The organism is Mesorhizobium calcicola (genome assembly GCF_042682105.1).
Classification (GTDB): domain Bacteria; phylum Pseudomonadota; class Alphaproteobacteria; order Rhizobiales; family Rhizobiaceae; genus Mesorhizobium; species Mesorhizobium calcicola.
Map to the genome: position 1 here is coordinate 53,515 of NZ_JBHUGY010000026.1, position 87,107 is coordinate 140,621.

The window sequence follows — 87,107 nt, forward strand, 5'->3', positions numbered from 1 at the left end:
CGTGCCGAGCGGCGCGCCGCACTTTCCGGCACGATGGCGATGCCGGCACCTTGGGCGACGAGCCGGCAGACGTTGTCGAGGCCAGGCACGCGGATGCGGACATGCAGATGGCCGCCAAGACGGGCCGCTTGGCCCGTGATGTGCTCTTGCAGGGGGTGGCCGGTGCTCAGGCCCACGAAGGATTGGCCGAGAATATCCGCGAGGTTGGCGGTACGCAGGCCCGCCAGTCCCGGCCAGTCGCGCGCGGCGATCACCACCAGCCGATCGATGAAGAACGGTTTCTGCTCGAGATGCGAAAGGCCGGCCCAGGTCGCGGCGATGCCGAGATCGACCGCACCGCTGGCCACCGCCTCGGCGATCTCATGGCTGGGGCGCTCGTCGAGATCGATGTCGATCTGGGGATGCGTGACAAAGAAGGCCGGCAGGACATCGCGCAGCAGCTCGGCTGTGGCAGCGGTGTTGGCGAGCAGCCGCACGCGGGCGCGCAGGCCGGTGGCGTAGGCCGGCCATCGCCTCGATCTGGTTCTGCACGGCGCGCGCATGATGCAGCAGTGCCTGTCCGGCCGCCGTCGGCACCACACCGCGGCGGCGGCGCTCCAGCAGCGGCGCGCCGAGCCGGTCTTCCATGCCCTTGATGCGTGCGCTGGCCGACGCCAGGGCCAGCCCGGCGCTTTCGGCGCCATGGGTTATGCTGCCGCGTTCGGCCACCAGCAGGAACAGGCGGAGATCGACCAGATCGAAGTGCATTTTTCTCCGGACCTTGGTGTCAGCCTTCGTCCAAGCCGAAGGCTGAAGACGCAACTTCCACATTGTGGCCAGCCCGCATCTTCGTCAAACAGTTTCGGATGGAGACGTGTGATGAGCGAACGAGCATCAAGCCGACCCGGCATTCTTGAAAGCACGGCGGTCGTGCTGGCCATCGCGGTGGCTTGCGTTGCGATGACGCGGGCGGAGCCCGGCCCACGGGGATGCGCGGCCACAGTCGCTTCCGTCAGCGCGCCGGCAAAGGCCGTACCCGATGCCGCCAGCCCGGATGCCGATGCGACGGACATGCTGCTGCATGACTGACCCTGCCCGGGAGGTGCGATCGTGCTGAGCGCCGGCGTCATCGCCTGGATCGGCGCTGTCTTTCTCGCCGCCGGCCTGGTCAAGGGCGTCGTCGGCATGGGCTTGCCGACCGTGGCGATGGGGCTGCTGGCGGTGACGATGCCGCCGGCGCAGGCCGCCGCCTTGCTGCTCATCCCGTCGCTGGTCACCAACCTCTGGCAATTGGCGACCGGCCCGTCCTTCGGCGGCCTGTGCAAGCGGCTGTGGACGATGATGGCCGGCATCGTGCTCGGCACCGTCGCCGGCGCCGGTCTGCTCACCGGGACGCACACGGCTCTGGCGTCGGCAGGGCTGGGCGCGGCACTGGTGCTTTATGCCCTTGTCGGCCTCGCCAGGGCCGGCTTCACCACGCCGGCGCGCCACGAGGCGTGGGCGTCGCCGCTGGTCGGCCTGGCGACCGGGCTGGTCACTGGCGGCACCGGCGTCTTCGTCATCCCGGCCGTGCCCTATCTGCAATCGCTGCGGCTCGAGCGGGAAGACCTGATCCAGGCGCTCGGCCTGTCCTTCACCGTGTCAACGGCAGCGCTGGCCATCGGGCTGTTCAGAACGGGGGCCTTCGCATCGCCGACAACGCAACTGGCGGGATCGGTCGCAGCCCTTGCGCCGGCGCTGGCCGGCATGTTCACCGGCCAGGCGCTGCGCCAGCGAATGAGCGTCGAGACCTTCCGCACGGTGTTCTTCGTCGGGCTGCTGGCGCTGGGGCTCTATCTCGCGGGGGAGGTGGTGTTGTAGCCGCGCAGGCCTAGAGCACGTCCGGTTTAATCTGGGTCATAACCTGCGGCCTTGAAGTAGTTCTGGCATTCGGCTGGGGTGAAGAGGTCGACGAGCGATCCGACGGCGGTCCACAGGGCTGTGATTGTCCTCTCGGCTTTGGCCCGCATAAGAGCCTTGAGTTTTGAGAAGGCGTTTTCGATCGGATTGAAGTCGGGGCTGTAGGGCGGCAGGAACATGAGCCTCGCGCCGGTCGTCTCGATTGCATCGCGAACGCCGGCGGCCTTGTGGGCGGGAAGGTTGTCCATCACGACGATGTCGCCCTCCGACAGGGTCGGGACCAGCACCTGCTCGACATAGGCCAGGAATACGTTGCCGTTCATGGCGCCGTCATAGACGAACGGGGCGGTCATGCCCGTCAGCCGCAGTGCGCCGGTGAAGGTGGTGGTTTTCCAATGGCCGTGCGGCACGCCCGCCCGGCAACGCTCACCGCATGGCGCACGGCCCCGCAGCCGGGCCATCTTGGTCGATAGTCCAGTTTCATCGATGAACACCAGCTTTGCCGGATCGAGGTCGAGTTGGCCGTCGAACCACGCACGACGGCGCTTCAGGATGTCGGGACGATCCTGCTCCAGTGCATGTGCGGACTTTTTTTGAACGTCCAGCCGTGCCGGCCAAGCCAGGCGCTTAAGGCGCTGCGACTGATCCGAGCCGATCGCTCGACCGCCAGCCGCTCTACCATCTCGTTCAGCGTGATGTCCTTGCGCTCATCGATCAACCCCACGATGAAGGCTTTATGCGCATCGAGGCTGGACGCGCGTCGACGGCCTTGCGGCCGCGGCGTCCGCTCGCCGATCTTCGCCCGTGCGATCCACCGGATTGCACTCGATATGCCGACGCCGAACCGCGCCGCCGCCTGCCGGGCAGACATGCCCGCGTCCGAAGCCTTCAAGACCCGCGATCGAAGATCGTCGCTCAGTGCTCTTCCCATCATCCACCTCATCAAAGTGGATGTTGAATCACCCGCGAAGCCCGACGTCACATCACAATCGATTCATTGATCGCGGGACGTGCTCTAGCGCACCACCAGGACCGGAATCTCGGTCAAGGACAGCACCTCGGCGGTCTGGCTGCCCAAAAGCAGCCTTCCCAACCCCCGGCGCCCGTGCGAGGCCATCACGATCAGGTCGCAGCCTTCAGCCTGCGACAGTTCCAGGATCGCCTCGGCGGGCTTCTTGTCCTCGATATGCACCACCTCAGCGCGTACATTAGCCAGGTCCGCCGACGCCTTGCATTTGTCGAGCACTTCCTTGGCGTATCGGCGACCGCCTTCCTGATAGGCGGCGAATTCATCGCCGGCGGCATAGCCGGCCATGGCGCCGCCCCAGGCGAAGATCGGGAATGGCTCGGTGACGTTGACAAAGGTAACGGTGGCGCCGAGGCGGCTGGCCAGCGCCAGGCCGTGGGCAACGCCCTTGTCGGCCAGTTCCGATCCGTCCGTGGCGATCAGCAAATGTGTGTACATGACGATGTGACCTGTTGTGCAAGGGCCGATGCCCTTGTGGTGGCGGGAGCCTCGTAGGGGCCCACCTTGATATAGTTGCGTCACCGGGCTCCTCACAGGGCCAGCGCGGTGCGGATCAGGGCCAGGCGACCACACAGTTTCGCGTCAGCCGGATTCCCCTTTGCCGCATCCTCCTCTAAGGTGCCGGCGATTTTGAGGGGCACCCGTATGAGCAGTGCGTTTCCGCAGATCCATCTGGTCCGGCATGGCGAGACGGCGTGGAGCCTTTCGGGGCAGCACACCGGCCGCACCGACATGCCGCTGACGCCGGCCGGCGAGGCTGCCGCGCGCGGCGTCGCCGATCGGTTGAAGGGCCTGTCGTTCTCGGCGGTGTGGTCGAGCCCATCGCAGCGCGCCTACAACACCAGCGTGCTCGCCGGGTTCGGCGCCGAGAGCGTCAAGAAGGACGATCTGCAGGAGTGGGACTACGGCGCTTATGAGGGGCTGACGACAAAACAGATCCTGGCCGAGCGGCCGGGCTGGAACGTGTTTCGCGATGGCTGCCCGAAGGGCGAGATGGCGGCCGATGTCGGCGCGCGGGCCGATACGATCATCGCCGCGCTGCGCAAGGCCAATGCCAGCATTCTGGTGTTTTCCAGCGCGCATTTCCTGCGCGTGCTGGCGGCGCGCTGGATCGGCCTGCCGCCGGAAGGCGGCGCGCTGTTCGTGCTCGATACGGCAAGCATCAGCGTGCTCGGCTACGAGCACGATCTGAGCGAGCCGGTCATCCGCAAATGGAACCAGAAGTAGGTCAGGCAACAGCCTGCTTGTCGAACTTCTTGATCGCCTCGGCGGTCACGGGCGTGAAGAAGTTGACCAGATTGCCATCCGGGTCGCGGAACAGCAGCGAGCGATTGCCCCAGGGCATGGTTGTCGGCTTCTGCACGGTTGTGTCCTTGAGGACATCCGACAGCCTGGCGAACTCTTCGTCGACGTCGCCGACGCGGAATTCGATGATGGCGGTGTGGTTGTCTGCGGGGCGGGCGACGTCGCCGCCGAACAGCTGCAAGGTGCGCGTGCTGCCGATCGCCAGCGTGCAGGCCGGTGTCGCCAATTCAGCAAAGTCTTCCGTGTAGATCGTCACCGGCATGCCGGCAATCTCACCGTAGAAGCGCACGAGGCGCTGGACGTCCGACGTGATGATGCGGACTGAGACGAAATTCATCGCAATTGTTCCCTGATTGCCGGAGCCGCGCCGGGCCCATGAGCTGATATAGACCAGCCCTCCTGACAGCCTCCCGTCAGGAGGCCGGCCAGACATGTGGCAGGCCGAAGGCTGCGAACAGGTCCAGGCCGAGCGGGCCGACATAGACCGTGAGCGAGGCGATCCTGTCGCCGGCCGGCTCGATGACATGCAGCGACTGGGCGTGCCATTCGGGATCCTGCTGGCGGCGGGCGTAGAGCGCGACCGCGGGCTGGCCATTTGCGCGGGTGGCGACCGCGTGGTAGCCGGCGAAATTGCCCCACACGGTGCTGAAGAAACCGTGGATCGCCTCGCGGCCCTGGTACCAGTCCCGCCATGGCGGCATGTGGTAGGTAGCGTCCTCGCGCAGCAGTTCGACGAAGCCGTCGAGATCGGCGGTCTGCCAGGCCTGCATATAGCGTTGGAGCAGAAGACGCTCTTCGCTGGTGGGCCGCGGTCGCTGCAGCGGCCGCCCCTGCGGATAGCGTGCCCCAAGCGTTGCGCGGGCGCGCTGCAGAGCGCTGTTGATCGAAGCGGTCGAGCCACCCAGCAATTGCGCCGCCTCGAGCGCCGACCAGCCCAGCACGTCGCACAGCAAAAGCGCGGCGCGCTGCCTTGGTGGCAAAGACTGGATCGCGGCGACGAAGGCGAGCTGCACGACCTCGCTCGTCTCGTAGCGCGCTTCCGGGCCCGGCTCGCCATCGACGAGGTCCGGCAGCTCGGTGTCCGGGTAGGGCTCCAGCCAGGCGAGTTCGGGGGCGGGTCCGGCAGCGGCGCGTCCCTCGGTCGGCGGTCGTCCGGGCTGCTCGAGAATTCGCTGCGCCGATGACCTCGCCTTGATGGCGTTAAGGCAGCTGTTGGTGGCTATCGTATAGAGCCAGCCGCGCAGCGAGCCGCGGCCATCGAATTGCGCCCTGCGGCGCCAGGCCTTCAGGAACGTATCCTGGACGAGGTCGTCGGCCTCATGCAGCGTGCCCATCATCCGGTAGCAGTGCAGCTTGAGTTCGCGGCGGTGGGCCGTTGTCAGGCGTTCGAAGGCCAGCCGATCGAGGATCGGCTGGCCCAGTGGCTCAAGCGGGCCAGGAGCGTCTGTCATATCGAGCCTGTGGTGCTGATTTCGGCTGACATCCTGCGCGCCTCATGCCGCCGCCGCAAGTCCGCTGCCGCTCACCGTGAAGGAAACGCCTTGCAGCTTGCCGCCGGCGAGCGTGACCACGGCGTGCCCGACATCGGCCGGCGTCTGCATATCGGTCATGCTGGCGAGGAAATCCGCCGGGCTGATGCCGAGATAGGCCGAGATGCCATCGATGCCGCGCTGGCCGACACCGGTGCCCGCCATGATCCGCATCGGCACCAGCGCCATGAAGCGCAGGCCGAGGCCAAGCCGGTCGGCTTCCTTCTGGCTGTGGGCGGCCAGGAACATCTGCATGCGCTTGGCGCCGGAATAGCCGCCGGAGTTCGGCGGCCCGCCGCTGAGTGCCGCGCCGCTGGAGATCAGCACCACGCGGCTGCCCGGCTTCAGCCGGCCCTGGAGTGCCGCCTTGCAAAACAGGAACGACGCCTTGACGTCCATGTCCCAGTTCGCCGAGAAGTCCTCCCAGCTTTGGTCCGGGATAGGTGCGGACGGTGCCAGCGCGCCGGCGCAGATCACCAGTACGTCCGGCTGAAGTGCCGCGAACACCGCATCGGGCGCCTCCTCCTGCGTGGCGTCGGCGGCAAGCGTCTTGACGCCTGACGTCTCCCAGGAGAGCTCTTTCAAATCGGCGGCCCCGCGGGCGACGGCGAGCACCGTCGCTCCCTCGCCGAGTGCGGCTTCGACGATCGAGCGGCCGACACCGCGGCTGCCTCCGACGACGACGACATTCTGACCTTGTAACGATCCCATGGATCACCTCACTTGTCCGGCAGCCGGACCATTCCGGCGCCTGTAGATCAGGACAGCGCGGGCGGGTGGAAATCATCGGTGCGAGGCAAAATTTTTTCTGAGGTGTCGCGGCTGAAGAAGCCAGCACCCGCCAATTACCCCGCCAGCAGCGCCAATTCCTCCGGCGTCAGGTGCCGCGCTGTGCCCTTGGCGAGGTCGCCGAGCTGCAGGCGGCCGATGGCGATGCGGATGAGGCGCAGCACCTCGATGTCATGCGCGGCGAGCAGGCGGCGGATGTGGCGGTTGCGGCCTTCGTCGAGCACGATCTCCAGCCAGGCGGTGCGGCCGCCGCTGCGCAGAAGTTCGATCGCGCTGGTGGTCAGGGTCTCGCCGTCGATGGTCACGCCGGCGCGCAATCTTTCCAACATCGCGGCGTCGGGCACCGTGCCGAGCTGCACGTGGTAGGTCTTGGGCAGATGCGAGGCCGGGTCCATCAGCCGGTTGGCAAAGTGCGTGTCATTGGTCATCAACAGCAGGCCTTCGCTCGCCTTGTCGAGCCGGCCGACGGGTGAGATGAAGGGCAGGTCGAGCCCTTCGAGGCAGGCATAGACGGTGTCGCGCTGCTGCGGGTCGTCGCGGGTGGTGACCAGCCCGCGCGGCTTGTTGAGCATCAGATAGACCTTGCGCTCGGCAACCACCGGCCGGTCGTCGACGACAATGCGGTCGCGATTGAGATCGACACGAAGGGCCGCGTTGCGCACCACCTTGCCGCCGACGCGCACGCGGCCTTCCGCGATCAGTACCTCGGCCTGCGTGCGCGAGCACAGGCCGAGCTTCGACAGCGCGCGGTTGAGGCTGACGCCCAATGGCTTGCCAGTGTGCGGCTTGCCAGTGCGAGCGTTGCCGGCGGGTGGCCTGCTGTTGGGCGGTTTTCCGGCGGGTGGTCGTGCTGCCATGCTGCTGTGGATCGGTCCGTTGTGCCGGACAGATGGCACGGGCCACGACAGTTTCGCAAGCCGGATGCGGCGAGGGCTCGTTCACGTGGCAACGACGGCGGGCTCTCTCCTTCCACGAAGCTGTTCTTACCGGAAGAGGCTACTCCCGCCCGTTGAAAAACGCCGTCAGCACCGGTGCGTGCACGGCGGGTTTCAGCATGTGGTTCTGGCCGGCCAGCGTCCGGTAGCGGGCATTGGGCAGCGCCTCGGCCAGCGCCTTGTTGCCATGCTGCATCCAGAGCGGGCTCTTGCCGCCATCGGTCACCAGCGTCGGCACGCGCACCGAGGTCCAGCGAGCAGGGTCGAGCGCCTTGCCGAGCTGATCGCCGGCAACGATGGCGCCGTCATAGGGCAGTGTATGCGCAACCGCCTTGAGCTTCGACCAGATCGGCGTCAGCCGCATGAAGACAATCAGCAGGCCGGGCATGCCGACCGATCTGAGGAAGGCGGTCACGGCGTCGCCGCGCCGGCTTTCGGCGACTGCGGCCCGGATCGTTGCCCAGTCGCCTTGCGTGGTCTCGCGGCTGTCGTCGACGATCAGCGGCGCCTCGTAGAGCGCCAGCTTGCCGATGCCGGGCAGGCGGCTTGCCGCCATCAGCGCCAGCATGGCGCCGGACGACATGCCCCAGACGAAAGCCTCGCCGCCGGCTGCCTTGAGCACGGCCTCGATGTCGTCGACCTCGCGCTCGACCGCATAGGGTGCGCTGTCGCCGCTGTCGCCACGGCCACGGCGGTCGTAGCGGAACACGGTGAAGCTGCCTTCAAGCGCCTTGGCGAGTTGAAGGCTCGGGCCCATGGTCCGCGAACAAAGCGCGCCGTCGACGAGGATGAGCGGTTGGCCCCGGCCACGGCGCTCGCAGGCGATCGGCGTTCCATCCCGCGACAGCACGGCTTGCGTGGTCGGCTCGGCGTTTTCAGCCAGCATGGTTGCCTCCTAACAGCTGCTCGAGCCGGTCGAAGCTCTGCGTCCAGCCGCCGCGCATGCCGAGCGCCAGCAGCCGCTCGCGGTCGGCGGCGCTGGCCAGCGTCACCTCGAAATGGACGTGGGTTCGCTGCGCATCCGGGGTGAAGGTCACCGTATGGCGGCTTTGCCCCGGCGGCTTGCCGGCCCATTCGCGCAATTCGGGATCCGGCTCGTCGGAATAAACCAGTCGGCCATTCCCCACGATTTCGAGATAGCTGCCCTGGTTGCGGTAGAGCGCGCCGCTCGAGGTGCGCATGTCGATGCGCCAGCGGCCGCCGACGCGCACGTCGAGCACACAATGCGGAATGGTGCAGTCCTTGATGCCCCACCATTGCGCCACCAGCGCAGGATCCGTCCACAGCCGGAAGACACGTTCGACCGGGGCGTCGAAAACACGCTCGATCGCAAAGCCGCGGTCGGCCGCCGATGCCATCAGCGCGCTCATTCCGGTCTGTCCGCGCCGCGCCGCAGCAAATCCTCCATGCGGTCGAAGCGGTTCTCCCAAAGCTTGCGGTAGCCGTCGAGCCAGCGGTCGATGTCGCGCAGCGGCTTGAGCTCGATGCGGCTCAGATGCTTCTGCGCCGACCGGCTGCGGGTGACGAGGCCTGCCTGTTCCAGCACGCCGACATGCTTGGAGATCGCCCGCACGGTCAGCGCGAAAGGTTGCGCCAGCTCGGCGACCGAAGCCTCGCCGTCGAGCAGCCGGCCAAGAATGGCGCGGCGTGTCGGATCGGCCAGCGCGGCGAATGTGTCGTCGAGGGAGATTTGAGTTGCCATTGTGGTACCACTTAGTTCTGGAACTATTTGGTTCTATAAAGGAGACGAGCTTCTGTGTCAACAACGACATTTTTGGGCTGGGTAAGGGAGCCGCCGTGGCGCAGGTTCGCGTTCCTTCGCGCCCTGCCATTTGCCAGGAGGCCCCCTCGCGTTCCTTGCAAAACAGTCGTGCTTTGCTAGAAAAGCCGGGGCGGGTGGCATCGTGAGAGAACCTCATGTTTGCCGATATCATCAGACCGATCACCTTGAGTTTTTCGCTGCTGCGGCGGTTCTGGCCGCAGCTTGCAGCGCTGGTGCTGGCCGGCGTGCTGGTTGGCGATCTGCTCATGCGACTGGCGGCGAATGTGGCGCTGGCCAATCATTTCGCCGGGCTGGCGATGCTGACGCTGGTGGCGCTGGCGCAATTGGTGGTGACGGTGGCGATGTTCCATGTGCTGCGCCCCGGACTGCCGCATGTGCGTGCCGCGCAGCGCACCGCGGACAAGGCCGCAACCGCCGACGCGCAAGCCATTGGTGAGGCGCCGGGCGCCGCGGACCGGCGCGGCTCGCGGCTGGTGCGGATGGTCACCGTCGCGCTGCTGCCGTTCTTTGCCTACTACGCCGCCTGGGGGTTTCTCGGTGATATCGTGCGGCAATATTCGCGCGAAACGCTCGACCAGGTCGATTTCGGCCAGAGCGCCAATGTGCTCGACGTGCTCGATTCGCGCTGGCTGCTGATCTCGGTGGCGATGTCCTGGCTGATCCGCCGGCTGGCCAAGTTCATGCAGACGAAAACGAAAGCGGCCTCGTTCTGGCAGATCGTCGTGGTGATCTGCGAGACCAACTGGATCTTCGTCGGTCTCTACGTGATCAGCCGCTGGAAGGACGGCGCGCTGCAATGGCTGATGAGCCGCAATTTCTGGTCGGCCCTGCAAGCGGCGGCCGACGGGCTGGCGAGCCCTGTTCCGGTTGCCACGGCCGCGCCGATGGTGCCGGTCGAGATCACCTCGATCGCGCCCTCGACGGTGGCGATCAATTTGTTCTTCTTCATGCTCCTGCCGCTGATCTGGCTGGTGATGGCGGCGCTGATCTATGGCTATGACGTGCGCGATGACGCCGCGCTGATGCGCGTGCACGGCCGGCTGGAGCGGTTCGGCCGGCGCTATGCCGGCCTGCCGAAATTCCTGCGCGATTTCGTCGAGCATTTCATTGCGGGCTACCGCTCGCGCTATCTGCCGATCGCCAACGGGGTGCGGCTGACGGTGAGCTCCAGCCTGGTGCTGTTGTGCACGCTGATCGTCGGCTACCGCTTGCTCGACTGGGGCGCGGCGTGGCTGTGGCTGGGGGCGACGCGGCTGATCGGTCCGCATGAGCTCGATGTCTGGCAGATCGTCTCGCATGGCGTGACGCTGCTGTTCGGCAGCCCGTTCCAAGATTCCTCCACCGGCGTCCTGATCGAGCCGCTGCGCATCTGTTTTCTCGCCGCGGTGCTGGAGACGGCGTTTTCGCTGTCGAAGCGGGCGGCGCCGGCCGTCGAGGCGGCGAGGTAGCGGCTCACTTCGGCGCTCTTTGGAAGCGCAGGAAACAGGGGCGCTCGCTGCCAAGGCCGACGGCCGGGCGAATGGTCTTGACGGCATCCTCGGGCACGATGAAGGTCTCGCCGATGGTGACGACGTCGCCCTTCTTGGCGCCGGAGAAGATCGCCGAGGTGCAATTCATCACCTTATCCGGCAGGCTGACCCCGGCGATGAAGTCCGGCAGCCAGCGGCGGCCGGCGGCGTCGGTCAGGATCACCTTGCAGCCCAGCCACAGTCTTTGCAGATTGGGGTCACCGATGGTGACGGAGAAGGTGGCGATGACGGCAATCGCATGGTCGGGCAAGCGGCCGGCCTTGCCGCCGCGCAGATCGGCCAGCCGCCAGTCGCTGCCGCCGAACGGTATGCTCTGGCCAAAGGCGACATCGCGGGCGACGAGGTCTTCGCCATGCAGCCAATCGCGGATGCTGTCATAGCTGGTTTCGGCCAGTGTCAGGGGCAGCAGGATGGCGAGTGCGACAAGACCGCGCCGGCGCCATTTTTTCTCGGCCTGCCGGCCGTCGCCGGCGGCCGGTCCGGTATCGGTCGCAACAGCGGTCATGTGTTGCCTTGTGATGGCGGGCCTTGTGGTGGCGGGGCGTCCAGATCGTATTGCGGCAGGACATTCGCCGGCTGGCCGTCTGCGCCTCTCGGCAGCGCATCGAGGCTGATGCGGGCCTGGGCGTCGAGTGGGCCGAACTGGCGCGCGGCGACCAGCAGGCTGGCGCCGCGGATCTGGTCCGGCGGCACTTCGAACACGAACAGGCCGCGTTTTTCCAGGCCCGGATCGACGCCGTGCGGCGGCATGTCGGGGCGATAGCCGAGCCGCTCCGTCTGGTGGTAGCGCAGTCCGGTCGGGCCTTGCCAGGTGCCGTCGGCGACAGTGGCGGAGGCGTTGGTGGCGGTGAGGTCGGTCGTCACCACCGCCCACAGGCCGCTCGTCGTCAGCAGCTTTGTCTGGCCGAACTGGTCGGTCTTCAGCGTGCGGGCAAAGATTACCCTGTCGAGGCGGACATCGAAGCTGCGCGTCCGGATGGTGTCATGCATCGAACCGTCGACCGGCATCGGCGCGGTGAGGTCGGCATAATGCGGCATCGACACTTGCATGCCATAGCTGAGCGCCACGGTGGCGCACAGGATCACCAGATTGCCGATGGCCCGAATCCTCATAGCCGCACCCTCATGAGCCGTTTGCCGGCCAGTCTGTCACCGGCAATTCGGCAACCGGCAAGGTGACGGTGCCGAGCCGATAGGGATTGAACCAGCCGGGCATGCCATAGAGGTTGTCGCGCGGCTTGAAGATCTCGGCGGTGACGCCGAAGTTCAGGCTTGCCGGCACGGCGGTGTCGCCGGCAAGCGGCCAGACATAGGCCATGCGTTCGGTCATGCCAGGATGCAGTTCCGGCGTCAGCGTCGAATCGCGGGTCAGCGCGACCATCGGCAGGCCGTCGGGCAAAGCGAGCCCGTCCGGCGTGAAGACATTGAAATAGGCCTTGTCGGATTGCGCCGTGCGGTTGGTCATGTCGGCCTCCAGCACCAGCGCCTTCTGGCCGGGCTTCAACGGCACGCCATAGACCTTGGCACGGCTGACATAGGCGCGCACCGGCTTCACGCGCCAGCGCCCGGCATCGATGGCGGCATCGGCCGGCAATCGCGGCGGAACGTGAGCGGGCAGGGCGCCGAAGGCGCCCATCAGGCCGGCGACGAACAGGGCGGCGATGGTTCCCGCGCCGGCTGTGATCCAGGTCTGAAATCTGCTGCGGGCAGTCTTGAACATTCTGCGATATGCACGTCGAAACGATCAGCCACCCCAGCGCAGTCTAGAAAGAAAGCCTGGCGATTGGAACCCTCAAGCCATCATGCCAGCACAATTGGCCAGCGGAATTGGGTTAGGCGCCCTACGCCGCTTCCAGAGCCCACAGAAGGTGACTGTAACGGCGAAAGAAGCGCGCCACCAGACGCTGCTGTCTGGCCCTGATGAGGTCGGGCAGGCGCCGCTCCTGGCGCCAGCGCGGCATGTTGCGCCAGAAGGCGATGAAGCGGGCGGCGTCCTCGATGGCTTCGTGCGCCGACAGCGCCGGGCCGATCGCCGCCAGGAACAGCGCGTCTGAGTGTTTCAGTTCGTCGATGACCGCCTTGCGCCTCACATGATCCTGGCGGGCGCGTTCGATGCCGTTGCGGCGGATCGCCTCGAAAGCCTCGAGCAAAGCAGGGCTGTCGCCGGTGTAACCGCAGGCACGGGCGAAATCGGCGGCAAGGGCGTCCATTGTTGCTCCCGGATCTGATGCGCCGGGCGGTTCCACGCCCGACTCACATTTGTGAGTTGATGTAAGCATAACTCAAACAGCCGTAGAAGAAAAACTTTTGGGAATCTTTGAGATGGGCGACTCGACTCGTGGCTTCAAACGCAGGAATATGCGAACAAATCAGGAACAAAAAACGAGGCAGGGGCGATGGCATTGCCAAGTAAGGAAGCGGTGATTGCGCATGTCATCTCGATATCGGTCGAGTGCGCCGATTGCGGTCGGAACAGGTGGTGGCGGCCCGATCAGCTGAAGCGGTTCGGCGTGACGGGAAATACGCCCTTGGCCGCGCTTTCAGCGCGCATGCGCTGCATGGTCTGTCGCGCCGACGGCTTGCCGGGCGCCAACGTTGCGATCCAGGCGGCATTCATCGACGAGCGCCAGCGCGAGGTGTTGATGCAGAGGTCGAGACGGGCTTGAGAGGAGAGGGGCGTTGGCGTTGGTTCCTTGTGGGAGAAGGAAAAAACGTCCCGCCTCAATACCCCAGCAGTTCCTTCAGCGGGATGACGCGCAAGACCTGTTTGATGGCGTAGCGGTTGAAGGTCAGCGTCTTCGGCGGGTTGTACTGCTCGACGACCAGTTCGGCGGCGGTGCGCCTGACCAGCTTCTTGATGAAGGCTTTGCCATTGTGCCCGATTTCTTCGGGAAACATCTCGATCACGACATGGTCGCCGGGCACGGCGTCACGGCCGCCGCAATAGATCATGTCGCCCGGTTCGTAACGCGGCACCATGGAATCGGAGAGCACGTGCAGTGCGAACACCTTTGGGAGGTTGCGGATGCCGGGTGGGCGCTGGACATAGCCGGCCGGCTCGCCGTTGAAGGTGAAATCGCCGTCATCGCCGCCGACGGCGGCGCCCAGCACCGGAATATCCATCGGACCGGCGGGCGGTGGGCCGGCATCGGTGACGACCTCGGCGTCGGCGACCGGACCGGCATCGTCGAGGAACACGACCTCGCCCTTGCCCAGCGCCACCGGATCGACGCGCAGGAAGGCGGCGGTCTTCAAGAGGTTCTCGGTCTTGGGCAGGTTACGGCCGGTTTCCCAATTGCCGACGGCGGCGACATCGGTGTCGTTGTGCTCGGCGATATGGCGCATGACCAGGCCGCGCTGCTTGCGCGCCTGGCGGATCGCCGCCCCAACCTTGATCGACAGTTCCGTTTTTGCCATGGCGCCATGTGAGCGATGAAAGCGGCTCTCGTCCATGAAAGAATGGCTTGCATCAATTTTTGAGTTATGCTTATATATGGCCATGCAAAACCTGTCCAGATTCGATGGCGCCGTGGCGCCGGCCTCACGCGAGGCGCATCCGGCGGCCTTCACCGCCAGCCATTCTCTTCCCTCCCGGCCGTCCTCCTCCCCGGCCGGGGCGAAGCCCGAGGCTCCCTGCTTGATTGCATCGGCCTCGGGTCCGGTCCGCCTGTCACTGGCGACCGGAACGGCCGGAGCCGCCGCTCCCAGCGGCTCCGGCCCCCAATTCGATCATGATGATGCTGGTCCGGGTTTTGCCGGTTCCTCTGGCCGCTCGTGCATTCGCACGCAGGACGGCACCGTCATCCTGTTCGACCCGCTGACGGGTCGGGCGGTTTCCGCCCCGACAGAAGAACGGCCGAGGCGCGGCTTTCGCGCCTCGCCCAGGCCGCCGGACGATTGGTCCGATCGGGCAGAGGCTGACCCGGCGCTCAGCCGGCCCTCGAAAACACCCTGACTGCGGCCCTCCGACACATTGGGGCTGAACCCTGACGCTTGCCTGGCGGTGCGCGACCGAAGGCTGAGCTTTGATGGAGGCCTCAGATGGCAAGCTATACCGACACGGAATTGCAGGAGATCGCCCGCTGGCTGAAGGACGGGCTTTCCGCCTCGAGTATCGCGGTGGCGTTCAGCGCGCTGCGCGGCGCGCGCGTGTCGCGCAACGCCATCATCGGCATCGTGCACCGCAACGCCATGCTGGCCGCCATCGGCTTTGCCAATCACAGGCCGGCGGCAGCCAAGCGGGCTGCCGGCAAGCGGACAGTGAGCAAGCCGGAAAGCGGAACGCCGGCACGGGACAGGACCATCGCCAAGGCGGCTAACGCCGAGACGATCGATGTCGCGCTCGCCATCGGCGGCGCCGGCGTGCCGCCGCGCCTGTTCGTGCGCGGCGTGCTGGTGGCCGACGGCGAAGCCTACCGCCTGGAGGTGCCGGTGCCGCCACGGACAGCCCTCGGCCGCCAGCCGCATGGGGTGGCGATGCGCTTCATCGACTGCCTGTTCGGCCGCTGCCGCGCGCCGCTGGACCTGACGCTGGAAGAGGATCCGGACAACGACGCCCCTGGCGGGCGGCCGGGCGCCGACATGCTGTGCTGCGGCATGCGCACCAAGCCGCTGAAAAGCTATTGCCCCTACCACCAGACGCGCTTTCGCCGCCGCGTTTTTGCGGCGACGCCGGGGTGAGGCGTGATCCGCGTAGCGGACGAAAAGCCGATTGCCTGGCTTTTCGAACGGCGAACGCCCGAAGCGACAGCGAAGGGCAGGGGTGCCGGCGGGCGGGTGAGGGACAGCCATCACGTAGGGCCGGAAAGGCGGATGAGCGGCCACGAGGATTTTGAGATGAAGCAAGCCAAGAACGAAAGCGCCGCAACCTTATTTCGGTATCTGGCGGCCTTGCTTGGGCATGCGGCTTTGCACGGTCCTGGCCTCGAGCGTCGTGGCCGATCCGCCTTCCGCCACCAGGATGTCGGCCACCCGGGCAAAGCCGGTGAACACTTTCATGGCGTCGGATTCGGAAATCTGCGCGGCAATGGCCGCACTGCAGGCGTTGAGGGCGCTGCGGTAGACATGACCGCGCCGCTCGAGCGGCCAGCGCTGCAGAAAGTCGGCGGCGTCGCTGACGCAGTCGATGTCTTCGATCTGCCCGTCGATCCGCACCTTGAGTGGCACTCCGGTCTTCATCGTACCCACGGCGTTCACCTTCACTCTGCGCGGGGCTGGAAACCCCGCTTTCATCAACGCGCCACGCTGGCTGGCGGTTGCATCACATTTTCGGCCCGACCGCCCAGCCCACCAACCTCACAACCCTCACGGGCTGACCACGGCGTCCAGCCAGGCGCGGGCGCGGCTTTTCGGCCTGGCCACCAACATGTTCTGTTGCCTGGCCGCCTTGGTGAAGGCGTCGAAGGCGATGCGCTGGCAACAGGTGCCATCCACGGCCAGGGCGACGAGCCGGGCCGCCTCGACATAGCCCGGCGAGGTCTTGTCCGGCCATCGCTGGCCGAGCGCGGTGGCGGCTTCGGCCATGGAGCTGACCAGCATGGTTTTGTTGTCGCAAAAGCGCAGGGTAACCGGCATGAAGGCTGTCATCGGCATATCTCCCGTGTTCCTCGACGCCGCATAACGTCGCGAGACCGTGCTGGTTCCATTAGCAACCGCCAAGGTTGGCTCGGCGTAGCCGAGACAGAGAGGGGGCAACCGCCGCGAAGCCACGGCGGGCTGAGGATAAGCACGAGACCACGGTAGGAACTCGCACGAACAATGATCTTCCGTCGCGCCGCCCCCTCTCCGTCTCGGGCTCTGCCCGAGCCACCTCTCCCCCGTTTCACGGGGGCGAGGAACCCAAGTCCTGCAAACCCCACCCAACCAGGAGCCGCCCGATGCCTAGGAAAGCCAGACCCGCCAAACTCCAGGCGCCAAAACTGCCGAAGGGCGAGGCCGAGCAGGTGCGTATCCGCCGCGAGGTCGGCCATGATTTCGCGCTGAAGGACGACGCTTTCGGCCGCAAGCGGCTGGCCGTCGGCACGCTGGAGGCCAGCCGCGTCTACGAGGTGTCGAATGACGGCTACACCTCCACCGGCGGCATCGTGCGGGTGCGCAACGTGGATCCGTTGCTGGGCATCACCTCGCTGTCGCGCCAGCAGCGCGAAGCCGGGCTGCGCTACCGCGAGGATTTCCGCTGCAGCCAGCAGGCAAGCGTCAAGCCGATGCGCTGGAGCGAGCGCGTCGACGGCGGCCGCCACGGCGGCGGCATCGCCGACAGCGTGCTCGACGCCGGCCGCGCCCACGCCGCCGCCACCCGGGCGCTCTGCCATTGGGAGGTGGCCGCCGTGGTCCAGAAAGTCTGCTGCGCCGGCGGCTCGATCAAGAGCCTGGCCGAGCAGACCGGCGAGGGCAGGGATGTGGTGACGAAGCTGTTGAAAGTCGGGCTGGACCTGCTGGCGGTGCACTATGGGATGATGTTGGAGAGAAGGGCGTGAGAACGCGGCGATCCGACCGGCAATGCCGGCCGGATCCGTTTTTCACAAGATCAGGTCATCCGCAGACGCGAATCTCCTCGATGATCCTGTGGTGATGACGCCAGTGCTTGACCAGTTCGATGTGGCAACGATGGTGCCGGTGATAATAACGGTGGTAATGACGCGGCCTGTAGCCATTGTCGTAGGCATCGTACTGGTAATAGGGGCGATAGACGTAGCGGTCGCCATAGTCACGATAACCATTGTAATAGTCATTGCCGTAATAGTCGTCGGCATAGCCGCCTATGCCGATCGTGATACGACTGCCGGCATCCGCGGGGGCAATCATCGCCGCCGCCGAAGCAATGGCGATAACCGAAACAAGCAGGAGCTTCTTCATGGCTACCTCCTTTTCAGGTTGATCTAATGTAACCCCCGAGACGCGGCCTCGTTCCACGGATTCGTAAGATGTGACGAACGATGCGGGTCCGGGGGGCGCCGTGCCGGGCAGATATCTCAAGAATTCCATACGCGATTGCCCTGCCCGTAGACGGGAGAAGGGAGCTACCGCCCCAACCTCCCCATTTGCCGTGCCAGAAACTCCACGAACAGCCTTGCCCGCACCGGCAATTGCCGGCCGAAGGCGTGCACGATGTGGACCGGCATGGTCGGCATCGGCACGTCGGCCAAGACGTGCACCAGGCGGCCGGTGTCGAGGTCGTCCTGCACGGCGACTTGCATGAGGTGGGCGATGCCGACGCCGGCTAGCGCCGCGTTGCGGATGGCGCCGCCGTCGTCGGTGTCGAAGCGGCCGTCGGGCACGATTTCGGTGCCGTCGGCGAAGGTGATGGGCTGCGGACGGCCGGCCGAGACGTAGCGGATGAAATCATGGCGCCGCAGGTCGGCGATCGAGACCGGAAAGCCTCGGCGCTGGAGATAGGCGGGGGCGGCCACCAGCACGATCGGCAGGCTGGCGATGCGCCGCGCCGTGAGGCCGGCATCCGTCAGCGGGCCCATGCGAACCGCCACATCATAGTTCTCGCGGATGAGGTCGGCGTGGCGGTCGGTGACGCTGAGCTCCAGCTTCACCTCAGGCTGCTCGGCCAGGAACGGCTGCGCCCATGAGGCGATCAGGCCGCGGCCGAGTTCGACCGGGGCGGTGACGCGCAGCAGGCCGCGCGCCGTGCCGGTGCTTTGCACGATGTCCTGTGCATCGTCGAGCGCCCGCAGCAGCGGCGCTACGCGCTCGTAATAGGCGATGCCTTCGCTGGTCAGCCCCAGCCGGCGCGTCGAGCGCTGGATGAGTTTGACGCCGAGCCGCCGCTCCAGCTTGGCAACGCTCTTCGACACGGCCGACGGACTGGAGCCGATCAGCCGGCTGGCGGCCTGGAAGGAGCCGGCGTCCACCGTGCGCACGAAGGCGACGAGGCCGGCGGTCTTTTCGAGGATGGTGGTCATGGCGGCATCATCGCATGTCGAGAAGGACCGATTGCGGAATTCCAGGCAAGAAAGAATGGCCTGTGGACAGCCTAATACGCTTTTTTGGGCCGATTAAATACCGCTCATCGTCAACATCACGAGGAAAGAATGGATGAGCAGTCTGAACGGCAAGGTCGCCATCGTCACCGGCGCGTCGAAGGGCATAGGCGCGGCCATCGCCAAGGGGCTGGCGGCGGCGGGTGCGGCTGTCGTGGTTAACTATGCCTCATCGCGGGAAGGGGCCGAGCGCGTCGTCGCTGCCATCGAGGGCGCCGGCGGCCGGGCGGTGGCGGTGAAGGGCGATGTCGCGCGGGCGGCAGAGGTGCGCGGCCTGTTCGAAGCGGCAAAGTCGTCATTCGGCGGCGTCGATATCCTGGTCAACAATGCCGGCGTGTTCCAGTTCGAGCCGCTGGAGGCGGTGACCGAGGCCGAGTTCCACCGCGAATTCGACACCAATGTGCTGGGCATCGTGCTGACCATCCAGGAAGCGGTGAAGCATTTCGGGCCGGCCGGCGGCAGCATCATCAACATCAGCTCGGTCGCCAGCTTCAACCCGCAGCCCAATTCGCTGGTCTATGCCGCCACCAAGGCGGCGGTGGATTCGATCACGCTGTCGATGGCGCGTGAACTCGGCGCCCGCCACATCCGCGTCAACGCGATCGCGCCGGGCGGCGTCGACACCGAAGGGCTGCAGCGCGTCGGCGTCGTCGGCAGCGAACACGAAAAGGCGCTGGTGGCGATCACCCCGCTCGGCCGCTTCGGCCAGCCCGACGACATTGCGAAGGTGGCGGTGTTTTTGGCCTCAGACGAGGCGGGGTGGGTGACCGGAGAGCGGATTACGGCGTCGGGTGGGTGGCGGTGAGGGGGCGCGGGCGCCGGTTTTCAAAACAACGCCTTTTCCAGCGGCCCCTCCAGCGTCTCGGCAAAGGCAGTGGCGAGGTGGTGGCGGTCGCGGAAGGCGAGCTTGCCGCCGATGAAGACGTGGCAGGCGGTGCGGCCGCAGAAGCGGTCGGTCAGGTCGACATAGAGAGTGTTGGGCACGCTGGTCACGACGGCGCGCTCGGCGGCGGCTGCATTGTCATTGGCGGCCTTGGCCCTTGGCGTGTCGCAGTGCGGCGACGGCGCCTCGCGCCACCACAGCGTGCGTGCCACGCAGGAATCGGCGAAGCTGGCGTTGATCGGCGTGTCGCGGATCACCGCGGCCTCGACGCCGGCCCGGCTGAAGGCCTGCAAGGTCGAGCGCAGGCCGGCCTGCCAGCGCGCTGTCTCGGCGGCACGGCTGGCGGCGGGCATGTCGCGCGTCAAATTGCCGATCGAGAATTCCGAGATCACCACCAGGCGCGGCTTGCGCCGAATGATGTCTGATATCGCCTGCTCGCGCCAGGCGTCGCATTCGGTGTAGTCGCGCTTCAGCACGGTGTTGAAGGTAGAGAGCCGCGAGGCGCGGCATGATGATTTGAGATAGGTGACCACCTTGGTGTCGTTGCGTTTTGCGGCTTCGATCAGCGGCGTCGACCAGTGGTCGGCGTGCGAATCGCCGAATAGCACGATGGTGTGGGCGGCGTCGGTGGCGCCGAACACGCAGGGTTTGGGCGTCACCGTGTGGAAGTCGAGCAGGCAGCTCTTGTCGACGGCGCGGGCGATGGAGGGCTGTTCGGCCGCCCGCTCGATGCCGCGCTGCTCAGGATCGATGTTGCGCTGGGCCAGATGCGCATTGGCGTAGGCTACGGCCACGCCGACACCCGTCAGCGCCAGCGCGGGAGCCAGCGCTCTTGCGCCCACCGTCAGCCAGCCGGCGCGCCGTCCCGGGTTCTCGATCAGGTGATAGGTGAACACCGACAGCGCCAGCGCCAGCGCGCCGCAGCCGAGGCGCTGCGGCGCGGTGAGATCCGGCACCAGCATCTGCGCATAGACGATGACCGGCCAGTGCCAGAGATAGAGCGAATAGGAGAGCGTGCCGATCCATTGCAGGGGCGGCAGCGATAGAGCGGCGGCCGGGCCAAGGGATTGCCACCAGGCCCGCCTTCCGGTCTGCTCCGCGCCAACCCCGCTCACCAGCACCAGCACCGTGCCGGCAACCGGCAGCAGCGCCAGGTAGCCGGGGAAGGGCATATCTTCGCTCAGCAGGAGATAGGCCGCCGCGATCAGCGCCAGGCCGAGCCAGCCAAGTGCCGCCCGCAGCGCGGCGCGGTGCTGCAGCAAAGTCGCCGGCGCCAGCGTCGCCAGGCCGCCGGCGGCGAACTCCCAGGCGCGCAGCGGCGAGACATAGAAAGCCCAGGCCGGCGCTGCGCTGGTCAGCCACATGCAGGCGGCGAAGGAGGCGAGGCCGGCCGCGCCGATCACCGCCACGGCGGTGCGCCGGCCCGGACGCAGCCAGGCGGCCAGCAGCAGCAGCGCCGGCCAGGCCAGGTAGAACTGCTCCTCCACCGACAGCGACCAGAAGTGGATGAAGGGATTGCTGGTGGCGTCGGCGGCGAAATAATCGAACGACCAGCGCAGCAGCCACAGGTTGATGGCGTAGGCGGACGCGAACATGGCGCCGCGCGAATAGAGCGCCTGTTCCTGCGGCGACAGGATGAAATAGCCGGCCGCAAGCGTCGCCAGGATGACGAACAGGGCCGCCGGCAAAAGGCGCCGGGCGCGCCTGGCATAGAAGCGCCACAGATCGAGCCTGCCGGTGTCGCCGATCTCCTGCATCAGGTGGGTGGTGATCAGCCAGCCGGAGATGACGAAGAAGATGTCGACGCCGGCAAAGCCGCCGGGCAGTGCGGTGAGGCCGAAATGATAGGCGACGACACCGCCGACGGCGAGCGCGCGCAATCCCTGTATGTCCGGCCGGAACGATGCTGCCACGATGGCTCCTTCGTGCAAGCCCACCCTTGGCCCACCCCTTGGCCCGACCCGCCGCAAATGTCGGCCGGGCAGGCTGATATCGCAATGCAACAAATCTATCGCAGTGCAACATGGCCAGAAAAAGGGAGGCGCCTTTCAGCCAACGGGCGCGGCGCTGTGGCATCGACGTCGATGGCCCCGGCCCGAAATCTTGTTGTCCCCGAATCCTCTTGGCCCCCGAATCCTGTTGGCCATGGCCCCGGCGAACGCAAGGCAGCCCCGCGAACGGGGCTGCCTTGTCGTCGATCCGAAGAGCGGTTCGCTTACTTGCTGCCGCCGTTCGCTTTCACGCTGCTGCAGAATTCGGGATGGCTGTTGGCGGCGTTGGCGTTCTTGGCCTCGTCCTCGCAGGCCGCCATGACCATCTTCTGGTCTTCCGGTGTGAGTGCCTTCCAGGCCTTCACGAAGTCGTCGTTGCCGACCATCTTCTTCATGCTGGAGTCGGTGTAGAAGGGCTGCATCTTGGCTGGGTCGTCGAGAGCCGATGTTCCGGTCGCGCCCGCGGCGAGGGCGGAGCCAGCAACCATCGAAAGCGCCATGGCGCCAAAGCTGATCATCTTGATATTCATGGCATGATCCTCCTGCTGATTTTGGGATCGTTGAGCAACGATCATCCGGCAAAACGACAGGTTCGGATCAAAAGTTCCGGGAAAAGGGGGCAAATCTGGCAAAATATAGCCGAAAAAGCTTGAAACTTTTTCGGCTTTCTCTCGTTCACCGGCACGTCAGGCGGGCTTCAGCCGGAGCCTTCTACGATGCGCCGGCTCTCGCCGCAGACTGCGACTGACGAGCGAGTTTTTCTTCACCGAAGCGCCGCTTGCGGGATGGATTCTCGGGTCTGCGCGTCCGCTTCGCCCGTGCATGACGAAGGTAGGGTCGTGAGCGGGCTCGACCTACGCGGTCAGTTCTTGTCCACCGGCTTGGAGCGCATGCGCGATACCGTTTCGCGCTCCGCGCGTTTGGAGCGCAGCGGCGGCAGGCCGCGGTCGATCAGGTCCATATCCTCCAGCACCATGTCGCCCATGCGCTTGAAGGCGATGTCGAGCGCGCCGGCGCGGTGGGCCGAGCGCAGGAAGCCGGGCAGCGCACGCACCGGATGGTCCGGCGCCAGCGGCTCTTCCGGGAAGACATCGCTGGCGGCGACGATGTAGCCGCTCTTGACCGCCGCCATCAGGGCGGGAAAATCGACGACACCGGCGCGGCTGAGCAGGATGAAGGCGGCGCCCTTGCGCATGCTGGCAAAGGCATCCGCGCCAAGAAAACCCTGGTTCTCGCTGGTCACCGAGGCGACGACAAAGACGAAGTCGCTCTGCGACAGCACCTCGTCGAGCGAGGCCGGCTCGACGCCATTGTCGATGAGGATCGACGGCGGCAGCCAGGGATCGAAGACTTTGGTGCGGGTGCGGAAACCCGACAGCAGCCGGTTCAGCGCGCGGCCGAGATCGCCGAAGCCGATGATGCCGACATCGGCGCCCGACAGCAGCCGCGCCGTCTGGTTGCCGTCGCCGCCCCACAATTCCTGGCCCTGGCGAAAGGCGAGGTCGGCATCGACGATGTTGCGGGCGAGGTTGAGCGCCATGGCAAGGCCAAGCTCGGCCACCGGCTCGGCAAAGACCAGGCCGGTGGTGACGACATGGATGCCACGCGCAAACAGCGTCTCGTAGGGCATGTTGTTGATCAGATTGGTCTCGACATTGAAGATACAGCGCAGCGACTTCATGTGATCGAGCGTCTCAGGCGTGATCGGCGGCTGGCCGACGATGTAGCGGACTCCAGCCAGCACATCGGCCGGGAGCTTGGCAACGCCGTCGGGCGCCGTCTCGACGATGCGGTATTTCTCCCGCAAGCGCGCCAGTTGCGGCGGCGTGAAGATGAGGTCTAGCGTGCGTGGCTCGGGTGCGCTGATGACCAGCGGCAAAGTGTTGTTTGACATGACGATTCCTCCCGGGCTCGATCCGGTCACGCTTCTCGACTTCAAATTACCTCGGATTAAACGATTTACAATCGCGAAAAATCGATTTACTGATTTTGCAGCGAACGAGGAATGCGTTTGTCCCCGCCTCGGGAGGAGGACCAATGGCGCACAAGCAAGCCCAGCAGCGGCGTCCGTCGATCCATGACGTGGCAAGCCATGCCGGCGTGTCCGCCGCCACCGTCTCCAAGGTCATGGCCGGTGTCACCACGGTTAAGCCCGAGAATGCGCAGCGCGTCTTCGATGCTGTGAAGCTTTTGGGCTACCGCGTCGATCCGCTGGCCTCCGACATGCGGCGGGCCAAGCGCCGCATCATCGGCGCCATCATGCCCGAGTTCGAAAGCGAATTCTTCGGCCAGATGGTCACCCAGCTCGAAAGCCTGGCCGAGCAGCGCGGCTATACGCTGGTGGCCGCATCGAGCCGCGAATCCGAAGCGCGCGAGAAGGAAATCCTCGAACGCATGCATGACTGGCGGGTGGCCGGGGTGGTGCTGGCGCCGGTGCGCAACGAGCACGGCCCGGCGGCCGGGTTCATGAAGGCCAACCGCATGACCGGCGTGCTGATCGACCGCGTGCTGTCGGACGACGCCTTCGACACCGTGTCGGCCGACAGTGCGGCGGCAAGTGCCGAGGTGGCGCGCGAACTGATCGGCAAGGGCCATCGCCACATCCTGATCATCGGCCTCGGCGAACAGGCGGCGACGATGCGCGCCCGCCTCGACGGCTTCCGCGCCAGCACGCTCAAACTGGCGCCGGATGTCCGCATCGATGTCTTGCTGGCCGAAACCGATATCGAACCGCTCAGGGCGCAACTGCGCGATTATTTTGACAAGTGCGAAGTGAAGGGTGGGGGCGAACGCCCGACGGCCGTCTATTCGCTGTTCCTCAAGGGCACGCTGGTGGCGCTTTCCGAATTCCGCCGGCGTGGCTGGCACTGCCCCGACGACATTTCGCTGGTCGGCTTCGACGACGCCGAATGGATGCAGGTGACATGGCCGGCCATCGCCGCGGTGGTGCAGCCGGTGCGCCAGATCGCCGGCCACGCCATGGAGGCGTTGTTTGCCAGGATTGAAGGCGGGGAGGGGCAGCCGAGAGCGCGGCTCGAGCCTTGCCAGGTTTTGATGCGGGAATCCGTTGGCTCGCCAGGCAACAGCCCGCGTCCCGGGGGAGGAAACCGACAATAGCCATTGTCGACAGGCAGTAGGCGCGCACTGCCCTTGGCGGCCTGCATGGAAGGCGATCGCCGGCTACAGCGGCACCGTTGCGCTGGAAATCTTCACTAAGCGCCCCGCGGCCTCGACCAGACGCTGTTGCGCGGTTTGTATCCTGCTGCGCAGCGCGATGTTCTCGGCCAGCATTTCTTCTGTGCGTTGAATCGCAAGCTCGGTCCGGTTAATGCGCTGCCTGGCATTGGCGACTTCCAAGGCCAAAATATCGGCCACCATCCCGTGACCGTGGGGTTCCATGGTGTTCGTCATTTGTCTCTAACACCTGACGGGCGATATCGTTCCCGCTTCCCGCGCACGCGCGCGCGAAGCATGAACCATGTCGATGTCGACTTTGCCGGCGAGCTGGCGGCATGGCGGCCGGTGGCCGACAACCCCGATGATGTGATTGGAGTCGGGCTGCCGTTCCTGCGCGAGGAGGCGCGCAAGGCGGGATTGACGCTGGGGTGACCGGGCGACGGCGTGTTCTATGACGCTTCGCCGGCGACAGCATTTGCCCGCCGCTGTCCGAAATGCCGTATCTTGCGGCCGACCATCATCAGCTGGCGCGCGGTGTTGTTGCGCAGGCGGCGGATGCGCCATTCCAGCCCTGTGCCGGTGGTGATCGCCTTGGAATAGAGGCTGGACCTCATGCCGTTCTCGTCGGCTGCGATTTTGACCGGGTCGTCATAGAAGGCACTAATCTTGTCGGCCGCCATTCCCGGTGTTTCGAGCCAGCGCGGAATGTGTACCGAATGGAGCCGATCGACATCGGTCATCACCCGCTCGATGCCGACGCCCGGCGTCGGACATGTCGTCAAGAACGCGTCGCCGACGAAGACCACTCCGTCGCGGCGGTGGCCTTGCGTCGTGGTCAGATTGATCTGCCTGACCTCGACGGGACCCGCGACTTCGAAGCTGCCGCATTGCGCTGATATCTCGGGCATCAACTCGCAAAGCATCTTTTGCGGTTCCTCACGAAAAGCCCTTGTCCACGGCTCGGCCACTTGCCGGTAGACGAACATGTTCGACCGCATCTTGTTGCCGATGGGAAAGATGGTGATGTAGGCGATACGATCCCCGGGCCGTTTGCCGTAATAGGTGACCGAATGGTAGGCGCAGTCGCGCGGCGAGATGGCGAGGTCGAACCCGATCGATAGCGAAAACGCCTTGGATTCTTCGATGCGGTCGACGCCGATGGCGCGCCGCACCGCTTCGCTGTAGCCGGTGGCCACCACCACAAGACGCGCGTCGATGACGGCGCCGTCGGCGAGCACAAGCCGCTGCTTGTCCGGTCCGGTGATGATCTCGGCGACCTTGCCCACCGTCAACGGAACTTGAGGCGGCAAGGCGTCGCGCAGGCCGTTGATCAGAGCGCCATAGGAAAATCCAAACTCGCGGTTGCTTTCGCGCGCGAACAATTGCCCGAGGCGGAAGATATGCATCTCGTCTATCGTGGTGACGAGCGGCAGAACCGTCGCGTCGAGGCCCAACTTCTCGAACTGCTGCAGCTGCTTCATGCCGAGCTTCTCGGCCCGGAACTCGGGGTGGTGGACGCGGTGCGGATCGATCAACGCCACCTTGCGGCCTGCTTTTCCAAGCACCGTTGCCAAGGTCGTGCCGGCCAGTCCCGCGCCGACGATCGCCACGTCGACTTCGGTCAGGCCAGCCTCTGCGGTGCTCATTTCGCTGCCCTTTCTGCTAGTCATCTTCCCGCTCTGCAATCTGTGGTGGAAAATACGCCGGGGGCCAAATCAACCTCAAGCAACCTGCGCGCGCGACTGGTAGTAACCAATTTTTAGGCTAATGCCGGCCGCCTCTTTGCTTCCAGCGCGGTGCGATCGCCGAACCATCGATGAACTCGAGGCCGCCCGCCTCGTTGAGGGTGTGAAGTTTGCGCCCACCCCATAGCGCACCTGGGTTTAATATCGTCTCAACGACCTGCTCCATGCCGATCAAATCAAGGTGAGTAATGCGTGCAATGCCGAGAGCCGCGCCATAGCTCCTGCGGCAGTCCTGCACCGGGCGCAGCAATTGGCCGCCTCGTTTCACCATGCGGCCGGCCGGCCTTGCCGAGGCGATGTCGATCAGCACGGGGTTGTTCGGATGCGGAGTCCAGGGGCCGCGAAAATCCGGCGCCGACCACAGATGCAGTGCGTCGGAGAAGGCGCCTGCGCCATCCCGGGTGGCGCCTGCGCCATCCCGGGTGGTGCCTGCGCCATCCCGGATGGTGCCTGTCCCATCCCGCACGGTGGCGAACATCCACCAGCTGCCGCCATGCTCGACCAGCGTGGCGTCACTGGCGACGACGCCAGACAGAAGCGTGGCTTCCTTGACCCAGCCACCCGGGAACGCCGTGGCCCGGTAGAGGTCGACCGTCCCATTGGCGCAGCTTTCCGGCACCATCCAGACCTCGCCGTCGCGCTCGAAGACGAAGGGGTAGGAGAGATGGTAGGGCAGTTCGAGCACGGGCTCAGGGCGTCCGAGCGGGCCGGCCGGACCGAAGGCTACGGCGGAGATGATGGCCTTGCCGAGCCGGTGGATATAGTCCTCGACGAACAGGGTGACCTGGCCCTGGTAAACGATCGGGAATGGATCGGCGTAGAAGCGGCTGCCATCGTCCGGCAGCACCTGCCAGCCCGATGCCGGATGCGCGCGCAAGTCGAACAGATCCTGGCCCCTGGTTTGCCGCCAGCCGACCTTCCAGTGCGGCGCGTTGTAGCAAAGATGGTAAATCTTCTGGACGATCCGCCGTGCCAGTGCCTTGCCCGCCCTCACGCCAAGCTTGCCGGCCGAGGGCATTGGCGGCGGGGCACCAGCTTGCGCCGGCTCGGGCAGCACCGGCACGGCCTTTGCCGCACTTGTCATCGCCGCAACGATCAGGCTTGCCGTGCGCGCCAACATGTCCTGGAACGAAGCCAGTGCGATGCCGCCATACTCGGTTCCCAGGCGCCCGGCGGCAATCGCAACGCCGTTTTCCTCGATCCGGGCAAGCGGCGTCTGGCCGTTGAGGATCAGGGCCAGCAAGGCCGCTTCTCCACTGGCGCCATCATAGGTGAGGCGCCAGACTCGCGTGCCTTCCAGCAGGACGTCACCGCAGAGGTCGAGCACCAGGTCGGGTGAGGGCCGCTCCGTGCGGTAAGGAGCGAGTTCCGAAAGTGGCACGCGCCTGGCCGGCCCGTCGCCGGGCAAGCCATGTATTGCTGTTTCAAGTTGGAACAAGGCCTCGGCGCTGCGCGGGATGCCGCCGTCAGCCGGCCGGGCGTCGACGAACAGCGTCACCTCCGGAAGCGAGGCCAAGCGCTGAAGCAACATGACATGGAAAGCGCGGACGCATTGGCTGTCCAGGCGAAGGCTTACCCGCATATCGAACGCCCGACGGTTTGGCACATGTCATTGCCGACGCGGCCGGTCCGGTTGAAGTGTTGCCCCATCTATGCCCGTCTCCTGCTCAGTTTTGCAATCTCAACACTCCGATTTTCTTCTAAGCAAACTCCGTGCCAAAATTCACGCGGGCTCCGAACATAATTAATAATGTTTTAACAATTGGAGTAATAGCTAGGCTCACGCCGCAATTTGGTCTTGCAGGCAAATGGGGTATTGTAGGAGGCAGCTATGCTATCATCTCTGCCCGTGGTGCCTCAGCAATACTTTCCGGAAGCGGGATCGGTGGAACCAGCGGGATCATACGCACCTTCGACTGTCGAGCTTGGCGATCTGAAGCGCATTCTGGTGCGTCGTCGCTTGTGGATCATCGGCACCGCCGTGCTGCTGACGCTCGCAACCCTGCTCTACGGCCTCCTTACCCCCGCGCTCTACAGCTCGGTGGCGGAAATCATCATCGATCCGCAAGATCTGCAAGTGGTCACCAATGATGTCAATCCGAGCCGGATCTCGCCCGATGGCGGCATCACGCAGGTTGAAAGCCAGGTCAGCGTCGTCCAGTCGACGGGCGTGCTGCTGCGGGCGATCGCGGCGACCAAACTGACCGAGGATCCGGAGTTCAACGGGCAGGGCATGCTGTCGCGCGTCCTCGGTTCGGGTTCGGCCGCGACCGACAGGACGGTGGCAACGCTCGACGGCCTGCGCCGGCGGCTGGCAGTGAAGCGGGCGGACAAGGTCCTGGTCCTCGACGTGATCGTCACCGCCAAGAGCGCGGCCAAGGCCGCACTTCTGGCCAATGCCATCGCACAAGCCTATCTGGCCGACCAGGCGAGCGCGCGCGCGCAAGCCGCCACCGATGCGTCGAAGGCGATCACCGCGCGGCTGGACGAACAGCGCAAGCGCGTTCAGCAGGCCGAGAATGCGGTCGAAGCCTACAAGTCCGCCAACAACATGGTGATGGCGGCAGGCAATCTGGTCAGCGACCAGGAGCTGACCGAGCTCAACACGCAGCTTTCGGCGGCGCAAAGCCGTACCGCGACGCTGAAGGCGCAGGTCGACCAGATGCGCAAGCAGAGCGGCACGCCCGACGGAACCTCGGAAGCGATGCGCTCGTCGGTGATTTCGAGCCTGCGGTCACAGGAGGCAACGCTTGTCGATCAGGTCTCGCAGCTTGGCACGGAACTGGGACCGCGCCATCCGTCGATGATCGCCGCGCAGCAGCAGCTGCATGACACGCGGCAGCTGATCGCGCGCGAGCTCGGCCGGATCCAGACGGCCGCCGAGACCGATTACGAGCGGGCGCTCGCCAACCAGCAGGCGCTGGAAGCGAAAGTCGCCGGCCTCAAGAACAAATCGCTCGACACCGACCAGGCATCCGTGCGGCTGCGCGAATTGCAACGCGATCTCGAGGCGGTCCGTTCCGTTTACGCAACCTACCTGCAGCGGGCCCAGGAAACGCGCGAGCAGATTAACGTCGACAGCACCAACGCGCGCGTCATTTCGGATGCCATGCCTGCCCAGAAAAAGAGCTGGCCGCCGCTGGGGCTGCTTTTGTTTGGCGCCATGTTTGGCGGACTGGGGCTGGGCACCGGCCTGGCGCTGATCGCGGAGTACTCCTCGCCGACGGTGCTTTCCAGCGCCCAGATGCAATTCACGATCGATGCTCCCGTGCTTGGCATCCTGCCGGCGGGAGAGAAGGCGGGACGGCGCTGGTGGCGTTTCGGCACGAGCCCGGCCGTAGCGACCAGCCAGAAGACCGACGCCGTCGTCGGCCTCGCGCTCCGGCGCATGTTCAGTTCGGGCCGGCGTCCGCCGGATTGGCCGCTGGTGCCATCGATCCTGGTGACGTCGCCGCCAGAAGATGGCCAGCAACGCAACAGGATCGCACGGCTCCTCGCCAACGCCGCGGCGGCCAGGGGCAGCCGGGTCCTGTTCGTCGATACCAACGCCAGCAACGGCCAGAAGGACCCGCAGCCCGGAATACTCGATGTGTTGCGCGGCGAGTATGCGTTTGAAGCGGTCAGCCGCTACGCCCCGGGCAGCAACGTTGCCCTTCTGGGCAGGGGGCGGCCGAAGGCGATCTTCCAGGAAGCGCACGGCGTCTACTTCGCGCAGCATATGCTTGCCCAGGCGAGCCGGAGTTTCGAACTCGTCGTCGTCGATGGCGGCGCGCTCGCCGAAAATCTGAATGCCTCTCCGCTTGTCGCCATGGTGGACGAGATTGTGCTCGTCGCCAGGTTGAACGCCACGCCGATGCGTGATGTCAAGGCGACGGTGCAGGCGATTTCAGTGATGGGGCGGGTGCCGACAGGCGCCTTGCTGGTCGACGAGGCGGCCTGACATGGCCTCCGGCTGGAGCGGAGCCGCCTCGAATTTCGGCGCTGCCGCACCCCGCGCCGGCACCTCCGTCGATGCGGTGACCCAGTTTGGACTGATCGCAGCCGTGGTGGTGCTGTTCAGCGTCTCGGGCGGCATGCTCTGGCTGCTGGGCTACAATTACGACGGCCTGTCAGGCAGCGCGGCGACCAAGATACATCCTTCCACCTATCTCATCATTTTGCTGTTTGCCTGGCGTTCGTGCACGTTCGGCAATCCGGTCGGCTATTGCGTCCACGTCGCCGACAGGCGTCCGGCCACCGCGCTGATGATCGTCATCGCCGTCGTGCTCCTGCTCGTCGTCATCGTCAGGCAACGTCCAGGCATGGCCGGCATGATCGACACGTTCGTGGCTTCCGGGCTGCTGGTGCTCATGCTCGGCGAAAATGACGAATGGACATTCGCCCGGCTGCGCACCGTCGTTCACGCGGTCATGACCGTCAATGCGTTGCTCGCCCTTGTCGAATTCGCCACCAAGACATTGGTGTTTCCCTATCGTTTCGATGGCGAGGTGTTTGCCACCGATCTGCGTTCGAGCGCGCTGCAGGGGCATCCGCTCAGCAATGCCACGGTGACGTCGATCTACGTGCTTGCCCTTTTGAGCGGCGCAAGATCGCTGCCGGCTCCGCTGCGGCTGGCGATGATCGGCCTGCAATGCGCCGCGCTCGTTGCGTTCGGCGGCCGGTCGGCGATGGTGGTGACCATCCTGCTGGGTGGCAGCTATGTGCTTTTCCACGGCTTTCGCAAATTGCGCACCGGACGCGTCAACCTGCTCGGCGCCGCCCTGGCGATGATGCTGGTCGCGCTGCTGCCGGCTGCCATCGCCATATTGGCCTCGCAGGGCTTTTTCGATGCGCTGCTTGGCCGCTTCGTTTCGGATGGCGGCAGTGCCAATGCCCGCGTCGAGATGTTCGAGATCTTCAACTATCTGGAACTGCGCGATGTGATCGTCGGGCCGAGCGTCGATCTCGTCGAGAGCTTGCGCCGGATCAACGGCCTAGAATGGGGTATCGAAAACCCATTCATCCGCATGACGGTCTACCAGGGCGCCTTCTTCACCCTTTTGATGATGTCCAGCTTCGGGCTGTTCATGCATGAGGTGGCGCGCCGCTGCCATCCTGGCGTCTGGCTGCCAGTGGTGGGCTGGCTCATTCTTCTCAACACCTCAGAAAGCATCTCCTCCAAGACCACGCTGCTCACCAAGGTCGCGGTGCTGTGCCTCGCCCTTTACCGACCGGCGCGGTCGGTGATCAGGCCGGTCAGCGTAGTTCGTCCTTTCGCGGAAACGCAGAACCGGTCCACATCTTTTTGATGCAATTGTAGACGGAAAGCCGTTTCGCAAAGCTCAATCAACTGGCTGCCGCCAATGGCCGAGATGGGCCGAGAGCTGACAGACGGCTTTTGACATCAGAAAGCGGCAGCCGGAGTTTCAAGTCATTGTGGGTCGGTGAGGAAGGGCATGATATCCACGCCGTCTCCCGGGAAGACGGTGAAATGCGGATGGTTCTCGAACAAGCGGGCGGCAGCCTCGATGGTATCGGCCTCGATGACAATGTAGCCGCAGAAAGGGTTCACGGCGTCGGCGATGCCGTCCTTTGTAACGCGCGTCGTTCTGCCGACCATACCGCCGCGATCAGGGAAGAATGCGGCATTTCTCCCCTCCCAGTCCGTCCACTGCTGCAAGCCGACGGTATCAATCGCATCTTGCTCTGGCTTGGGCAGGCTGCGAAAGCCGGCAAGGTCTTCGGGCTTCATGGTGTAGACGGCAAGAAAGCGGGGCATACGGCGAACTTCGGGCTGGCGGAAGCCTTGTCAGGCTACACTCCTGTGCTGCCGAAGTCACTGCCCATGACCACCCTCCAGAGCGGTTCACCGTTTCACGGAAACGGCGAACCGCTCTATCTGTTTGTTTTGACGCAATTCCCTGAGGGAAAGCGCTACGCGCTTTTCCCGGGAAAACCGTTTCACACTTTTCCTGGAATTGCTCTAGGACGTAGTGACGATTTAACTATCTGAGCCAAATGGCGATCGCTGCGAGTTTGACGAAACCCATGAAGTTTGCGAGCAGCTTGTCGTAACGGGTTGCGACGCGCCTGAACTGCTTGAGCTTGTTGAAGAAGCGCTCGATGCGGTTGCGCTCCTTGTAGAGATCGCGGTCGTATGGCCGCTGGGCCTTGCGGTTGCGCTTGGGCGGGATGACGACCTCTGCGCCCTGTTCAGTGATCCTGTCAACGAGGTGATCGGCGTCGTATCCCTTGTCGGCGATGGCGGCATCGGCGTCGATACCGTCGATCAGGTCGTGGGCCAAGGCGATGTCGTTGCGCTGGCCGGGGGTGCCGATCAGGCGGATGGGAAGGCCGAGCGCCTCGGTGGCGGCGTGGATCTTGGTACTCAGGCCGCCGCGAGACCGACCCAGGCCCTGGGCATCCGCCCCCCTTTGACCTTGCGTGCCCCGGCGGCATGCTGGTGCGCTCGCACGATCGTGCTGTCGATCATCAGCCATTCGAGGTCGGCTTCGCGGGCGAGCATTTCCAGCATATCGTCCAGCACACCCATCCCGATCCAACGATAATAGCGCCGCTTCACCGAGCGGTAATCGCCAAGCCGCTCCGGCAGGTCGCGCCAACGGCCACCCGAACGCGCCATCCACAACAGCGCGTCGAGGAACTTCCGATTATCTGTACGCGGGCCGCGCTTGCCTTTCGTGCCGCCGGGCACAAAACCCTTGATCCGGTCCCACTGGTCGTCCCCAAGCGCATCGCAATCCATCGCCGATCTCCAAAAATCAGCGTTGAATCTGATTTGCCAATCCTTGGGAATCCCAAACCCTTAAATCGTCACTACGTCCTAGGTGCCTCGTTTGCGTCAGTTCGCGGAGCGGCCTCCAAGGGCGGCAATGAACAATGACCGCTTACAGGATCTGGAGCGTCGTCAGCACAATGGCCGCGTTGAGGCGCAGAGCGGTCGGCCTCTTGGCCCGTGGCAAGGAGCCCGGTGACGCAGCCGAGTGGCGGATCATATCTGCCGACTGCCGTTCCCACCTCCGATGACGTGGTCACGAAAGCGAACCGTTCCTTATGGGGTTTCGTAGAGTTCCAGCGGCAATCCATCTGGGTCGCGGAAAAAGGTAAACCGTTGGTCTGTATATGGGTCGATCCGGATTGGCTCGACGGGAACGCCGGCGGCTTCCAGGCGCATAATTACGGGATCAAGATTCGCGACGGCAAATGCCAGATGTCCAGGCCTGTCGCCTCTGGATGGGACGGCCGCATCACAGGTGCGGGGAAGGAGAACAATTCCAGCTGGACGGACCCGATCCGCAGATCGGCCTTCCATGACTGCCGCTCCTCCCGATAGACCTCCCGGATCAGATCGAGGCCGAGGAGTTCGACGTAGAACCGTCGCGACCGATCGTAGTCGGTGCAGATGAGCGCGACGTGATGAATGGCGTTCAGCATGTCACGAACTCTAGCCAAGCTGGGATTGGAGGCCAAGGTCACCATCGGGTACGCGGCACTTTGTTGATGTCGCCGTTCGCGAGGGTCGCCTCGTCCATATGGATTTTCATCTGCGCCCAATCGGCGGCATGATGTTGCCAACGGCGCGCGTGAGACCCGCGCGACGGCTCTACTGGTCCGAAAACCTCACGCTCACGCCGCGCTGCCGAAAATAAGCCTGCATCAACTTGCGGCCCGAGCGGTTGTTCTGCGCCAACTTGGTCGGATCGAACACCGCCTGTTTTACCCCTTCTCGTGTCAGCGCAGCCTTGAGCGTCGCGATATGTGCGTCGATGTCGGCATTGTCCGCCCGGAGCGAGACATAGATACTTTCGGTCGCCTGGGCCACGGTTGGTTCGTTCACGGGTGTCGTCCTTTGGTTGGTTGAGCGGCGGCTACCACAGTTTGGCGGCTCTGGCGATACCGATGAGACTGAAGTCGTCTCTACCGGCATAGCAGCATCCTGGCGCATCCCGACCCCCCCAAGATGGTGGCTGGAGATGTCTGCTTTCGGGCAACCGCAAAATTGGACTCTACGTCCAAGTTGCGGCGCAAAGTTGCCGTTCGCGTCATGGAAGACGTAAGTCGGCTTCGGGTCGAACTCGTTCGGAGTGATTGGGTTTTGACCCTAGTCCGCCGGCATGCTCAGCCCAAGCGCGACGATGATATCCGGGTCTAGCGCACGCGTGGTGTCGTCCATCATCCCCATGCCGTCGAAGAGATTCCAGAATGCCCAGCCAAAGCCGAGATCCTCGGCGCCCTGGCGCACGTCGGCGATGTAGCGTGCCCGATCGGGATTGGGCGCCGCCACATAGCGGGCGTCGGTGCGCAGCGCGCCGAACTCGCCCATGATGATGCGCTCCGGCGCCAGGCCGTGACTGTCGCCCCAGGCGCGAACCTGGCGGAGATATTTGTCGACGAAGCGCCGGTCGGGCTGGGCGTCGAAATAGACCTTCAGCACGCGCTCGGTTTCCGCATAGGCGGCTTGCTTGGCCTCGCCGGCCGTTTCGGTGTCCTGCGCCATCCGTGCCCTGACCGACGCCAGCGTCTCTTCCAATGTGCCAGCGGATGCCGGCCACGGGACATTGTTGAGCGAACGGTAGACGGGCTCGCGCATCCACGGCGCGCCCTGATGGCTGAACAGATAGGGCTCGTAGAAGTGGAAGGTGAACAGGATCGGCTCGAACGGTGACAGCGGCGCCGGATCGAGCGCGGACAGCCCGCTCACCATCGAGCCGCAGCCTCCGGTGACGACCAGCGGCAAGGTTGCGGCCGATGCCCGTGCCGCGGTCAGAAGCGCGATCTGGACCTGCGACCAGGCCTCCGAAGCGCAGGCCTGCGGCGGCTCGTTGACCGCTTCGAGCGCCACCTTGCCGGACCGGAAGCGCTCCAGCCTGCCGGCTAGCTCGCCGACCAGCCCGCGATAGAGATCGAAGGCGGGCGCGGCGACGCTGGCGACCATGCGGTCAGGATTCCAATAGTGGGTGGCGCCATTGGCTTGCACGTTGACGATGATGCCGAGACCAGCATCGAGGGTGGCGGTGACCGCCGCGTCCAGCATGTCCAGCAGCTCGCCGCGCTTGGTGGTGTTCGCCGCCAGGAACGGGCCGGGGTCGACCGGCAGGCGGATGAAATCCAGTCCGGTCTCGCGCAATCGGCGCAGGTCGTCCGCGGTCGGAACGGGCCGCTGCGACTGGAAGGGCGGCCAGTCATAGTCGGTGCGTGGTGCCGGGAATTCGCGTGTCAGCGAGAACCAGGGCCAGGCGTTGACGCCGCGCCGAAAGTGCGGCTCGGCGGCGCGGGCGAACGGCGCGATCGAGAGGGAGCCAAGTGGGGAGCCAAGTGGAGAGCCAAGTGCCGCCGCCGTCGACAGCGCCGTCCGCAGCACCCGCCGGCGCGACCAGCCTGTCATGCGGTGCGGCGCGATGCGCGATTGGCCGCGACGGCCTCGTCGGCGGTGACACCAAGAAGCCGATAGGCTTCACGCTCATAGGCAACCAGGACATCCTCCCAGCGGAAGGCTTCGCGGGCGCGCATCGTGGCCGAGATGCCGCAGTTCCTGACCAGGGCATCATCGTCCTGCGCCTGTTGGATCCGCTCGGCGCAACTGTCCGTGTCGGTGAAGTAGATCGCGGCGGCACCCGCGGTCCAGCGATTGAACGGATTGTCGTGCGCGATCACCATGTTGCCGGCCGCCAGCGCCTCGACCAGCGACGGGTTGGTGCCGCCGACCGTATGGCCGTGCAGATAGGCGCGCGCGTGATAGCGCAATGCTTTCACCGTCGCCTGGTCATAGATGGCGCCCGGCAGAACCACCGATCCGTTCGCCGCCTTGCGGATGGCGACATGATAGGGGATGTCGTCGGACAGCGTTCCCAGCACCACCAGCTTCATGTCGCGGTCGCGGCTGCAAAAGGCTTCGACGATCGGCAGGATGTTGTTGTCGGGTTCGATGCGCGCGATCGAGATCAGATAGCGCCCAGGCTCCAGGCCGAGCGCCCGGACCGGCGCCTCCGGTGCCGACGTCACCGGATCGGCGCCATAGGCGATGGTGGCGATGGCGCTGCGCGGCCGGCGCGTCGCCAGATGGTCTGCGATGGCAGGATGATCGGCAACCAGGCGATGCGAGGCCCAGGCGCCGATCCATTCGTTGAGCCAGAACCAGGTGCGCGCCGCCAAACCCCATTTGGGGCGGCGCCACTCGATGCCGTCCATATTGGTGAGAATCTTGCGCCCCTTCAGCCTGAGCCAGGTCAGGAAAACCGCGCCGTTATAGCCGAGCACAAGGCAGACGCCTGGGCGCCTGGCGGCGTCGCGCACGCATTGCCAATCGAATTCCAGTGTCGCGCGCGGACCCCTGGAGGCAACCTCGACATGGATGAGCTCGATGCCGCGCCAGGTTTCGCTGCGCACCCGCTGCTCGATCCGATCGACCTCCTCCTGGCAATAGACGCCCACCTTCCAGCCTCGCCCGACAAGAAAGAGGGCCAATCTCTCGGCAAAAGTTTCAAAGCCGCCATGGGCCGCGGGGATGCCGCGGGTCCCCAGGATCAGAATGGCAGGCGTCTCTGGTTTCATGGCCGGTGGCACTTTCAGGTCTGGATATATTAGCGATTGCTGCATCATTAAGAAGCAGACGGGCAACTTCCGTGCCATCTCGCAAGTTCGGCATTCGGACGGATGATCATCGCGCCGGGTTGTTAAAAAAACTGTATTGAACCCGGTGGTTGTTTCATTATCGGTCAACCCTTCTGTGCGTATCTGTGTCGAAACGAGGCATTGCCAAGGATTTGGCGTCCGGTAGCCGGACGGATCAACCCAGGCATGGTTCTTGCGACAAGGTTCCTGCATGCCACCGCCTTGCGCGATGGTTGTGGCACCTGGCGGGATACAAAGATGCGGATTGCCTGCGTTCATCAGGGATATGAACTCTATGGTTCCGACCGCAGCTTCGCGGAGAGCGTTGCTGCGCTGCGCGCCGCGTTTCCGTCCGCCGACATCGAGGTGGTGCTGCCGCGCAGCGGGCCAATCGTGCAGATCCTGGAACGCCATGCCAGCCGGATCGTCTTCGAACCGCTCTGGGTGCTGAGGCGCCAGGCCATCCTGCGGCTGGCGACGGTCGAAATGGCGCGATTGCCCATGGCGGTCCTGAGGGCATGGCGGCGCCTCAGGGATTGTGATCTCACCTACGTCAACACCTCGATCGTGGCCGACTATGCGCTGGCCGCGCGCCTTCTCCCCGACAAGGCTGTCCTGCACATCCACGAGATCCCCGAAGGCGCCATGCGCAGGATACTCGTCGGCCTGATGCGCTGGAGCCATGCCGATCTGATCTTCAACTCGCGCGCGACCCGCGCCGCGTTCGGCGATCCCAAGGCCTCGCGCACGCATGTCGTCTACAACGGTGTCGCGGGGCCGGCGGCTGCCGAACCAATGACTTATGACGGCAAGCGCCCGTTGCGGGTGCTGCTGCTCGGCCGCGTCAACAGGATCAAGGGCCAGGAGGTCCTGCTGGAGGCGATCGCTTCGATGCCGCCGGAGTTGCGGTCGCGGATCGAGGTGCGGCTGGTCGGCGGCGCCTTCGAAAGCGCCGAGCGCGAGCGCGCCTTGGCCGAACTGGTCCAGAGCATGGGCCTAGCTGAACGGGTCAGCGTCTTGCCCTTCGTGGCGGACCCCTCGGAGCACTACCGCTGGGCCGACATCGTCACCGTGCCGTCGCGGCGTCCGGAATCGCTGGGTCGCGTCGCCATCGAGGCGATGGCCTATGGCCGGCCGCCGCTGGTGTCGGCGATCGGCGGACTGGTTGAAGTGGTCAGCGACGGCAAGACGGGCTGGCACGTTCCGCCGGGCGACGCGGCCGCCCTGGCCGGCAAACTGCGGGAGATCATCCTGCGGCCAGATGCCTGGCGTGGTTTCGTCGCTGCGGGCCGGCTGCGATACGAGGAGATCTTCAGCGAGCCGGTGGCGGCGGCGGCGATCGCGGCGATTGCCACTGACAAGCTGAGGGTGGCGCTGGCGAAGCCCGGCCGGGCGCATGTCATCCGCAAAGCGGAGACCAGTTCGTGAAATTCGCGTTTCCAGGCCATCTGCTGCGACGCCTTGTGCTGATGATCGGCGGCGAGGCCATACAGAGCGGCTTTCACTTCGCGCTGAACCTCGCGCTGCTGCATGTGCTGTCGGCGCAAGGGTACGGCATCTTCGCCATCGCGATGGTGATGGGGGGCGTCGGCCTGTCCTACATCAGATCGCTGACCGCCGTCCCCGCCAGCATATGGATGGGCAAGAGCACCAACAGGGCCGGCGTCGACGCGCACGACGTGACGTTCGGAGGGGCGGCGGTGGTCGTCGCATCGATCATGGGCACCGCCACCGCGCTGCTGATGCTGGTGTGGGGTGACGCGGGCAGTATCGCCGCCGGGTGCTTCGTCGGCGCGTGGTCGCTACGCAGCCATATGCGCACGGCGTTCTTTGCGCGCCGCCAGCAGATGGTCGTCAGCATCAGCGATTTCGCCTTCACCGTCGCCGGTGCCGCAATGACTGCGCTGGCGATCTGGACGGCGCCGAATGTGCTGCAGATGGTGTTCTATGCCCTTGCGGCGGCCAATCTGATCGGCATAGCCGTGCTCGCCCGCCTGGCGCCCCGTCCGCTTCGCCTCAGTTTCCGAGCGCCCGTGCGGCGACGCTATGCCAAGCTCTGGCGCCAACTGCGCTGGTCCGGATTCAGCGCGACGACCACCAACATTCAGGGTCAGTGCCTGGCGCTGCTGGTCGCGGGTATCGCCGGTCCGGCGGCCTACGCGCCGATCGCGGCGGTTCTCGTGCTGTTTGCCCCGCTGCGCATCGTCAGCCTGGCCTTTGTCAACATGCTGCAGCCCGAGCTTGCGAAGCTGATGGCGAACAATGAAATCAGGCGCGTGTGGATGCACGCCAAGCTATGGTCCCTTGTCATGGGGCTCGGCAGCCTGGTTTACGGAGCCGGCATCCTGTTTGTCCTGCCGACGATAAAATCCCAGGCTCTCGCGGATGCTTCGGTCAGCGTCATCGGGCTGCTCGCCGTGGCGAACTTCATACCGATCATGCTCTACATCATGCCGCGCATCGTGCTTGAGATACTCGGCGAATTCCGGGTCGTGGCGTTCATCACAACGGCCGGCGCGGTCGTCGGGCTGGCCTTGATCGCAATCCTGCTCGCAGTCGCTTCCCCGTCATGGTCGCTTGCTGGTGCCGCGGTCTCCGAGACCGTCGTGCTGGTGGCCTCATGGTATTTCGCACACCGCCATATGCTCGCGCTTGAGCGCGGGACGCTTGATAGCGGAGCGCTTGACAGCGGGGACAGCCGGCATGACAGCAAGCCGAAATCGTGGCGACGCCCAGCACCCGCCCCGCTCGCCACGGGAAAAAGGTAGGAGACAGACGTGTTGATCCAGACATTGACGCCTGCGCCCGATGCGCCGACAACTGGGGCGCCAGTACCGGCCGGACAGGCGATTGATGCTTCCCGAAGCATTGCGGGGGGCGTCTACACGGCGAGGCTGCACACCAGTCTCGAAGCCGTCATGCCGCTCTGGCTTCAATGCCAGGCGAATGGGACGTGCTCCGCCCATCAGCTCCATGCATGGGTCGAGGGGATCGTCAAACGGCTGATGCCCGAAGGCGCCGAGCTGCTCATCGTGGAGGTGGCCGACGCCGGGACCGGTGAACTCAAGATGCTGGTGCCGCTGATGCGGCGGTCGAGGTTCGGACATCGGGTGATCGAATGGCTGAGTTGCGGCGTCTGCGATTATTCGGCGCCGCTTCTGTCGGACAGGAGCCAGTGGACCCCGCAGGCTGCCGAAGCGGCGTGGGCGGCGGTCCGATCCATCCTGCCGCGCGCGGATCGCATCCATATCACGGGAATTCCACGGCAGGTCTATGGCGTGGCCAATCCACTGGCGCTGCTGGCGGTCGCACGAGAGTCCAGCCTGATCACGTCCGGCCTCGTGCTGGACGGCGACCCGGAGACCCTGATCAAGCGCCATGGCAGACCGTCCTTCGTCAAAACCTACTACAAGGACTGGCGCCGGCTCGAACGGCACGGCAAATTGGATATGGTCGAGGCCAACACGCCGGCCTTGATAGAGCTCGTCTTCGGCGCCCTGGTCGAGATGCGGCTCAAGCGGTTTCGCCAATTGGGGCGTTTCGATCTCCTGGCGCAGCCGGCGGTTGTCGATTTCTATCGCAACGCAGCGCTTCAGGGCCTGTCCGACGGATCGGTGCGGCTCTTCGGACTGCGCGTCGGCGAGGATTGGGTCTCTGCCCAGTACATGCTGGTCCGGCAAGGCACCATGCATGCCCTGCTGATCGGAATGGATCTGGAGGTGGTGCCCAACGCCTCACCGGGCCTGGCGCTCATGGGCGAACTGATGACGTGGGGACTGCGGCATGGGTTCGACTATTTCGACCTGTCGGTGGGCAACCAGCCTTACAAGGAGCAGTTCGGCGCCGTGAGCTCGATTCTGGCCAAGATCGACGAAACGCTGACGCCGCTCGGCAAGGGCGTGGCAGCCGTCGCTTCGGCTCGCGACCGGCTCGAGCTTGTGGTGCGGTCCAATCCCCGGCTGCTCAAGGTCGTCCAGGACGTGACGCGCCGCTTGCGGCGATTGAGGGGCTGAGAGCGGGCGCATTTCGCGCTTGATTCATGTCAAAGCGGATAGCGTTGATGGAACCTGTCTGGTCTCCGGTCTTAGGAGGCATGGACCGCGGTGGGAGGCACACGTGTCGAGCCAGACAATGCAAATGGCGCGCACAGCGCGCGCGCAGGCTTCTCCGCCTGCCATCGATGCTGGTATCGACGAGCGTGTCTACACGGCCCGGCTGCACACCGACCTTGAGACCGTCAAGCCGCTCTGGCTACAATTGCAGACGGACGGCGTCTGCACCGCCCATCAGCATTACGCATGGGCCGAGGGGATCGCCGAACGGCTGATGCCGAAAGGTGCGGAACTGGTCATCGTCGAGGTGAGCGACGCCGCGACAGGCGAGCCCAGAATGCTTTTGCCGCTGATGCGGCGCCGGGCCTTCCGCCACTCTGTGGTCGAATGGCTGGGCTGCGGCGTCTGCGACTATTCCGCGCCGCTGCTGGCGGATGCCGGCCCATGGACCAGGCAGGGCGCTGAAGCCGCCTGGGCGGCGGTCCGTTCGGTGCTGCCGCCGGCGGACCGCATCCACATCGCCGGTATCCCGCGACAGGTCCACGGCGTGGCCAATCCTCTGGCTTTGCTTTCGGCGACGCGCGATTCCATCCAGATCAATTCCGGCCTGGTCTTGCACGGCGAGCCCGAGGGTCTCATCAAGCGCATCTGCAAGCCGTCCTTCGCCAAGACTTTTCACAAGCACTGCCGCCGCTTCGAACAGCTGGGCGGCCTCAGCCTGGTCGAGGCCGACACGCCAGCCCTGATGGAGGAGCTCTTCGGCACACTGCTGGAGCTGCGGCTGAAGCGCTTTCGTGAGCTTGGGCGTTTCGATCTCCTGACGCAGCAATCGGCCGTCGATTTTTACCGGAACGCGGCCCTCCAGGGCCTGTCCGACGGATCGGTGCGGCTCTTCGGACTGCGCGTCGGGCAAGCCTGGCTTGCCTCCATCTACGTGCTGGCCAGAAAAGGCACTCTTCATGGCATCCTGCTGGCGATCGACAAGGATGCGATCGCCAATGTCTCACCCGGCCTGACGACGATCGCCAAGCTGATGATCTGGGGGCGCGAGCGGGGGTTCGACTATTTCGACCTGTCGGTCGGCAGCCAGGGTTACAAGGAACATATCGGTGCCGCGAGCTCGGTTCTGGCCGAGATCTGCGAACCGCTGACGGTGCGGGGCTGGGGTGCGAACGCAGCCATCTTGTTTCGCAGCCGGGCCGAGCTTTACGTCCGCTCGAGACCGCGGCTGCTCAAGGCCATCCAGGGCACGGCGCGCCGCCTGCGGCGATTGAAGGGCTGAGGGCGGTTTATCCGCGAAATTGACAGGACACCGCGTCGCCGTCATCCCCGGTCGCCAGGCGGACGGCGGCTGTGTTGCGCGTGCTCACAGCGGCTCGGCATCGAAAAGCAGCATCGTCACGTCGTCATCCGCGGCGAACGTGCGCCGATCCGCCGCACAAGCCTTGCCGGCCTCGCTGGCAAAGGCAGCGCCAATGGCCTCCAGACTGTCGAAATAGAGGGTCGCCACTATGTAGGGCACCTCGCCCTGCAAGACGTTCACAATCGGCCGCCGGCTGACCTCGTAGCGGTGCAGGCCGGGAAGCTGCTTGGCCAGCGGCACGTGGATGTCCAGGTAATGGCGGTCGAAGGCGGCCGGATCGGCAGGGGTTTTGTAGATGACAAGCATTTTGGCCATGGTCGTGCTCCTGTTGTTTTGCGTGATCGGCGCCGCGATGTTCGTTGGCGCCGCTCCAATGTCGTTCGCTGGGAGCGGATTTCGACAACCGCAGCGTTTTCGTGTTTCGGCATCGTGGTGGTGCAGAACCGGGGCCGCGCCGCCGGCGCGTCAGGCGCGCCGCCGCGGCGAAATTGACAGGACACCGCGTCTCCGTCATCCTTGAGCCCAGTCGCCAGGCTGCGGACAGCGGCCGTGTTGCGTGTCGGGGCGACCGAGGGCAGCGTCATGTTCAGTCCCATCATCGGCCAGAATTCCAAGCGCGCCGCGGTGCGCAAGGCGCTCGACCGCCACAAGGTCTACATCACCGCGCAGAGTTTTTCGGCCGGCGCCTACCAGGCACGGGTGCTGGTCGACGGCGAGGCCTACTGGGTCGACGAATTCCGGCTGAGCCAACTGCAGCAGGGCCTGTCGCCGGCCGAGCTCGAGTTGACGCCGGCCACCGACGATTGAGAGCGTGAGGCTGAGAGGCAGCGACAGAACGGGACGCTTGCACTTGGCTGCCGTGCTTCGATCCATGCAATGACAACCCCACCCAAGCTCCAAACCTATCGCGCCAAGCGCGAATTCTCGAAAACGCCGGAACCGGCCGGTGGGCTCGTCACCAGCGAAGGCAACCGCTTCGTCGTCCACAAGCATCACGCCACCGCCGATCATTATGATCTGCGCCTGCAGGTCGGCGGCGTGTTGAAAAGCTGGGCGGTGCCGCGCGGGCCTTCGCTCAATCCTGCCGACAAACGCCTGGCGGTCGAGACCGAGGATCATCCGCTCGAATATATCGACTTCGAGGGTGTCATTCCCGAAGGCGAGTATGGCGGTGGGCCGATGATCGTCTGGGACACCGGCAGCTGGGCGCCGATGGACGATGTCGAGAAGAGCCTGCGCACCGGCGCCTTCAAGTTTCGGCTGGCCGGTGAGAAGCTGAATGGCGGCTGGATGCTGACCAGGCTGAAACCAAAACCCGGCGAGGACGAGAACAAGAAGAACTGGCTGCTGTTCAAGGAGCGCGACCTTGCCGCCGACACCGCGCTCGACATTCTGGAAGCGCGGCCGGAAAGCGTGAAGTCCGGCAAGCGCATCGAGGAGCTGGTGGCGCCCGCGAGACCGGCGGCCAAGCCCGCCAAGCCGCCGGTGCTGAAGCCCGGCACGCTGCCTGGCGCATTCAAGGCCCCGGCGCTCGGCCGCATCGAGCCGCAGCTTGCGACGCAGGTGCCAAAGCCACCCGATGGTGTGGACACCAACGAGCTCTGGCTGCACGAGATCAAATTCGACGGCTACCGCACCATGGCGCATCTGAGCGACGGCGTGGTCAAGCTGATCACGCGTGGCGGCATCGACTGGACGAAGCGCTATGGCGACCTGCCGCATGCCTTTGCCAAACTGCCGTGCCGTGACGCCATCATCGACGGCGAGATCGTCGTGCTCGACGCCAAGGGCATCAGCCGCTTCGCGCTGTTGCAGGATGCGCTGGCCGAAGGCGCCGGCAGCAGGCTGCATTTCTACGCCTTCGACCTGCTCCATCTCGACGGCTGGGACCTGACCAAAGCGCCGCTGGTCCGGCGCAAGGCGCTGCTGGCGCAGATGCTGTCGGGCCTCGGCGCCAACTCCGCCATCCAGTTTTCCGACCATGTCGAAGGCTCGGGCCAGGGGCTCTACGACCAGGCCACGGAACTCGGACTGGAAGGCGTCGTCTCCAAGCGCGCCACCGCGACCTACCAGAGCGGCCGCACCAAAAGCTGGACCAAGACCAAGGCGCTCCAGACCGGCGACTTCGTCATTGCCGGCTACACCACCTCCGACGCGGCCGAGGGGCTGGCGGCCCTCGGGCTCGCCGAGTTCGAGGACGGCGAACTGCACTATCGCGGCAAGGTCGGCACCGGCTTCGATGCCGAGACCGCAGCTGAATTGCTCGCCAGACTGGAACCGCTCACATCAGGGGCGACGGCGCCCGAAGGCGTGCCGCGCGAAATCATGCGCGAGATGCACTGGGTCAGGCCGCTGTTCTCGGCCCATATCCACTATGCCAACCGCACCGCGGACAATGCGCTGCGCCACGCGGTGTTTCGCGGCTTGAGGGATGTCGGCCTGTCGACGCCGGTGTCGGCCAAGCGCAAGCGGCTGATCTCGGAGGCCGACCTCGCCACCATCTGGGTGACCAACCCAACGCGGCGGCTGTTCGGCAAGACGGGCCCCACCAAGCTCGACATCGCCGTCTACTACGCGCTGGTCGGCGATTTCATGCTGCCGCACATTCTCGGCCGGCCAGTGTCGCTGGTGCGCTGCCCGACCGGCCTGCCGAAGGACTGCTTCTTCCAGCGCCATGCCTTCACCGGCATGCCGCCCTCGGTGGTGACGTTCGAGGCGACGAATTCCGAAGGCGAGACCAAGTCCTACCTCTCGGTCGAAGGCGCCAAGGGCTATCTGGCGCTGGCGCAGTTCGGCGTCGTCGAGTTCCACACCTGGGGCACGCATCGCACGAGCCTCGACAAGCCCGACCAGATCGTCTTCGACCTCGACCCGGGCGAGGGGATTTTGTGGCGCGAGGTGGTCGAGGCGGCGGTGCACATCAAGGGTGAACTGGAGGCGCTGGGGCTGGTGCCGTTCGCCAAGACCTCGGGCGGCAGCGGCATCCACATCACCGTGCCGGTGACGGGCAAGCAGAACTGGAAGAAACTGCACCAGGCGACCAGCACCATTTCCACGCATCTGGCGGCCACGGCGCCCGACACCTTCACCACCACGATGGGCAAGGACAACCGCAAGAAGCGCATCTTCATCGACTATCACCGCAACGCGCGCGGCCACACCTCGGCCGCTCCCTATTCGCTGCGCGCCCGCACCAATCTGCCGGCCTCGACGCCGGTGAGCTGGGCGGATCTGGAGTCGATCGATGCCCCGCAGGATCTGAACTATTCCTCGCTGCCGGGGCTCTTGGCGACGTCGGGCGATCCCTGGGCGGATATCGAGGAATTCGCGCGGGATTTGCCGGTGATGTCGGTGACGAACAAGTAGTCGCAGAATGAGGACCGCAGCGATCCTTCGCCCCCCTCTGTCCTGCCGGACACCGGCGTTTAAATTGCAACGCCATCGACGGTCCCGACAATTTGAATTATTCTCCGTCCGCAACCCTCAAAGCGTACCGGAAGATTTCGTCAGGGATTTGCCTGTATTGTGCGGGGTCGGTGTAGGATTTCAGTGGCGTCGCTCGTCCTTCGGACGAACAGCGCTGCACCGGTGTGACAGTGCATGGCCGCGTAGGAGTGTTTCATGGCGCCCAGGGCAAGTTGGAAAGGTTACCTCAAGCTCAGCCTCGTCAGCTGTCCGGTGCGGCTATACCCCGCAACCAGCGCCAGCGAGCGGATCAGCTTCAATCAGTTGCACAAGAAGACCCACAACCGCATCAACATGAAGCCGGTCGATCCCGAACTGGGGTTGGTCGAGCGTTCGGATCTGGTCAGGGGCTATGAATACGAGGACAAGCAGTACATCATCATCGATGATGCCGACCTCGACGCGGTGCGCATCGAATCCAACCACACGATGAACATCGAGGCCTTCGTCGACGAGGGCGAGGTCGACGTCATCTACCAGGACGCGCCCTACTACATGGCGCCCGACGGCGCTATGGCGGAAGAAACCTTCGCCGTGCTGCGCGAAGCGATGCGCAAATCCGGCAAGCTGGCGATCGCGCGCCTTGTGCTGTCCAGCCGCGAGCGCGTGGTGACGATCGGCGCGCGCGAGAACGGCATGTTCGTGTGTACCTTGAGGAACCCGAACGAAGTGCGTGGAACAGCTGAGTATTTCGGCAACATCCCGGCCGGCAAGCCTGATGCGGAAATGCTGCAGCTGGCCGAAGCGCTGATCAAGCAGAAGGAAACCACCTTCGATCCGAAGAACTACGAGGATCGCTACGAGATCGCGCTGATGGCGATGATCCGCGAGAAGCTGAAGGGCCACAAGCCGATCATCGCGGCCGCTCCCGAGCGCGGCAATGTCATCAATTTGATGGATGCGTTGAAGGCCAGCCTGTCGCAGTCGAAGCCGCCGGCCAAGTCGAAGAGCAAGGCCGACGAGGTCGCCAAGCCCGCGGCCAAGAAGGCGGCAGCGGGCGGTGCGGCTGAAAATCCGCTCAAGGCCAATCTGCTGAAGGCGGTCGGCAAGAGCAAGAAATGACGGCACAGGCCGGTTTGGTCCCGGGGGCCGTCTTCGGCACGATCGGCGCGCTGGCGGCGTTTCCGCTGCGGCTGGCGGCACGCGAGGTCGAGCGCCAGCACGGCCAGTTGCGGCGCGGTGTTGTCAGGCGGACCACGCATGTCGTGTTCGGGCGGACCTATCTGGCAAAGGCCGGCGATGGCGAGATCGAGCGCCGGGTCGCCGCCGAGCGCGCCGCCGGGCGCGTGCTGATCAGCGAGAACGGATTCCTGCGCCTGCTCGGGCTGATGAAGGCGCCTGAAGCGTCCTCGCTGTCCAGGCAATCGCTGACCGAGCAGTCGCGGCTGTCAGGCGCCGACCTCGACCTTTTGTCGCTGTTCGATGCCTTCGAGCATGACAGCGAACCCTATTCCTTTCGCGACCTGATCCTGGCGCGCAAATATGCCGGGCTGGTGGCCGGCGGTGCGAATTGGGCGGCAATCGCGCGGTCCGTGCATCGCTCCGGCCCGGTGGCATCGCTGACCGCCAAATCGCTGGCGGTCGGCTCGCAGCATGGGCGGCCCGACGCGATCTATCTCGAGGGCGGCCAGAGCGAACTTGACGGGCAATTGCTGTTCGATTTGGGCAACGCCGGTTCAGCCGGCGACGACACGCTGGAAGAACTGTTCGCCGAGGCCGAAGCGGCGGAGGAGGGCGGCGACCATGACGGGGCCGCCGCGCTCTACCAGCGCTGTCTGGCCATCGACCCGACAGATGCGATTGCCGCCTTCAACCGCGCCAACTGCCTGCGCGCCGGCGGCCACGCAGCGGACGCCGTACACGACTATATCAGCGCGATAAAACTCGACCCGGCCTTCGTCGAGGCCTGGTTCAACCTCGCCGGGCTGATGAGCGAGCAAGGCCGCGAGGCTTCGGCGCGAAGGCACCTGCAGAAGGCGATTGCGCTCGACAAGACCTATGCCGATCCGGTGTTCAACCTCGCCCGGCTGGAATTCGACGCAGGCAATCTGCTGGAGGCGCGCCGCAACTGGGCGCGCTATCTCGAACTCGACGCGGAGTCCGAATGGGCGCGCGTGGCGGCCAAGGGGGTGCAGTTCGTCGATCTGCAGCTGGCGCAGAAGTCGGCGGGGTGAGGGATTCATGCTGGCGCTTGAACACTCCCTTCTGGCCTGCCGGCCATCTCCCCCGCAAGGGGGGAGATCGGACGGCATCATTGCTTTCGCCAATCGCCAACGGTGGAAGGCGAGCGGAACGTCTAAGCTGCCAATCTCCCCCGTTGCGTGGGAGATGGCCGGCAGGCCAGAGGGGGGTGGGACGGAGCGCGACCTCTCGGAGAGGGCCGCCCCATGACCACCTTCCTCTTCGACGGCCCCGACACCGCCCCTGTCACCATCCTGCTTGCCCATGGCGCCGGGGCGCCGATGGACTCGGCCTCGATGGCCGCCACCGCCAAGGCGCTGGTCGCAGCCGGCTTTCGCGTCGCGCGCTTCGAATTCCACTATATGGCCGCCCGCCGCTACGGCCATCGCAAGCCGCCGCCGCGGGCCGAGATGGTGAACCCGGAATATGTCAAGGCGATCGCCGACCTCAGGGCGAAGGGCGTGACCGGTCCGCTCATCATCGGCGGCAAGTCGATGGGCGGGCGCGTCGCCTCGATGGTCGCAGACGAGATGTTCTCCAAGGGCGAGATCTCGGGCCTGCTGTGCCTGGGCTATCCGTTTCATCCGCCGGCAAAGCCCGAGCAATTGCGAACCAAACATCTGGCCGGATTGAAGACCCCGACGCTGATCTTCCAGGGCACGCGCGACGAGTTCGGGACGCCGGACGAGGTCGCGACTTACGCGCTTTCCGATCAGATCGAAGTCGTCTGGCTGGAGGATGGCGACCATGATCTCAAGCCGCGCAAGGGCGTTTCGGGATTTTCGACGGCCGATCATCTGAAGACACTGGCCGAAACGGTGAAGGTGTGGGCGGCCCGGATCGTTTCCTGAGCTGATGAAGATCGCCTCCTTCAACATCAACAACATCAACAGCCGGCTGGACAATTTGCTGGCATGGCTGGCGACGGCAAAACCCGATGTCGTGTGCCTGCAGGAACTGAAGGCGCGCGACACGCAGTTTCCGCGTTCGGCATTGGCCGCGGCAGGCTATGGCGCGGTGTGGAAGGGCGAGCCGACCTGGAACGGCGTCGCCATCCTGGCGCGAGGCTCGGATCCGGTGCTGACCCGCGACGTGCTGCCCGGCGACGATGCCGACAGGCAGAGCCGCTACATCGAGGCGGCGGTGAACGGCATCGTCATCGCTTGCCTCTATGCGCCGAACGGCAATCCGCAGCCGGGGCCGAAATTCCAGTACAAGCTCGCCTGGCACGAACGGCTGGAGGCGCATGCCGAGCAGCTGTTGGACACCGGCCTGCCTGTGGTGCTGGCCGGCGACTACAACATCGTGCCCGAGCCGCGCGACATCTATGCCACCCGCTCCTATGACGACAACGCGCTGGTGCAGCCGGAAAGCCGGGCGTCCTTCGCCCGCCTGATCGAGCAGGGCTGGACGGATGCGCTGCGCAAGAAGCACCCGAAGGAGACGCTCTACACATTCTGGGATTATCGCCGCAACCGCTGGCCGCGCGACGCAGGGCTTCGGCTCGACCACATCTTGCTGTCGAAGACACTGTCGCGCCGTCTCACCGCCGCCGGCATCGACCGCGAGGTGCGTGGCGGGGATGGCGCCAGCGACCACGCGCCGGTCTGGGTGGAACTCAGGTGAGCGCGCGGAAAACTTGCCGGGAGAGCCTCGACGCCGCCCTTTCCCATGCGCCATTTTGCGAACACCTTTTCCATGGGTAATCTCATGGATTGATGCCGTGCCGGGCGAGGCCGGCAATGGCGCCGAGGGGGGCCGATGAACAGAGTCGTCGACAGGCTGATTGCAATCGTCCTGCTGGTGGTGGCCGTGATTTGCGTCTGGCGCGCCTGGCTGGTGCTTGGCGACGCGGTCGTCGTCTGGCGCAGTGTCTCGTCTTTCGCCGGGGATACCGCCTCGCTGCGGTTGGCCGCATTGCTGGTGGCGGCGCTCGCTTGCCTGCTTGGCGCGCTGTTGTTCTGGGCCGGTCTTCTGCCGGGGCGCCCGAACCATCAGGCCGGCGCGCCGCTGTTCGGCCGCGCGGCGGAAGTGCAAGACACCGGCAGGCCCGGCCTGCGCAAGGTGTTTCTCGCCTTGCCATTGGTTGTGCTGGCGGTGCTGGCCGTCGACCGGTTCGGCCCCTGGCGGACGCATGATGGCGGCGAGGTCGCCAGCCAGCCCAGCGAACCGAAGCCCAGCGAGCCGAAGCCCAATGAACCCCAGCCCGGCGAACCGAAGGGGCAGGATGTCGCCAGCGCGCCGCCAGCCCCGGAGCCGGTAGTTCCACCGGTAGCCCAGCCGCCTGCGCCTGTTCCTCCACCCGCTCCGCCGGAAGCGGCCAATCCGCCCATGGCACCGGTACCGCCGACCCCGCCTGCGCTGGCGCCTCCGACACCGTCAGTCCCCGCCGCTCCGACGCCGCCGGAGGTCGCGGTCATGCCGCCCCCGACCGTCGCACCTCTGCCCCCGGCTCCGCCACCGCTGCCGACTGAACCCGAGGGCCATCGCGATGCTGTCGTCTGGCTGGCGGTGGCGCCCGACGGCCATTCGATCATGAGCGCCAGCACCGACCACACGATCAAGCTCTGGGACATCGCCGGCAAACACCTGATCCGCACGCTCGGCGCTCACAAGGACATGGTGCGCACCGCGCTGTTCATGCCCGATGGCGTCAGCGCGCTGACCGCCGGCGACGACGGCGAGATCGTGCAGCGGAAACTTTCCGATGGCGCGGTGCTGCATGTCTTTTCGGCGGGCCAGAATGGCGGTGTCAACAAGCTGGCGATCAGCCCCGACGGCAAGCGCGCCGTGACCGGCCATGAGACCGGCAACGTCATCGTCTGGGACCTCGAGAAGGGCACAGTGCTGCATGTGATGAGCGGGCACGACTGGTCCGTCAGCGCTGTCGCCGTCTCGCCTGACGGCACCCGCGCGGTCTCAGGCAGCATCGACGGCACGCTAAAGCTCTGGGACATCGACAACGGCAAGCAGCTGCGCAACTGGCACGGGCATGAGCAAGGCACCTATGGCGCCGTGTTCACCGCCGATGGCCATCATCTGATCACCGGCAGCGGCGACTACACGATCAAGCTCTGGGATCTCGACACCGGCCGCGAAGTGCGCCGCTTCGAGGGCCATGAAGGCACGGTCTACACGCTGGCGCTGTCGGCCGACGGCAAGCGCCTGGTCTCTGGTTCGCTCGACGGCACGGCGCGCCTGTGGGACATGGAAACCGGCAATCAGATCGCCATGTTCGACAGCCAGACCGGCCCGATCTATGCGGTGGCCTTCGCCGCCGACGGCACGGTGCTGACCGGCGGCTACGACCGCACCATCCGCGACTGGCCGACCGCCGGCGGCGACGGCGTGGTGCTGTTTGCCGGCGCGCCGGGGTGAACAGGGGCAAAGCGGCCGATCCATTGCGGAGCGGGGTCAGCCTACAGCTTCATGCCATGATCGGGTTCGAGACGAAGCAGGACCTCACGCGCTTCAATATCGGCCTCTTCTCGTCTGTCATTTTCGCTGGGATGATCCGCCAATCGGCGCAGATCCTCCTCCAGGCCGCGAAGAACGTCCATCGGCAATCTTTGCACGATCGAGTTGATGCAGTGCCATTTTTGAGTTCCATCCGTTCCCTGGAGGATCCGCGAAATCGGATCAATCAGCGGTGTCCCGGCGGTGACAAGGAAATCAGCGATGGGTCTGGCCACTGGCCAATTGCCATCGGCCGTCCACTCCAACAGTTCGTCCAATATCGGCGCAACCGCCGGATAGCCCGCATCGACAATCCGAGCGATCGAATCAAGATCGTACTTGTCGTGTGGGAGCAAGCTCTGCGGATCAATCATCCAAGGCCACTTTCCAGTCATCGATGCCCTGTGTTTCTTTGAGTGCTCGATGACTGCTGTCAATGGGCGCGCCTGCAAGGCTCTCCGTCTCGTTGCCGGCCAACTGGCGCTTCCATAGCTGTCACGCCTGCCAACCATCCTTGACCCTCTCGCTACCCACGTTATGTTCGCGACCATGTCAGCACCCAGCCTCGCGGACAACGCGCCGCTCATTGTCATCGACCTTCAGACCGGCATGTTCGACGGCGTGTACGAGCCGCCGATTCATGATGCATCAGGTATTGCCGAGCGGACCCGGGCGGTGATCGACTGGGCTCGGCGCGGCGGGCGCAAGGTCGCCTTTGTCAGGCATGACGGACCGGCGGGCGATCCGCTGGCACCGGGTGAACCGGGCTGGCCGGTGTGGCCCGCACTTGGCCAGGCCGAGGACGAGCCGACCTTTGCCAAGACCGTCGGCAATGCCTTCAGCAATGCAGCACTGGGCGACTGGGTGGCCGGGCAGGGCGCAGGTGCTGTCGTGCTGCTGGGCGCGCAGACCGATTTTTGCGTGGCGGCGACCGTCAAGGGCGCGATGGCCAGAGGGCTCGGGGTGACGGTGGTTTCCGATGCCCACAGCACGCTGGACAATGCCGCCGAGAGCGCCCGGCAGGTCATCGCCCGGCATAATGGCGAATTCGTCGAGGCCGGCGTCGATCTGGTGACGACGAAGGCGCTGACCGGCGGCTGAGGCTTCAGGGAACCTTCGCGGCGGGCGGATCGTCGCTTCGCGCGGCAGCCAGCGCGGCGGGCGCACGCGCTGCCGATCGGGTGATGCCGCCAGGCGCCTGCCTGGTCGACGCGGACGGGGGGCGCATTGTTGGGATGGCTCGGGCGCCCGCGTCAACCAGGGCGGCTCGTACCGCCGCATCAACACCATCGCACATCGCCCGCCGGCCAACACTTCCGTGAAAGCGGAATAGGCCGGGACCACAGTACGGATTCGGCGTCCTGGTCCATCACCACGCCTACAAGGGCAATCGATGCTGACTATGGGGAACCGCCGCCGATCGTGTTTCCCTTGCCAGAGTTTGCGTTCTTTATCGACACCTTTGCGCCATAGGCATTCGACTGGATATTCCATCCGATCGTGCTTGAACCCAACGAGTTGGCGATTCGAAGATATTGATAAACGTTTCCTGTTATAGTCCCAAGTCTCGCCGCGCTGTCAACAATTACGCCTAGGCCTTTGCTGGTACCATTCGGATTAAAAAAATTGTTTTCTGAAACTACGAACAGGCTGCCTCCACCGTTAATGTGCACGCCCCCTCTAAGATTAGGAACCTCAATTGTATTGTGTGTTACATACAGACCAGTAATAGGAGAAGCCGTGGCGATGGCATCTCCCTTGACATTAAAAGAGCTGTCGGAAACATTTATCTGATCGACCTCCGCTTCGGAGGGCGGGACCACTATACCGCTGCCGCCGCCGGTGAAATTGCTTTGGGTCACGAAAAGCCCCTGAAAAAGCGTTCCCAGCATAATTCCATTTGCAGTGCCAATGAAATTGCTCTTCGAGACCATCAGGTTGAAGGCGTAGCAGTGCCCTGCTGCGTTGCCTGCCGCAAAAATTCCTTGCATGCCGGAGCTTTTGTCACCGAAGAAATCAACGCTATCGACATCAACAAATGACAGTTTGTTGAGAACCAATCCTCGGCCCCAGTGATTTGTAAAAGGAAAGCTTCCTGCACCTTCAATCGTCAGATTGCTGAAATGCGACGATTGTTTCGATCCCGTGCAATCGGAACTATCAACAGTGATGGCATCATGAATGTTAGCCGTCGCCGAGAGAACGGCCATATTGTCGATTTGGACGGCTTCCTCGTTCGGGGACTTGAAATTGAACCCTTCCGTCGCTCCAGTGAAGACAATCTTGGTCACGTTGGAGCCGGCGCCATGAACTGCAATGCTCGAACCTGAGCCAACTGTCGCCGTCGCCGAACCGCTGAATCTGTAGGTCCCAAGCCCGAACGATATGCAGATCGGCCGATTGCCAAAATGGCTGATGGCGGAATTCCAAGCCGAAAGATTGTCGGTCGAGCCGTTGCCGTTGCCACCGTATGCCTCAATCGCGACGCAGCCTGATATCACGTCGGGCTTCGGGGGAACGGGCTGCGCAAAAGCCAACGATTGGAGCGCCAACCAGGCGACCACCAATGAAAGGCAGCGAAACATGGAAACCTTTCTCCCAATATCGGGACATAGTTCGATGCGCTGCCGATGGGCATGCCAATTGTGGCTTGACGGTGGAGGAGTCTGTTACATTTCAGTAAGGTTCCGCTCTATGAGGCCGTCATTCCGGAAGGCCGCTGAGTGTTCCGCGCGGCATGCAAGCTTGATCAGTTTGCCGCACTGTGATCGGTCGCTTGAACCGATCGGGCGGGTGGGAAAGACAGCGCGCGTTGATCCGACGGCTGCTCGTTGAGGTGGAGCGAACCGCCCAGGACGAGGAACACGATGCCCACCGCCATCAATCCCACCATCAGCACGGCAATCGCCGTGACCGGGCCGTTGCCTGTTTTGACGATGATGGATCGATACGGCATCGTTCTGTTCTCCGACAGGATCCGGCGGCACCCGAAACCTTGCGACAAACGACAGCCAAGGCGAGATGTTCCCTTGTCCCGGCTTCAATCCGGGCCACATCGGCCCTTTGCGTTTTCGTGTAGGACCAAGGTCTTGGGTGTCAGGCGCAAAGGTCCGAGGGGCCCTGTTCGGTTCCGGCAATGTCCATTGGACGTTCCATTATTTTAGTCAAACGCGATATAATGACGCGGCCGTATCGAGAGGGCAGGATCGGCAAAAAACTTAGCCAGGCAAGCGTCTTCGCCACAATCGCGGCACGGAAATTGGCGCCGTTGGCAAGGCCGACACCACATTCCGAAGCGACCGACAACACGCCGTTGGAGCGGCCACCGCAGGCTTCCTGACCGCGATCCACGACGTCACATTTTGGCGGGCGAAAGGTTGCCTGCGGGCCGATCTTGTGCGTCCAGGCGCAGGCCGGCCCGCGGTGCGAACAGCGCCAGGCGCGCAACAAATTTCGGGATCGTTGCCGATCTGGGCGATCATATAGTTGCGTAGTTGCTAAAATAATGGAATTTTGTGCGCGGGTATTGGGAATCTGGGCAGGGGAATCGTTTCGAACCGGGATCGGTTTCGGGCGATTTTGAGCATCGATGTATTTTGGGCATTTTCTCCTGGGGATGTCAGCCACGACCATCGTTGTCGCGGTCTGGACCTATATAGCCACCGGTTCCTTCTGGCAGGCGCTTGCCTGGACGATAGTGACTCTGCTTGTCCTGCAAGTCGGCTATTTCCTGCTCGTCGCAAGGCTGATCTACAGGAGCGCGCAACGGGCGGCGACAGATCAGGATTCGGTGGACGCCGTCCCGCCACTGCATCGGGATGGTGTCTGGTTTTGAGGCCTGGCACTTGGGCTCCGCCAAGGGATGGCGTCCCTGCTCATCCATTCGCGCGTGCGCCAGGCAAGTCCCGCAAACGGCGCCACCAGCGCGATCACGACAAACGAGGCTGCGTCGGGCACAGGACGCCAAAGGCGGGAACCAAGCCCGACGCTTCGCGTTTTGAGCGTGACCGGTGAGGCTGCCACCTCCGCCGGCGCTGTCTATGGCCCGCTCTGCTCCCGGCAGGGCGGGCCTTTTTCGTGCCGCTGGATGACGGCGTAGGAACGACATTGCGTTCCCAACGTTAGCTGTTCCCAAGGTGTTGCAGCAAATCGACCTCGGCCTTCGACTGATTGCGGGCGAAGCCGACGCGGCGCTTTTGGTGGTCGTCGTCCGAAACGAGGGTGAGCTTCCCGCTGGGACAATGGCTCTGCCGGCACGGTTGTGCGCTTTTTAAACCCGAATAATCGACTGGCAGCGCAATTTATCTGCAATATTTTAAATATCTTCGCCTTTGGCATCAATAAACAAGAATAATACGCGTTAGCGGTCAGTCGATGTAATTATCTCTTTATTCTGAAATTCGAGATGGAACTTCAACGCAGCCATGGAGTTCTCATGCAGGGCGGATTTTCAGATAGCCTTATGGAGATTGTCATGAAACTTTATCTTTCGAGTGCGGCGGCTGCGGTCGTCCTGATGAGCGGCTTTGGTGCAGCGATGGCGCAAGACGTCATCGTCGTCCAACCGGAGCAGAAAACAATCGTTCGCGAATACATCAAGAAGGAGCCACTGGCGTCGGTCAACCTTTTGGGCGTCGAGCTCAAGCTCGGCTCGCCGGTGCCGGATACGGTCCAACTGCGCGAGGTGCCCAACGTCAAGTATCGCGTCGCCGTGATCAACGACCAGACCGTCCTGGTCGATCCCGAGACCCATCAGATCGTCGAAGTCCTGAACTGAGCGAGGTCCCGAAATAGGATTGCCCGCGAAAGCCTTGGGAGAAGCCCGTCACCAACATTCGCGTCGGTGGCGGGCTTTCTCTTGAGGCTGGCTTTGCCTGGCCTATTCGGCAGCGAGCTTGTCCTGCGTGTTCGTTTCGAAATCGCCGGCGTCGTGGCGCTCATGCAACTGCATGGCCGGTTCGCCGAAGGCGCGGTTGACCATGCGGCCGCGCTTCACGGCCGGGCGTGAATCGATCGCCTGAGCCCAGCGCTGCACATGCTTGTAGTCCTGCACGGACAGGAACTCGGCGGCATCATTGTACATGCGGCCGAGCGCCAGTCCGCCATACCAGGGCCACACCGCCATGTCGGCGATGCTGTAATCCTTGCCGCCGAGATATTCGACCTCGGCCAGGCGGCGGTCGAGCACGTCCATCTGGCGCTTCACCTCCATCGAGAAGCGGTCGATGGCATATTCGAACTTTTCCGGCGCATAGGCGTAGAAATGGCCGAAGCCGCCGCCCAGATACGGCGCCGAGCCCATCTGCCAGAACAGCCAGGACAGGATTTCCGCGCGGGCCGGTTGCTCGGCCGGCAGGAATTCGCCAAATTTTTCGGCGAGATAGAGCAGAATCGAGCCGGATTCGAAGATGCGCACCGGCGTCTTGCCGCTGCGATCCGTCAAAGCGGGAATCTTGGAGTTGGGGTTGACCTCGACGAAGCCACTGCCGAACTGGTCGCCATCGTTGATCCTGATCAGCCAGGCGTCATATTCGGCGCCCTTGTGGCCGCGCGCCAGAAGCTCCTCCAGCATGACCGTCACCTTGACGCCGTTCGGCGTCGCCAGCGAATAGAGCTGCATCGGATGCTTGCCGACCGGCAATTCCTTGTCGTGAGTCGGGCCGGCGATCGGGCGGTTGATGCTGGCGAAGGTGCCACCATTCGCCTTGTTCCAGGTCCATACTTTCGGCGGCGTGTACTCAGTCATCTCGGGGCCTCGTGTCGTGGGGGCTTGTGGAAAGGATGGGCAGCTCCCTTACAGCTAGGGCTGCGAGCGAGAAAGTTCAACTTGCGTTGAACTATTGTTTATGTCGGTGGCGCTCTCCCTTCTCCACAACAAGGGGAGAAGGGATCACAGCCGCCCCTTGCACCATCTCCCGCGCGGCATACCTATAGAAATATGACCTACCCAGGAATGAAAGCATGACCATCAATCCCAATCCGCGCTCGGTCGTTGCCGTGCGGGCCACCGTTCCCGAGGATGCCTTCACGGCCGGTGCGCTGGGCACGCTCAGGGAAGGCAGCGGCGTCGTCATCCGCGACGACGGGCTGGTGCTGACCATCGGCTATCTCATCACCGAAGCCGAAGAGGTCTGGCTGACCAGCCATGACGGCCGCGTCATCCCGGCGCACGCGCTGGCCTATGATCAGGAATCGGGCTTCGGCCTGGTGCAGGCGCTGGCGCCGCTCGGCCTGCCGGCGGTGGCGCTCGGCGATGCCGGCAAGGCCCGGATCGGCGATGCCGTGGTTCTGGCCGACGGCATCGGCCAGTCGGTGCAGGCCAAGATCGTCACCAAACAGGAATTCGCCGGATACTGGGAGTATCTGCTCGACGAGGCGATCTTCATCGCACCCGCGCACCCGTCCTGGGGCGGTGCCGGGCTGTTCGGCGCCGACGGCTCACTGCTCGGCATCGGTTCGCTGCGCCTGCAGATGAGCCGCAATGGCGAGGTCGCAGACATCAACATGGTGGTGCCGATCGACCTGTTGCCGCCGATTCTCGACGATCTCCTCACGCGCGGCCATGTGGCCAGGCCGCCGCGTCCTTGGCTCGGCGCCTTGTCGGCCGAAAGCGACGGCAAGGTGGTGGTGATGAGCGTGACCGAAGGCGGCCCGGCCGCCAAGGCCGGCCTGCGCCAGGGCGACATCATCTCCGACATCCGCGACGGCGCGGTCGACGGGCTCGCCGATTTCTATCGCAAGCTATGGGAGAGCGGCTCGGCCGGTGCGGAGATCCCGATGCGGGTGCTGCGCGACGGCCGCGAAACCTGGCTGCGCGTCAAATCGGCCGACCGCGGCAGTTTTCTCAAGAAGCCGCAGCTGCAGTAGACGTCGGCCGGGACATTTTCGTTGCATCCCAGATTGCTCAAGACCTTCCTTGAGGTGGCACGCAGCCGCAACATCACGCGCGCCGCGGAGGCGGTTCATCTGGCGCAGTCGAGCGTCAGCGACCAGGTCCAATCGCTTGAGGCCGAGCTGGGAGCTGCCCTGTTCACGCGCTCGAAAACAGGTCTCGACCTGACACCGGCGGGACTGGCGCTGAAGCCCATCGCGGAAGACCTGTTGCGGCTCGACGGCGAGGCGCGCGCGGCCGTGCAGGCGGCTGCCGCGCAGGCGAGCGGATCGCTGACCATCGGCGCGCTGGAGACGATTGCCTCGGCCCGGCTGGCGCCCTGGCTGCCGGGGTTCCAGGCCCGCCATCCCGATATCACCGTGCGGATGAAGGTGGCGGACAGCGGTGCCCTGCGGCGCCTGCTGGAGGATGGCGACATTGACGTCGGCTTCTGCTTCGAGCGTCGCGACGTCAGCAAGGGCGCCGCCGACGAACGCCTCGCCCGGCGCACAATCGCGGCCGAAACGCTGGTGCTTGTCGCGGCTCCGGGGCAGGGCGCCGCGCCATCAGACCTCGCCGCGCTTGCCACGCTGCGCTTCGTGGCAACGGAGCCCGGATGCATCTATCGACACATGCTCGACACCGCCTTTGCCGAGGCGGGTGTCGCCGCGCCCAGGCTTGTCGCCGAGGTCGGCAGCATCGGCGCTATTGCGCAACTGGTCGCAGCCGGCGCGGGGCTGGGCCTCGTTCCGCGCCTTGCCGTCAGCGGCGCGCTGGCGCGGGGCGACCTCGTCGAACTGCCATGGCCTGGCCAGATGCAGACGGCGCCGCTGACGATGATCTGGCGGCGCCGACGCGTTCAGCCGCCGGCACTCGGGCAATTGCTCGCCGCCGCGCGGGAAACGCTCGCACCTGTTTCGGAACGCTCTCAACTCAGTTCAGAGCCTGAATCGGCGAACCGCTCCAAAGCTTTGCTTTGAAGGCGATTTCCTGACTCTGGCCATCCTAGACAAGCCGGTGCCCGCCCTCGACATGCAGCGTCGTTCCCGTGGTGAAGCCGTTGCCGATCAGGAAGAAGATGGCATCGGCGATATCGTCGGGTTGGCCGATCCTGCCGACTGGCAGGCGTTGCGCCATCGCGGCCAGCGTCTCGGCCTTCCTGTCGCCGGCAACCTGTGTCCAGATCGTGGTGTCGACCCAGCCGGGTGACACCGCGTTGACGCGGATTGGCGCGAGCTCCACCGCGAGCGCCCGCACCAGCCCTTCGAGCGCCGCATTGACGGCGGCGACGACGGAGCCGCGTGCAGCCGGCCGGTAGGCGGCGATGCCGGAGACGAAGGTCATCGACCCGGTGACGCCAAGCCGTGGTGCGCCATGCTTGGCGAGCAGCAGCGGGCCGTAAAGTTTGCTCTCCACCACCCTTTGCGCCGCCTTCAGGTCGAGCTCCGGCAACAGCTGGTAGGCGCCTTCGATGTCGGCGGCGGTGCTGACGACGTGGTCGAGCCCGCCGATGCGCGCGAACAGCTCAACCACATGGTCCTCCCGCGCGATGTCGACGGCGGCTACCTCCAGGGCGGCGGGATTGCCAAGTTCTTCGCGCGCCTGTTGCAGCCTGTCGTGGCCGCGCCCGGCGATGACGACCGCCGCACCGGCCTCGACGCAGCGTCTTGCCAGCGCCAGACCCATGCCGGAACCGCCGCCGACGATCAGGATTTTCTGGTTCGTGATGTTCATATCCGCTCTGCCTTTGCATGGATGGACAAGGGCAGAGGATTGGCAGTTCGCTGTGGGCCAAGGGAAACGGAAGAAACCGATGGCGCCATCGGAAATGCCGATGCGTGCCAGCTGCGCAGCGCCGTCTCGTTCAGCGAGCCAGCGGGCTGTCCCAGACGACGAACAACAGCGCTTTCAGCTGGGCAAACCGCTCTGGCCCGAGTTCGGTGCGCCACTCCTCCTCGATGTCGCGCAATATGTCGACCATTTTCCAGAAGGCGGCGTGTCCGCGTTCGGTGGACCGCACCACGCGCGCGCCGCCTTCGCCCGGAATATCGGAGCGGACGAGATAGCCGTAGCCTTCGAGACTGCTGAGCAGCTGGTTGATGGCCTGCTTGCTCATGCCGGCGCGCTCGGCGATGGTGCCTGGGCGTGCGCCGTCCGGTCCGGGAAACTGCAGCACCGCCATATGCGGCAGGCGCAGTTCATCGAAACCGGCGGCGTTGAGCTCCTTGATCAGCCGGCGCTGGATCGTCTGCGCCGGCACGCGCAGCAGGGCGCCGATCAGCAGGTCCTCGGTCCTGGTCTGCAGAACTTCCGTGGATGTGGCCATTGACGATCCGGTAAATTGAGTTTACTGAAAGAAGGTAAATGTAATTTACTCGGGGAGTTTGCGCAATGCTAACCTTGGATCTCCAGGTCAATCCAGCCAACGAAACCATCGGTACCAAGGGGCTGTCGGTTCGCTTCCTGGTGTCAGGCGACAGTTCGAATGGCAGCGTCGCCGCCTTCGAACTGATGGTGCCGGGCGCGCAGCGGCTGCCGGCGCCGGCGCACAGCCACGACCACTACGAAGAGACGATCTACGGAATTGACGGGGTGCTGACCTGGACCGTCGACGGCAAGCCGATCGAGGTCGGACCGGGAGAGGCGCTGTGCGTTCCACGCGGCGCCGTCCACCGGTTCGACAACAACGGCAGCCGAGACGCGAAGGCGTTGTGCGTCATCACGCCGGCGGCGATCGGCCCGGACTATTTTCGAGAGGCCTTCGCGGTGCTCAACGCTGCCGCCGGTGGCCCGCCGGACAAGGCCAAAATGATGGACATTATGCGTCGCCACGGGCTGACGCCGGCAATGCCGCCACCGGCCTGAAGGCGGCCGGAGGGGCAGGGCGCCCCACTTATTCCTGGCAAGCGGTGAAGGCGTCGCCCGAGTTCCAGTCCCGGAATGCGATGGTCTGGCCTTCAGCCGACACGGTCTTGTGCTTCGTGCTGCCGTCCGGCTGCTGCTTCGAGCTGGTGCCCTTGCCGGTCAGCACATTGTAGTCACAGGCGCTGGCGATATTCTCCTGCAGGTAATCCACGGATTCATAGGCGAAGCCGGCAACGATGAAGGCGCCGTTGCGGTAGGCGATGGTCAGCGTCTGGTTGGTGCGCTCGCTGCCGATCGGCGGCGCCGGCAGATAGAATTTGATCGAGCCGTTGGGCAGCATCGATAGCTCCGGCTCGGTGTCGGAGTTCTCATAGCCCGGCCGGTCATAACCGTTCCACTCGCCACCGATCTGTTCGCGCACGATTTCGACGGGCTTGAGGTAATTGTGCTCCTTGTCCCTGAGGAAGAAATGGATGTCCATCGGGTCGGTCGGCTCGGTCTCGACCACCATGGCAAGGTCGGGAGCGCCGTCGCCGTTGAAGTCGCCGGTCACCGAGGTGATGATCTTTTTGGTTTCGATCGGTTCGCTGAGGGCCATGGTCGGTAGCAGCAAGGCAAGGGCGAGAAGCAAAGATTTCATGGCGTGTTATCCCCCAGAAGCGTGACACCTTGCGGTGGTATAGCACGACAGGAGGACGCCCCGTGGACATGGATGCACGCCGATGGCGCTAGCCATGAGATACCGGCTGTGATCCTGTGCCGCCGTGGTGCCTTGCCGAACAGCCTTCCATACCAGCCGATGCTGACCAATGACGACGAGCACGATGCAGAAGACAGGACGACAGTGAAAGCAGAGGACATGGGCGCGCGACCGACAACAGCACTGAACGGGCAGGCAGGCTGATGGCGCCGGTCAAGGTCGATCCCGACAAGGTTCGGGAATTCCCTGACGCGGCGAGTTTTTATGCCTGGCTCGGCCAGCACCACGCCACGGAAAGCGAGGTGTGGATCAAGGTGCACAAGGTCGGGTCGGGGCTGAAGTCGATCACGCCGAAGGAGGCCATTGACGTCGTGCTGTGTTTCGGCTGGATCGACGCGGTGCGCAAGGGGCTGGACGAGAACAGTTTTCTCCAGCGCTACACGCCTCGCGGCAAGAAGAGCATCTGGAGCAAGATCAACATCGACAATGTCGCGCGGCTGGTCGAGCAGGGCCGCATGACCGGGCATGGGCTGAAACAGGTCGAGGCGGCCAAGGCGGACGGGCGCTGGGCGCGCGCCTATGGCAGCGGCAAGCAGATGAAAATTCCTGATGATCTGCAGGCGGCCATAGACGCCGAACCCAAGGCAAAAGAGATGCTGGCAAAGCTCAGCGCACAGAACCGCTTCGCGCTTGCCTTCCGCACCCACAACATGAAGACCGAGGCCGGCCGCAAGAAGAAGATCGAGACCTTCGTCGAGATGCTGAAGCGCGGCGAGACGATCTATCCGCAGGGCAAGAAGTAAGCCCTTCAGGCACCGGAATGCGGGTCGATGCTGTAAGGATGCACCGGGTAGCCAGGACCGATGGCGTCACGCACGCGGCCAATCCACGCCATGACCGCCGGATAGTCCGTCAGAAGGAAGCCGCAATCCCCGGCGCGATGGCTGTAGGCATAGACAGCGATGTCGGCGATCGTGAAGTCGTTTCCGATGAGAAACGGGGTGTCGCCAAGGCTGCGGTTCATGGCGGCAAGAGTCCGGGCTGCGGCTTCGCGCTTGCCCGCGACCATGCCCTGGTTGCGTTCGAGCCGTCCGGTCAAGGTCCAGAAGCGCAGCGAGCCGATGACCGGCTCGACATTGTATTGTTCGAAGAACAGCCACTGCATGACCTTGGCGCGCTGATAACGGTCCGCCGGCAGAAAAGGCGTCCCTTCGGCGAGATAGGCGAGGATCGCGTTGGATTCGGCGATGGCGTTCCCGTCTTCGAGCTGAAGCACGGGGACGGCACCGGCAGGATTAAGTTCAAGGAAGGCGTCGGTGTGGCTCTCGCCCTCGAAAATCGAGACCATGCGACTGTCATACGGAATCTTGAGCAGCCCGAGCAGAACCCGGACCTTCCAGCCATTCTGCGATGGCAGATGATCATGAAGCGTGAGCATGGCTGGTCCTCGTGATGGATCAACGATCGCATGGCGCGCCGCCCGGCCACCACCCGATTCCTGCACGCCATCGCATGAAGACTGCGATCCCCGCCACCTAATAAATCACCTCCGCTAGTGCCATCTTTCTCCCGAAGCAATCGACATCCCAGGAGCAGCACATGAACACGCATTCCAGCAAGGTCGCGCTGGTCACCGGCGCCAATCGCGGCATCGGGCTCGAGACCGGGCGGCAGCTGGCGAAGCTCGGTTTTGCCGTGCTTTTGGGCGTGCGCGATCTCGCCAAAGGCGAAGCGGCGGCGCGAGGACTCGACGGCCATGTCGAGGCCATCGCGTTCGATGTCGCTGCACCTGAAGCGGCGGCAGGGGCGGCGGCGCAAGTCGAGCGCCGGTTCGGCCGTCTCGACGTGCTGATCAACAACGCCGCGATCCATTACGACGCTGGTTCGCGGGCCTTGCTGCCGGACTGGACAGTGATCCGCGAGGCGTTCGAGACCAATGTCTTCGGCGCCTGGCGGGCGGCGGCCGCCTTCGCGCCGTTGCTCAAGGCGAGCGGTCATGGAAGGCTGGTCAACGTGTCGTCCGAAGGCGGTTCGCTGGCCTCGATGGGGGGCGGGGCGCCGGCCTATTCGACATCGAAGGCGACCCTCAACGCGCTGACCTGCGTGCTGGCGGCGGAACTGCGCGGCGCAGGTGTGCTGGTCAACGCCGTCTGCCCCGGCTGGGTCGCCACCGACATGGGCGGGCCGGGCGGGCGCCCGGTCGCGCAAGGAGCGGCCGGTATCGTCTGGGCGGCGACCTTGCCGGATGACGGCCCGACCGGCGGCTTCTTCCGCGACGGCAAAAGGCTGCCGTGGTGACGGATCCCGGCACCGCCGTCTTCAACAGTGCCACAAGCGGCCCGCAGGTTCGGGCAGAGCTCGGCGTTGCTTGAAGTGCTTCAACATCTGAATCGCTGAAGCGCTGTAAGCGTCTGTTTCTGCTGAATTCCGAACGGAAATCCACGGCACGCTTTCCCGAAATCGAGCGCAAGAAAAAGCCGCCCTCGCTTTTGCGAGTGGCGGCTTTCCTGGGAGGAAGTCAGAGAGAAGAGCGATCAATGAGCCTTGCCGCGCTTGTTGCCGGTGTGCTTGTGGCTGTGCTTTTGAGATAGATGTCACTGGGCTTCATCGTCCGGCGTCACCCCAAGCAGCTCCAGAGCGTTGGCGAGCGTCCTGATGCCTTGCGCCTGCTTGCGCTCGGCACAGAAGCGGATGGCCGTCTTCTGCAGCGTCGTTGCCTCGGCGACCTCGGTCGTCTCGGCTTTGGCCTGAATGGCTTCGTCGAGTTGATGACTGAGCCGGTCGCAATGCTCGCTGCGGGTGATGGCGGCCTTTGCTTGCGACGGACCGATGGCGGTGACGGCAAGCGACATGCCGAGCAGGGCACCCATCCATCCGTCTCGTTGCATTGCCGTAACATCCCGTTGGCGTTGTGCCGCGACCATTCCGGTCGCCGCGAGGATGCTTATGCCAGCCAATCTTTTCGCCAGTTTTTCCGAACTGTTGAATCTTGTTTCCGGATTGTGTCCAGGGGCGGTCTTGGCTTCTCCCACAAGAAGGAGGGAAAAGCGTGCTCCCACTGCGGCGCTTGCGCCTCTTCCGCTGGCGCCCGCCATCGCGTATGGCCCTGGGGAAAATCCTTCCAAGCTCCAAGCTCCCCGGAAACCGCATGATCAGACTGGAAAGCATCAGCAAGCAGAACGGCCGTCAGCTTGTCTTCATCGAGGCGTCGGCCGCGCTGCAGAGAGGCGAGAAGGTTGGCCTTGTCGGCCCCAACGGCGCCGGCAAGACGACGCTGTTTCGCATGATCACCGGGCAGGAACAGCCCGACGAGGGCCAGGTGCAGGTCGATCGCGGCGTCACCATCGGCTATTTCAGCCAGGATGTCGGCGACATGGAAGGCCACAGTGCTGTCGCCGAAGTGATGAACGGCGCCGGGCCGGTCAGCGAAGTGGCGGCCGAGATGGCCGCGCTGGAGGCTGCCATGGCCGACCCAGACCAGGCCTACCGGATGGACGAGATCATCGAAAAATATGGCGAGGCGCAGCACCGTTTCGAGGAGCTTGACGGCTATGCGCTGGACGGCCGCGCGCGCGAGGTGCTGGATGGCCTCGGCTTTTCCCAGGAGATGATGGACGGCGATGTCGGCAAGCTGTCCGGCGGCTGGAAGATGCGCGTGGCGCTGGCCCGCATCCTGCTGATGCGGCCCGACGCCATGCTGCTCGACGAGCCGAGCAACCATCTCGACCTCGAAAGCCTGATCTGGCTGGAATCCTTCCTGAAGAATTATGACGGTGCATTGCTGATGACCTCGCACGACCGCGAGTTCATGAACCGCATCGTCAACAAGGTGGTGGAGATCGACGCCGGTTCGCTGACCGCCTATTCCGGCAATTACGAGTTCTACCAGCAGCAGCGGGCGATCGCCTACAAGCAGCAGCAGGCACAATTCGAGCGCCAGCAGGCGATGCTGGCCAAGGAGATCGCCTTCATCGAGCGCTTCAAGGCGCGGGCGTCGCATGCCGCCCAGGTGCAGAGCCGGGTGAAGAAGCTGGACAAGATCGACCGCGTCGAGCCACCCAAGCGCCGCCAGACGGTTTCCTTCGATTTCCAGCCGGCACCGCGCTGCGGCGAGGATGTCGTGACGCTGAAAAACGTTCACAAGGGCTATGGCAGCCGCAGCATCTATGAGGCGCTGGATTTCCAGGTCCGCCGCCGTGAGCGCTGGTGCATCATGGGCGTCAATGGCGCCGGCAAGTCGACGCTGCTGAAGCTGGTTGCCGGTGCCTCCGAACCGGACACCGGCACGGTCGCGCGGGGGCCTAGTGTGAAAATGGGCTATTTCGCCCAGCACGCCATGGAATTGCTGGACGGCGAGCGCACCGTGTTCCAGACGCTGGAAGACGCGTTTCCGCAGGCAGGCCAGGCGCCGCTTCGGGCGCTTGCCGGCTGCTTCGGCTTTTCCGGCGACGAGATCGAGAAGAAGTGCCGGGTGCTGTCAGGCGGCGAGAAGGCGCGGCTGGTGATGGCGCTGATGCTGTTCGATCCGCCCAATCTGCTGGTGCTGGACGAGCCGACCAACCATCTCGATATCGCCACCAAGGAGATGCTGATCACCGCACTGTCGCAGTACGAAGGCACCATGCTGTTCGTCTCGCACGACCGGCATTTCCTGGCAGCGCTTTCCAACCGCGTGCTGGAACTGACGCCTGAAGGCATCCACACCTACGGCGGCGGCTATACCGAATATGTCGAGCGGACGGGGCAGGAAGCGCCGGGATTGCGGAGTTAAGGGGCGGCTACCCCGCCGCCAGCCATTTGCGCGACTGGGCGAAGGTCTTGAAGGCCTTCGCCTCCATCGGGCGGCCAAAAAAGTAGCCTTGCAGGATATCGCAGCCAAGCTCTTTCAGGATGCGCGCGTGCTCCATCGTCTCAACGCCCTCGGCGACCACTTCGATGCCGAGCGATTTGCCGATCTCGATGATCGACGACACCAGGTGTCGCTGCGCCGTTGAGCCGGTGATGGGCGTAACCAGTTGGCGGTCGATCTTGAGGCGACGCGGCCGCAGCTTGAGCAGGGAGACGATCGAGGCATAGCCGGTGCCAAAATCGTCGATCTCGATATCGATGCCGAGCTCCTTGATATGCTCGATGTTCCAGGTGACCAGATCATCGTTCTCGTCGAGGAAGATGGACTCCACCAGCTCGAACGACACAGTTCCTTCCTTGATGGCGAGCTCGCGCAACCCCTTGATCAAGTCCTTGTCCTCCAGGCGCCTGGCCGAGACGTTGACCGAGACGCGCGGGATATTGAGATGGCTGCGCGACCAGCGCTCGAAATTCTCCAGCGCCTCTTTGAGGACGATGCGGTCGATCAGCGCCACGACATTGAGCTCTTCGGCCACCTTGAGATAGGCGTCGGGGGCCAGGATGCCGCGTCGCGGATGTTTCCAGCGCGACAACGCTTCGACGCCGACGATCTCGAGCGTCTCGGCGTCGAACTGCGGCTGAAAGTAGGCGACGAATTCGTTCCGCTCCAGCCCGCCCAGGATCTCATCGGCGATCTGCTTGGTCCGTACGATCTCGCTCTGCAGCTCCTCGTTGAAGAACTCGTAGCGGTTGCGGCCACGGCCTTTCGCCCGGTAAAGCGCGAGATCGGCGTTGACGAGCAACTGCTTTGCGTCGACGCCGCTGTTGGCGGCAATGCCGATGCTGACCCCGAACCGGCACTGATGGCCCCGATAATCGACAGGCTGGCGCATCTCCTCGATGATGCGGCCGGCGAGTGCCGAGAGCTCGTCTTCGTCACGCCCGTGGCTCACCACGACGAACTCGTCGCCGCCGATGCGCGCTACGAAATCGGCAGAACCGGCATTGGCGTTGATGACCTTCGAGGCATGCATCAGCATGGCATCGCCGGCTGCGTGGCCAAGCGTGTCATTGATCTGCTTGAAGCGGTCGAGGTCGAGATGCAGCAGCGCAATGCGGTCGTGTTGGCCGGTTTCGGCCAGCATTTCGTCGAGATAGCGGCGGTTGGGCAGGCCGGTCAGCGAATCGTGCAGCGCCACATGCTCGATATGCGCCTTGGCGAGCTTCAGCTCGGCGTTCTTCGATTCCGACAGCTGGCGCTCGCGAATGAGGTTCTCGTTGAGCAGCACGTCGCTGGTCACGTCCCATTCGGCGCCGATCAGCTTGGGCGTGCCGCCGATGTCCTGGAAGAAGCTTGCGCGCGTGCGCACATGACGGACGGCGCCGTCGGGGCGCAGGAGCCGGTATTGTGAGAAGTAGGGGCCTTTTGTCGCCGCGGCCGAATCGAAGTCCCGCCTTGCCCGCTCGATGTCCTCGGGGTGGATCGCCAGCGCCCAGTCGGCATAGCCGCGCGGCTTGCCGTCGGCTGGCTTGCCGTAGATTTCGTTGACGCGGTCGTCCCACAGCAGTTCGTTGGTGGCGAGGTCGTGCTCCCAAACGCCGATGCCCGAGGCTTCCAGCGCCAGCTCCAGGCGGCCGGACAGGCGCCTCAACTCGGCGTCGCTCTTTTGCCTTTCGCCGAACAGCCGCCCGGCCACGAGGATCGGCAGCACCACCAGCGCGCCGGCAAGTGCCATCAGCGTCCGCAAGGTCCACTCATTTTTCGGCGCCGTTGGCCAGCCACCCTTGGGGATGGCCGAAATCTGCCAGGAACCTGAAGGCAACTGCACATCGGCCGACATGGGATTGCTGGCGACGACATTGCCGCTGCCGAAGAAACGTTCGCCGCCGCCGCCCAGCGCATCCTTGCCGGTGAGCGAGACATCGATGTCGAGATCGGGGTCGGCCAGTCCGCTCGCCGCGTAGAGCCGGTCGACATCGACCACTGCCGAGACGATGCCCCAGAAGCGGTCGCCGCCTCCCGCCGTCGGCACGAAGACCGGGATGCGGCCGATGAAGCCGCGCCCGCCCTGCGCCAGGTTGACTGGTCCGGCAAATACCAGCGCGCGCTGGTCGCGCGCCCGAAGCGCCGCCAGGCGTTGCTGCTCGTTCTTGCGGTAATCGAGCCCGATTGCCTTCTCATTGCCTTTCAAAGGGTACATCAGCGAGATAACGAGGTCTGGCGCGCCGGCGATATTACGCAACTGCGATTTCTGCTCGAACAGATTGCCCGCGAGCGAGGCAAATCTCTGCTGGCCCATATAGGGCTCTGTAACGATGGTTGAGACCAGCCCCTGAGCAAGCTGAAGATTGCCGTTTATGTTGCCTTCGAGCTTGGCGCGGATGACGTTGACCTTGGCCAGCACATCGGCGCGCGCCAGCTGGTCGGACACCCTCCTGTTCTGCAGGTCGGCAAAGACGGCGCAGACCAGGAGCACAACAAAGGCTATTGCCGCCGGCAAGTTGGCGGAAGAAAAAACGGCCTGTCTCACGCGGCCGAGACTGAATCCCGTTGCGGCCAATTCGACCCGAATACCTTTCCCTGACTATAGCTCGTCTGTCGATCCTAGTAGCAAACGCTTAAATTTCACCTTCCAAGCGGGCTGGAAGTTTCAGCTCGCAGCCTGAACCAGTGCACAGCGGGCCGGCGCTGGCTGCGCTTCTTCACACGTTGGGGCCAGTTTCTCGACGAAGCCCTGTTGTGCGCGGCAGCCGGCCCGAAACGCTTGCGCGAAGAACGCAAGAGCGTGGTGCATGGCTAAGCGTCCCCGGCCGGATTTTCGAGGCCGGATTGATCGGGAAAGCCGCTGCCGGCGCTCAGTCCGATCTGGCCGGCGGCCAGCTGCGAAAGCTGCGCTCGCGAGGCGACCTCCAATTTGCGATAGATGTTGTTCATATGGATTTTCAGCGTGCCTTTCGAGATGCCGATATCGAAGGCGATCTGCCCGGTCGGCTTGTTGGCGACGACCAGCCGCGCGATCTCCATCTCTCGCTTGGTCAGCCGCGATGACAGTTCCTGCCATCTGGTCCGGCGGGACGCCTCGTTCTGCACGGCCTCGCCGACAATCTCGGCCGGCAGCCAGCGGCCGCCCGCGGCGACCCGGTGGAGACATCTGAGCAGCGCCTCGACCGCGGTCTCCTTGAACACGATCCCGGCAACGCCAACCGCGACCGCGTCGTAGAGCTGGGCTTGCGAGGCGCCGACCGTCAAAAGCACGCAGAGCGTCGCAAGGCCCTGCCTGGCGATTTCGGCGGCGATGTCGAGACCGCTCAGTCCCGGCATGCTGATGTCGAGCACCGCGACGTCAGGTATGTCGCGCTGGATCATCGCCATGGCGGCGGTGCCGTCCTGCGCCGAGCCGACCACCAGGAAATCGGGGTCGCGGGCAATCAGGTCAGTCAGGCCGTGCAGCAGCAGCGGATGGTCGTCGGCGACAAAAACGGTTGTGACCATGTTCAGCCCGCCAGCAGCCCGTCGTCGGCGCCACGGCTCCATGCCGGAACGTCGCCATCGATGGGTGGCGCCCAGCGCTCAGGCTCGGTCATGTGTCTTCTCCCTTAGCGTGTCTCCACGACGCGCCAGTGACTGCTTGTGCCGGAAACGAACATCGCATCCGGCCCGCATCCTCCTGAAGCGTGAGGCCATGCTGACAGAAGCAGCGCGGCTGTGCAAAACATTAGCAAATGCTTAGTTAATCTTGAAGCGGCGCCTCCAGCAAGACGCGCGACGGCGGACTGAAAGAAAGATGCCGCTTCGGCGTGCCGATGCTGGTCTTCATCTTGAAAAACCCACCGCCGTCGCCGGGGAATTTTTTGTAGTTCCGGCAATTAAGCTCAGATTTGGAAAATAATTCGAATATGTAATTGATATTAGTCTTTAATCCTGAAAGCACTTTTCGGTAGTTAACTCTCTTTTTTGCATATAACCGGGGTTATATAGACGGGCGCATTACAACCTGCCAAATATGGTTTGGGAAATATTAACGCCCAGGTGATCGCTAGGGATCCTGTGGGGTTTGGGGCTTTTGGGTGTGGGTGTAGCTGTCAGTCCGACGGCGGGCTTGTCTCGTCTGGGAATAGCTGTGTCTGGCGAATGGGAGGTAGTCTCCCCGCCGGTCCTTTCCTCGTTCAAAGTCGCCGCTTTTATCATGAAACGATTGCCCGCCGGCCTGACCGCATTCCGCGGACAGCCGGATGCCGGTGCCGCAATCAGGCTGGGGTAGACGGCGGCGGGCTTGACCGCTGACCGCACAACAATGTGGAGGAAACTACAATGGCAGAAGATCTGGGCTCCGGTGTCCTCCTTGAGGCAACGACCGAAGGTTCGGGAACCGGCAACTACGATTCGTTCCTGCGGATACAGGCAACGAATATCGAGCAGGGCTTCAACACCGATCAGAACGGCAACGTCCTCGACAACAAGGCGTCCTTCACGCACGACCTGCAATACGGCAACATGCAATCGATCACTGTCGACGGCATCGCCTATATCGAGTTTCGGCTGGACCTCAACGAAAGCAACAATGCGGTAAACGGCGACATCACACTGACCGGCCTGGATATCTACATTTCCAATGCGGGGGCAACCCTTGCCGATTACAACGCGGGCTTTACGACAGGTTTCACCGGCATCTTCCATCTGGGCCCCGACGAGTTGCTGATTGATTCCAATCATGGCTCGGGCACGGACGACTACCGGGTGCTCGTCCCAGTCAGCCTCTTTGCGGGCGCCGGCGCCACCGACGGATCCTATGTGACGCTGTTTTCGAGTTTTTCCGGTTCAAATGGCGGTTTCGAGGAATGGCGCACTCTTACGACACCCGGCACCGGCACTGACACCCCCGGGATCGCCATCGACAAGGTGACGGTCGACGGTGCGGTCAAGGACGACGGCCTGAAGATCCTGACTGGCGAAGCGATCTCCTGGCAATATACGGTGAGCAACACCGGTAATGTGGCTTTGTCGAATATCGGGGTAATCGATAGCCATGGCGTGATTGTCACGCCGGAACTCAGCGGCGGCTTCAACGTCGGCGACATCAACCACAATGGTCTGCTCGACACCACCGAGACCTGGAGTTTCACAGGCAGCGGCACGGCCATCACCGGCGCCTACGCCAATGTCGGCACGGTCACAGGCTCGGCCGGGGCGGTTATCGTCACTGACAGCGACGGCTCCAACTATTTCGGCGCCGATCCGCAGATCAGCATCGACAAGGTAACGGTCGACGGCGCGGTCAAGGGCGACAATCTGACGATCCTGACCGGCGAAGCGATCTCGTGGGAATACACGGTGACCAATGCCGGCAACGTCGCTCTGTCGGGCGTCACGGTCAGCGACAACGTCGCCGGCGTGTCACCGGTCGCGGTCGTTGGCAACGGCCATGTCACCAACATCGGCGACAGCAACGACAACAACAAGCTCGATGTCGGCGAGGTCTGGAAGTTTTTGGCAACCGGCACGTCCGTGACCGGCCCTTACAGCAACACCGGCTCGGCTACCGGTTCCTTCACCGATGACGCCGGCCACACCCGCTCCGACACGGCCACCGACGACTCCGGCTATACCGGCGCCGATCCGCAGATCAGCATCGACAAGGTGACGGTCGACGGTGCGGCCAAGGGCGACAATCTGACGATCCTGACCGGCGAAGCGATCTCGTGGGAATACACGGTGACCAATGCCGGCGACGTCGCTCTGTCGGGCGTCACGGTCAGCGACAACGTCGCCGGTGTGGCGCCGGTCGCGGTCGTCGGCAACGGCCATGTCACCAACATCGGCGACAGCAACGACAACAACAAGCTCGATGTCGGCGAGGTCTGGAAGTTTTTGGCAACCGGCACGTCCGTGACCGGCCCTTACAGCAACACCGGCTCGGCCACAGGTTCCTTCACCGATGACGCCGGCCACACTCGCTCCGACACGGCCACCGACGACTCCGGCTATACCGGCGCCGATCCGCAGATCAGCATCGACAAGGTGACGGTCGACGGTGCGGTCAAGGGCGACAATCTGACGATCCTGACCGGCGAAGCCATCTCGTGGGAATACACGGTGACGAATGCCGGCAACGTCGCTCTGTCGGGCGTCACGGTCAGCGACGACGTCGCCGGCGTGTCACCGGTCGCGGTCGTTGGCAACGGCCATGTCACCAACATCGGCGACAGCAACGACAACGACAAGCTCGATGTCGGCGAGGTCTGGAAGTTTTTGGCAACCGGGACGTCCGTGACCGGCCCTTACAGCAACACCGGGTCGGCCACAGGTTCCTTCACCGATGACGCCGGCCACACTCGCTCCGACACGGCCACCGACGACTCCGGCTATACCGGCGCCGATCCGCAGATCAGCATCGACAAGGTGACGGTCGACGGTGCGGCCAAGGGCGACAATCTGACGATCCTCACCGGCGAAGCGATCTCGTGGGAATACACGGTGACCAATGCCGGCAACGTCGCTCTGTCGGGCGTCACGGTCAGCGACAACGTCGCCGGCGTGGCACCGGTCGCGGTCGTTGGCAACGGCCATGTCACCAACATCGGCGACAGCAACGACAACGACAAGCTCGATGTCGGCGAGGTCTGGAAGTTTTTGGCAACCGGGACGTCCGTGACCGGCCCTTACAGCAACACCGGGTCGGCTACCGGTTCCTTCACCGATGACGCCGGCCACATTCGCTCCGACACGGCCACCGACGATTCCGGCTATTTCGGCGCCGATCCGCATATCACGCTCGACAAGAAGACCAATGGCGTCGACCATGGCCTCGACATCTTCCAGGGCCAGCCGGTGACCTGGACCTACGATGTCAAGAACGACGGCAACGTCGCGCTCGCCAATCCAGTCGTCACCGACGACAATGGTACCGTCGGTACCGGCGACGACTTCCACCCGACGGCGATCCTCAGCGGCCTTTTCAACTCTGGCGACGCCAACACGAATGGCGTGTTGGACATCGGCGAGACCTGGCACTACAAGGCGACGGGGACCGCGCAGCTCGGCGGCTACGTCAACAACGCCACCGCCACCACCGATCCCTATGCCGACACGGCCGGACATTCAGTCATCCCGACCGGCACCGACAACAGCGACTATGAGGGCTTCTCCAACAAGGCGCTGACGCAAGGGTTCTGGGGCAGCCACACCGATGCCTGGGACAATGTCGCCAACAATGAGGGCAATCCCACCAAGAGCGCGGTCGCCAGCGGCGTCCTGTCCAGCCTTGACGTCAATCCGCGAACCGACGGCAATTTGCTGCTCGGCGACAGCAACGGCGACGGCATTGCCAACGACGCTCACAACCTCCTGATTTCGATCTCGCTGGCCAAAGCCATCGAATCGAGTTCGACCGGTGGCGACGCGCGCGTCATCATGCTGCAGCAGGCGATCGCCACCCAGCTCAACATCGACAACCATGTCGGTCAGCCCAACAATCTGATCGACGAGGCGGTGATGTGGCTGAAGGGGCAGGGCGCCTGGGCGGGGCTCGGCGTCAATGTCGATGGCAACAATGACGGCATCGTCGATCAGAGCGGCAACGCGCTGGCCGGGAACGCGGTCAAGACGAACACGAATGCCTGGACCAAATATGTCGATGTCACCGACGCGGGCTCCGGCATCACCGACTGGAACGGCGGCAAGGAGGCTGATGGCGAGGGCCTGAAGAACGCGCTGATGTGGTTCAACCAGGATCAACTGGTGACATCCGGGCCGGGTGGCCATGTAGCCTGGTTCGATGGAACCAACATCATCGACGAGCATCCCAACACGCTCGATCAGTTCTGGCTCACGCTGCATGAAGTCGGAGGCCTGACGGGCATTGCCTGAGGCAGGCTTCCGGCCTTCCGGCCGGATGCCTTGCCGCAGCGCCGCCCGCGTGAATTGACATGGGAAGGGGCTCCACCATCTTCAGCTTGGCGCAGGCGAGGACCAGGTCCTTGGGTCTGGTCTTGCTCGCCTGCGCCCTTTTTCTTGGGCTCGGCGGCGTGCTGCCGATATCGCTGGGCGTCGCGCTGCTCTGCCTGGCGCTGGCGGCGTTTGGCGCACTTCTGCTGTTTCGTGCACGCAGTCCCGATAGGGCCAAAACCGACCCGGGCGCCGCCCCCGGCATCGCGGCGACGGCGCGAGGGGCCGCCCGACCCGCTGCCCGGCAGCAGGCCTCGGAACTCGCGGTGGCGATCAAGTCCTGCCGCTCGGCATTCATCTCCATCGCGCTGTTCAGCGGCGTCCTCAACGTGCTGATGCTGTCCAGCTCGATCTATATGCTCGAGATCTACGATCGTGTGCTGCCGAGCCGCAGCGTGCCGACACTCGTCGGCCTCAGCCTGCTCGTCGCCATCCTCTATGCCGGGCAGGGCGTCCTCGATTTCATTCGCGGCCGCATCCTGGTGCGCATCGGCGGCGCCCTCGACGAGGCGCTCGGAGCCCGTGTCTATGCCAGTATCCTCAAGCTGCCGCTCAAGGTCGGGCGGAACGGCGACAGCATGCAGCCGGTGCGCGACCTCGACAGCGTGCGCACCTTCCTGTCGGGCACCGGTCCGACCGCGTTGTTCGATCTGCCGTGGCTGCCGCTCTATCTGGCCATCATCTTCATGTTCCACGTGCTTCTCGGCCTGACTGCCCTGGTCGGTGCGATCGTGCTGGTTCTTTTGACCGTCTTTGCCGAACGGCTGACACGCAGGCCGGTCACCTCAGGCACCCAGACCGGCATCGTCCGCAACGGCCTGACCACGACCGGCAACCGCAACGCGGAAGTTATCGCGGCTCTTGGCATGGGCGGCAGGATGGCCAAGCGATGGGAAGACGCCAACCGCGACTATCTCGCCGAACAGCGCAGTGTCAGCGACATCGCCGGCGGCTTCGGCGCCGTGTCCAAGGTGCTGCGCATGCTCCTGCAATCGGCCATGCTCGGCGTCGGCGCCTGGCTGGTGATCGAGCAGCAGGCGACCGCAGGCATCATCATCACCGCATCGATCCTGAGCGGTCGCGCGCTGGCGCCCGTCGACCTGGTCATAGCCAACTGGAAAGGCTTCCTGACCGCGCGGCAAGGCTGGCAGCGGCTGACCAGGATTCTCGCTGCCGTGCCGGCTGATGCCGAGCCGATGGCCATGCCGAAGCCGAGCCGCCACATCTTCATGCAGGGTGTCAGCGTGGCGGCGCCCGGCACGCAGCGCCTCCTGGTCCAGGACGCCAGCTTTGCGCTGGAAGCGGGACATGCTGTCGGCATCATCGGCCAGAGCGGTTCGGGCAAGTCGACGCTGGTCAGGACGCTTGTCGGTGCATGGCAGCCCGCCGCCGGCAGGATCCGGCTCGACGGCGCCGACCTCGACCAGTGGTCGCCGGAGGACCGCGGCCGCTTCGTCGGCTATCTGCCGCAGGACGTCGAGCTGTTTGCCGGCACAGTCGCCGAGAACATCGCGCGTTTCGAGCCCGATGCCGATCCCGCATTGATCATCGCCGCCGCCAAGACAGCCGGCGCGCATGATCTCATCGTCGGTTTCCGCGACGGTTACGAGACGCAGATCGGCGAACTCGGCGAGGCCGTCTCGGCCGGCCAGCGCCAGCGCATCGCGCTGGCCCGCGCGCTCTATCGCGATCCGTTCCTGGTGGTGCTCGACGAACCCAATTCCAACCTCGACGCCGAAGGCGAGCAGGCGCTGTTCCAGGCGATTGTTTCGGTGCGGCAACGCGGCGGCATCGTCGTGCTCGTGGCGCACCGGCCAAGCGCGCTTGGCACGGTCGATTTCATCCTCGCCATGAATCAGGGGCGCGTCCAGGCGTTCGGCCTCAAGGACGAGGTTTTGGCCAAGCTGTTTCCGCGGCCGCAACCGGCGGTGGCCGCCGTGCCGCGGCTCAGGCTCGCCACCGAAGAGCCGGCGCCGCCTGCTGCGGCGGCAGGCGAGTGAGGGGAGGAACCATGTCGAGCTCCTCTCACCAATCCATTCGGCGCTACATGCGTTTCGGCCTGATCGCGGTCGCGCTGCTGGTCGGCGGCGTCGGCGGCTGGGCTTCGTTGACCCGGATTTCGGGAGCGGTCATTGCGTCGGGGGTCCTCGTCGTCGATTCCCACGTCAAGGACGTGCAGCATTCGACCGGCGGCATCGTCGGCGAGATCGCGGCGCGGGATGGCGACCGCGTCAAGCGGGGCGCGCTGCTTGTGCGCCTCGATCCCACCATGCCGGCGGCCAACCTCGCTGTCGTCACCAAGGCGCTCGACCAGTTGTCGGCGCGCGAAGCGCGCCTCGAGGCCGAACGCCAGGGCGTCGACGCCATCACCTTTCCGCAGGACCTTCTCGATCGCCGCGGCGATCCGACGATCGCCGAGATCCTTGCCGGCGAGGAACAGGTCTTCGATACGCGGCGGGCCGCTCGTTCCGGTCAAAAGAGCCAGCTGCAGGAGCGCATCCTCCAGCTGCAGAAGGAGATCGGCGGCGACACCGCCCAGGTGGAGGCCAAGTCGCAAGAAATCGCGCTCGTCGAGGAGGAACTGTCCAGCATACGCGCGCTGTGGAAAAAGCGGCTGATTTCGATCGACCGCCTGACCGCCATGGAACGCGAGTCGGCGCGGCTCGACGGCGAGCGCGGCCAATTGACGGCGGCCCTGGCGCAGGCCCAAGGCAAGATCGCCGAGATCAATTTGCAGATCATCCAGATCGACCTCGAGCTCAGCACCGACGTCAACAAGGATTTGCGCGAGATCGACGGCAAGGTCGGCGAACTGACGGAGCGCAAGATCGCCGCCGAGGACCAGCTCAAGCGCATCGACATCCGCGCGCCGCAGGACGGTGTCGTGCAGCAGTCCATCGCCCATACGATCGGCGGCGTCATCACCCCTGGGCAGACGATCATGCAGATCGTGCCCGACAGCGACAGCCTGACGGTCGAGGCCAAGATCGCGCCAAGCGACATCGATCAGCTTTGGGTCGGCCAGCCGGCGGCGCTGCGCTTCTCGGCCTTCAACCAGCGCACCACGCCGCAAATCAACGGCACGGTCGAGCGCACATCTCCGGATACGACCACCGACCAGCGCACCGGCATCAGCTACTACACCGTGCGTATCGCGACCACGAACTCCGAGGTGGCGCGGCTTGGCGAGGTCAAGCTGGTTCCGGGCATGCCGGTCGAATCCTTCATCAAGACCGCTGACCGGACCGTGATCTCCTACCTCGTCAAGCCGCTGCAGGACCAGATCAGCCGCGCCTTCAGGGAATGAGGCGACGCTCGGGATCTTTCGATCGAGGCTCTATCTCTTTGTTTTGACTCAATTCCCCGGCGAAAGAGCTATGCGCTTTTCCCGGGAAAACCGCTTCACACTTTTCGGCATCATGCTCTAAAGGTTCGCCTCGGCGAAGATGCGCGCGGCCCAGTCGAGGAAGACGCGAAGCCGCGGCGAGAGCTGTCGGTTCTGCGGGTAAAGCGCTGACAGCGGCGTCGGCGATGGCGGGTAGTCGGCCAGCACCTCGACGAGCGCCCCATCGGCAAGGTCCTTCTCGAAACGATAGCGCGGCGCCTGAATGAGGCCGAGGCCGAGCCGCGCCAGGTCGGCGGCGGTGTCCGAATTGTTGGCCGCTACGCGGCCCGGCAGCCGTACCTCGCGAGTCTTGCCGCCGACGGTGAATTCGAACGGCAGGGTCTCGCCGGTGCGCGAGGAGATGAACCCCACCGCCTGGTGACCCTCCAGCGCATCGGGGGAGGCGGGCGTGCCGTGGCGTTCGAGATAGGCGGGGCTGGCGCAGGTGATCTCCCGGATCATCGCCAGGCGCCGCATGATCATGCCGCTGTCGGGCGGCTCGCCGACGCGTATCACGCAGTCGACACCCTCGCGCACGAGATCGACCAGCCGGTCGCTCTGGCCGATCTGCAGATCGATACGGGGAAAGCGGGCAAGAAACTCCGGCAGGCGCGGCAGAAGGAATGTGCGGGTGAGCAGCGTGCTGGCGTCGATGCGCAGCAGCCCATACGGCTCGGCATTGCGGAAGGCTGCCTCGGCGTCCTCGATCTCGGCAAGGATCGACAGGCAGCGCCGATAATAGGCTTCGCCATCCTGTGTGGCGTTCACCTGCCGCGTCGTCCGTTCCAGCAGCCGTGCGCCGAGATGTTCTTCGAGCCGCCGGATCGCTTCCGTCGCGGTTGAACGCGGCAGGCCAAGATCGGCCGCGGCAGCGGTGAAGCTGCGCCGCTCCAGAACGCGAACAAAGAGCCGCATGGCGTCCAGACGATCCATGCCATTTGTTCGCAGTTTCCGAATAGTGATGTCAATAGGTGGCTGATTATCCGGTGCACGGCTTGGCCTATATCCATCGCACCAAACCAAAAGGAGAGATTTCCATGACCAACCAGCAGACAAGTACGTGCAATCAAACCAGAACGGCGATCGTGACCGGCGCCTCCAAGGGCATAGGTGCCGCGATCGCACGACGGCTCGCCCGCGACGGCGCGGCCGTCGTCGTCAATTATGCACGAGGACGCGCGGAGGCCGAAGAGCTTGTGCGTGCGATCGAAGCCGGCGGCGGCAAGGCGATCGCCGTGCAGGCCGATATCGCCGATCCGGCCGGCGTCGCCGCGCTATTCGACGCCGGCGAGAAGGCGTTCGGCGGCATCGACATTCTCGTCAACAATGCCGGCATCATGAAGACATCGCCGATCGCGCAGACCGATGACGCGTCGTTCGAGACGCAAATCGCGATCAATCTCGGCGGCGTGTTCCGCGGCATGCGGGAAGGTGCCCGCCGGCTTCGCGATGGCGGCCGCATCATCAATTTCTCGAGCAGCGTCGTCGGCTTCTATCAGCCGGGTTACGGCGTCTATGCCGCCACCAAGGCGGGAGTCGAGGCGATGACCCACATCCTGGCCAAGGAGCTTGGCGCGCGCCGCGTCACCGTCAACGCCGTGGCGCCGGGGCCGATCGAGACCGCCCTGTTCATGGACGGCAAGAGCGAAGCGCAAATCGAGGCCATCGGCAAATTGATCCCGCTCGGCCGGCTCGGCCAGCCCGACGACATTGCCGGGCTGGTGTCGTTCCTGGCCGGGCCGGACAGCTTCTGGGTCAACGGGCAAATCATCCGCGCCAATGGCGGCGTGGTCTGAGGCGATGGTCATGCGCGCGACGACCGCCAACGGCGTCGCCGATCGCGTCCGCGCGCAACTCATGGAACGGATCGGCCTTGCCGACCTTCTCCATCCGACTGCCTGAAATCAACTTCGAGAGCAAAGGAAACGATCATGCCATTCGCCAACATCAAGATGCCGCAGGCGGCTCTGTCCAAGGCGCAGAAGGAAGACCTCATCCATCGAACGACCGCGATGTTCGTCGACTTTTTCGGCGAAAGCGTCCGGCCCTACACGATGGTGCTGGTGGAGGAGGTCGCCGACGGCGGCTATGGTCGGGCCGACGAAGTGTTCGTGGTGCCGGAGGCCTATCGCGCAAAGGAATAGCGCAGGAACCGGTCTTGCAGCGCGTAACACCCATCCTATAGCGATTGGCTTCGCCGAGCCACCTCTCCCCACTTCGTGGGGCGAGGAATCCTGGTCGAGCAAGGCTTGCGCCAGCCCCCCACCCGGACCTTCGGTCCGACCTCCCCACAAGGGGGAGGTAGGGAGCCCCCTATTTGCCGGCCATGTGATCGGCAAGTTGCTGGGCTTGGGCGAGAAGCGCCGGGAAGACCGGCTCGCTTAGCAAGTGCTCGCCCATGCAGGCGCGATAGTCGGCGTCACCTTTCTCCCAGGCGGCATTGGCGGCATCATAAGCCTTTTGGTCTTTGAGGTCCGAGGCTTGGTAGGCTTCCTGGAATTTCTGGGCGGCGGCATCCGCCGAGGCCCACAAGGTGTCGCAGGCCGCGATTTTCGGAACAGGTGGTGCCGCGGGCGCCGAGGCGATCATGACGCTGTTGCCCTTGACGAGGGTGACGATGACCTGCTGGTCGGGGTTCGGTCCTATGTCCTGCGCCCAGCCGCCGAGCCGCGCAAAGGCGATGTCGGCGCCTTCAGGCTTCTTCAGCGGAAAGTCGAGCGTTCCCGTGAACGCGGCGTCGCTGTTGATCGCCTGGGTGTAGAAGGCATCGAGCTTCAGCGCCGCATCGATGCTCGCAGGCAGCTTGAAGCTCGCGTCCATCTCTGCGGCTCTGGACTGGAGCCAACGCTGGAGAAGCCCCCGCGTCGTCGCCACCAGGCTCGGGCCGTCGTCGCCTTTGGTATACCGCAACCCGTCCAGCATGCCGAACCCGATATCGGCATCGCTCAGGCTTTCCATATTGATCGTGCCGGTTGCCGGGAACCCTGAAACCGCCAAGGGGCCGAGAAGAGCGGAAAGCCGCTTTTCGAGATCGGCCAGCGCTTTCGTCCCGGCGGCATCGAGCGTCTCCACGGGTTCGTTGGCGCTTTCCATCGCCGCGATGGCGGAAATCGCCTTGTCGCGCGCGGCGATATAGTCGTCCTCCGGCGAGGCTGCGAAAGCCGCTCCAGTCGCGAGCGCGAAGACAATGGTCCAGACCAACCGCATGACATAACCCCCTTGTGGCAATCGACAGGTTGGGAGCCATCGAGCAGCTTTGCGGCTATTGCGCGGCAGTCAGTCGACGCGAAGCATCTTGCGGCGCCTTCGCTATCGCCTCACCCCTTCCGCTTCTCCACCTCCGCCTTCCTCAGCAAGAACCGCTGGATCTTGCCGCTCGGCGTCTTCGGCAGTTCGCTGACGAATTCTATCTCGCGCGGATAGGCGTGGGCCGAGAGCCGCCTGCGGACATGCTGGGCCAGTTCCTCGGCCAGTTCCGGGCTGCCGCGAAACGAAGATGCCAGGAGGACGAAGGCCTTGACGATTTCGGTGCGCTGCGGGTCGGGCACGCCGATAACCGCTGCCTCGGTGACCGCCGGGTGTTCGATCAGCGCGCTTTCGACGTCGAACGGGCCGATGCGATAACCCGACGAGGTGATGACGTCGTCGGCGCGGCCGATGAAGCTGATCGAGCCGTCCGGCTCGAACTCGACGGTGTCGCCGCTGCGGTAATAGCCGCCCGCAATGGCCGGGGTTTCGGCCTGATGATAGCCGTCGAACCAGCGCAGCGGCGAGTTGGCGATATCGACGGCGAGAGTGCCGGGCTGGTTGGGGCCGAGTTCCTGGCCCGCCTCGCCCAGCACGACGATGCGGTAGCCCGGCATGGCAAAGCCGGCCGAGCCCGGGCGAACCGGGTGTGACAGGCCATGATGGTTGTTGACCATCATGCCGTTTTCGGTCTGGCCGTAATGGTCATGGATCGGCACGCGAAGATGGGCGGCGAACCAGCGGATGACTTCCGGGTTGAGCGGCTCGCCAGCGCTGCTCACCACGCGCAGCCGGCCCTTGACGCGGGCGGCGGGCGCGGCGCCTTCGGCCAGCAGCAGGCGGAAGGCGGTGGGCGAACCGGCGAGGCTGGTGACGCCGAGGCGCTCGATGATGTCGTAGGTGCTTTTGGCGGTGAAGGCGCCCTCGTTGAAGGTCGTGGCGATGCCGAGCAGCAGCGGGCCTGTGATGGCGTAGTAGAGCCCATAGGCCCAGCCGGGATCGGCGATGTTCCAGAAGACGTCGTCGGGCCTGAGCCCGATCGCATCGCGCATATAGGCGCCGAAGGCCAGCAGCGCGCGCAGCGGCACCGGCACGCCCTTGGGCAGGCCTGTCGTGCCCGAGGTCGACATCATCATGAACAGGTCGTCGCCCTTGCGCATCACCGGCTGGCAGTCAGGCGAGGCGGCGGCGAACGCGGCGCGGAAATCGATGTCGCCCGCCGGCAAGGCTTCGCCTGGGGCGAGAATAGTCGCCACTCGGGGGCAATCCTCCACTTCGTCGAGCTTGCCGCGATTGGCCATGTTGGTGACGACGAGCTTGGCACCGCTGGTCTTCAGCCGGTGCTCGATGGCTTTCGGACCGAAGGCGGTGAACAGCGGCTGGTAGACCGCGCCGATGCGCCATGTGCCCAAAATGGTCGCCACCAGGTCGGGAATGCGCGGCAGCATGCCGGCGACGACATCGCCCGGGCCGACGCCCAAATCCTTCAGCAGGGTGCCGACGCGTCCCGACATGTCGGCGAGATCGTCGAAGCTGAATTCCCTGAACTCACCGCTGGCGGAGACGGTGCGCAGCGCCAGACGGCTCTCGCCTGTATAGCGGCCACAGCATTCGACATAGGCATTGAAGCCGGTCGCGGGATCACCGTGAAGGCGCGCGATCTCATCCTCGATGCGAAAGCGCGCGACGGCATCGACGTAGCGCGGCAAGCCGGCCGAAGCTCCAACCATCGCAGCATCCCTCCGTGGCGGCGTCCTGGTGGACCACCGTCATTGCCGACAGGATAGCCAAGATCGCACTTCCGGTCGATGAGGTGATCGCCGCGAGGCTTGGTGCAAACGGGGTAGGCCTCGCCTGTACGCTTCGGGCGCCAGAATCGCGCCGGGAGAGTATCCGGCGCCCGAGCGCTCTTCTCCCTCTGGCCTCAGAGGCCGAACCAGCGCGAGCGGCGGCTCGATCCAAAAGTCTCCTTGTCGGCGCGCAGCGCCACCGAGGGCTCGTAGTAGTTGCCGGTTGGTGCTGGGCCTGAGAAGAAATCGACCTCGACCTTGCCGATGCGGCCGCCGCCGAACTCGATATAGCAGGTGCCGAAGCCGTCATAGAGCGAACCGCTGCCGCTCTGGCGCAGTTTTGCGATGAGCCCGGTGGCAACGGCGCGCGCCGCACCCTCGGCGAACACGCCGGCCTTGGGCGTGCCGGTGTTGGCGCCGTCGCCGACGGCATGGACGTTCTCGTATCTTGTTTCCAGCGTACGCGGATTGACCGGGATCCAGCCGTTCTCGGCCATGCCGCTTTCCAGCACCACTGGCGGCACGCGATGCTTGGGAACACCGAGGAAGAGATCGAACGGCATTTCCGTGCCGTCGTCGAGCACCGCCACATTGCGGGCATTGTCGACGGAGGCGACGCGCCTGCCGGGGACGAACTTGATGTCGCGTTCGGCAAAAGCGGCCAGCAGTGCTCGCGAGGTGTCCGGCGAGGGTGGTACCGGGCTGCCCAGCGGCAGCACCAGGGCGATCTCGCAGGCCTCGCGCACGCCCTGCCTGACCAGATAGTCATGCAGCATCAGCACGCATTCGCTGGGCGCCGGTGGGCACTTGTAGGGCGCCCCGCAGACGCCGACCATCGCCTTGCCCTTTCTGAAGGTCGGCAGCACGTCGCGCAGCCGCTCCGCCCCCGCCACGGTGTAGAACTCGGCGGTTCCCGAAAGCCCCGGCGTGGCGTCGAAATCATATTCGGCACCCAGCGCGACGACGAGGTGGTCGGCGTCGAACACGCCGTCATTGGTGGTCACCCGGCGCCTTTCGGGGTCGATCGAGGTTATCGTGCGCTTCAGCATCCTGACGCCGGGCTTGGCGTAGCTTTTGTAGGGCAGGCGCACGGCCTGCGGCGTCTTCAGGCCGAACATCACGTCCAGCTTGGAAAAGCCGAACATGAAGGAATCACTCTGGTCGATCAGCGTCACGTCGATGCTGTCGCCCATCGCTTCGGAAAGCAGCGTCGTCAGTTCCAGGCCGCCGAAACCAGCTCCCAGCACGACGACGCGCGGTTTGCTTGCAGTGTTCATCTTTGTTCCCCATCAATATTTCCCGGTTGATCGATCATTCCCGTCGTGGCGGCGGGGACTTCCCGTGTCCTCGCCGCCAAAGTGTTGGCCGTCCAAGTCCAGGAGTTTTGGCCGATGTCAGGTCAGGACTGGCTGCGGCACGATGCGGATGTAGGGCTTAGGCTCCTTCCAGCCTTGCGGATAGAGTTGCTTCGCTTCGTCGTTCGACACCGATCCCGCGATGATGACGTCGTCGCCTGGCTTCCAGTTGACCGGCGTCGCCAGGCGGTGCTTGGCCGTCAGCTGCAGCGAGTCCACCACGCGCAGCACCTCGTCGAAGTTGCGGCCCGTCGTCATCGGGTAGGATATCACCAGCTTGATCTTCCTGTCCGGGCCGATGACATAGACGTTGCGCACCGTCTGGTTGTCGGCGGCGGTGCGTCCGTCGGCGCTGTTGCCGGCCGACGCCGGCAACATGTCATAGAGCTGCGAGATGGCGAGCGTCGGGTCGCCGATCATCGGGAAGTTCGGCGCCATGCCTTGCGTCTCGGCGATGTCCTTGGCCCAGCCGGCGTGCTTCTCGACCGGGTCGACGGAGAGGCCGATGACCTTGACGCCGCGCTTGTCGAACTCGGGCTTGAGGCGCGCCATGTAGCCGAGTTCAGTCGTGCACACCGGCGTGTAGTCCTTGGGGTGCGAGAACAGGATGCCCCAGCCCTTGCCGAGCCATTCGTGGAAGTTGATCGTGCCTTCGGTGGTCTCGGCGGTGAAGTCGGGGGCGATGTCTGCGATACGGAGTGACATGGTTGCTTTCCTTTCCGGTTGGAATTCGATTGCGGGGGCAAATTAGGAAATCTATGTTCCGCTAGCGTTCCCCGACGCGCCCTGGCTGGTGACGGCTCCGGCGCCGCCAGGGCCGGGTTTTTCCTGATGGTGCCTGCATGCGCGTTTCGATCCATCTGCTCGGCCGCTTCGCCGTCAGCGTCGATGGCCGCCCGATCCCGGCGGCCGACTGGCGGCGCGACCGCGCCTCGGCCCTGGTCAAGCTGCTGGCGCTCAGGTCTGCCCATCGCATCCACCGCGAACAGGCCATGGAAATTTTCTGGCCGGACGCCGATCCCGAGGCGGCCGGCGCCAATCTGCGCAAGGCCATTCATTTCGCGCGCCGCGCGCTTGGGGCCTACGACCTGATCGAGGTGAGCAACGACATCGTCTCGCTTGCCCCGCATGCCGAGCTCGAGATCGACGCCGAAAGCTTCGAGGCCGCGGCCAAGGCGGCGCTGCGCGGTGGTGACAGGAGCGCCTATGAACGCGCCGCCGACCTCTATGGTGGCAGGCTTTTGCCGGATGATCTTTTCGTCGAGTGGCTCGACACACCGCGCGCGCAATTGCAGCAGCGCTACAGCGACCTTTTGCGCGCCGGCGGCCTGTGGCAGCGCCTGATCGCACTCGACCCCGCCGACGAGCAGGCTCAGTGCGCGCTGATGCAGGCGGCGCTCGATGCCAGCAACCGCGTCGAGGCCATCCGCCAGTTCAACCAGCTGCGCGACAACCTGCACGCCGAACTCGGCGTTGGGCCGAGTGCGGCGACCATTGCCCTTTACGAGAAGGCGCTGGCACTCTCCGGCGCCGCGACCGTCAGCCCGTCGGAGCGCATCCGCACCTCGCTCGCCTGGGGCCTGGTGCATTTGCAAAGCGGCGAGTTCGACAAGGCAAGCGAGATCGCCAGGCACACCCGCGACCTGGCGCTCGGCGCCGACCTGCCGCGCGAAGTCGGCGAGGCGAGCGCGCTGCTCGGCCTCGCCTCGATGATGCGGGCGCAGTGGCCGCAACTGTTCCGCTCCGAATTCATCGAATGGGTTCGCGCCAAGCCGGCCTTCGTGCAGCATGTCTTCGATGGCCACCTTTGCCTGTCCGAATTCTGCCTCTGCAGCGCCTCGGGCCATGCCGAAGTCGCAGGCCTTGCCCGCGAGCTGCTCACCGTGGCCGAGGAGGCCGGGTCGAATGCCGGTCGCGGACTTGCCTGCCTGCTTCTGGGCGAGGCGGCGCTGTTTTCGGGCGACCTCGACGAGGCCGAGCGCCACCTGACCGAGGCCGAGCGGCTGCTGCTCGAGGCGGACGCAGTGGCCGGCCGTGTGCTCGCCATAGAGCGGCTGGCCGAGATCGCGCTGGAGCGCGGCCAGAAATGGCGCGCCAGCCGTCTCATCCAGCGCGGTCTCACCGACGCCGAACGCTCATGGCTGTCGCCGCACCTGATCATGCGCATGCAGGCGCTGGCCGTGCGGGCGGCGGCGACACCCAAGATGGTGGCGCAGGAGATCCTCGCCGGCGACCGGCTGTTGACCCACGGCGCCTGCCAGCCCTGTTCGATGGCGCTGCGCACGGCCTCTGCGATCGCGCTCGCCGAGGCGGGCGAACTGGACCAGGTCGACCGCCGCCTGAACGACGCCGAGCGCATCGCCGGCATGTGGCATGGCGGCCCCTGGGCGGCCGCCCTTTGGGAGGCGCGCG

The 87,107-nt window shown here is 64.6% G+C and carries 88 protein-coding genes and 1 pseudogene (1 of these 89 running past the window's edge); 39 read left to right on the forward strand and 50 right to left on the reverse strand.

Going from position 1 to position 87,107, the window contains the following annotated elements; translation table 11 throughout:
- Positions 1-747, reverse strand: a pseudogene (locus tag ACFSQT_RS16340) (LysR substrate-binding domain-containing protein) (it extends 118 nt beyond the left edge of the window).
- Between the two features lie 111 nt (positions 748-858).
- On the opposite strand from ACFSQT_RS16340, the gene ACFSQT_RS16345 reads away from it, so the two are divergent.
- Positions 859-1,068, forward strand: coding sequence for a hypothetical protein (locus ACFSQT_RS16345; protein ID WP_379020294.1), 210 nt, complete (start codon positions 859-861; stop codon positions 1,066-1,068).
- 21 nt (positions 1,069-1,089) lie between these two features.
- Positions 1,090-1,839, forward strand: a complete 750-nt coding sequence (locus ACFSQT_RS16350) for a sulfite exporter TauE/SafE family protein (RefSeq protein ID WP_379020296.1) — start codon at positions 1,090-1,092, stop codon at positions 1,837-1,839.
- A 26-nt stretch (positions 1,840-1,865) separates the two neighbouring features.
- Here the strand turns inward: ACFSQT_RS16350 and ACFSQT_RS16355 are convergent.
- Positions 1,866-2,809 (reverse strand): IS630 family transposase gene (locus ACFSQT_RS16355; protein ID WP_379018015.1). Its coding sequence is split into 2 segments (ribosomal slippage): positions 1,866-2,473 and positions 2,473-2,809, totalling 945 coding nucleotides; the frame shifts between segments, so codons are not numbered across the junction.
- An 84-nt stretch (positions 2,810-2,893) separates the two neighbouring features.
- Positions 2,894-3,343, reverse strand: a complete 450-nt coding sequence (locus ACFSQT_RS16360; protein ID WP_379020298.1) for a universal stress protein — start codon at positions 3,341-3,343, stop codon at positions 2,894-2,896.
- A 207-nt stretch (positions 3,344-3,550) separates the two neighbouring features.
- Between ACFSQT_RS16360 and ACFSQT_RS16365 the strand changes: the two genes are divergently transcribed.
- Positions 3,551-4,132, forward strand: a complete 582-nt coding sequence (locus ACFSQT_RS16365) for a histidine phosphatase family protein (RefSeq protein ID WP_379020300.1) — start codon at positions 3,551-3,553, stop codon at positions 4,130-4,132.
- A 1-nt stretch (position 4,133) separates the two neighbouring features.
- Here ACFSQT_RS16365 and ACFSQT_RS16370 read toward each other — a convergent pair whose 3' ends face one another.
- The 7 genes from ACFSQT_RS16370 to ACFSQT_RS16400 all read right to left on the reverse strand — a co-directional run bounded on the left by ACFSQT_RS16370 (position 4,134) and on the right by ACFSQT_RS16400 (position 9,165).
- The gene (locus ACFSQT_RS16370) at positions 4,134-4,547 is read right to left on the reverse strand and encodes a VOC family protein (RefSeq protein WP_379020302.1); all 414 of its coding nucleotides are present in this window, start codon (positions 4,545-4,547) and stop codon (positions 4,134-4,136) included.
- Between the two features lie 76 nt (positions 4,548-4,623).
- Positions 4,624-5,661 (reverse strand): RNA polymerase subunit sigma-70, encoded by a 1,038-nt coding sequence (locus ACFSQT_RS16375; RefSeq protein WP_379020304.1) that lies wholly within the window; start codon positions 5,659-5,661, stop codon positions 4,624-4,626.
- Positions 5,662-5,703: 42 nt separating this feature from the next.
- Positions 5,704-6,450, reverse strand: coding sequence for an SDR family NAD(P)-dependent oxidoreductase (locus ACFSQT_RS16380; protein WP_379020306.1), 747 nt, complete (start codon positions 6,448-6,450; stop codon positions 5,704-5,706).
- A gap of 134 nt (positions 6,451-6,584) precedes the next feature.
- Positions 6,585-7,385, reverse strand: a complete 801-nt coding sequence (locus ACFSQT_RS16385) for a pseudouridine synthase (RefSeq protein WP_379020308.1) — start codon at positions 7,383-7,385, stop codon at positions 6,585-6,587.
- Positions 7,386-7,524: 139 nt separating this feature from the next.
- Positions 7,525-8,349 (reverse strand): alpha/beta fold hydrolase, encoded by an 825-nt coding sequence (locus ACFSQT_RS16390; RefSeq protein WP_379020310.1) that lies wholly within the window; start codon positions 8,347-8,349, stop codon positions 7,525-7,527.
- Positions 8,339-8,833: an SRPBCC family protein gene (locus ACFSQT_RS16395; RefSeq protein ID WP_379020312.1), complete on the reverse strand. Its 495-nt coding sequence runs from the start codon at positions 8,831-8,833 to the stop codon at positions 8,339-8,341. The genes ACFSQT_RS16390 and ACFSQT_RS16395 overlap by 11 nt, the downstream gene beginning before the upstream one ends.
- Positions 8,830-9,165: an ArsR/SmtB family transcription factor gene (locus ACFSQT_RS16400; RefSeq protein ID WP_379020314.1), complete on the reverse strand. Its 336-nt coding sequence runs from the start codon at positions 9,163-9,165 to the stop codon at positions 8,830-8,832. The genes ACFSQT_RS16395 and ACFSQT_RS16400 overlap by 4 nt, the downstream gene beginning before the upstream one ends.
- Positions 9,166-9,380: 215 nt before the next feature.
- On the opposite strand from ACFSQT_RS16400, the gene ACFSQT_RS16405 reads away from it, so the two are divergent.
- Positions 9,381-10,694 (forward strand): hypothetical protein, encoded by a 1,314-nt coding sequence (locus ACFSQT_RS16405; protein WP_379020316.1) that lies wholly within the window; start codon positions 9,381-9,383, stop codon positions 10,692-10,694.
- 4 nt (positions 10,695-10,698) lie between these two features.
- On the opposite strand, the gene ACFSQT_RS16410 is transcribed toward ACFSQT_RS16405, so the two are convergent.
- The 4 genes from ACFSQT_RS16410 to ACFSQT_RS16425 all read right to left on the reverse strand — a co-directional run bounded on the left by ACFSQT_RS16410 (position 10,699) and on the right by ACFSQT_RS16425 (position 13,054).
- Positions 10,699-11,280, reverse strand: a complete 582-nt coding sequence (locus ACFSQT_RS16410) for a hypothetical protein (RefSeq protein WP_379020318.1) — start codon at positions 11,278-11,280, stop codon at positions 10,699-10,701.
- Positions 11,277-11,888 (reverse strand): hypothetical protein, encoded by a 612-nt coding sequence (locus ACFSQT_RS16415; RefSeq protein WP_379020320.1) that lies wholly within the window; start codon positions 11,886-11,888, stop codon positions 11,277-11,279. Before ACFSQT_RS16415 ends, ACFSQT_RS16410 begins: the two co-directional genes overlap by 4 nt.
- A 10-nt stretch (positions 11,889-11,898) precedes the next feature.
- Positions 11,899-12,495, reverse strand: coding sequence for a hypothetical protein (locus ACFSQT_RS16420; RefSeq protein WP_379020322.1), 597 nt, complete (start codon positions 12,493-12,495; stop codon positions 11,899-11,901).
- 121 nt (positions 12,496-12,616) lie between these two features.
- Complete coding sequence (locus tag ACFSQT_RS16425; protein WP_379020324.1) at positions 12,617-13,054, reverse strand: hypothetical protein; 438 nt, start codon at positions 13,052-13,054, stop codon at positions 12,617-12,619.
- Positions 13,055-13,171: 117 nt separating this feature from the next.
- Between ACFSQT_RS16425 and ACFSQT_RS16430 the strand changes: the two genes are divergently transcribed.
- Entirely contained in the window at positions 13,172-13,441 is a 270-nt protein-coding gene (locus ACFSQT_RS16430; RefSeq protein ID WP_379020326.1) for a hypothetical protein, read from the forward strand.
- A gap of 55 nt (positions 13,442-13,496) precedes the next feature.
- Here ACFSQT_RS16430 and ACFSQT_RS16435 read toward each other — a convergent pair whose 3' ends face one another.
- Complete coding sequence (locus ACFSQT_RS16435; protein ID WP_379020328.1) at positions 13,497-14,192, reverse strand: XRE family transcriptional regulator; 696 nt, start codon at positions 14,190-14,192, stop codon at positions 13,497-13,499.
- 624 nt (positions 14,193-14,816) lie between these two features.
- On the opposite strand from ACFSQT_RS16435, the gene ACFSQT_RS16440 reads away from it, so the two are divergent.
- A complete protein-coding gene (locus ACFSQT_RS16440; protein ID WP_379020330.1) occupies positions 14,817-15,455 on the forward strand; it encodes a GcrA family cell cycle regulator in 639 nt (212 codons plus the stop codon).
- Positions 15,456-15,644: 189 nt separating this feature from the next.
- Here the strand turns inward: ACFSQT_RS16440 and ACFSQT_RS16445 are convergent, their stop codons facing one another.
- Both ACFSQT_RS16445 and ACFSQT_RS16450 read right to left on the reverse strand, forming a co-directional pair.
- Positions 15,645-15,953: a DUF982 domain-containing protein gene (locus ACFSQT_RS16445; protein ID WP_379020468.1), complete on the reverse strand. Its 309-nt coding sequence runs from the start codon at positions 15,951-15,953 to the stop codon at positions 15,645-15,647.
- 126 nt (positions 15,954-16,079) lie between these two features.
- Positions 16,080-16,361: a DUF982 domain-containing protein gene (locus tag ACFSQT_RS16450; protein ID WP_379020332.1), complete on the reverse strand. Its 282-nt coding sequence runs from the start codon at positions 16,359-16,361 to the stop codon at positions 16,080-16,082.
- A gap of 290 nt (positions 16,362-16,651) precedes the next feature.
- Here ACFSQT_RS16450 and ACFSQT_RS16455 point away from each other — a divergent pair, with 290 nt between their 5' ends.
- Positions 16,652-17,251: a DUF6456 domain-containing protein gene (locus ACFSQT_RS16455; protein WP_379020334.1), complete on the forward strand. Its 600-nt coding sequence runs from the start codon at positions 16,652-16,654 to the stop codon at positions 17,249-17,251.
- 55 nt (positions 17,252-17,306) lie between these two features.
- Here ACFSQT_RS16455 and ACFSQT_RS16460 read toward each other — a convergent pair whose 3' ends face one another.
- The gene (locus ACFSQT_RS16460) at positions 17,307-17,630 is read right to left on the reverse strand and encodes a hypothetical protein (protein ID WP_379020336.1); all 324 of its coding nucleotides are present in this window, start codon (positions 17,628-17,630) and stop codon (positions 17,307-17,309) included.
- A 164-nt stretch (positions 17,631-17,794) separates the two neighbouring features.
- The gene (locus ACFSQT_RS16465) at positions 17,795-18,688 is read right to left on the reverse strand and encodes a LysR family transcriptional regulator (RefSeq protein ID WP_379020338.1); all 894 of its coding nucleotides are present in this window, start codon (positions 18,686-18,688) and stop codon (positions 17,795-17,797) included.
- Between the two features lie 133 nt (positions 18,689-18,821).
- Here ACFSQT_RS16465 and ACFSQT_RS16470 point away from each other — a divergent pair, with 133 nt between their 5' ends.
- Complete coding sequence (locus ACFSQT_RS16470; protein ID WP_379020340.1) at positions 18,822-19,571, forward strand: SDR family NAD(P)-dependent oxidoreductase; 750 nt, start codon at positions 18,822-18,824, stop codon at positions 19,569-19,571.
- Between the two features lie 20 nt (positions 19,572-19,591).
- Here the strand turns inward: ACFSQT_RS16470 and ACFSQT_RS16475 are convergent, their stop codons facing one another.
- From ACFSQT_RS16475 to ACFSQT_RS16485, 3 genes are all read right to left on the reverse strand, one after another.
- Positions 19,592-21,562 carry an acyltransferase family protein gene (locus tag ACFSQT_RS16475; protein ID WP_379020342.1) on the reverse strand — a complete coding sequence of 657 codons (1,971 nt, stop codon included), beginning with the start codon at positions 21,560-21,562 and terminating at the stop codon, positions 19,592-19,594.
- Positions 21,563-21,864: 302 nt separating this feature from the next.
- Complete coding sequence (locus ACFSQT_RS16480) at positions 21,865-22,170, reverse strand: hypothetical protein (protein ID WP_379020344.1); 306 nt, start codon at positions 22,168-22,170, stop codon at positions 21,865-21,867.
- A gap of 332 nt (positions 22,171-22,502) precedes the next feature.
- Positions 22,503-23,534, reverse strand: coding sequence for a hydroxyacid dehydrogenase (locus ACFSQT_RS16485; RefSeq protein ID WP_379020346.1), 1,032 nt, complete (start codon positions 23,532-23,534; stop codon positions 22,503-22,505).
- Between the two features lie 143 nt (positions 23,535-23,677).
- On the opposite strand from ACFSQT_RS16485, the gene ACFSQT_RS16490 reads away from it, so the two are divergent.
- A complete protein-coding gene (locus tag ACFSQT_RS16490) occupies positions 23,678-24,757 on the forward strand; it encodes a LacI family DNA-binding transcriptional regulator (RefSeq protein ID WP_379020348.1) in 1,080 nt (359 codons plus the stop codon).
- 63 nt (positions 24,758-24,820) lie between these two features.
- On the opposite strand, the gene ACFSQT_RS16495 is transcribed toward ACFSQT_RS16490, so the two are convergent.
- Entirely contained in the window at positions 24,821-25,051 is a 231-nt protein-coding gene (locus tag ACFSQT_RS16495) for a hypothetical protein (RefSeq protein WP_379020350.1), read from the reverse strand.
- Between the two features lie 60 nt (positions 25,052-25,111).
- On the opposite strand from ACFSQT_RS16495, the gene ACFSQT_RS16500 reads away from it, so the two are divergent.
- Entirely contained in the window at positions 25,112-25,249 is a 138-nt protein-coding gene (locus tag ACFSQT_RS16500; protein WP_379020352.1) for a hypothetical protein, read from the forward strand.
- Positions 25,250-25,266: 17 nt separating this feature from the next.
- On the opposite strand, the gene ACFSQT_RS16505 is transcribed toward ACFSQT_RS16500, so the two are convergent.
- Positions 25,267-26,463: an FAD-dependent oxidoreductase gene (locus tag ACFSQT_RS16505; protein WP_379020354.1), complete on the reverse strand. Its 1,197-nt coding sequence runs from the start codon at positions 26,461-26,463 to the stop codon at positions 25,267-25,269.
- A 118-nt stretch (positions 26,464-26,581) separates the two neighbouring features.
- Positions 26,582-28,144 (reverse strand): glucosamine inositolphosphorylceramide transferase family protein, encoded by a 1,563-nt coding sequence (locus tag ACFSQT_RS16510; protein WP_379020356.1) that lies wholly within the window; start codon positions 28,142-28,144, stop codon positions 26,582-26,584.
- A gap of 249 nt (positions 28,145-28,393) precedes the next feature.
- Here ACFSQT_RS16510 and ACFSQT_RS16515 point away from each other — a divergent pair, with 249 nt between their 5' ends.
- Positions 28,394-30,502, forward strand: coding sequence for a GumC family protein (locus tag ACFSQT_RS16515; protein ID WP_379020358.1), 2,109 nt, complete (start codon positions 28,394-28,396; stop codon positions 30,500-30,502).
- Between the two features lies 1 nt (position 30,503).
- Positions 30,504-31,850 (forward strand): VpsF family polysaccharide biosynthesis protein, encoded by a 1,347-nt coding sequence (locus ACFSQT_RS16520; RefSeq protein ID WP_379020360.1) that lies wholly within the window; start codon positions 30,504-30,506, stop codon positions 31,848-31,850.
- A gap of 122 nt (positions 31,851-31,972) precedes the next feature.
- Here the strand turns inward: ACFSQT_RS16520 and ACFSQT_RS16525 are convergent, their stop codons facing one another.
- From ACFSQT_RS16525 to ACFSQT_RS16555, 7 genes are all read right to left on the reverse strand, one after another.
- The gene (locus ACFSQT_RS16525; RefSeq protein ID WP_379020362.1) at positions 31,973-32,320 is read right to left on the reverse strand and encodes a hypothetical protein; all 348 of its coding nucleotides are present in this window, start codon (positions 32,318-32,320) and stop codon (positions 31,973-31,975) included.
- A 226-nt stretch (positions 32,321-32,546) separates the two neighbouring features.
- A protein-coding gene (locus ACFSQT_RS16530; protein WP_378925984.1) for an IS5 family transposase occupies positions 32,547-33,307 on the reverse strand; the annotation gives its coding sequence in 2 pieces (ribosomal slippage) (positions 32,547-32,968 and positions 32,968-33,307; 762 coding nt in all).
- Positions 33,308-33,613: 306 nt separating this feature from the next.
- On the reverse strand, positions 33,614-33,736 hold the full coding sequence (locus ACFSQT_RS16535) for a VOC family protein (RefSeq protein WP_379020364.1): 123 nt from the start codon (positions 33,734-33,736) through the stop codon (positions 33,614-33,616).
- Positions 33,737-33,738: 2 nt separating this feature from the next.
- Positions 33,739-33,996, reverse strand: coding sequence for a VOC family protein (locus tag ACFSQT_RS16540; protein WP_379020366.1), 258 nt, complete (start codon positions 33,994-33,996; stop codon positions 33,739-33,741).
- Between the two features lie 169 nt (positions 33,997-34,165).
- Positions 34,166-34,399 carry a hypothetical protein gene (locus tag ACFSQT_RS16545; RefSeq protein WP_379020368.1) on the reverse strand — a complete coding sequence of 78 codons (234 nt, stop codon included), beginning with the start codon at positions 34,397-34,399 and terminating at the stop codon, positions 34,166-34,168.
- 264 nt (positions 34,400-34,663) lie between these two features.
- On the reverse strand, positions 34,664-35,947 hold the full coding sequence (locus ACFSQT_RS16550) for a glycoside hydrolase family 5 protein (RefSeq protein ID WP_379020370.1): 1,284 nt from the start codon (positions 35,945-35,947) through the stop codon (positions 34,664-34,666).
- Positions 35,944-37,113 carry a DUF1972 domain-containing protein gene (locus ACFSQT_RS16555; RefSeq protein WP_379020372.1) on the reverse strand — a complete coding sequence of 390 codons (1,170 nt, stop codon included), beginning with the start codon at positions 37,111-37,113 and terminating at the stop codon, positions 35,944-35,946. The genes ACFSQT_RS16550 and ACFSQT_RS16555 overlap by 4 nt, the downstream gene beginning before the upstream one ends.
- Positions 37,114-37,431: 318 nt before the next feature.
- On the opposite strand from ACFSQT_RS16555, the gene ACFSQT_RS16560 reads away from it, so the two are divergent.
- From ACFSQT_RS16560 to ACFSQT_RS16575, 4 genes are all read left to right on the forward strand, one after another.
- Positions 37,432-38,601: a glycosyltransferase gene (locus tag ACFSQT_RS16560; protein WP_379020374.1), complete on the forward strand. Its 1,170-nt coding sequence runs from the start codon at positions 37,432-37,434 to the stop codon at positions 38,599-38,601.
- Positions 38,598-39,941 carry a lipopolysaccharide biosynthesis protein gene (locus ACFSQT_RS16565; protein ID WP_379020376.1) on the forward strand — a complete coding sequence of 448 codons (1,344 nt, stop codon included), beginning with the start codon at positions 38,598-38,600 and terminating at the stop codon, positions 39,939-39,941. Before ACFSQT_RS16560 ends, ACFSQT_RS16565 begins: the two co-directional genes overlap by 4 nt.
- A gap of 9 nt (positions 39,942-39,950) precedes the next feature.
- Positions 39,951-41,186 (forward strand): GNAT family N-acetyltransferase, encoded by a 1,236-nt coding sequence (locus tag ACFSQT_RS16570; RefSeq protein WP_379020378.1) that lies wholly within the window; start codon positions 39,951-39,953, stop codon positions 41,184-41,186.
- Positions 41,187-41,289: 103 nt separating this feature from the next.
- A complete protein-coding gene (locus ACFSQT_RS16575) occupies positions 41,290-42,507 on the forward strand; it encodes a GNAT family N-acetyltransferase (RefSeq protein WP_379020380.1) in 1,218 nt (405 codons plus the stop codon).
- An 84-nt stretch (positions 42,508-42,591) separates the two neighbouring features.
- Here the strand turns inward: ACFSQT_RS16575 and ACFSQT_RS16580 are convergent, their stop codons facing one another.
- The gene (locus ACFSQT_RS16580) at positions 42,592-42,903 is read right to left on the reverse strand and encodes an EthD family reductase (RefSeq protein WP_379020382.1); all 312 of its coding nucleotides are present in this window, start codon (positions 42,901-42,903) and stop codon (positions 42,592-42,594) included.
- A 267-nt stretch (positions 42,904-43,170) separates the two neighbouring features.
- Here ACFSQT_RS16580 and ACFSQT_RS16585 point away from each other — a divergent pair, with 267 nt between their 5' ends.
- The 7 genes from ACFSQT_RS16585 to ACFSQT_RS16615 all read left to right on the forward strand — a co-directional run bounded on the left by ACFSQT_RS16585 (position 43,171) and on the right by ACFSQT_RS16615 (position 51,612).
- Positions 43,171-43,395: a hypothetical protein gene (locus tag ACFSQT_RS16585; protein WP_379020384.1), complete on the forward strand. Its 225-nt coding sequence runs from the start codon at positions 43,171-43,173 to the stop codon at positions 43,393-43,395.
- 69 nt (positions 43,396-43,464) lie between these two features.
- On the forward strand, positions 43,465-45,954 hold the full coding sequence (ligD, locus tag ACFSQT_RS16590) for a DNA ligase D (protein ID WP_379020385.1): 2,490 nt from the start codon (positions 43,465-43,467) through the stop codon (positions 45,952-45,954).
- A 255-nt stretch (positions 45,955-46,209) separates the two neighbouring features.
- The gene (gene ku / locus ACFSQT_RS16595; protein ID WP_379020386.1) at positions 46,210-47,115 is read left to right on the forward strand and encodes a non-homologous end joining protein Ku; all 906 of its coding nucleotides are present in this window, start codon (positions 46,210-46,212) and stop codon (positions 47,113-47,115) included.
- A complete protein-coding gene (locus tag ACFSQT_RS16600) occupies positions 47,112-48,227 on the forward strand; it encodes a tetratricopeptide repeat protein (protein ID WP_379020388.1) in 1,116 nt (371 codons plus the stop codon). The genes ku and ACFSQT_RS16600 overlap by 4 nt, the downstream gene beginning before the upstream one ends.
- Before the next feature lie 213 nt (positions 48,228-48,440).
- Complete coding sequence (locus tag ACFSQT_RS16605; protein ID WP_379020390.1) at positions 48,441-49,085, forward strand: alpha/beta hydrolase family protein; 645 nt, start codon at positions 48,441-48,443, stop codon at positions 49,083-49,085.
- Between the two features lie 4 nt (positions 49,086-49,089).
- Positions 49,090-49,860, forward strand: coding sequence for an exodeoxyribonuclease III (locus tag ACFSQT_RS16610; RefSeq protein ID WP_379020392.1), 771 nt, complete (start codon positions 49,090-49,092; stop codon positions 49,858-49,860).
- 135 nt (positions 49,861-49,995) lie between these two features.
- A complete protein-coding gene (locus ACFSQT_RS16615) occupies positions 49,996-51,612 on the forward strand; it encodes a WD40 repeat domain-containing protein (protein ID WP_379020394.1) in 1,617 nt (538 codons plus the stop codon).
- 41 nt (positions 51,613-51,653) lie between these two features.
- Here the strand turns inward: ACFSQT_RS16615 and ACFSQT_RS16620 are convergent, their stop codons facing one another.
- The gene (locus tag ACFSQT_RS16620; protein ID WP_379020396.1) at positions 51,654-52,127 is read right to left on the reverse strand and encodes a DUF5071 domain-containing protein; all 474 of its coding nucleotides are present in this window, start codon (positions 52,125-52,127) and stop codon (positions 51,654-51,656) included.
- Between the two features lie 112 nt (positions 52,128-52,239).
- Here ACFSQT_RS16620 and ACFSQT_RS16625 point away from each other — a divergent pair, with 112 nt between their 5' ends.
- A complete protein-coding gene (locus ACFSQT_RS16625; RefSeq protein WP_379020398.1) occupies positions 52,240-52,791 on the forward strand; it encodes an isochorismatase family protein in 552 nt (183 codons plus the stop codon).
- A gap of 299 nt (positions 52,792-53,090) precedes the next feature.
- Here the strand turns inward: ACFSQT_RS16625 and ACFSQT_RS16630 are convergent, their stop codons facing one another.
- The 3 genes from ACFSQT_RS16630 to ACFSQT_RS16640 all read right to left on the reverse strand — a co-directional run bounded on the left by ACFSQT_RS16630 (position 53,091) and on the right by ACFSQT_RS16640 (position 55,317).
- Positions 53,091-54,275 (reverse strand): hypothetical protein, encoded by a 1,185-nt coding sequence (locus ACFSQT_RS16630; RefSeq protein WP_379020400.1) that lies wholly within the window; start codon positions 54,273-54,275, stop codon positions 53,091-53,093.
- A 164-nt stretch (positions 54,276-54,439) separates the two neighbouring features.
- Positions 54,440-54,646, reverse strand: coding sequence for a hypothetical protein (locus tag ACFSQT_RS16635; protein WP_379020402.1), 207 nt, complete (start codon positions 54,644-54,646; stop codon positions 54,440-54,442).
- A 140-nt stretch (positions 54,647-54,786) separates the two neighbouring features.
- Positions 54,787-55,317 carry a hypothetical protein gene (locus ACFSQT_RS16640; RefSeq protein WP_379020404.1) on the reverse strand — a complete coding sequence of 177 codons (531 nt, stop codon included), beginning with the start codon at positions 55,315-55,317 and terminating at the stop codon, positions 54,787-54,789.
- Here ACFSQT_RS16640 and ACFSQT_RS16645 point away from each other — a divergent pair.
- Together ACFSQT_RS16645 and ACFSQT_RS16650 are read left to right on the forward strand one after the other, a co-directional pair.
- Positions 55,307-55,525 carry an exopolysaccharide production repressor protein gene (locus ACFSQT_RS16645; protein WP_379020406.1) on the forward strand — a complete coding sequence of 73 codons (219 nt, stop codon included), beginning with the start codon at positions 55,307-55,309 and terminating at the stop codon, positions 55,523-55,525. The genes ACFSQT_RS16640 and ACFSQT_RS16645 overlap by 11 nt on opposite strands.
- Before the next feature lie 639 nt (positions 55,526-56,164).
- The gene (locus ACFSQT_RS16650; RefSeq protein ID WP_379020408.1) at positions 56,165-56,467 is read left to right on the forward strand and encodes a DUF1236 domain-containing protein; all 303 of its coding nucleotides are present in this window, start codon (positions 56,165-56,167) and stop codon (positions 56,465-56,467) included.
- A gap of 102 nt (positions 56,468-56,569) precedes the next feature.
- On the opposite strand, the gene yghU is transcribed toward ACFSQT_RS16650, so the two are convergent.
- Positions 56,570-57,436, reverse strand: coding sequence for a glutathione-dependent disulfide-bond oxidoreductase (gene yghU / locus ACFSQT_RS16655; protein ID WP_379020410.1), 867 nt, complete (start codon positions 57,434-57,436; stop codon positions 56,570-56,572).
- A 215-nt stretch (positions 57,437-57,651) separates the two neighbouring features.
- On the opposite strand from yghU, the gene ACFSQT_RS16660 reads away from it, so the two are divergent.
- Both ACFSQT_RS16660 and ACFSQT_RS16665 read left to right on the forward strand, forming a co-directional pair.
- A complete protein-coding gene (locus tag ACFSQT_RS16660; protein WP_379020412.1) occupies positions 57,652-58,557 on the forward strand; it encodes a S1C family serine protease in 906 nt (301 codons plus the stop codon).
- Between the two features lie 21 nt (positions 58,558-58,578).
- The gene (locus ACFSQT_RS16665) at positions 58,579-59,541 is read left to right on the forward strand and encodes a LysR family transcriptional regulator (RefSeq protein WP_379020414.1); all 963 of its coding nucleotides are present in this window, start codon (positions 58,579-58,581) and stop codon (positions 59,539-59,541) included.
- Between the two features lie 25 nt (positions 59,542-59,566).
- Here the strand turns inward: ACFSQT_RS16665 and ACFSQT_RS16670 are convergent, their stop codons facing one another.
- Both ACFSQT_RS16670 and ACFSQT_RS16675 read right to left on the reverse strand, forming a co-directional pair.
- Entirely contained in the window at positions 59,567-60,295 is a 729-nt protein-coding gene (locus ACFSQT_RS16670) for an SDR family oxidoreductase (RefSeq protein WP_379020416.1), read from the reverse strand.
- A 130-nt stretch (positions 60,296-60,425) separates the two neighbouring features.
- Positions 60,426-60,887 carry a MarR family winged helix-turn-helix transcriptional regulator gene (locus tag ACFSQT_RS16675; protein ID WP_379020418.1) on the reverse strand — a complete coding sequence of 154 codons (462 nt, stop codon included), beginning with the start codon at positions 60,885-60,887 and terminating at the stop codon, positions 60,426-60,428.
- A 65-nt stretch (positions 60,888-60,952) separates the two neighbouring features.
- On the opposite strand from ACFSQT_RS16675, the gene ACFSQT_RS16680 reads away from it, so the two are divergent.
- The gene (locus tag ACFSQT_RS16680) at positions 60,953-61,426 is read left to right on the forward strand and encodes a cupin domain-containing protein (protein WP_379020420.1); all 474 of its coding nucleotides are present in this window, start codon (positions 60,953-60,955) and stop codon (positions 61,424-61,426) included.
- Positions 61,427-61,454: 28 nt separating this feature from the next.
- On the opposite strand, the gene ACFSQT_RS16685 is transcribed toward ACFSQT_RS16680, so the two are convergent.
- Positions 61,455-62,066 (reverse strand): hypothetical protein, encoded by a 612-nt coding sequence (locus ACFSQT_RS16685; RefSeq protein ID WP_379020422.1) that lies wholly within the window; start codon positions 62,064-62,066, stop codon positions 61,455-61,457.
- Positions 62,067-62,138: 72 nt separating this feature from the next.
- Here ACFSQT_RS16685 and ACFSQT_RS16690 point away from each other — a divergent pair, with 72 nt between their 5' ends.
- Positions 62,139-62,330 (forward strand): hypothetical protein, encoded by a 192-nt coding sequence (locus ACFSQT_RS16690; protein ID WP_379020424.1) that lies wholly within the window; start codon positions 62,139-62,141, stop codon positions 62,328-62,330.
- Positions 62,330-62,929, forward strand: a complete 600-nt coding sequence (locus tag ACFSQT_RS16695) for a YdeI/OmpD-associated family protein (protein WP_379020426.1) — start codon at positions 62,330-62,332, stop codon at positions 62,927-62,929. Before ACFSQT_RS16690 ends, ACFSQT_RS16695 begins: the two co-directional genes overlap by 1 nt.
- A 5-nt stretch (positions 62,930-62,934) precedes the next feature.
- Here the strand turns inward: ACFSQT_RS16695 and ACFSQT_RS16700 are convergent, their stop codons facing one another.
- A complete protein-coding gene (locus ACFSQT_RS16700) occupies positions 62,935-63,564 on the reverse strand; it encodes a glutathione S-transferase family protein (RefSeq protein ID WP_379020428.1) in 630 nt (209 codons plus the stop codon).
- Between the two features lie 161 nt (positions 63,565-63,725).
- Between ACFSQT_RS16700 and ACFSQT_RS16705 the strand changes: the two genes are divergently transcribed.
- Entirely contained in the window at positions 63,726-64,424 is a 699-nt protein-coding gene (locus ACFSQT_RS16705; protein WP_379020430.1) for an SDR family NAD(P)-dependent oxidoreductase, read from the forward strand.
- Between the two features lie 296 nt (positions 64,425-64,720).
- Here the strand turns inward: ACFSQT_RS16705 and ACFSQT_RS16710 are convergent, their stop codons facing one another.
- On the reverse strand, positions 64,721-64,996 hold the full coding sequence (locus ACFSQT_RS16710) for a hypothetical protein (RefSeq protein WP_379020432.1): 276 nt from the start codon (positions 64,994-64,996) through the stop codon (positions 64,721-64,723).
- Between the two features lie 278 nt (positions 64,997-65,274).
- On the opposite strand from ACFSQT_RS16710, the gene ACFSQT_RS16715 reads away from it, so the two are divergent.
- On the forward strand, positions 65,275-66,897 hold the full coding sequence (locus ACFSQT_RS16715) for an ABC-F family ATP-binding cassette domain-containing protein (protein ID WP_379020434.1): 1,623 nt from the start codon (positions 65,275-65,277) through the stop codon (positions 66,895-66,897).
- 7 nt (positions 66,898-66,904) lie between these two features.
- Here the strand turns inward: ACFSQT_RS16715 and ACFSQT_RS16720 are convergent, their stop codons facing one another.
- Positions 66,905-69,505, reverse strand: a complete 2,601-nt coding sequence (locus ACFSQT_RS16720) for a bifunctional diguanylate cyclase/phosphodiesterase (protein ID WP_379020436.1) — start codon at positions 69,503-69,505, stop codon at positions 66,905-66,907.
- Between the two features lie 266 nt (positions 69,506-69,771).
- The gene (locus ACFSQT_RS16725; RefSeq protein ID WP_379020438.1) at positions 69,772-70,467 is read right to left on the reverse strand and encodes a response regulator; all 696 of its coding nucleotides are present in this window, start codon (positions 70,465-70,467) and stop codon (positions 69,772-69,774) included.
- Between the two features lie 819 nt (positions 70,468-71,286).
- Between ACFSQT_RS16725 and ACFSQT_RS16730 the strand changes: the two genes are divergently transcribed.
- The 3 genes from ACFSQT_RS16730 to ACFSQT_RS16740 all read left to right on the forward strand — a co-directional run bounded on the left by ACFSQT_RS16730 (position 71,287) and on the right by ACFSQT_RS16740 (position 78,226).
- Positions 71,287-74,841 (forward strand): beta strand repeat-containing protein, encoded by a 3,555-nt coding sequence (locus ACFSQT_RS16730; protein ID WP_379020440.1) that lies wholly within the window; start codon positions 71,287-71,289, stop codon positions 74,839-74,841.
- Between the two features lie 281 nt (positions 74,842-75,122).
- On the forward strand, positions 75,123-76,919 hold the full coding sequence (locus ACFSQT_RS16735) for a type I secretion system permease/ATPase (RefSeq protein WP_379020470.1): 1,797 nt from the start codon (positions 75,123-75,125) through the stop codon (positions 76,917-76,919).
- Positions 76,920-76,930: 11 nt separating this feature from the next.
- Positions 76,931-78,226: an HlyD family type I secretion periplasmic adaptor subunit gene (locus ACFSQT_RS16740; RefSeq protein WP_379020442.1), complete on the forward strand. Its 1,296-nt coding sequence runs from the start codon at positions 76,931-76,933 to the stop codon at positions 78,224-78,226.
- Positions 78,227-78,343: 117 nt separating this feature from the next.
- Here the strand turns inward: ACFSQT_RS16740 and ACFSQT_RS16745 are convergent, their stop codons facing one another.
- Positions 78,344-79,237 (reverse strand): LysR family transcriptional regulator, encoded by an 894-nt coding sequence (locus ACFSQT_RS16745; protein WP_379020444.1) that lies wholly within the window; start codon positions 79,235-79,237, stop codon positions 78,344-78,346.
- Between the two features lie 104 nt (positions 79,238-79,341).
- Here ACFSQT_RS16745 and ACFSQT_RS16750 point away from each other — a divergent pair, with 104 nt between their 5' ends.
- Together ACFSQT_RS16750 and ACFSQT_RS16755 are read left to right on the forward strand one after the other, a co-directional pair.
- Positions 79,342-80,100, forward strand: coding sequence for an SDR family oxidoreductase (locus ACFSQT_RS16750; RefSeq protein WP_379020446.1), 759 nt, complete (start codon positions 79,342-79,344; stop codon positions 80,098-80,100).
- Positions 80,101-80,235: 135 nt separating this feature from the next.
- On the forward strand, positions 80,236-80,448 hold the full coding sequence (locus tag ACFSQT_RS16755) for a tautomerase family protein (RefSeq protein ID WP_379020448.1): 213 nt from the start codon (positions 80,236-80,238) through the stop codon (positions 80,446-80,448).
- A 169-nt stretch (positions 80,449-80,617) separates the two neighbouring features.
- On the opposite strand, the gene ACFSQT_RS16760 is transcribed toward ACFSQT_RS16755, so the two are convergent.
- The 4 genes from ACFSQT_RS16760 to ACFSQT_RS16775 all read right to left on the reverse strand — a co-directional run bounded on the left by ACFSQT_RS16760 (position 80,618) and on the right by ACFSQT_RS16775 (position 85,400).
- Positions 80,618-81,511 carry a hypothetical protein gene (locus tag ACFSQT_RS16760; RefSeq protein WP_379020450.1) on the reverse strand — a complete coding sequence of 298 codons (894 nt, stop codon included), beginning with the start codon at positions 81,509-81,511 and terminating at the stop codon, positions 80,618-80,620.
- 110 nt (positions 81,512-81,621) lie between these two features.
- On the reverse strand, positions 81,622-83,280 hold the full coding sequence (locus ACFSQT_RS16765; RefSeq protein ID WP_379020452.1) for an acyl-CoA synthetase: 1,659 nt from the start codon (positions 83,278-83,280) through the stop codon (positions 81,622-81,624).
- 194 nt (positions 83,281-83,474) lie between these two features.
- The gene (locus ACFSQT_RS16770; RefSeq protein ID WP_379020454.1) at positions 83,475-84,617 is read right to left on the reverse strand and encodes an NAD(P)/FAD-dependent oxidoreductase; all 1,143 of its coding nucleotides are present in this window, start codon (positions 84,615-84,617) and stop codon (positions 83,475-83,477) included.
- A gap of 117 nt (positions 84,618-84,734) precedes the next feature.
- Positions 84,735-85,400 carry a peroxiredoxin gene (locus ACFSQT_RS16775; RefSeq protein ID WP_379020456.1) on the reverse strand — a complete coding sequence of 222 codons (666 nt, stop codon included), beginning with the start codon at positions 85,398-85,400 and terminating at the stop codon, positions 84,735-84,737.
- Between the two features lie 137 nt (positions 85,401-85,537).
- On the opposite strand from ACFSQT_RS16775, the gene ACFSQT_RS16780 reads away from it, so the two are divergent.
- The coding region (locus ACFSQT_RS16780; protein WP_379020458.1) for a BTAD domain-containing putative transcriptional regulator at positions 85,538-87,107 on the forward strand (1,570 nt) is incomplete at its 3' end.

Bases quoted from the DNA above. Each gene is read 5' to 3' on its own strand.
- ACFSQT_RS16345 (WP_379020294.1), top strand. From the start codon at position 859: ATGAGCGAACGAGCATCAAGCCGACCCGGCATTCTTGAAAGCACGGCG.
- ACFSQT_RS16360 (WP_379020298.1), bottom strand. From the start codon at position 3,343: ATGTACACACATTTGCTGATCGCCACGGACGGATCGGAACTGGCCGAC.
- ACFSQT_RS16365 (WP_379020300.1), top strand. From the start codon at position 3,551: ATGAGCAGTGCGTTTCCGCAGATCCATCTGGTCCGGCATGGCGAGACG.
- ACFSQT_RS16370 (WP_379020302.1), bottom strand. From the start codon at position 4,547: ATGAATTTCGTCTCAGTCCGCATCATCACGTCGGACGTCCAGCGCCTC.
- ACFSQT_RS16375 (WP_379020304.1), bottom strand. From the start codon at position 5,661: ATGACAGACGCTCCTGGCCCGCTTGAGCCACTGGGCCAGCCGATCCTC.
- ACFSQT_RS16380 (WP_379020306.1), bottom strand. From the start codon at position 6,450: ATGGGATCGTTACAAGGTCAGAATGTCGTCGTCGTCGGAGGCAGCCGC.
- ACFSQT_RS16385 (WP_379020308.1), bottom strand. From the start codon at position 7,385: ATGGCAGCACGACCACCCGCCGGAAAACCGCCCAACAGCAGGCCACCC.
- ACFSQT_RS16390 (WP_379020310.1), bottom strand. From the start codon at position 8,349: ATGCTGGCTGAAAACGCCGAGCCGACCACGCAAGCCGTGCTGTCGCGG.
- ACFSQT_RS16395 (WP_379020312.1), bottom strand. From the start codon at position 8,833: ATGAGCGCGCTGATGGCATCGGCGGCCGACCGCGGCTTTGCGATCGAG.
- ACFSQT_RS16400 (WP_379020314.1), bottom strand. From the start codon at position 9,165: ATGGCAACTCAAATCTCCCTCGACGACACATTCGCCGCGCTGGCCGAT.
- ACFSQT_RS16405 (WP_379020316.1), top strand. From the start codon at position 9,381: ATGTTTGCCGATATCATCAGACCGATCACCTTGAGTTTTTCGCTGCTG.
- ACFSQT_RS16410 (WP_379020318.1), bottom strand. From the start codon at position 11,280: ATGACCGCTGTTGCGACCGATACCGGACCGGCCGCCGGCGACGGCCGG.
- ACFSQT_RS16415 (WP_379020320.1), bottom strand. From the start codon at position 11,888: ATGAGGATTCGGGCCATCGGCAATCTGGTGATCCTGTGCGCCACCGTG.
- ACFSQT_RS16420 (WP_379020322.1), bottom strand. From the start codon at position 12,495: ATGTTCAAGACTGCCCGCAGCAGATTTCAGACCTGGATCACAGCCGGC.
- ACFSQT_RS16425 (WP_379020324.1), bottom strand. From the start codon at position 13,054: ATGCTTACATCAACTCACAAATGTGAGTCGGGCGTGGAACCGCCCGGC.
- ACFSQT_RS16430 (WP_379020326.1), top strand. From the start codon at position 13,172: ATGGCATTGCCAAGTAAGGAAGCGGTGATTGCGCATGTCATCTCGATA.
- ACFSQT_RS16435 (WP_379020328.1), bottom strand. From the start codon at position 14,192: ATGGCAAAAACGGAACTGTCGATCAAGGTTGGGGCGGCGATCCGCCAG.
- ACFSQT_RS16440 (WP_379020330.1), top strand. From the start codon at position 14,817: ATGGCAAGCTATACCGACACGGAATTGCAGGAGATCGCCCGCTGGCTG.
- ACFSQT_RS16445 (WP_379020468.1), bottom strand. From the start codon at position 15,953: ATGAAGACCGGAGTGCCACTCAAGGTGCGGATCGACGGGCAGATCGAA.
- ACFSQT_RS16450 (WP_379020332.1), bottom strand. From the start codon at position 16,361: ATGACAGCCTTCATGCCGGTTACCCTGCGCTTTTGCGACAACAAAACC.
- ACFSQT_RS16455 (WP_379020334.1), top strand. From the start codon at position 16,652: ATGCCTAGGAAAGCCAGACCCGCCAAACTCCAGGCGCCAAAACTGCCG.
- ACFSQT_RS16460 (WP_379020336.1), bottom strand. From the start codon at position 17,630: ATGAAGAAGCTCCTGCTTGTTTCGGTTATCGCCATTGCTTCGGCGGCG.
- ACFSQT_RS16465 (WP_379020338.1), bottom strand. From the start codon at position 18,688: ATGACCACCATCCTCGAAAAGACCGCCGGCCTCGTCGCCTTCGTGCGC.
- ACFSQT_RS16470 (WP_379020340.1), top strand. From the start codon at position 18,822: ATGAGCAGTCTGAACGGCAAGGTCGCCATCGTCACCGGCGCGTCGAAG.
- ACFSQT_RS16480 (WP_379020344.1), bottom strand. From the start codon at position 22,170: ATGAATATCAAGATGATCAGCTTTGGCGCCATGGCGCTTTCGATGGTT.
- ACFSQT_RS16485 (WP_379020346.1), bottom strand. From the start codon at position 23,534: ATGTCAAACAACACTTTGCCGCTGGTCATCAGCGCACCCGAGCCACGC.
- ACFSQT_RS16490 (WP_379020348.1), top strand. From the start codon at position 23,678: ATGGCGCACAAGCAAGCCCAGCAGCGGCGTCCGTCGATCCATGACGTG.
- ACFSQT_RS16495 (WP_379020350.1), bottom strand. From the start codon at position 25,051: ATGACGAACACCATGGAACCCCACGGTCACGGGATGGTGGCCGATATT.
- ACFSQT_RS16500 (WP_379020352.1), top strand. From the start codon at position 25,112: ATGAACCATGTCGATGTCGACTTTGCCGGCGAGCTGGCGGCATGGCGG.
- ACFSQT_RS16505 (WP_379020354.1), bottom strand. From the start codon at position 26,463: ATGAGCACCGCAGAGGCTGGCCTGACCGAAGTCGACGTGGCGATCGTC.
- ACFSQT_RS16510 (WP_379020356.1), bottom strand. From the start codon at position 28,144: ATGCGGGTAAGCCTTCGCCTGGACAGCCAATGCGTCCGCGCTTTCCAT.
- ACFSQT_RS16515 (WP_379020358.1), top strand. From the start codon at position 28,394: ATGCTATCATCTCTGCCCGTGGTGCCTCAGCAATACTTTCCGGAAGCG.
- ACFSQT_RS16520 (WP_379020360.1), top strand. From the start codon at position 30,504: ATGGCCTCCGGCTGGAGCGGAGCCGCCTCGAATTTCGGCGCTGCCGCA.
- ACFSQT_RS16525 (WP_379020362.1), bottom strand. From the start codon at position 32,320: ATGCCCCGCTTTCTTGCCGTCTACACCATGAAGCCCGAAGACCTTGCC.
- ACFSQT_RS16535 (WP_379020364.1), bottom strand. From the start codon at position 33,736: ATGCGCCTGGAAGCCGCCGGCGTTCCCGTCGAGCCAATCCGGATCGAC.
- ACFSQT_RS16540 (WP_379020366.1), bottom strand. From the start codon at position 33,996: ATGCTGAACGCCATTCATCACGTCGCGCTCATCTGCACCGACTACGAT.
- ACFSQT_RS16550 (WP_379020370.1), bottom strand. From the start codon at position 35,947: ATGACAGGCTGGTCGCGCCGGCGGGTGCTGCGGACGGCGCTGTCGACG.
- ACFSQT_RS16555 (WP_379020372.1), bottom strand. From the start codon at position 37,113: ATGAAACCAGAGACGCCTGCCATTCTGATCCTGGGGACCCGCGGCATC.
- ACFSQT_RS16560 (WP_379020374.1), top strand. From the start codon at position 37,432: ATGCGGATTGCCTGCGTTCATCAGGGATATGAACTCTATGGTTCCGAC.
- ACFSQT_RS16580 (WP_379020382.1), bottom strand. From the start codon at position 42,903: ATGGCCAAAATGCTTGTCATCTACAAAACCCCTGCCGATCCGGCCGCC.
- ACFSQT_RS16585 (WP_379020384.1), top strand. From the start codon at position 43,171: ATGTTCAGTCCCATCATCGGCCAGAATTCCAAGCGCGCCGCGGTGCGC.
- ligD (WP_379020385.1), top strand. From the start codon at position 43,465: ATGACAACCCCACCCAAGCTCCAAACCTATCGCGCCAAGCGCGAATTC.
- ku (WP_379020386.1), top strand. From the start codon at position 46,210: ATGGCGCCCAGGGCAAGTTGGAAAGGTTACCTCAAGCTCAGCCTCGTC.
- ACFSQT_RS16600 (WP_379020388.1), top strand. From the start codon at position 47,112: ATGACGGCACAGGCCGGTTTGGTCCCGGGGGCCGTCTTCGGCACGATC.
- ACFSQT_RS16605 (WP_379020390.1), top strand. From the start codon at position 48,441: ATGACCACCTTCCTCTTCGACGGCCCCGACACCGCCCCTGTCACCATC.
- ACFSQT_RS16610 (WP_379020392.1), top strand. From the start codon at position 49,090: ATGAAGATCGCCTCCTTCAACATCAACAACATCAACAGCCGGCTGGAC.
- ACFSQT_RS16615 (WP_379020394.1), top strand. From the start codon at position 49,996: ATGAACAGAGTCGTCGACAGGCTGATTGCAATCGTCCTGCTGGTGGTG.
- ACFSQT_RS16625 (WP_379020398.1), top strand. From the start codon at position 52,240: ATGTCAGCACCCAGCCTCGCGGACAACGCGCCGCTCATTGTCATCGAC.
- ACFSQT_RS16630 (WP_379020400.1), bottom strand. From the start codon at position 54,275: ATGTTTCGCTGCCTTTCATTGGTGGTCGCCTGGTTGGCGCTCCAATCG.
- ACFSQT_RS16635 (WP_379020402.1), bottom strand. From the start codon at position 54,646: ATGCCGTATCGATCCATCATCGTCAAAACAGGCAACGGCCCGGTCACG.
- ACFSQT_RS16645 (WP_379020406.1), top strand. From the start codon at position 55,307: ATGTCAGCCACGACCATCGTTGTCGCGGTCTGGACCTATATAGCCACC.
- ACFSQT_RS16650 (WP_379020408.1), top strand. From the start codon at position 56,165: ATGAAACTTTATCTTTCGAGTGCGGCGGCTGCGGTCGTCCTGATGAGC.
- yghU (WP_379020410.1), bottom strand. From the start codon at position 57,436: ATGACTGAGTACACGCCGCCGAAAGTATGGACCTGGAACAAGGCGAAT.
- ACFSQT_RS16660 (WP_379020412.1), top strand. From the start codon at position 57,652: ATGACCATCAATCCCAATCCGCGCTCGGTCGTTGCCGTGCGGGCCACC.
- ACFSQT_RS16670 (WP_379020416.1), bottom strand. From the start codon at position 60,295: ATGAACATCACGAACCAGAAAATCCTGATCGTCGGCGGCGGTTCCGGC.
- ACFSQT_RS16675 (WP_379020418.1), bottom strand. From the start codon at position 60,887: ATGGCCACATCCACGGAAGTTCTGCAGACCAGGACCGAGGACCTGCTG.
- ACFSQT_RS16680 (WP_379020420.1), top strand. From the start codon at position 60,953: ATGCTAACCTTGGATCTCCAGGTCAATCCAGCCAACGAAACCATCGGT.
- ACFSQT_RS16685 (WP_379020422.1), bottom strand. From the start codon at position 62,066: ATGAAATCTTTGCTTCTCGCCCTTGCCTTGCTGCTACCGACCATGGCC.
- ACFSQT_RS16690 (WP_379020424.1), top strand. From the start codon at position 62,139: ATGCACGCCGATGGCGCTAGCCATGAGATACCGGCTGTGATCCTGTGC.
- ACFSQT_RS16695 (WP_379020426.1), top strand. From the start codon at position 62,330: ATGGCGCCGGTCAAGGTCGATCCCGACAAGGTTCGGGAATTCCCTGAC.
- ACFSQT_RS16700 (WP_379020428.1), bottom strand. From the start codon at position 63,564: ATGCTCACGCTTCATGATCATCTGCCATCGCAGAATGGCTGGAAGGTC.
- ACFSQT_RS16705 (WP_379020430.1), top strand. From the start codon at position 63,726: ATGAACACGCATTCCAGCAAGGTCGCGCTGGTCACCGGCGCCAATCGC.
- ACFSQT_RS16710 (WP_379020432.1), bottom strand. From the start codon at position 64,996: ATGGGTGCCCTGCTCGGCATGTCGCTTGCCGTCACCGCCATCGGTCCG.
- ACFSQT_RS16715 (WP_379020434.1), top strand. From the start codon at position 65,275: ATGATCAGACTGGAAAGCATCAGCAAGCAGAACGGCCGTCAGCTTGTC.
- ACFSQT_RS16725 (WP_379020438.1), bottom strand. From the start codon at position 70,467: ATGGTCACAACCGTTTTTGTCGCCGACGACCATCCGCTGCTGCTGCAC.
- ACFSQT_RS16730 (WP_379020440.1), top strand. From the start codon at position 71,287: ATGGCAGAAGATCTGGGCTCCGGTGTCCTCCTTGAGGCAACGACCGAA.
- ACFSQT_RS16740 (WP_379020442.1), top strand. From the start codon at position 76,931: ATGTCGAGCTCCTCTCACCAATCCATTCGGCGCTACATGCGTTTCGGC.
- ACFSQT_RS16745 (WP_379020444.1), bottom strand. From the start codon at position 79,237: ATGGATCGTCTGGACGCCATGCGGCTCTTTGTTCGCGTTCTGGAGCGG.
- ACFSQT_RS16750 (WP_379020446.1), top strand. From the start codon at position 79,342: ATGACCAACCAGCAGACAAGTACGTGCAATCAAACCAGAACGGCGATC.
- ACFSQT_RS16755 (WP_379020448.1), top strand. From the start codon at position 80,236: ATGCCATTCGCCAACATCAAGATGCCGCAGGCGGCTCTGTCCAAGGCG.
- ACFSQT_RS16760 (WP_379020450.1), bottom strand. From the start codon at position 81,511: ATGCGGTTGGTCTGGACCATTGTCTTCGCGCTCGCGACTGGAGCGGCT.
- ACFSQT_RS16765 (WP_379020452.1), bottom strand. From the start codon at position 83,280: ATGGTTGGAGCTTCGGCCGGCTTGCCGCGCTACGTCGATGCCGTCGCG.
- ACFSQT_RS16770 (WP_379020454.1), bottom strand. From the start codon at position 84,617: ATGAACACTGCAAGCAAACCGCGCGTCGTCGTGCTGGGAGCTGGTTTC.
- ACFSQT_RS16775 (WP_379020456.1), bottom strand. From the start codon at position 85,400: ATGTCACTCCGTATCGCAGACATCGCCCCCGACTTCACCGCCGAGACC.